This is a genomic window from Loktanella salsilacus, from assembly GCF_024206795.1.
GTDB classification, from domain to species: Bacteria; Pseudomonadota; Alphaproteobacteria; order Rhodobacterales; family Rhodobacteraceae; genus Loktanella; species Loktanella salsilacus.
The window spans coordinates 2,299,125-2,409,967 of the sequence record NZ_CP072994.1 but is presented as its reverse complement, the minus strand read 5'-3'; the positions used below and the strand labels follow the sequence as shown (position 1 = coordinate 2,409,967).

The 110,843-nt window shown below is 61.7% G+C and carries 116 protein-coding genes (2 of these 116 cut by a window edge); 60 read left to right on the top strand and 56 right to left on the bottom strand.

Annotated features, from left to right (window positions below):
- Positions 1 to 114 carry the 3' end of a lipocalin family protein gene (locus KBW81_RS11750; protein WP_254247295.1) on the top strand. 534 nt of this gene lie to the left of the window's left edge, so 114 of the gene's 648 nt are visible here — the last part of the coding sequence; the start codon falls outside the window, past its left edge; the stop codon is at positions 112 to 114.
- Positions 111 to 425 carry a hypothetical protein gene (locus tag KBW81_RS11745; RefSeq protein ID WP_090190300.1) on the top strand — a complete coding sequence of 105 codons (315 nt, stop codon included), beginning with the start codon at positions 111 to 113 and terminating at the stop codon, positions 423 to 425. Before KBW81_RS11750 ends, KBW81_RS11745 begins: the two co-directional genes overlap by 4 nt.
- 7 nt (positions 426 to 432) lie before the next feature.
- On the opposite strand, the gene KBW81_RS11740 is transcribed toward KBW81_RS11745, so the two are convergent.
- Positions 433 to 1,119: an NUDIX hydrolase gene (locus KBW81_RS11740; RefSeq protein ID WP_245754246.1), complete on the bottom strand. Its 687-nt coding sequence runs from the start codon at positions 1,117 to 1,119 to the stop codon at positions 433 to 435.
- Positions 1,103 to 1,513, bottom strand: a complete 411-nt coding sequence (locus KBW81_RS11735) for a DUF983 domain-containing protein (RefSeq protein WP_090190303.1) — start codon at positions 1,511 to 1,513, stop codon at positions 1,103 to 1,105. Before KBW81_RS11735 ends, KBW81_RS11740 begins: the two co-directional genes overlap by 17 nt.
- 195 nt (positions 1,514 to 1,708) lie before the next feature.
- On the opposite strand from KBW81_RS11735, the gene KBW81_RS11730 reads away from it, so the two are divergent.
- The 4 genes from KBW81_RS11730 to KBW81_RS11715 all read left to right on the top strand — a co-directional run bounded on the left by KBW81_RS11730 (position 1,709) and on the right by KBW81_RS11715 (position 3,712).
- Positions 1,709 to 2,230 carry an EF-hand domain-containing protein gene (locus tag KBW81_RS11730; protein ID WP_254247294.1) on the top strand — a complete coding sequence of 174 codons (522 nt, stop codon included), beginning with the start codon at positions 1,709 to 1,711 and terminating at the stop codon, positions 2,228 to 2,230.
- A gap of 70 nt (positions 2,231 to 2,300) precedes the next feature.
- Positions 2,301 to 2,900, top strand: a complete 600-nt coding sequence (locus KBW81_RS11725) for an RNA polymerase sigma factor (RefSeq protein WP_254247293.1) — start codon at positions 2,301 to 2,303, stop codon at positions 2,898 to 2,900.
- Complete coding sequence (locus tag KBW81_RS11720; RefSeq protein ID WP_254247292.1) at positions 2,887 to 3,252, top strand: hypothetical protein; 366 nt, start codon at positions 2,887 to 2,889, stop codon at positions 3,250 to 3,252. The genes KBW81_RS11725 and KBW81_RS11720 overlap by 14 nt, the downstream gene beginning before the upstream one ends.
- Positions 3,245 to 3,712 (top strand): periplasmic heavy metal sensor, encoded by a 468-nt coding sequence (locus tag KBW81_RS11715; RefSeq protein WP_254247291.1) that lies wholly within the window; start codon positions 3,245 to 3,247, stop codon positions 3,710 to 3,712. The genes KBW81_RS11720 and KBW81_RS11715 overlap by 8 nt, the downstream gene beginning before the upstream one ends.
- Positions 3,713 to 3,852: 140 nt before the next feature.
- On the opposite strand, the gene KBW81_RS11710 is transcribed toward KBW81_RS11715, so the two are convergent.
- Positions 3,853 to 5,244 carry a diguanylate cyclase gene (locus KBW81_RS11710; protein ID WP_254247290.1) on the bottom strand — a complete coding sequence of 464 codons (1,392 nt, stop codon included), beginning with the start codon at positions 5,242 to 5,244 and terminating at the stop codon, positions 3,853 to 3,855.
- Positions 5,245 to 5,334: 90 nt separating this feature from the next.
- Between KBW81_RS11710 and KBW81_RS11705 the strand changes: the two genes are divergently transcribed.
- From KBW81_RS11705 to KBW81_RS11675, 7 genes are all read left to right on the top strand, one after another.
- Positions 5,335 to 5,613: a DUF3572 domain-containing protein gene (locus tag KBW81_RS11705; RefSeq protein WP_254247289.1), complete on the top strand. Its 279-nt coding sequence runs from the start codon at positions 5,335 to 5,337 to the stop codon at positions 5,611 to 5,613.
- A 2-nt stretch (positions 5,614 to 5,615) separates the two neighbouring features.
- The gene (locus KBW81_RS11700) at positions 5,616 to 6,326 is read left to right on the top strand and encodes an HAD family hydrolase (RefSeq protein ID WP_254247288.1); all 711 of its coding nucleotides are present in this window, start codon (positions 5,616 to 5,618) and stop codon (positions 6,324 to 6,326) included.
- A gap of 102 nt (positions 6,327 to 6,428) precedes the next feature.
- On the top strand, positions 6,429 to 7,010 hold the full coding sequence (locus KBW81_RS11695) for a fasciclin domain-containing protein (protein ID WP_254249056.1): 582 nt from the start codon (positions 6,429 to 6,431) through the stop codon (positions 7,008 to 7,010).
- 356 nt (positions 7,011 to 7,366) lie between these two features.
- Entirely contained in the window at positions 7,367 to 7,870 is a 504-nt protein-coding gene (locus tag KBW81_RS11690) for a type III secretion system chaperone family protein (protein ID WP_090190316.1), read from the top strand.
- A gap of 185 nt (positions 7,871 to 8,055) precedes the next feature.
- Entirely contained in the window at positions 8,056 to 8,871 is an 816-nt protein-coding gene (proC, locus tag KBW81_RS11685; protein WP_254247287.1) for a pyrroline-5-carboxylate reductase, read from the top strand.
- A complete protein-coding gene (locus tag KBW81_RS11680) occupies positions 8,864 to 9,202 on the top strand; it encodes a tRNA-binding protein (protein ID WP_254247286.1) in 339 nt (112 codons plus the stop codon). The genes proC and KBW81_RS11680 overlap by 8 nt, the downstream gene beginning before the upstream one ends.
- Complete coding sequence (locus KBW81_RS11675; RefSeq protein ID WP_090190321.1) at positions 9,199 to 10,155, top strand: 2-hydroxyacid dehydrogenase; 957 nt, start codon at positions 9,199 to 9,201, stop codon at positions 10,153 to 10,155. The genes KBW81_RS11680 and KBW81_RS11675 overlap by 4 nt, the downstream gene beginning before the upstream one ends.
- Here the strand turns inward: KBW81_RS11675 and KBW81_RS11670 are convergent.
- The gene (locus KBW81_RS11670; protein ID WP_254247285.1) at positions 10,152 to 10,640 is read right to left on the bottom strand and encodes a cytochrome b; all 489 of its coding nucleotides are present in this window, start codon (positions 10,638 to 10,640) and stop codon (positions 10,152 to 10,154) included. The two genes, KBW81_RS11675 and KBW81_RS11670, sit on opposite strands and share 4 nt — an antisense overlap.
- Before the next feature lie 47 nt (positions 10,641 to 10,687).
- Entirely contained in the window at positions 10,688 to 11,287 is a 600-nt protein-coding gene (locus KBW81_RS11665; protein WP_090190324.1) for a thymidine kinase, read from the bottom strand.
- Between the two features lie 136 nt (positions 11,288 to 11,423).
- Here KBW81_RS11665 and KBW81_RS11660 point away from each other — a divergent pair, with 136 nt between their 5' ends.
- Positions 11,424 to 11,879: a phage regulatory CII family protein gene (locus KBW81_RS11660; RefSeq protein ID WP_090190424.1), complete on the top strand. Its 456-nt coding sequence runs from the start codon at positions 11,424 to 11,426 to the stop codon at positions 11,877 to 11,879.
- Between the two features lie 18 nt (positions 11,880 to 11,897).
- Here the strand turns inward: KBW81_RS11660 and KBW81_RS11655 are convergent, their stop codons facing one another.
- Positions 11,898 to 13,016 carry a beta-ketoacyl-ACP synthase III gene (locus KBW81_RS11655; protein ID WP_254247284.1) on the bottom strand — a complete coding sequence of 373 codons (1,119 nt, stop codon included), beginning with the start codon at positions 13,014 to 13,016 and terminating at the stop codon, positions 11,898 to 11,900.
- 145 nt (positions 13,017 to 13,161) lie between these two features.
- Between KBW81_RS11655 and KBW81_RS11650 the strand changes: the two genes are divergently transcribed.
- A complete protein-coding gene (locus KBW81_RS11650; RefSeq protein ID WP_090190327.1) occupies positions 13,162 to 13,764 on the top strand; it encodes a DUF805 domain-containing protein in 603 nt (200 codons plus the stop codon).
- A gap of 3 nt (positions 13,765 to 13,767) precedes the next feature.
- On the opposite strand, the gene carB is transcribed toward KBW81_RS11650, so the two are convergent.
- Complete coding sequence (gene carB / locus KBW81_RS11645) at positions 13,768 to 17,100, bottom strand: carbamoyl-phosphate synthase large subunit (protein WP_090190329.1); 3,333 nt, start codon at positions 17,098 to 17,100, stop codon at positions 13,768 to 13,770.
- 217 nt (positions 17,101 to 17,317) lie between these two features.
- Here carB and aspS point away from each other — a divergent pair, with 217 nt between their 5' ends.
- Positions 17,318 to 19,096, top strand: a complete 1,779-nt coding sequence (aspS, locus tag KBW81_RS11640; RefSeq protein ID WP_090190331.1) for an aspartate--tRNA ligase — start codon at positions 17,318 to 17,320, stop codon at positions 19,094 to 19,096.
- 99 nt (positions 19,097 to 19,195) lie between these two features.
- Here aspS and KBW81_RS11635 read toward each other — a convergent pair whose 3' ends face one another.
- Positions 19,196 to 19,816, bottom strand: a complete 621-nt coding sequence (locus tag KBW81_RS11635; protein WP_254247283.1) for a L,D-transpeptidase — start codon at positions 19,814 to 19,816, stop codon at positions 19,196 to 19,198.
- Positions 19,817 to 20,134: 318 nt separating this feature from the next.
- On the opposite strand from KBW81_RS11635, the gene KBW81_RS11630 reads away from it, so the two are divergent.
- From KBW81_RS11630 to KBW81_RS11620, 3 genes are read left to right on the top strand one after another with little or no spacing between them, the layout of a single operon-like run.
- The gene (locus KBW81_RS11630) at positions 20,135 to 21,511 is read left to right on the top strand and encodes a DUF1800 domain-containing protein (RefSeq protein ID WP_254247282.1); all 1,377 of its coding nucleotides are present in this window, start codon (positions 20,135 to 20,137) and stop codon (positions 21,509 to 21,511) included.
- Between the two features lie 2 nt (positions 21,512 to 21,513).
- Positions 21,514 to 22,701 (top strand): DUF1501 domain-containing protein, encoded by a 1,188-nt coding sequence (locus KBW81_RS11625; RefSeq protein ID WP_254247281.1) that lies wholly within the window; start codon positions 21,514 to 21,516, stop codon positions 22,699 to 22,701.
- Complete coding sequence (locus KBW81_RS11620) at positions 22,698 to 23,414, top strand: GNAT family N-acetyltransferase (RefSeq protein ID WP_254247280.1); 717 nt, start codon at positions 22,698 to 22,700, stop codon at positions 23,412 to 23,414. The genes KBW81_RS11625 and KBW81_RS11620 overlap by 4 nt, the downstream gene beginning before the upstream one ends.
- A gap of 62 nt (positions 23,415 to 23,476) precedes the next feature.
- Here the strand turns inward: KBW81_RS11620 and KBW81_RS11615 are convergent, their stop codons facing one another.
- Positions 23,477 to 24,193, bottom strand: coding sequence for a response regulator (locus tag KBW81_RS11615; protein ID WP_254247279.1), 717 nt, complete (start codon positions 24,191 to 24,193; stop codon positions 23,477 to 23,479).
- Between the two features lie 148 nt (positions 24,194 to 24,341).
- Between KBW81_RS11615 and mce the strand changes: the two genes are divergently transcribed.
- Both mce and KBW81_RS11605 read left to right on the top strand, forming a co-directional pair.
- Complete coding sequence (mce, locus tag KBW81_RS11610) at positions 24,342 to 24,746, top strand: methylmalonyl-CoA epimerase (protein WP_254247278.1); 405 nt, start codon at positions 24,342 to 24,344, stop codon at positions 24,744 to 24,746.
- A 90-nt stretch (positions 24,747 to 24,836) separates the two neighbouring features.
- Positions 24,837 to 25,130: a DUF1467 family protein gene (locus KBW81_RS11605; protein WP_090190341.1), complete on the top strand. Its 294-nt coding sequence runs from the start codon at positions 24,837 to 24,839 to the stop codon at positions 25,128 to 25,130.
- Here the strand turns inward: KBW81_RS11605 and KBW81_RS11600 are convergent.
- From KBW81_RS11600 to KBW81_RS11585, 4 genes are all read right to left on the bottom strand, one after another.
- The gene (locus tag KBW81_RS11600) at positions 25,087 to 25,806 is read right to left on the bottom strand and encodes an EI24 domain-containing protein (RefSeq protein WP_254247277.1); all 720 of its coding nucleotides are present in this window, start codon (positions 25,804 to 25,806) and stop codon (positions 25,087 to 25,089) included. The genes KBW81_RS11605 and KBW81_RS11600 overlap by 44 nt on opposite strands.
- Positions 25,803 to 26,381, bottom strand: a complete 579-nt coding sequence (locus tag KBW81_RS11595; protein WP_254247276.1) for a nitroreductase family protein — start codon at positions 26,379 to 26,381, stop codon at positions 25,803 to 25,805. The genes KBW81_RS11600 and KBW81_RS11595 overlap by 4 nt, the downstream gene beginning before the upstream one ends.
- 62 nt (positions 26,382 to 26,443) lie before the next feature.
- Positions 26,444 to 26,857: a GFA family protein gene (locus tag KBW81_RS11590; protein ID WP_254247275.1), complete on the bottom strand. Its 414-nt coding sequence runs from the start codon at positions 26,855 to 26,857 to the stop codon at positions 26,444 to 26,446.
- A gap of 21 nt (positions 26,858 to 26,878) precedes the next feature.
- A complete protein-coding gene (locus KBW81_RS11585; protein ID WP_090190346.1) occupies positions 26,879 to 27,118 on the bottom strand; it encodes a hypothetical protein in 240 nt (79 codons plus the stop codon).
- A gap of 139 nt (positions 27,119 to 27,257) precedes the next feature.
- Between KBW81_RS11585 and KBW81_RS11580 the strand changes: the two genes are divergently transcribed.
- The gene (locus KBW81_RS11580; protein ID WP_254247274.1) at positions 27,258 to 28,025 is read left to right on the top strand and encodes a M48 family metalloprotease; all 768 of its coding nucleotides are present in this window, start codon (positions 27,258 to 27,260) and stop codon (positions 28,023 to 28,025) included.
- On the opposite strand, the gene trhA is transcribed toward KBW81_RS11580, so the two are convergent.
- Positions 28,022 to 28,675 (bottom strand): PAQR family membrane homeostasis protein TrhA, encoded by a 654-nt coding sequence (gene trhA / locus KBW81_RS11575; protein ID WP_090190350.1) that lies wholly within the window; start codon positions 28,673 to 28,675, stop codon positions 28,022 to 28,024. The two genes, KBW81_RS11580 and trhA, sit on opposite strands and share 4 nt — an antisense overlap.
- Before the next feature lie 141 nt (positions 28,676 to 28,816).
- Here trhA and KBW81_RS11570 point away from each other — a divergent pair, with 141 nt between their 5' ends.
- From KBW81_RS11570 to KBW81_RS11560, 3 genes are all read left to right on the top strand, one after another.
- Positions 28,817 to 29,347, top strand: coding sequence for a tetratricopeptide repeat protein (locus tag KBW81_RS11570; protein ID WP_254247273.1), 531 nt, complete (start codon positions 28,817 to 28,819; stop codon positions 29,345 to 29,347).
- Between the two features lie 48 nt (positions 29,348 to 29,395).
- A complete protein-coding gene (locus KBW81_RS11565) occupies positions 29,396 to 29,752 on the top strand; it encodes a YigZ family protein (protein WP_254247272.1) in 357 nt (118 codons plus the stop codon).
- A gap of 181 nt (positions 29,753 to 29,933) precedes the next feature.
- Positions 29,934 to 30,674: a hypothetical protein gene (locus KBW81_RS11560; RefSeq protein WP_254247271.1), complete on the top strand. Its 741-nt coding sequence runs from the start codon at positions 29,934 to 29,936 to the stop codon at positions 30,672 to 30,674.
- Positions 30,675 to 30,676: 2 nt separating this feature from the next.
- Here KBW81_RS11560 and rimO read toward each other — a convergent pair whose 3' ends face one another.
- Positions 30,677 to 32,065, bottom strand: coding sequence for a 30S ribosomal protein S12 methylthiotransferase RimO (gene rimO / locus KBW81_RS11555; RefSeq protein WP_254247270.1), 1,389 nt, complete (start codon positions 32,063 to 32,065; stop codon positions 30,677 to 30,679).
- A gap of 129 nt (positions 32,066 to 32,194) precedes the next feature.
- On the opposite strand from rimO, the gene KBW81_RS11550 reads away from it, so the two are divergent.
- Positions 32,195 to 33,295: an endonuclease/exonuclease/phosphatase family protein gene (locus KBW81_RS11550; RefSeq protein ID WP_254247269.1), complete on the top strand. Its 1,101-nt coding sequence runs from the start codon at positions 32,195 to 32,197 to the stop codon at positions 33,293 to 33,295.
- Between the two features lie 9 nt (positions 33,296 to 33,304).
- Here the strand turns inward: KBW81_RS11550 and KBW81_RS11545 are convergent, their stop codons facing one another.
- On the bottom strand, positions 33,305 to 34,078 hold the full coding sequence (locus tag KBW81_RS11545) for an SDR family NAD(P)-dependent oxidoreductase (RefSeq protein ID WP_254247268.1): 774 nt from the start codon (positions 34,076 to 34,078) through the stop codon (positions 33,305 to 33,307).
- Positions 34,079 to 34,155: 77 nt separating this feature from the next.
- Positions 34,156 to 34,788, bottom strand: a complete 633-nt coding sequence (locus tag KBW81_RS11540) for a GcrA family cell cycle regulator (RefSeq protein WP_090190366.1) — start codon at positions 34,786 to 34,788, stop codon at positions 34,156 to 34,158.
- Positions 34,789 to 34,910: 122 nt separating this feature from the next.
- On the opposite strand from KBW81_RS11540, the gene KBW81_RS11535 reads away from it, so the two are divergent.
- The 5 genes from KBW81_RS11535 (at position 34,911) to KBW81_RS11515 (ending at position 39,164) form a co-directional block, all read left to right on the top strand.
- Entirely contained in the window at positions 34,911 to 35,750 is an 840-nt protein-coding gene (locus tag KBW81_RS11535) for an ABC transporter permease (protein ID WP_254247267.1), read from the top strand.
- Between the two features lie 187 nt (positions 35,751 to 35,937).
- Entirely contained in the window at positions 35,938 to 37,107 is a 1,170-nt protein-coding gene (locus KBW81_RS11530; RefSeq protein ID WP_254247266.1) for an aspartate aminotransferase family protein, read from the top strand.
- Positions 37,108 to 37,189: 82 nt separating this feature from the next.
- A complete protein-coding gene (gene argF, locus KBW81_RS11525; RefSeq protein ID WP_090190368.1) occupies positions 37,190 to 38,092 on the top strand; it encodes an ornithine carbamoyltransferase in 903 nt (300 codons plus the stop codon).
- An 82-nt stretch (positions 38,093 to 38,174) separates the two neighbouring features.
- Positions 38,175 to 38,675: a DUF1993 domain-containing protein gene (locus KBW81_RS11520; RefSeq protein ID WP_254247265.1), complete on the top strand. Its 501-nt coding sequence runs from the start codon at positions 38,175 to 38,177 to the stop codon at positions 38,673 to 38,675.
- A 162-nt stretch (positions 38,676 to 38,837) separates the two neighbouring features.
- Positions 38,838 to 39,164, top strand: a complete 327-nt coding sequence (locus KBW81_RS11515) for a cysteine hydrolase family protein (protein WP_254247264.1) — start codon at positions 38,838 to 38,840, stop codon at positions 39,162 to 39,164.
- 18 nt (positions 39,165 to 39,182) lie between these two features.
- On the opposite strand, the gene KBW81_RS11510 is transcribed toward KBW81_RS11515, so the two are convergent.
- The 6 genes from KBW81_RS11510 to KBW81_RS11485 form a co-directional block, all read right to left on the bottom strand.
- The gene (locus KBW81_RS11510; RefSeq protein ID WP_090190371.1) at positions 39,183 to 39,626 is read right to left on the bottom strand and encodes an NUDIX hydrolase; all 444 of its coding nucleotides are present in this window, start codon (positions 39,624 to 39,626) and stop codon (positions 39,183 to 39,185) included.
- A gap of 117 nt (positions 39,627 to 39,743) precedes the next feature.
- A complete protein-coding gene (hrpB, locus tag KBW81_RS11505) occupies positions 39,744 to 42,152 on the bottom strand; it encodes an ATP-dependent helicase HrpB (protein WP_254247263.1) in 2,409 nt (802 codons plus the stop codon).
- A gap of 155 nt (positions 42,153 to 42,307) precedes the next feature.
- Positions 42,308 to 42,604 carry a 50S ribosomal protein L28 gene (gene rpmB / locus KBW81_RS11500; RefSeq protein ID WP_090190373.1) on the bottom strand — a complete coding sequence of 99 codons (297 nt, stop codon included), beginning with the start codon at positions 42,602 to 42,604 and terminating at the stop codon, positions 42,308 to 42,310.
- 128 nt (positions 42,605 to 42,732) lie between these two features.
- Positions 42,733 to 43,569 (bottom strand): alpha/beta hydrolase, encoded by an 837-nt coding sequence (locus KBW81_RS11495; protein ID WP_254247262.1) that lies wholly within the window; start codon positions 43,567 to 43,569, stop codon positions 42,733 to 42,735.
- On the bottom strand, positions 43,566 to 44,549 hold the full coding sequence (meaB, locus tag KBW81_RS11490) for a methylmalonyl Co-A mutase-associated GTPase MeaB (RefSeq protein ID WP_254247261.1): 984 nt from the start codon (positions 44,547 to 44,549) through the stop codon (positions 43,566 to 43,568). The genes KBW81_RS11495 and meaB overlap by 4 nt, the downstream gene beginning before the upstream one ends.
- Before the next feature lie 141 nt (positions 44,550 to 44,690).
- The gene (locus KBW81_RS11485; RefSeq protein WP_090190376.1) at positions 44,691 to 44,993 is read right to left on the bottom strand and encodes an arginine transporter; all 303 of its coding nucleotides are present in this window, start codon (positions 44,991 to 44,993) and stop codon (positions 44,691 to 44,693) included.
- A gap of 171 nt (positions 44,994 to 45,164) precedes the next feature.
- Between KBW81_RS11485 and KBW81_RS11480 the strand changes: the two genes are divergently transcribed.
- The 6 genes from KBW81_RS11480 to KBW81_RS11455 all read left to right on the top strand — a co-directional run bounded on the left by KBW81_RS11480 (position 45,165) and on the right by KBW81_RS11455 (position 52,548).
- The gene (locus KBW81_RS11480) at positions 45,165 to 46,760 is read left to right on the top strand and encodes a DUF4034 domain-containing protein (protein ID WP_254247260.1); all 1,596 of its coding nucleotides are present in this window, start codon (positions 45,165 to 45,167) and stop codon (positions 46,758 to 46,760) included.
- A gap of 181 nt (positions 46,761 to 46,941) precedes the next feature.
- Positions 46,942 to 48,741 (top strand): translation elongation factor 4, encoded by a 1,800-nt coding sequence (lepA, locus tag KBW81_RS11475; protein ID WP_090190378.1) that lies wholly within the window; start codon positions 46,942 to 46,944, stop codon positions 48,739 to 48,741.
- A gap of 438 nt (positions 48,742 to 49,179) precedes the next feature.
- Entirely contained in the window at positions 49,180 to 50,232 is a 1,053-nt protein-coding gene (locus KBW81_RS11470; protein WP_254247259.1) for a hypothetical protein, read from the top strand.
- Positions 50,233 to 50,271: 39 nt separating this feature from the next.
- The gene (locus KBW81_RS11465) at positions 50,272 to 50,781 is read left to right on the top strand and encodes an alkylphosphonate utilization protein (protein ID WP_254247258.1); all 510 of its coding nucleotides are present in this window, start codon (positions 50,272 to 50,274) and stop codon (positions 50,779 to 50,781) included.
- A 63-nt stretch (positions 50,782 to 50,844) separates the two neighbouring features.
- Entirely contained in the window at positions 50,845 to 51,711 is an 867-nt protein-coding gene (locus KBW81_RS11460; RefSeq protein WP_254247257.1) for an NAD(P)-dependent oxidoreductase, read from the top strand.
- A 54-nt stretch (positions 51,712 to 51,765) separates the two neighbouring features.
- Entirely contained in the window at positions 51,766 to 52,548 is a 783-nt protein-coding gene (locus KBW81_RS11455; protein WP_254247256.1) for a 3-hydroxybutyrate dehydrogenase, read from the top strand.
- A 99-nt stretch (positions 52,549 to 52,647) separates the two neighbouring features.
- Here the strand turns inward: KBW81_RS11455 and mprF are convergent, their stop codons facing one another.
- Positions 52,648 to 55,248, bottom strand: coding sequence for a bifunctional lysylphosphatidylglycerol flippase/synthetase MprF (gene mprF, locus KBW81_RS11450; RefSeq protein ID WP_254247255.1), 2,601 nt, complete (start codon positions 55,246 to 55,248; stop codon positions 52,648 to 52,650).
- Between the two features lie 189 nt (positions 55,249 to 55,437).
- On the opposite strand from mprF, the gene KBW81_RS11445 reads away from it, so the two are divergent.
- Positions 55,438 to 56,673, top strand: coding sequence for a glycerate kinase type-2 family protein (locus tag KBW81_RS11445; protein WP_367305286.1), 1,236 nt, complete (start codon positions 55,438 to 55,440; stop codon positions 56,671 to 56,673).
- On the opposite strand, the gene KBW81_RS11440 is transcribed toward KBW81_RS11445, so the two are convergent.
- The 4 genes from KBW81_RS11440 to KBW81_RS11425 all read right to left on the bottom strand — a co-directional run bounded on the left by KBW81_RS11440 (position 56,670) and on the right by KBW81_RS11425 (position 62,635).
- On the bottom strand, positions 56,670 to 58,883 hold the full coding sequence (locus KBW81_RS11440) for a sensor histidine kinase (protein ID WP_254247254.1): 2,214 nt from the start codon (positions 58,881 to 58,883) through the stop codon (positions 56,670 to 56,672). The genes KBW81_RS11445 and KBW81_RS11440 overlap by 4 nt on opposite strands.
- Entirely contained in the window at positions 58,880 to 60,037 is a 1,158-nt protein-coding gene (locus KBW81_RS11435; protein ID WP_254247253.1) for an FIST N-terminal domain-containing protein, read from the bottom strand. Before KBW81_RS11435 ends, KBW81_RS11440 begins: the two co-directional genes overlap by 4 nt.
- 37 nt (positions 60,038 to 60,074) lie before the next feature.
- Positions 60,075 to 60,770 carry a LuxR C-terminal-related transcriptional regulator gene (locus KBW81_RS11430; protein ID WP_245754252.1) on the bottom strand — a complete coding sequence of 232 codons (696 nt, stop codon included), beginning with the start codon at positions 60,768 to 60,770 and terminating at the stop codon, positions 60,075 to 60,077.
- Positions 60,771 to 60,868: 98 nt separating this feature from the next.
- Positions 60,869 to 62,635, bottom strand: a complete 1,767-nt coding sequence (locus KBW81_RS11425) for a PQQ-dependent methanol/ethanol family dehydrogenase (protein WP_254247252.1) — start codon at positions 62,633 to 62,635, stop codon at positions 60,869 to 60,871.
- 229 nt (positions 62,636 to 62,864) lie between these two features.
- Between KBW81_RS11425 and KBW81_RS11420 the strand changes: the two genes are divergently transcribed.
- Both KBW81_RS11420 and KBW81_RS11415 read left to right on the top strand, forming a co-directional pair.
- Positions 62,865 to 63,836: an ABC transporter substrate-binding protein gene (locus KBW81_RS11420; protein WP_335641525.1), complete on the top strand. Its 972-nt coding sequence runs from the start codon at positions 62,865 to 62,867 to the stop codon at positions 63,834 to 63,836.
- Positions 63,833 to 64,450 (top strand): ABC transporter ATP-binding protein, encoded by a 618-nt coding sequence (locus KBW81_RS11415; RefSeq protein ID WP_254247251.1) that lies wholly within the window; start codon positions 63,833 to 63,835, stop codon positions 64,448 to 64,450. Before KBW81_RS11420 ends, KBW81_RS11415 begins: the two co-directional genes overlap by 4 nt.
- 181 nt (positions 64,451 to 64,631) lie before the next feature.
- On the opposite strand, the gene KBW81_RS11410 is transcribed toward KBW81_RS11415, so the two are convergent.
- The 5 genes from KBW81_RS11410 to KBW81_RS11390 are packed head-to-tail and all read right to left on the bottom strand — an operon-like array spanning position 64,632 to position 68,783.
- Positions 64,632 to 65,171, bottom strand: coding sequence for an SEL1-like repeat protein (locus tag KBW81_RS11410; protein WP_090190400.1), 540 nt, complete (start codon positions 65,169 to 65,171; stop codon positions 64,632 to 64,634).
- Between the two features lie 3 nt (positions 65,172 to 65,174).
- Positions 65,175 to 65,933, bottom strand: coding sequence for an ABC transporter permease (locus KBW81_RS11405; RefSeq protein WP_254249054.1), 759 nt, complete (start codon positions 65,931 to 65,933; stop codon positions 65,175 to 65,177).
- A 26-nt stretch (positions 65,934 to 65,959) separates the two neighbouring features.
- The gene (locus KBW81_RS11400) at positions 65,960 to 66,679 is read right to left on the bottom strand and encodes an ABC transporter ATP-binding protein (RefSeq protein WP_254249053.1); all 720 of its coding nucleotides are present in this window, start codon (positions 66,677 to 66,679) and stop codon (positions 65,960 to 65,962) included.
- Positions 66,676 to 67,632 (bottom strand): YVTN family beta-propeller repeat protein, encoded by a 957-nt coding sequence (locus KBW81_RS11395; RefSeq protein WP_090190402.1) that lies wholly within the window; start codon positions 67,630 to 67,632, stop codon positions 66,676 to 66,678. Before KBW81_RS11395 ends, KBW81_RS11400 begins: the two co-directional genes overlap by 4 nt.
- A 2-nt stretch (positions 67,633 to 67,634) precedes the next feature.
- Positions 67,635 to 68,783 carry an ABC transporter substrate-binding protein gene (locus tag KBW81_RS11390; RefSeq protein WP_254247250.1) on the bottom strand — a complete coding sequence of 383 codons (1,149 nt, stop codon included), beginning with the start codon at positions 68,781 to 68,783 and terminating at the stop codon, positions 67,635 to 67,637.
- 155 nt (positions 68,784 to 68,938) lie between these two features.
- Here KBW81_RS11390 and pedF point away from each other — a divergent pair, with 155 nt between their 5' ends.
- The 6 genes from pedF to KBW81_RS11360 all read left to right on the top strand — a co-directional run bounded on the left by pedF (position 68,939) and on the right by KBW81_RS11360 (position 74,963).
- A complete protein-coding gene (gene pedF, locus KBW81_RS11385) occupies positions 68,939 to 69,655 on the top strand; it encodes a cytochrome c-550 PedF (RefSeq protein WP_254247249.1) in 717 nt (238 codons plus the stop codon).
- Entirely contained in the window at positions 69,655 to 70,557 is a 903-nt protein-coding gene (locus KBW81_RS11380) for a substrate-binding periplasmic protein (protein WP_254247248.1), read from the top strand. Before pedF ends, KBW81_RS11380 begins: the two co-directional genes overlap by 1 nt.
- Before the next feature lie 17 nt (positions 70,558 to 70,574).
- Positions 70,575 to 71,096, top strand: a complete 522-nt coding sequence (locus KBW81_RS11375; protein WP_254247247.1) for a CoxG family protein — start codon at positions 70,575 to 70,577, stop codon at positions 71,094 to 71,096.
- Between the two features lie 25 nt (positions 71,097 to 71,121).
- Complete coding sequence (locus KBW81_RS11370; protein WP_245754253.1) at positions 71,122 to 71,604, top strand: (2Fe-2S)-binding protein; 483 nt, start codon at positions 71,122 to 71,124, stop codon at positions 71,602 to 71,604.
- Between the two features lie 108 nt (positions 71,605 to 71,712).
- Positions 71,713 to 74,076 (top strand): xanthine dehydrogenase family protein molybdopterin-binding subunit, encoded by a 2,364-nt coding sequence (locus KBW81_RS11365; RefSeq protein ID WP_090190411.1) that lies wholly within the window; start codon positions 71,713 to 71,715, stop codon positions 74,074 to 74,076.
- A 101-nt stretch (positions 74,077 to 74,177) separates the two neighbouring features.
- Positions 74,178 to 74,963 carry an FAD binding domain-containing protein gene (locus KBW81_RS11360; RefSeq protein WP_254247246.1) on the top strand — a complete coding sequence of 262 codons (786 nt, stop codon included), beginning with the start codon at positions 74,178 to 74,180 and terminating at the stop codon, positions 74,961 to 74,963.
- Positions 74,964 to 75,017: 54 nt separating this feature from the next.
- Here the strand turns inward: KBW81_RS11360 and KBW81_RS11355 are convergent, their stop codons facing one another.
- Complete coding sequence (locus KBW81_RS11355) at positions 75,018 to 75,881, bottom strand: FAD:protein FMN transferase (RefSeq protein WP_254247245.1); 864 nt, start codon at positions 75,879 to 75,881, stop codon at positions 75,018 to 75,020.
- Entirely contained in the window at positions 75,878 to 77,953 is a 2,076-nt protein-coding gene (locus KBW81_RS11350; protein ID WP_254247244.1) for a 4Fe-4S binding protein, read from the bottom strand. Before KBW81_RS11350 ends, KBW81_RS11355 begins: the two co-directional genes overlap by 4 nt.
- A 115-nt stretch (positions 77,954 to 78,068) precedes the next feature.
- Between KBW81_RS11350 and KBW81_RS11345 the strand changes: the two genes are divergently transcribed.
- A complete protein-coding gene (locus KBW81_RS11345; RefSeq protein WP_090190417.1) occupies positions 78,069 to 78,848 on the top strand; it encodes an ABC transporter permease in 780 nt (259 codons plus the stop codon).
- Between the two features lie 107 nt (positions 78,849 to 78,955).
- On the opposite strand, the gene KBW81_RS11340 is transcribed toward KBW81_RS11345, so the two are convergent.
- From KBW81_RS11340 to KBW81_RS11330, 3 genes are all read right to left on the bottom strand, one after another.
- Complete coding sequence (locus KBW81_RS11340) at positions 78,956 to 79,306, bottom strand: hypothetical protein (protein WP_254247243.1); 351 nt, start codon at positions 79,304 to 79,306, stop codon at positions 78,956 to 78,958.
- A 31-nt stretch (positions 79,307 to 79,337) separates the two neighbouring features.
- On the bottom strand, positions 79,338 to 79,475 hold the full coding sequence (locus tag KBW81_RS11335) for an entericidin, EcnA/B family (protein WP_090189131.1): 138 nt from the start codon (positions 79,473 to 79,475) through the stop codon (positions 79,338 to 79,340).
- 204 nt (positions 79,476 to 79,679) lie between these two features.
- Positions 79,680 to 80,429, bottom strand: a complete 750-nt coding sequence (locus tag KBW81_RS11330) for an alpha/beta fold hydrolase (protein WP_254247242.1) — start codon at positions 80,427 to 80,429, stop codon at positions 79,680 to 79,682.
- 78 nt (positions 80,430 to 80,507) lie between these two features.
- Here KBW81_RS11330 and KBW81_RS11325 point away from each other — a divergent pair, with 78 nt between their 5' ends.
- Positions 80,508 to 80,879, top strand: coding sequence for a hypothetical protein (locus KBW81_RS11325; RefSeq protein ID WP_254247241.1), 372 nt, complete (start codon positions 80,508 to 80,510; stop codon positions 80,877 to 80,879).
- Positions 80,880 to 81,018: 139 nt separating this feature from the next.
- Here KBW81_RS11325 and KBW81_RS11320 read toward each other — a convergent pair whose 3' ends face one another.
- Together KBW81_RS11320 and glyA are read right to left on the bottom strand one after the other, a co-directional pair.
- Positions 81,019 to 81,675, bottom strand: a complete 657-nt coding sequence (locus KBW81_RS11320; protein ID WP_254247240.1) for a DsbA family oxidoreductase — start codon at positions 81,673 to 81,675, stop codon at positions 81,019 to 81,021.
- 139 nt (positions 81,676 to 81,814) lie between these two features.
- Positions 81,815 to 83,110: a serine hydroxymethyltransferase gene (gene glyA, locus KBW81_RS11315; protein WP_090189137.1), complete on the bottom strand. Its 1,296-nt coding sequence runs from the start codon at positions 83,108 to 83,110 to the stop codon at positions 81,815 to 81,817.
- Between the two features lie 172 nt (positions 83,111 to 83,282).
- Between glyA and KBW81_RS11310 the strand changes: the two genes are divergently transcribed.
- The gene (locus KBW81_RS11310; protein ID WP_254247239.1) at positions 83,283 to 84,047 is read left to right on the top strand and encodes an NAD kinase; all 765 of its coding nucleotides are present in this window, start codon (positions 83,283 to 83,285) and stop codon (positions 84,045 to 84,047) included.
- A 111-nt stretch (positions 84,048 to 84,158) separates the two neighbouring features.
- Positions 84,159 to 84,341 (top strand): CsbD family protein, encoded by a 183-nt coding sequence (locus tag KBW81_RS11305; RefSeq protein ID WP_090189141.1) that lies wholly within the window; start codon positions 84,159 to 84,161, stop codon positions 84,339 to 84,341.
- 106 nt (positions 84,342 to 84,447) lie between these two features.
- Here the strand turns inward: KBW81_RS11305 and KBW81_RS11300 are convergent, their stop codons facing one another.
- The 3 genes from KBW81_RS11300 to KBW81_RS11290 form a co-directional block, all read right to left on the bottom strand.
- Positions 84,448 to 85,107: a thermonuclease family protein gene (locus tag KBW81_RS11300; protein ID WP_254247238.1), complete on the bottom strand. Its 660-nt coding sequence runs from the start codon at positions 85,105 to 85,107 to the stop codon at positions 84,448 to 84,450.
- A 150-nt stretch (positions 85,108 to 85,257) separates the two neighbouring features.
- Entirely contained in the window at positions 85,258 to 87,150 is a 1,893-nt protein-coding gene (locus tag KBW81_RS11295; protein WP_254247237.1) for a propionyl-CoA synthetase, read from the bottom strand.
- A 351-nt stretch (positions 87,151 to 87,501) separates the two neighbouring features.
- Positions 87,502 to 89,796, bottom strand: coding sequence for an NADP-dependent malic enzyme (locus KBW81_RS11290; RefSeq protein ID WP_090189147.1), 2,295 nt, complete (start codon positions 89,794 to 89,796; stop codon positions 87,502 to 87,504).
- Between the two features lie 248 nt (positions 89,797 to 90,044).
- On the opposite strand from KBW81_RS11290, the gene KBW81_RS11285 reads away from it, so the two are divergent.
- On the top strand, positions 90,045 to 90,854 hold the full coding sequence (locus tag KBW81_RS11285) for a lysozyme family protein (RefSeq protein ID WP_254247236.1): 810 nt from the start codon (positions 90,045 to 90,047) through the stop codon (positions 90,852 to 90,854).
- A 107-nt stretch (positions 90,855 to 90,961) separates the two neighbouring features.
- Here the strand turns inward: KBW81_RS11285 and KBW81_RS11280 are convergent, their stop codons facing one another.
- Positions 90,962 to 91,144, bottom strand: a complete 183-nt coding sequence (locus KBW81_RS11280) for a hypothetical protein (protein WP_254247235.1) — start codon at positions 91,142 to 91,144, stop codon at positions 90,962 to 90,964.
- Positions 91,145 to 91,223: 79 nt separating this feature from the next.
- Complete coding sequence (locus KBW81_RS11275) at positions 91,224 to 91,436, bottom strand: DUF3072 domain-containing protein (RefSeq protein WP_090189153.1); 213 nt, start codon at positions 91,434 to 91,436, stop codon at positions 91,224 to 91,226.
- 116 nt (positions 91,437 to 91,552) lie between these two features.
- Between KBW81_RS11275 and KBW81_RS11270 the strand changes: the two genes are divergently transcribed.
- The 6 genes from KBW81_RS11270 (at position 91,553) to KBW81_RS11245 (ending at position 97,587) form a co-directional block, all read left to right on the top strand.
- Positions 91,553 to 91,969, top strand: coding sequence for a cytidine deaminase (locus KBW81_RS11270; protein WP_090189155.1), 417 nt, complete (start codon positions 91,553 to 91,555; stop codon positions 91,967 to 91,969).
- 4 nt (positions 91,970 to 91,973) lie between these two features.
- Positions 91,974 to 93,275, top strand: coding sequence for a thymidine phosphorylase (locus KBW81_RS11265; RefSeq protein WP_254247234.1), 1,302 nt, complete (start codon positions 91,974 to 91,976; stop codon positions 93,273 to 93,275).
- On the top strand, positions 93,276 to 94,451 hold the full coding sequence (locus KBW81_RS11260) for a phosphopentomutase (RefSeq protein ID WP_254247233.1): 1,176 nt from the start codon (positions 93,276 to 93,278) through the stop codon (positions 94,449 to 94,451).
- Positions 94,448 to 95,434: an adenosine deaminase gene (locus tag KBW81_RS11255; RefSeq protein ID WP_254247232.1), complete on the top strand. Its 987-nt coding sequence runs from the start codon at positions 94,448 to 94,450 to the stop codon at positions 95,432 to 95,434. Before KBW81_RS11260 ends, KBW81_RS11255 begins: the two co-directional genes overlap by 4 nt.
- Positions 95,431 to 96,063, top strand: coding sequence for a uracil phosphoribosyltransferase (gene upp, locus KBW81_RS11250; RefSeq protein WP_254247231.1), 633 nt, complete (start codon positions 95,431 to 95,433; stop codon positions 96,061 to 96,063). The genes KBW81_RS11255 and upp overlap by 4 nt, the downstream gene beginning before the upstream one ends.
- Before the next feature lie 123 nt (positions 96,064 to 96,186).
- A complete protein-coding gene (locus KBW81_RS11245) occupies positions 96,187 to 97,587 on the top strand; it encodes an SPOR domain-containing protein (RefSeq protein ID WP_254247230.1) in 1,401 nt (466 codons plus the stop codon).
- Positions 97,588 to 97,646: 59 nt separating this feature from the next.
- Here the strand turns inward: KBW81_RS11245 and KBW81_RS11240 are convergent, their stop codons facing one another.
- Both KBW81_RS11240 and KBW81_RS11235 read right to left on the bottom strand, forming a co-directional pair.
- Positions 97,647 to 98,660: a hypothetical protein gene (locus KBW81_RS11240; RefSeq protein ID WP_254247229.1), complete on the bottom strand. Its 1,014-nt coding sequence runs from the start codon at positions 98,658 to 98,660 to the stop codon at positions 97,647 to 97,649.
- 49 nt (positions 98,661 to 98,709) lie between these two features.
- On the bottom strand, positions 98,710 to 100,338 hold the full coding sequence (locus KBW81_RS11235; protein WP_254247228.1) for an AMP-binding protein: 1,629 nt from the start codon (positions 100,336 to 100,338) through the stop codon (positions 98,710 to 98,712).
- A gap of 102 nt (positions 100,339 to 100,440) precedes the next feature.
- Between KBW81_RS11235 and KBW81_RS11230 the strand changes: the two genes are divergently transcribed.
- Positions 100,441 to 101,088 carry a sulfotransferase family 2 domain-containing protein gene (locus KBW81_RS11230; RefSeq protein WP_254247227.1) on the top strand — a complete coding sequence of 216 codons (648 nt, stop codon included), beginning with the start codon at positions 100,441 to 100,443 and terminating at the stop codon, positions 101,086 to 101,088.
- Between the two features lie 136 nt (positions 101,089 to 101,224).
- Here KBW81_RS11230 and KBW81_RS11225 read toward each other — a convergent pair whose 3' ends face one another.
- The 9 genes from KBW81_RS11225 to KBW81_RS11185 form a co-directional block, all read right to left on the bottom strand.
- Entirely contained in the window at positions 101,225 to 103,429 is a 2,205-nt protein-coding gene (locus KBW81_RS11225) for a 3-hydroxyacyl-CoA dehydrogenase NAD-binding domain-containing protein (RefSeq protein WP_254247226.1), read from the bottom strand.
- 41 nt (positions 103,430 to 103,470) lie between these two features.
- The gene (locus tag KBW81_RS11220) at positions 103,471 to 103,914 is read right to left on the bottom strand and encodes a hypothetical protein (RefSeq protein ID WP_254247225.1); all 444 of its coding nucleotides are present in this window, start codon (positions 103,912 to 103,914) and stop codon (positions 103,471 to 103,473) included.
- Between the two features lie 4 nt (positions 103,915 to 103,918).
- On the bottom strand, positions 103,919 to 105,130 hold the full coding sequence (locus tag KBW81_RS11215) for an acetyl-CoA C-acetyltransferase (RefSeq protein WP_254247224.1): 1,212 nt from the start codon (positions 105,128 to 105,130) through the stop codon (positions 103,919 to 103,921).
- A 14-nt stretch (positions 105,131 to 105,144) separates the two neighbouring features.
- Positions 105,145 to 105,777: a glutathione S-transferase family protein gene (locus tag KBW81_RS11210; protein WP_254247223.1), complete on the bottom strand. Its 633-nt coding sequence runs from the start codon at positions 105,775 to 105,777 to the stop codon at positions 105,145 to 105,147.
- A gap of 259 nt (positions 105,778 to 106,036) precedes the next feature.
- Positions 106,037 to 106,249 (bottom strand): hypothetical protein, encoded by a 213-nt coding sequence (locus tag KBW81_RS11205; protein WP_090189181.1) that lies wholly within the window; start codon positions 106,247 to 106,249, stop codon positions 106,037 to 106,039.
- 54 nt (positions 106,250 to 106,303) lie between these two features.
- Positions 106,304 to 108,079 carry an acyl-CoA dehydrogenase C-terminal domain-containing protein gene (locus KBW81_RS11200; RefSeq protein WP_254247222.1) on the bottom strand — a complete coding sequence of 592 codons (1,776 nt, stop codon included), beginning with the start codon at positions 108,077 to 108,079 and terminating at the stop codon, positions 106,304 to 106,306.
- Positions 108,080 to 108,109: 30 nt separating this feature from the next.
- Positions 108,110 to 108,511 carry a MerR family transcriptional regulator gene (locus tag KBW81_RS11195; RefSeq protein WP_090189185.1) on the bottom strand — a complete coding sequence of 134 codons (402 nt, stop codon included), beginning with the start codon at positions 108,509 to 108,511 and terminating at the stop codon, positions 108,110 to 108,112.
- Positions 108,512 to 108,676: 165 nt separating this feature from the next.
- Positions 108,677 to 109,045 carry a MerR family transcriptional regulator gene (locus tag KBW81_RS11190; protein WP_090189187.1) on the bottom strand — a complete coding sequence of 123 codons (369 nt, stop codon included), beginning with the start codon at positions 109,043 to 109,045 and terminating at the stop codon, positions 108,677 to 108,679.
- Positions 109,046 to 109,099: 54 nt separating this feature from the next.
- Positions 109,100 to 110,233 (bottom strand): putative manganese transporter, encoded by a 1,134-nt coding sequence (locus KBW81_RS11185; RefSeq protein WP_254247221.1) that lies wholly within the window; start codon positions 110,231 to 110,233, stop codon positions 109,100 to 109,102.
- Positions 110,234 to 110,332: 99 nt separating this feature from the next.
- Between KBW81_RS11185 and KBW81_RS11180 the strand changes: the two genes are divergently transcribed.
- Both KBW81_RS11180 and KBW81_RS11175 read left to right on the top strand, forming a co-directional pair.
- Positions 110,333 to 110,797 carry a PaaI family thioesterase gene (locus tag KBW81_RS11180; RefSeq protein ID WP_090189190.1) on the top strand — a complete coding sequence of 155 codons (465 nt, stop codon included), beginning with the start codon at positions 110,333 to 110,335 and terminating at the stop codon, positions 110,795 to 110,797.
- On the top strand, positions 110,794 to 110,843 hold the 5' portion of the coding sequence (locus tag KBW81_RS11175) for a PaaI family thioesterase (protein ID WP_090189192.1). 460 nt of this gene lie beyond the right edge of the window; 50 of the gene's 510 nt are visible here — the first part of the coding sequence; the start codon lies at positions 110,794 to 110,796; the stop codon falls past the right edge of the window. Before KBW81_RS11180 ends, KBW81_RS11175 begins: the two co-directional genes overlap by 4 nt.

The window sequence follows — 110,843 nt, the reverse complement described above, 5'->3', positions numbered from 1 at the left end:
GGTTGGATTTTGAACCGCGATCCAAAAATCCCCGCTGACCGGCTGCGCGCCGCGCGGGATGTGCTAGAGTTCAATGGCTACGATCTGGCCAAATTGGTGGAGGTGCCGCAATGAAGATGGTTCTGGGACTGGGGGCATTGGCCCTTTTGGCAGGCTGCGCTGGCACGGGCGCGCTTCCAGGCGGCGGCGATACGGTCGGCACGAATACCGCGTTTCGCGAATTCATGGTGATCGGATCGTCGATGCCGTTCGAGGAATGCCGTGCGCGCGGTGGTTTCATCATCCGCGATGTGAACAGCCCGATGACCGCCTGCGATCCAACCGTCCGCCGTAACCCCGTGCCGCAAGAGGCGCTGGACGATCCGCTGACGGATACGGACCTGAACGCGGCGCTGGAACAGCAGGACCTCGACGCGGTCAACTGACCCTGCGTTAGATCAGCCGTGCACCCGCCAGCCGGGTGACCAGATGCGCCTCGTCATCGTTGCGAAAGAACGGCACCGACAGGGGCGCGTCCGGATCGGCAAGATGGGCGACCAATTCGGCCAAGACGACTTCGGTGATAAAGGGCAGATCAAAGGTCCGCGCCTGCGCCAGCGGCACCCATTGCAACAATGACAGCTCATCCTCGGCCCGGGTGAAATCATCGGGGTCGGTGATCAGATCGCTTGCGTCGGCCAGAAAGAAGCGCGCGTCAAAGCGGCGGGGCCGGCCCTGCGGTGTGATCGCGCGAAAGAAATAGCGCAGGTTGGTGGCATCGGGCACATGGCCTGTCGCAGCATAACCGCGCCAGCCCTGCGGTGCATCGGGCCAGTCGCCGGGCGCGCCGATAATATGGCCTGTCTCTTCCCACAACTCTCTGATTGCGGCGGCGGCCAGTGCGGCGGGGGGCAGCTGGCTGTCGGCTTGCAGTGATGCGGCTTGGCCCGCAGGCAAACCCTGCACAGGCACGTCATGGTCAACCAAATCCACAGCGCCGCCCGGAAAAACGAACTTGCTGGGCATAAAAGCAGCCGAAGCGCCGCGTTGGCCCATCAGGACTGACGGCGTATCGCCGCGCCGCAACACGATGATCGTGGCGGCGTCGCGCAGGGCGGATTTATCAGTTTGCGTTGCCAAAGCCATGCATCCGGTTAGCCCATTGGATCCCGACAACCAGCCCCTTTAGGCGCGGCAGCAGGAACAAGGACAGCGCCACTGTGCCAACGGTAAAGATCGTCGCCAGCAGCAGGGGGTCAGGGCGGAATTCAACAAAGCTATAGATCAGGATCGGCGCAAGCAGATGCCCGACGATCAGGATTGTCAGATAGGCAGGGCCATCATCCGCGCGGTGGCCCGATAGATTTTCGTGACACACAGGGCAGCGATCCACGACCTTTAGGAACCCAGTGAACATATGGCCTTCGCCGCAGTTCGGGCAGCGCCGGCAAAAGCCGCGCCACATGGCGTTCTTTGTATCCCGCTCTGTCACGGTCTGCTCTGGCGCGCTCTGCACTGGATCGGTGTTGGACATGGTGGCTCCTTCGCTGTCTTGGTTGCACCGAATGCGTGTAAATTGAAAGGGGCGCAGGCCCCTTTGTGTCCAATGGTCGCGGGGTCTGCAGAAAAAGTGCGCGCTGTGCGACGGAAGTTATCGCGGGCTGCGTATTACCTGCATCGACGGCCAGACAAGGTCGTCGCGACGTAGAAAATACAAGGACGATGCAAAATGAAAACGACTTTGATGATGACGGCTCTGTTGGCTGGCTTGACGCTGTCTGGTGTTGCCGGGGCGCAAACCGCTGACGCGACCGGGACCGAAACAACTGCACCTGCAGATCGCCCCGACCGGCCAGAGCGCCCTGACTTTGCCACGCTGGATGCGGACGGCAACGGCGCGCTGACACTGGAAGAACTGCAAGCGCAAGGCGCGGCACGTTTCGCCGCTGCTGACACGAACGGCGACGGCGGCCTGTCCGCAGAAGAGCTGACCGCGCAAGCCGATCAACGCCGGGCAGAGCGCACGGCCAAGATGATCGAACAGCACGACGAAAACGGTGACGGCCTGCTGCAAGCCGAAGAAATGGGCCCGAAAGGCGACCGGATGGAGAAGATGTTCGATCGCATGGATGCCAATGACGACGGCACCGTGGACGCGGACGAATTCGCCGCCGCGGGTGACCGTATGGGCCACGGCGACCGCAAAGGTCATGGTGAGCGTGACGGCAAAGGCCGCAAGCAGCGCGGCTAAACTGAACGGCAACGGCCGGGGTGGTGCATCGCCCCCGGCCGTTGCGACCCCTATACGAACGGCGTAAGTTATGCGGGATATGATCGACTTGTCATCAGACGCGGACCAAATCCCGGACTCTGCCCTTCTGGTGGCCTATGCCAACGGCGATCCTGCGGCGGCGCGTGATCTATCTGCGCGCCTATTGCCCTGCGTCATGGGGCAGGCTGTGCGGATGTTGCAAGACCGGGCCGAGGCAGAAGACGTCGCCCAAGAGGCGATGATGCGCCTGTGGAAGATCGCGCCGGACTGGCGTCAAGGCGAAGCGCAGGTCAGCACGTGGCTGTACCGCGTGGTCGCAAACCTATGCACAGATCGGCTGCGGCGGCGAAAACGCGGCGGTGTCGGTCTGGACCAGATCGCAGAGCCCGCAGATACAGCGCCGGGCGCAGCGGCGGTCATTCAGGACGAAACACGTCTGCGCGCCTTGTCGGATGCTTTGGCGCAATTGCCAGACCGGCAGGCGCAAGCGGTCGCACTGCGGCACCTAGAGGGGCTATCAAACCCTGAAATTGCCGCGATTATGGATATTTCGCCGCGGGCTGTTGAAAGCCTGACGGCGCGTGGGAAAAGAGCGCTGTCAGCGGCCTTGGCAGATCAACGCGAAGCTTTGGGGTATGATGATGACTGAACGGGACATGAACGATCTGGACCAATTGCTGAACGCGGCGCAGCGCACGGCGGTGCCCCCATCGGACGATCTGATGGCGCGGGTGCTGGCGGATGCCGCTGCACTGCAGCCAGCCCCCGGAACGATTAAGCCGCAGCAGCGCGCGTCGCGCATCGGCTGGCTGCGGGATCTGATTGGCGGCTGGCCTGCGTGGAGCGGTGTCCTGGCTGCGGGTCTAACCGGCCTATGGGTCGGTGTTGCGCCGCCCGCGGGGGTCGAAAGCTTTGCCGCCACGATGATTGGCACGACCCAATCTGTGACTTTCCTGCCTGAAACCGACCTTATGTTGTTCGAGGACCCTACCGATGGCTGATCCGTTTCCCCCCTCGCGCCGCACGCGTATCATGCGGATCGCACTGGCATTGTCCTTAGCGGTCAACTTGGCCGTCGCCGGGCTGGCGCTTGGATTTACCGTGCGGGGCCACGATGGAAAGCCGCCGCGCGATTTTGACATGAGCCTTGGCCCTGTTGCACGCGCGCTGCTGCCAGAAGACCGGCTTGCGATCCGTGATGCGCTAAAACAGCGCCCCGAAATGCCGCCGCGCCGGGCGCGGGCGGATGATCTGGCTGATCTGGTCACTGCCCTGTCCGCCGATCCGTATGATCCTGACGCATTACGTGCAACTTTGGCGCGGCCAATCGGCCGTGCCGCGAAAGTGCAGGATATCGCAGCCAGCGTGCTGGCCGACCGTATCGACGCCATGTCCCCCGCAGACCGCATTGGGCTTGCGGGCCGTTTGCAGCAGGGCGAGGGCCGACGGCCCGAAAAGTGATTTATCACTTAGCTGATTGGCTTGATATTGCGTCCGAGTGAGTTTTACCGGATTTTGACACGATAATGGCGCACCGTTGATGAACGGTGCGCCATTTTTCAACAGGGCGATAAGATGACTTGCTGCATCCGAACGCGCCGCTAAGCAGCCGTCTGGCTCACCGAAATGGCGTCCCGCCCATTTGCTTTGGCGACATAAAGCGCGGCATCGGCCCTTTCGAACAGATCACCAAGGCTCGTCATCTCGTCTGGGTTTTGCGAATCAATCGCGACCCCGACCGAAATCGTGACATGCAGATCGCTTTTGCCGTCGCCAATGGGAAAGGGCCGGATGTTTACCAGACGCCGCAAACGCTGCGCTGCGGCTTTCACCTCTTCCAAGGTGGTGCGTGGCATGGCGATCAGGAACTCTTCTCCGCCGATACGCGCGACAAGGTCTTCTGGGCGGAAGTTCTGGCGCAGGCGATCAGCAAGACCGCAAAGCACCCGGTCACCAGCGGCATGGCCAAAGCCATCATTGATCCGTTTGAAGTGGTCGATATCGATCATCATCAATCCGTATTGGCACCCCGTCGCATGCGCCTTTTCCGCGATGTGGCGCAAATGGGTTTCGGCATATCGGCGGTTATACAGTCCCGTCAGCGGGTCGGTCATGGCCGCATTAAATCCGTCGCGCAGCGTTTCGCGCAACCGATCCTGATTAAACTTGTGCCGCAGCAAGGATCGCACCCGTAGCGTCAATTCGTCGGCTGTCACATCCCCCAAGATCAGATCGTCGGCACCCAGATCAAGCAACATCGCCGCGGTTTCCGTATGTTTGCGCGGCAACAGAATCAGCTGGGCCGATAAGCGCGTGGATTCGCGTGCGCGCAGGTCCGCGACAAGGCGGAATAGCTGTCCCGCAGATAGCTGCGCCGTGCTGCCATCGATCACAAATAGGTCGGTTTTGCCGACGCTGTCATCGTCGATCAGGGCGCAGTCAGAGTTTGTGACCCGAATGCGCTGGTTCAGTCCGGCTTCAAGCTGCGCTTGCATACTTTTTGCTGCGTTAGTGCAGTCGGACAGAAGGGTAATGCGCGCGGGGGCAATCCGGGGGGCGCGCGTTTCCTCTAGCCCAAAGTTGCGATTGGTGCCGTCGCGCATTTGCAACTCTCTTGATAGGTTGCGGCGGCGCATCAGGCTGCGAACCCGGGCCAGAAGTAAGGTATCGCTAATGGGGCGGGGCAGGACGTCGTCGGCCCCGGCGTCAAGCGCCCCAAAGCGCGCTGTACTGGTATCCGTGGCCCCGACCGAAATAATCGCGATATGGCAGGTCGCTGGATCGCCGCGGAGGGTGCGGCAAAAGTCATGTCCGTCTTCTGTCGGATCTGTCAGGTTAATCAACACCAGATCAGGCGGAGCCGATGCGATTCGCACCATAGCTTCGGCACAGGTTGCAACGGCTTCTACATCATACTTCGCGGCAAGCATCTTGACCCGTAGGACAATGCGGTTGGTCGAGACACTGTCGACGATCAATATTTTGCCGGACATCTTGCAATCCTTATCTGACGGTTTCACCATCGCCCCACCACTTTGACGCTGATTGATTAAAAAAGTGTTCACCTTCGTAAAGGATCACGGATGACTCCCGAATATGCAGAGGTCCTCGCGCTTCAGGCGCTGGGCCATGTGGCGGCCGACGAAGAATTGTCAGGTGCCTTTATGGGGGCCAGCGGTTTGTCACCTGACGACATGCGCCGCGGCGCAACGGACCCATCGTTTCTGGCGTCTGTTCTGGATTTTTTGACGCAGCGTGATGATTGGGTCATGGCCTTTTGCGATGCGCGCGCGTTGCCCTATGACGCCCCATTGCAGGCGCGCTATGCCCTGCCGGGCGCAGAGCAAGTCCATTGGACATAAGCGTGCAGCCTAAAGGCCCGATCAAGGGGCTGATTTTCGACAAAGACGGCACGCTGTTTGATTTCAACGCAACCTGGGGCGCTGTTGTACGCACGCTTTTGGTGGCAGAAGCGGGCGGTGATCCGGCTCTTATTACCAGCCTTGCGCAGGCCTTGGGCTATGATTTGACACACAACAGGTTCCACCCCGGCAGCGTGGTGATTGCAGAGCCGACCTATGTCGTGGCTGAAGTCATCGCTGGCCTGACTGCGCAAACCGACCTGCAGGCGCTGACGGACCGGATGAACGAAATATCGGCCGGGGTGCCACAAGTGCCTGCGGCTGATTTACAGGTGCTGATGGCGCAGCTGCGCGCGCAGGGGCATACGCTTGGCGTCGTGACCAATGATGCAGAGTCTCCTGCGATGCGTCATCTGGAAGACGCCTTGATCGTGGACGAAATGGCTTTCGTTGCAGGCTATGACAGTGGCTTCGGGGCCAAGCCCGCGCCGGGGCAATTGCTGGCCTTTTGCAAGGCAACGGGGCTGGACCCTGCGCATTGCGCCATGATTGGTGATAGCACCCATGACCTTGCAGCTGGGCAGGCGGCGGGGATGGTGTGTATCGGCGTGCTGACCGGGCCTGCGTCCTTTGATGATCTGACGCCGCAGGCGGACGTTGTGCTGAGCAGCATCGCTGATCTGCCTGATTGGCTGGCATCCCGGCGCTTGTGAATAAAGTTTGTGATCGGGCGAAACTAATCTGAACGGGCACTCGTTTCTTAGACATCGCAGGCCACAACGGGCTGCATTGTTTAGAAAGAGTAACTCATGTCGATGAAGTCCAAAATGATGACCGCCGCTGCTGTGTTTGCCCTGACCACGGGCGCTGCAGTCGCAGAATCCCACATGAGCGCTGACGGCAACCCAATGGTTGGCGGCGCAGAGATGCTGCCCGACATGACAATCGTTCAGAACGCGTCCAACGCCGAAAACCTGACCACGCTGGTCGCAGCCGTGCAGGCCGCTGGTCTGGTTGACACGCTGTCCGGCGAAGGCCCGTTCACCGTTTTCGCACCAACCAACGACGCATTCGCAAAGCTGGACCAAGACCAGGTTGCAGAGCTGCTGAAGCCTGAAAACCAAGCTGCGCTGGCTGAAATTCTGGCCTGCCACGTCGTTGCGGCTGACGCGAACTCGACCGCGATCATGGGTATGATCGACAATGATGGCGGCATGCACCCTGTCACCACCGTTGGCGGCTGTGTCCTGAACGTCGAAAAGTCCGGCGAAGGCGACAACACGATGATCACACTGACCGACGAGCGCGGCCAAGTTGCGACCGTGACCCAAGCCGACGTGTTCCAGTCGAACGGCGTCGTCCACGTCATCGACACCGTGATGCTGCCAGCTGAGTAAGCTGCTTAGATCTGCAATTGAGCAGGTTGAATACGAAGCCCCCCGTGCCCCGTGCGCGGGGGGCTTTCGTTTGTGCGTCACTTCCCGCCTATGGGCGGACCCTTGCCGGTTGGCTCGCACATTGCGGTGAAGCGCATGATGACCAGTGGATTTGGCGCTGAAATCGCGATATCTTGTGCATAACAGCGCGAAAAAGCGCGAAACAGGTAGTTATCCCCATAAACCGTCTTTACAGGGCTGCGCCTTGGCCGCACCATATGTCGTAGGGGACAAACAAGAACCATACCGTCACTAGAGCAGTGACATAGTGCTGGGGACACGCTTTGATCCTGGCACATGAGAGTGAGGCAGAGACGATGGCACTGACTGAGCATTATTTCGAGACCGAAGATCTGCACCCTATCGATCTGGTGGAGTCGCTGGCAGAGCACCATGCGTGGGAATTTGACCGCATTGCAGACAACCAGATCGCGATGCAAGTCGAAGGACAGTGGCGCACCTATGCGATCACCCTGTCTTGGTCCGACCGCGACGAGACGCTGCGCCTGATCTGCACCTTCGAGATGGAGCCGCCAGCCCACCGCACGCAGGCGCTGTACGAAGCGCTGAACACGATCAACGACGACAGCTGGGCGGGCACTTTTACCTGGTGGCCAGAGCAAAAGATGATGGTCTACCGCTACGGCCTTGTGCTGGCAGGCGAGCAGGTCGCAAGCCCAGAGCAGATTGACACCATGATCCACACGGCCGTCAGCAGCTGCGAGCGCTATTACCCCGCGCTGCAGCTGGTCACTTGGGCAGAGCGCACACCGGCCGAGGCCATTCGCATTGCCATTGGCGAGGCTTACGGTCGCGCCTGACGCGGCATAAGCGGGGGCCAGCCCCCGCACCCCCGAGGTATTTTCAACCAGAAGAAGGTAGGGCCGGGCTTTGACGCGGGCCGGGGCCTTAATATTTTCGGCGCGAAGGCGACGGCTGCGTGGCACAAGATGTTGTGCCCGCTTATCCGGCTGCCTAGTCTTGCGAAAAGTCGAGGGGATTTGCGATGAACATGGATGATGTGGCGCGCCGCGGGCTGGTGCTGCTGGGCTGCGGTAAGATGGGCTCTGCCTTGCTGGACGGCTGGCTGAAGGGCGGTTTGCCCGCGGCATCGGTCTGGGTGCTTGATCCGGCACCAAGCGACCGGCTACAAAAGACGGGCGTTCATATCAATGCGGGCCTGCCAGATGATCCTGCGGTCGCCTTGGTTGCGGTCAAGCCGCAGATGATGGGCGATGCGCTGCCGTCGATGCAGGCGCTGGGCGGGGGCGGGACGTTGTTCGTGTCCGTCGCGGCCGGCACGCCGCTGGCCCGGTTCGAGGCCGCTTTTGGCGCGGCCACGCCGATCGTGCGCACCATGCCGAATACACCGGCAGCCATCGGGCGCGGCATTTCGGCTTTGATTGGTAACGCCGCAGCAAGCGCAGATCATATCGCCTTGGCTGAGGCGCTGATGGGGGCCGTAGGGCAGACCGTGCGCCTTGATCATGAAGCGCAGATGGACGCCGTCACCGCCGTGAGTGGGTCGGGTCCGGCCTATGTCTTTCACCTGATCGAAACACTGGCTGCGGCTGGGGTAGCGCAGGGCCTTGCGCCCGATCTTGCCATGGCGCTTGCCAAGGCGACAGTCGGCGGCGCTGGGCAGTTGGCCGAAGACAGCGCTGAGGATCCGGCGCAGCTGCGGCGCAATGTGACCAGCCCGAATGGGACGACGCAAGCTGCGCTAGAGGTGTTGATGGACGGCGAAAACGGCTTGCCAAAGTTGATGGCGCGGGCGGTTGCGGCGGCAGCAGCGCGGAGCGAGGAATTGTCGCGTGGCTGACATTACCTTTGACGACTTCGCCGCCGTCGATATCCGCGTTGGCCGCGTCACACAGGCAGAGGCTTATCCCGAGGCGCGCAAGCCTGCGATCAAGCTGTGGATCGACTTTGGCCCGGACATCGGCACCCGCAAAACCAGCGCGCAGCTGACCGTTCATTACACGCCAGAGGCGCTGATTGGGCGCATGGTCTGCGCAGTCGTGAACTTTCCACCGCGCCAGATCGGTAAGTTCATGTCAGAGGTGCTGGTGCTTGGCATGCCTGATGCAGACGGCGCGGTTGTGCTGATTGCCCCTGACCAAGACGTACCTTTAGGAGGACGCCTACATTGAAGAAACTTCTGCTGACGCGGGCCTTTCCCGCCGCCACAATCGCCGCGGCGCAGGCCCGGTTTGACGTCACCGTGCTGGACCGCACCGACGGGCTAAACGTGGCAGAGGCTGGTGCCGCGCTGCAAGATTATGACGCGATCCTGTGTACGCTTGGCGATAGCTTTAGCGACATGGCCTTTGCTGTGCCGCACAAGCGCTGCGGCATGATCGGCAGCTTTGGCGTAGGCTTTAACCATATCGACATTGCGGCGGCGCAGGCCGCTGGCATCCATGTGTCGAACACGCCCGATGTTGTCACCGACGCGACGGCGGATATCGCGCTGACGCTGATTCTGATGGCGAGCCGCCGCGCGGGCGAGGGCGAGCGGTTGGTACGGGCCGGCGCATGGACCGGCTGGCATCCGACGCAGATGCTGGGCGCGCATGTGACGGGCAAGCGGCTTGGCATCATCGGTATGGGCCGGATCGGGCAAGCCGTTGCGCGCCGGGGCCACTACGGCTTTGATATGCCAGTCATATATTTCAACCGCTCGCCCAAAGAGGTCGACGTCCCGGCGCGCCAAGTCGAGGATTTGCACAGCCTGATGAGCCAAGCGGACATCGTTGTCGTGACGGTGCCTGGGGGCGGCAGCAATGCACATCTGATTGACGCCGAAGCGCTGGCGCAACTGAATGACGGCGCGGTTTTCGTCAACGTAGCGCGGGGCGATGTGGTGGATCAAAGCGCCCTGATCGCTGAACTGCAATCAGGCCGCATCCGCGCCGGGCTTGACGTCTATGATGGCGAACCTGCGGTGCCTGCCAGCCTGATGGCGCTGGAAAACGCTGTGCTGCTGCCGCACCTTGGGACTGCCGCGCTCGAGGTGCGCGAGGCGATGGGGCAGATGGCGCTGGATAACATCATCGCATGGGCCGAAGGGCAGCCGCTGCCGCAGGCGCTTTGGACGGCCTAGCGGGCGAGCATGCGGCGTAGCACGGACCTGTCGCCAGCGATAAACTGGTGATAGGCCGCGCCCGCGATGTGCAGGATGATCAATGCGATAAGCAGCTTGCTGGCGGTCGCATGGGCGGTCCCGACGATCTGGGATGGGATGAACCATGCTGCGGCCCCGGCAAACGGCATCGCGATCAATAGGCCGTATAATAGCCAATGCGTCATACGGCTGACGGTTTGGATCAGGCGCGGTGCCTCTGGCGGGGGCGGGATTTGGGTCGTTAGGCGTAAACCAAGTCGCCAGACCATCAAGATACCGATGCTGGCACCAAGGATCGCGTGAAAGATCGCGCCGCTGCTCCAACCAAGGCCGATTTCGATGCCTTCGAATTTCGCATCAAAGGCTGCCTCCATCCCCCCGGCAAAGGCGATTTGAATCGCGACCAGAGCTGCGATCAACCAATGCAGCATCATATGGGGGGCGGTGTATTTGGTGTCGGACATAGTACCCTCTGACGCCGCAAATACGCGCCGTTTCAAATGGTTCAACGTCAAAGCAGCAGGTCGGGTTCCACGTCTTCCATCGCCGCGCGCCAATGGCGGCGGCACAGCGAAACATAGCGGTCATTGCCGCCAACCTGCACTTGATCACCCGCGCGCACGACGTTGCCCGCCGCATCCTTGCGCACCACCATCGTCGCCTTGCGGCCGCAATGGCAAATCGTGCGCACTTCGCGCATGTCGTCCGCCAGCGCGAGCAACGTGGCAGAGCCGGGGAACAGCTCTCCTTGGAAATCGACGCGCAGACCAAAGCACATGATCGGCACGTTCAGATCGTCCACTGCGCGGGCAAGTTGCCAGACTTGGGCCGGTTCCAGAAACTGCGCCTCGTCAATGAACACGCAAGCGCAGGGGCCCTGCGCCATCCGGCGCTGCAGCATGTCGAACAGATTATCGCCCGGCGCAAAGGTTTCAGCAGCTTGGCCAATGCCGATGCGGCTGGCGATGCGGCCTTGCCCGGCACGCGTGTCCAATTGCGCCGTCAGCAAAAACGTCTGCATCCCGCGTTCGACATAGTTGTGACTGGCCTGAAGAAGCACGGTCGATTTGCCCGCGTTCATGGTCGAGTAATTGAAATAGAGCTTTGCCATGGGTGCCCTGATACGCGGGCATCACATTCGGACGCAAGACGATCTTGCCTATCAAAAGGTCATGACATTGCGCAAACTTAGCCTTATGCAATTGCAGCAACGCCGCAACGTGGCGGCGGACCTTGAAGGATCTCAGATGACCCGTTTTCACACCTACCTTAAGCGGCACACCGAAGCTTTGGTCAAGGATGTGGGCATCACTGCGGCGTGCGAACTGACGGGCAAGTCGAAGGCGACGCTGGGCCGTTATTATTCAGAGGACGCCGAGCATAGCGGCCGTTTCATGCCCGTCGATGCCGTGGCCGCGTTAGAGGCGGCTGCAAGCCATCCTCATGTCACGGCCGCGCTCGCAGAACTGCGCGGCGCGACGTTTTCGCTGGGGCAGGATGAAGGCAGTGGGTCTGGCAACGTCAATTCCGACGTCGTGCAGCTTAGCCAGCGGTTCGCGCAGCTGATGGCGGAATATCACGAAAGCATTCAGGACGGCACGATCAGCGCGAACGAGGCGCGGCGTCTGTTGGCTGAGACGACTCAGCTGCAAAAAGTATTGCTGCGTATGAAGTTGCACCTTGAAGGCGACGTCACCTACTGACGCCGCCCAAGGCGCGCTTTACGCTTTTTCGACGACCACAGAGCCGACGGAATAGCCCGCGCCAAAAGAGCAGATGATGCCCAAATCGCCCGGCTTTAGATCATCCGAATTCTGCGCGAATGCGATGATCGATCCGGCAGAAGACGTGTTCGCGTAATCCTGCAGGATGTTGGGCTGCTCGCCCGGCGCAGGTTCGCGGCCAAGCACCTTTTTGCCGATATAATCGTTCATGGCCTTGTTGGCCTGATGCAGCCAAAGGCGCTTTAGATCGTCCGCGGTGATGCCTTCGTCCGCCATGTGATCGGCCATATGCTGGCTGACCAGCGGCAGCACTTCTTTGAACACTTTGCGCCCGTTTTGTATGAACTGCATGTCCCGGCGGTCTTCCATCTGGTCGCGCGCCATCCGCATAAAGCCAGCGTTATTGCGGATGTTATTGCTGAACACGGTCGCACAGCGGGTAGAGCGGATGATGAAATGTTCGCCTTTTGCATCCTCACTGCGTTGCAGAACCGTCGCCGTGGCCACGTCGCCAAAGATGAAATGACAATCCCGGTCGCGCCATTCTAGGTGGGCGCTGGTGATCTCTGGGTTCACGACAACGGCGGTGCGCACAGAGCCGGTGCGGATCATGTCGGCGGCGGTCTGGATGCCAAAGGTCGCGGACGAACAGGCGACGTTCATGTCAAAGGCAAAGCCGCCAGCACCGATCAGCTGCTGAATCTCTACAGCAACGGCAGGGTAGGCACGTTCGATGTTCGATGCGGCGCAGATCACCAGATCGACTTGATCGGCGCTGATGCCAGCCTGCGCCAGCGCGGTATTAATTGCATCAACGCCGATTTCGGCCATCAGGCTCGGCTCTTCATCCGTGCGGGCGCGCAGGTGGGGATACATGCGGTCTGGGTCCAGCACGCCGGTTTTGTCGATCACGTGGCGCTGCTCGATTCCGGACGCGGCGACGATGAAATCAACGGACGAATGCGCCTTGGCTGGCAGATCGCCCGCCGCGATCTGGCCTGCGTGGGCCGCGTTGTACTTGTCCGCATAGGCGTTGAACGCCGTGACAAGTTCTGCGTTGGTGATAACCTCGGACGGGGTGAAAACCCCGGTTCCGGTAATAGCTGCGCGATACATGAAAAGGCCCCCGTTTGATCCGGCAGATTGTGACGGTTGGGCAAAGAGAAGTCCATCTTTGCCGTGCTTTGCGCCTTTACGTCACTTTACAGCACGGCGCGATTTAAGGCAGCTTGCAGGCATAATAAAATGAGGGATTTCGCCAATGGCACAGTGGTATTACGCAAACGATGGGACCGAGGCAGGGCCGATCGAAAAAGACGAATTTGTCGCCTTGGTGCGGGATGGCACCGTCGGCCCTGATACGCTGGTCTGGACCAATACGCTGGAAAACTGGGAACCCGCGCACCGCCATATTGAGGGCGTAACCCCGCCGCGCCCCGCCGTGCCGGTGCATCCTGCGCTCGCCGGAACCCATGCCGGACAAGCCGCGATGGGCGCGCGCGATTATCGTCGCCAATCGGGCCTAAGCGACGCGTTCAAGCAGTTCTTTAATCGCTACACGCAATTCAGCGGCCGCAGCAATCGGGGTGAGTTTTGGTTCTGGCAGCTGGACAACATTCTGGTCAGCCTCGCCCTTGGCGTTCTGGATGCGATAATCTTTGGCACGTCCAGCGCAGGCATCCTTGGCGGATTGTGGGCGCTGGCGACCATCATCCCGTCCTTCGCGCTAAGCGCGCGCAGGCTGCATGATATCGACAAATCGGGCTGGTGGATCTTGCTAAGCCTGATCCCGATCATCGGGTGGATCATCCTGCTGGTCTGGTATTGCAGACAGCCGGACACCCACCCGAACCGGTTTGGCTAGGCCTTAACCCTGTAGCGAGCGGACGTCGATTGCGCCGCTCGCGCGTTCCTGCATCGCCATCACAGCGGCCTGTGCGGCGGCTGCGGTGGTGAAGTAGGGGATCTTGTCGTTCAAGGCGACCGCACGAATTTCGCGGCTGTCTTCAACGGCTTGCGACCCTTCGGTCGTGTTCAGCACCAGCGCGATATGGCCGTCCTTCAGACGGTCCACGATGGTCAATCCACCCTCATAGATCTTGTTCACGATCTCGCAGGGGATGTCGTTCGCTTTCAGCCAGCCAGCGGTGCCGCGTGTGGCAGCGATGGTCAGGCCCAGTTCGATCAGGCCGCGGGACGCGGTTGCCATAGCGTCCGTTTTATCGTCATCGCGGATCGACACAAACACACAGCCTTCTTCCGGCAGGATCGTGCCTGCGCCCATCTGCGCCTTCAGGAAGGCGCGGGCAAAGTTGCGATCCCAGCCCATGACTTCGCCGGTGGACCGCATTTCTGGCCCAAGGATCGTGTCGACACCGGGGAAGCGGGCGAAGGGCAGAACCGCCTCTTTCACGCTGAACCACGGTGTTTTCGGGTCAGCCAGCGTGAACGCGTCGCCCAGCGGCAGCACATCCATCGGGTTTTCCGAATGCGGGTAGGGCGGGCGTAGCGGGAAGTTCGATAGCGGCTCGCCCGCCATCAGACGCGCAGCGATAGAGGCAATGGCCGAGTCCGTTGCTTTTGCGACGAAAGGCACGGTGCGGGATGCGCGGGGGTTCACCTCGATCAGGTAGACCTCCTCGTTCTTGACCGCGAATTGCACGTTCATCAGGCCGACGACATGCAGCGCCAACGCCAGCTTTTCGGTCTGGCTGCGGATTTCGGCGATCATCGCGTCGGACAGCGAATAGGGCGGCAGCGAACAGGCGCTATCGCCAGAGTGCACGCCAGCCTCTTCGATATGCTGCATGATGCCCGCAACATGGGTGTTGGTGCCGTCGCACAGACAGTCCACGTCCACCTCGACCGCGCCGGACAGGTAGCTGTCCAGCAACACCGGGCTTTTGCCCGATACGACCACGGCCTCAGAGATATAGCGCTCTAGCTGCGCCTGATCGCGCACGATTTCCATCGCGCGGCCGCCAAGAACGTAGGACGGACGGATCACAAGGGGGAAGCCGATGTCAGCGGCAATATCGAACGCCTGCTGGTCGGTGGACGCAATGCCGTTAATCGGCTGCTTCAGCCCCAGACGGTTCACAAGGTCCTGAAAACGTTCGCGGTCTTCGGCCAGGTCGATGGCGTCGGGTGTGGTGCCAAGGATCGGGATGCCCGCTTCTTGCAGTGCGTTCGCCAGCTTGAGCGGGGTCTGACCGCCGAACTGAACGATGACGCCGTGCAGCGTGCCGTTGTCTTGTTCCACGCGCATGATTTCCATGACGTGCTCGAATGTCAGCGGCTCAAAGTACAGCCGGTCCGAGGTGTCATAGTCGGTCGAAACCGTCTCTGGGTTGCAGTTGATCATGATGGTTTCATAGCCCTGATCGGACAGGGCATAGCAGGCGTGGCAGCAGCAATAATCAAACTCGATGCCTTGACCGATCCGGTTCGGACCGCCGCCCAAAATCACGACCTTTTTGCGATCAGAGGGACGCGCCTCGCATTCCACATCGCCCATAACGGGGGTCTCATAGGTGGAATACATGTAAGGCGTCTGCGCTTCGAACTCGGCACCGCAGGTGTCGATCCGCTTGAACACAGCAACGACGCCTTGCTTGATCCGCGCGCTGCGCACATCGGCTTCGGCCATGCCCGTCAGGGTCGCCAAACGGGCATCGGTAAAGCCCATCATCTTTAGCTTGCGCAGGCCAGACTCATTGGTCGGCAGGCCATCAGCGCGGACCACGGCCTCGGCCTCGATGATTTCGCGGATGCGGGCCAGGAACCACGGATCGTACATGGTGACAGCGTGGATATCTTCGTCTGGCAGACCGTGACGCATCGCCTGCGCAATGACGCGGATACGGTCGGGAGTTTGCTTGGCCAGCGCTTTGGTGATCGCGGCGGCATCGGGTGCGCCGGGGATCGCGATTTCGTCAAAGCCGGTCAGGCCGGTTTCCAGCGATGCCAGCGCCTTTTGCATCGATTCGTGGATCGTGCGGCCGATCGCCATTGCTTCACCGACCGACTTCATCGCCGTGGTCAGGTGCGGCTCAGAGCCTGCGAATTTCTCGAACGCAAAGCGCGGGATCTTGGTGACGACATAGTCGATTGTCGGCTCGAAGGACGCAGGGGTCACGCCGGTGATGTCGTTGTCCAGCTCGTCCAGCGTATAGCCGACCGCCAGTTTCGCCGCGATCTTGGCAATCGGGAAACCCGTCGCCTTGGACGCCAGCGCAGAAGAACGCGACACGCGGGGGTTCATTTCGATCACAACCATCCGGCCGTCAGCGGGGTTAATCGCCCACTGCACGTTAGAGCCGCCAGTTTCGACGCCAATCTCGCGCAGGACCGCGATGGATTGGTTGCGCATGACTTGGTATTCTTTGTCGGTCAGCGTCAGGGCAGGGGCGACGGTGATCGAATCGCCCGTGTGCACGCCCATGGGATCGACGTTTTCAATCGCGCAAACGATGATCGCGTTGTCCGCCTTGTCGCGCACGACTTCCATCTCGAACTCTTTCCAGCCGAGCAGGGATTCGTCGACAAGGATCTGCGCCATGGGGGACGCTTCCATGCCGGTGCGGCAGTAGTGTTCGTACTGTTCGCGGTTATACGCCACGCCGCCGCCGGTGCCGCCTAGGGTAAAGGCAGGGCGGATGATGGCAGGCAGGCCGACATATTCGATCGCTTCAATCGCCAGCTGCAGACCGGCCTTGATGTCGAACTTGCCGTTCTCTTTCTTGGGGGCGGTGATGATCGTCGCTTTGGGATTTTCGATGCCAAGACGGTCCATCGCTTCGCGGAAAAGTCCACGGTCTTCTGCCATTTCAATGGCTTCGCGCTTTGCGCCGATCATCTCGACGCCGAATTTTTCCAGCACGCCCATGTCGGCCAGCGCCAGTGACGTGTTCAGACCCGTCTGGCCGCCCATCGTTGGCAGCAGCGCGTCGGGGCGCTCTTTCTCGATGATCTTGGCGACGATTTCGGGGGTGATGGGTTCGATGTAGGTCGCGTCAGCCAGACCGGGATCGGTCATGATCGTCGCGGGGTTAGAGTTGACCAGAATGACCCGGTAACCTTCTTCGCGCAGCGCCTTACAAGCTTGTGCGCCCGAGTAATCAAACTCGCAGGCCTGTCCAATGACGATAGGCCCCGCACCGATAATCATGATCGACTTAATATCATCACGTTTTGGCATGGCAGGCCCCCATATTTCAGCAAATTCTCCGCCTTATAGAAGCGCTGGGACGGGGTGCAAGGGGCGAGTGCGGCTTTGTTGCGAAAGCAGGTGCCTCCGGCGGGAGTTTACTGGGCCAGATGAACAGGGCCAGATAAACAAAGGGCGTGCTACGCTTGACTTATCTAGGGCAAAGGGGTGTATCGGGGCGACCCGTTTTGGACCGAAGGAACCGCCCATGCACGCCTATCGCACACAGACTTGCGCTGATTTGACCGCCGCCGACGTTGGCAAAACTGTGCGTCTGTCCGGCTGGGTCCATCGTATCCGCGACCACGGCGGCATTCTTTTTATCGACCTGCGCGATACTTACGGCGTAACGCAGGTGCTGTGCGACCCCGATTCTGCAGCCTTTGCCGATGTTGAAAAGGTGCGGGCCGAATACTGCATTCGCATCGACGGCGAAGTGAAGGCGCGCAGCCCAGAGCTGGTGAACGCCAAGCTGCCCACTGGCGAAGTCGAAGTCTTTATTCGCGAGATCGAAGTGCTTGGCGCGTCAAAAGAGCTGCCGCTGCAAGTGTTTGGCGATCAGGAATACCCAGAAGAGACGCGGTTGAAGTATCGCTACCTCGATCTGCGCCGCGAAGTGATGCAGAAGAATATGACGCTGCGGTCCAACGTCGTAAAGTCGATGCGTCAGCGTATGTGGGACAAAGGTTTCCGCGAATTCCAGACACCGATCATCACAGCGTCCAGCCCCGAAGGCGCGCGCGACTTCCTCGTGCCGTCGCGTCTGCACCCGGGCAAGTTCTATGCGCTGCCGCAGGCCCCCCAGCAGTTCAAGCAGCTGATCATGGTGTCGGGCTACGACAAGTATTTCCAGATCGCGCCGTGTTTCCGCGACGAAGACCCGCGCGCTGACCGCTCGCCCACCGACTTCTATCAGCTTGATCTAGAGATGAGCTTTGTGGAGCAGCAGGACGTGTTTGACACGATCCAGCCTGTCATCGGCGGCGTGTTCGAAGAGTTCGGCGGCGGCCGTAAGGTCGACCAGACGTGGGAGCAGATCAGCTACCGCGATGCGGCCCTGTGGTACGGCACCGACAAGCCTGACCTGCGCAACCCGATCAAGATGCAGGTTGTCAGCGATCATTTCGCAGGCTCTGGCTTTGCCATCTTCGCCAAGCTGCTGGAACAAGACGGCACGCAGATCCGCGCGATCCCTGCGCCAACGGGTGGTAGCCGCAAGTTCTGTGACCGCATGAACGCCTTTGCCCAGCAGCAGGGTCTACCGGGCATGGGTTACATTTTCTGGCGCGATCAGGGCGAGGGCATGGAAGCCGCAGGTCCGCTGGCCAAGAACATCGGCCCAGAGCGGACCGAGGCGATCCGCCAGCAGCTGGGCCTTGGCGTTGGCGATGCGGCGTTCTTCCTTGGCGGCAAGCCAGAGGCGTTTGAAAGCGTCGCAGGCCGCGCCCGCACCGTGATCGGCGAAGAGCTGGGCTTGGTGGACAAAGACCGCTTCGCATTCGCGTGGATCGTCGACTTCCCGATCTATGCCCGCGACGAAGAGACCGGCAAAATCGACTTTGAACACAACCCGTTTTCGATGCCGCAGGGCGGCATGGACGCGTTGTCTGGCGATCCTCTGGACGTGCTGGGCTTTCAGTACGACCTGGCCTGCAACGGTTACGAACTGGTGTCGGGCGCGATCCGGAACCACCGCCCAGAGATCATGTTCAAGGCGTTCGAAATCGCGGGCTACGGCGCGGATGAGGTCGAAAAGCGCTTTGGCGGCATGGTCAACGCGTTCCAATACGGTGCCCCGCCCCACGGTGGTTGCGCCGCCGGTATCGACCGGATCGTGATGCTGCTGGCGGATGAGGCGAACATCCGCGAAGTCATCATGTTCCCGATGAACCAGCGCGCTGAAGACCTGATGATGGGTGCGCCCAGCGAGCCAATGAACGAGCAGCTGCGCGAATTGCGCCTGCGCGTGTTGCCGCCGGAAAGCTGAAGCGCAATTGCTAAGCCTTCGGGCTTAGCGATGCCACAGACATAAAAAGACCGCGCTGGAGTGATCCGGCGCGGTCTTTTTTCGTTCTAAGCCAGCTACTTAGGTTGCGCGTGGCAGCAGACCTTTTTCGTACAGATACACCGTGGTGCCAATCGGCACGCGGTCATAAAGGTCAATCGCCTGATCGTTCACCAACCGGGCGCAGCCGTTAGAGACGTCCGTGCGGATCGTGTCGGGCTTGTTCGTGCCATGAATACGCAGGAACGTATCACCAACCTCTGGCTGGAACAGATACAGCGCGCGGGCCCCAAGGGGGTTGTCGGGGCCGCCGGGCATACCGTCGGCATATTTCGCATAATGGTCTGGTTCACGCTCGATCATATCTTTGGTCGGCGTCCAGCTTGGCCATTCTTTCTTGGCCCCGATGTTGAAGGTGCCGGAAATATATAGCGCGTCGCGGCCAACGCCGACGTAATAGCGCAGTGCCTCGCCGTTCGGCAGGGTCCAATACAGCGAATAGACGTCAGGCACGACGTGGATTTCGCCCGGCGGCATCGGATTATCTAGACGCACCAGCTTGGGCGTGAAATCGAACGGCGGAGGCACGTCCTCGATCGGGGCGTCAGGGTTGGCAACGTCTTGCGCGGACAACAAAGTGGGAAGCGCAAAGCCGCCAGCCCCCAAAAGCGAGGTGGTTAGAAATCGGCGGCGGTCAATCATGGCATACTCCAGTCGGTCGTATCATTGCGTGTAAAATGGCGATCAGGGGCCTGTCTTGCAAGCACTACAGCGTCACATCTGCGCGCTTGGATGTTGCAAAACGTAACGATGTGCCGCTTTTGGCGACAATCCGTGGCGTTTGCGTTAAATTCCGGCCCCTTTAGCCAGTGTTCAGCCATTAACGTGCTAAAGCCGTCCAAAGTTCCAATGGCTTAAGGTTCGTGCGGCGTGCAGGCCCCCGTGGTTGTGATGCCGCAGGGGATGGGCCAGCTCGGGTTGCACGTGATAGGACGTATCGACGCAAGCAGGACCGCCTTTATGACCTTTGATCCGATCATCGCCGCAACACGGTTCGGCACTGGCCTATCGCCGGTCATTGAACCGCCATGGGACGCGGAAAGCATGCTGGGCAAGCTGGGCGGGCCTGATCAGGCTGCGGCCCTGATGCCGATTGCTGGATTCGAGGCGACGACCCCGACGCTGGCCTTTATCGGCGCACTGAACAAAGCAGACCGAGAGGCCCGGGGCACGGACGGAGAGGCCGCCGCAAAAGAAGCGATCCGCCAGAAAAACCGAGAGTTGTCAGACGTGTCGCGCCATAACACCCTGTCGACCCTTGCCCGCTGCGTCACCGCGCAAGACGGGCTACGCGAGCGTTTAACCCTATTCTGGGCCGACCATTTCACCGTGATCGGACGCGGCTTTAACCAACGCCATCTGGTGACACCCTATATCGCCGATGCCATTCGCCCCCATGTGGCCGGGCGCTTTGCCGATATGGTGAAGGCCGTGGTCATGCATCCGATGATGCTGCTCTATTTGGAACAGACCCGCTCGCTTGGACCAAGCTCTCCTCAGGGGCTGAAAAGCGGGCGCGGATTGAATGAAAATCTGGCGCGGGAATTGCTGGAACTGCACCTGATTGGCGTGGGTGGCGGCTACGATCAGACTGACGTGACCCAGATGGCCGAATTGCTGACAGGGCTTAGTTATAATGCTGTGCATGGCGTCACCTACCGTGCGCAGCAGGCCGAACCGGGGGCAGAGGTTGTTATGGGCCGCCGCTATAGCGCCGATTCGGCGCTTGCGACGATCACCAGCGCGCTTGAGGATATCGCGATCCGGCCAGAGACCGCGGCGCATATCTCGCGCAAGCTTGCGGTGCATTTCGTGTCGGATACGCCGGACCCGGATCTGATCGCAAGCATGTCGCGGGCCTTTGTGGACAGCGGCGGCGATCTGTTGGCGGTGACCGGGGCAATGTTGCAGCACCCGGCCGCGTGGTCGCCGGTGCGCGCGAAGGTGCGGCAGCCGTTTACCTTTATTGCAGCCGGGTTGCGGGCGCTTGGGGTGCGGGCGGACCGCATCATGCCGCTTGGTAATGGGCAGTTCAAACGTCACGTGACCGACCCTTTGCGCCTGATGGGGCAACCGTTCGAGCAGCCCATCGGCCCGGACGGCTGGGCCGAAGAGCCGGCGGCTTGGATCACCCCGCAGGGCCTTGCCGGCCGGATCAGTTGGGCGGTGGCAAGCCCGGCGGAGTTTGTCGACACGCTGCCCGATCCGCGTAAATTCGTACAAACGGCGGTCGGTCCCACCGCGCCGCCAGAGTTGATTTTTGCAGCCGACGCTGCCGAAAGTCTGGCCGACGGGGTCGCCCTTGTGCTGACCTCTCCTGCGTTTCAAAGGATATGAGCATGGATCGTCGTGGTTTCCTTTTTGGCGGTGCCGCTTTGGGCTGCTCGCTTGCGGCCAGCCCGTTTATGACGCCCGTGGCGCTGGCATCTGGGCCGTGGGACAACCGGCTTGTGATCATCGTGCTGCGCGGCGCGATGGACGGGCTCGACGCGGTGCGCCCGCTGGGCGATCCCGATTATGCCGCGCTGCGGCCCACGCTGAACGACGGCAAGGCCTTGGGACTTGGTGATTTTTGGGGGCTGCATCCGGGGCTGTCAGACCTGATGCCGCTGTGGCAGGCGGGGCAAATGGGCGTGATGCACGCGGTGTCGACCCCTTACCGCGACGGGCGCAGCCACTTTGACGGACAAGACATCCTCGAGGCGGGAAGCCTGCAAATCAATGGCGGTGCTGGTGGTTGGCTGAACCGGATGATGTCTGTCGTGCCGGGGATGACGGCCGAAACCGCCTATGCGCTGGGGCAGGAAAACATGGCGATCCTGCAAGGTCCGGCGCCGCATCTACGCTGGGCACCAGAGGCAAAGTTTGATCTGTCGCCGCAAATGCGCCGCTTGCTTGAACTGACGCTGCATGATGATGCGATGTTCCGGGACGCCGCTTTGCAGGCCGTATCGATTGCAGATTCGCTTGCAACAGAAGCGATGGCGGCCGAAGGCGACGACCTTGATATGATGATGGCACCCGCCAAGCCAGGGTCAGAGGCGAATCTGGCGCAATTCGCCGCCGCCCGCCTGCGTGAAGACACGCGAATCGCCAGCTTCTCGGTCAATGGGTGGGACACGCACCAGGCGCAGGCCAATAGTCTAGCAAAGACGCTGCAACGTTTGTCGCAAACGATCCTGACCCTGCGCGACGGGTTAGGCCCGGTCTGGGATAAAACCGCCGTGCTTTGCATGACTGAATTTGGCCGGACTGCGCGGGAAAACGGCACCCGCGGTACCGACCACGGCACGGGGGGCGCGATGATTTACGCAGGCGGCGCGCTGCGCGGGGGGCAGGTGGTTGGCCGCTGGCCGGGCTTGGCCGAGGCGGATTTGTTCGAACGGCGCGACCTGATGCCAACCGGCGACGTGCGGGCCGCGGCGGGGTGGGTGATGCAGGATCTGTTCGGGCTAACAGCGACGCAGGTGCAGCAAATCGTGTTCCCGGGGCTGGACCTTGGCAATGCACCGGGATTTCTGCTGTGACGAAAGACGCGCGACCCCTTGGCATGGCCTTGCCCGATTTTACGCCGCCGCCCCATCCACGCGGTGTCACCCTTGCGGGGCAATTCGGCTGGCTGCGCCCCTTGCGATGCGCAGAGGACGCGGCCCCCTTGTTTGCCCAAATCGCGGACAGCCCGTGGGTCTTTGACTACCTCGGAGAGGCGGCACCCGATACCGCAGAAGGTCTGCAGCACATTCTGGCCGTTTGGGCGGCGCGTTCCGACTGCGAGCTTTTTGCGATCGGTGCGTCCGGTTCTAAAGCGCCGCTTGGATATGCCTGCTTGATGAGCGTGAACACGGCGGCTGGCGATATCGAGATTGGCAACGTCAACTTGTCCCCGGCCTTGCAACGCACCGCCCTCGCGACAGAGGCGTTTTCCCTGCTGCTGGGATGGAGCTTTGATGTCGGCTATCGCCGGGTCGTATGGAAATGCAATGCGCTGAACATGCCATCCCGCCGGGCGGCGCAGCGGCTTGGCTTTAGCTATGAGGGGCTGTTTCGCAACCACCTGATTGTTAAGGGCCGCAACCGCGATACGGCTTGGTTCGCAATGACGGATGCCGATTGGCGCGGGATCGGGCCCGCACATCAGGCTTGGTTTGCTAAGCCGAATTTCGATCCAAGGGGCCAGCAAAAACAAAGCCTTGGCGCTTTGACCGCCCCGCATCTGGCGTCCCGCGATCCAGCTTTGTAATTGCGATGTGCCTTGGGCGATGATCCCTTAGCCTTGGCCGCCCATCGCCCTATTCCGAAGCGTTAGAAACCAGAGGCTGCGGAGAGCCGGGTCTGCACCATTTCGTTCAGATCCTGCAGTTCATGCCGGGCACCAGTCCCGGCCTGACGTTCCGCGATCAGGCGGCGAACAACCTCTAGCATATCGCGGTCACGGGCGCTGTTGGCGACCCCCGACAGAAATTGCGTCACATAGTCCAGCGTTTGCGGGCTTTCGTCGTGTTGCAAAACATCTGCCACATGCGACAGGTCATCACGGTAGGCCAGCATATCCGGTTCCACTTGATCCCCATTCAGCAGGCGCGGACCCGGAGGCTGGCGATCCGGCGGCATGTGAATCAGGATTGCCGCCTGAAACTGCGCCAAACTGGCGATGGGTTTGGCAATGAAACCATCGGCCCCGGCAGCGATGACATCTTCTTCGTTCACTTGGTCACCAGAGGTGCCAAGAATCACATCAATGCGCGGCTGGGCTTGTGACAGCGTTTCAATCAGCGCCAGGCCTGACCCGTCCGGCAGACCCAGATCGACGATAACGACCGTAGGGCGGTAAATTGACAGGTGTTTGCGGGCGCTGGCCAGCGTATCGGCCCGCCGGATGCGTGCACCAGACCGCAAACACAGCATACGGACCGCTTCGCAGGCAAAACGGCTGTCTTCGACAACCAGCACGGTCAGGCCCAGCAGGGGCCGTTGCGCAGTCGGCGCGCGCGTGGTCATAAAGTCGTCAATATTATCCATCGGTCTGCGGCCCCCATTCGTGTTTCAGTCACCCCTAGAACACCACCGCAACGTAAAGACCGGGTTAATACCCCTGCGACCAAGTGCCTTTATTGGCATTCGTTTGCTGGCGGGTCATAAGTTGGCCAAATCCAAGGGAGGGATCACCATGATCGGACGCTTGAACCATGTCGCCATTGCCGTGCCGGACCTCGAGGCCGCGGCTGCGCAGTATCGCGGTGCGCTGGGGGCTGACGTTGGCCCCGCGCTGGATCAGCCGGACCACGGGGTCACCGTGATCTTTATCACGCTGCCCAATACCAAGATCGAGCTGCTGTATCCGCTGGGGGACGCATCCCCCATTGCGAAGTTTTTGGAAAAAAACCCCGCAGGCGGCATTCACCACATCTGCTACGAAGTCGACGATCTGCTGGCCGCGCGTGACCGCCTGACCGCCAGGGGCGCGCGGGTGCTGGGGGACGGCACGCCCAAGATCGGCGCGCACGGCAAGCCGGTCCTGTTCCTGCACCCAAAGGATTTCAACGGCACGCTGGTCGAGCTCGAAGAAGTCTGATTTTTCGGCTTTTCAAGAAAAGCCGATGCCTCCGGCGGAGGTACTTAGAACCAGAAGAAGGCAGGCGCGTCCTGCGAAAGGTAAAAGACTATGGGTATCACGTCAGCCATTGTGATGTTCGCCGTGATCTGGTGGATGATTTTCTTTATCGTGCTGCCCCTGCGCATGGTCACGCAGGGCGAGGACGGCAATGTCGTGCCGGGCACGCATAAATCCGCGCCCGCCAACCCTCAGCTGAAGCGCAAGGCCAAGATCACGACGGTTTGGGCGATTGGGATTTGGATCATCTTTGCGACGATCATCCTGTCCGGCGTGATCAGCGTGCGCGATCTGGATTGGTTCAACCGGATGCCGTCCGCGCAGCAGCCCCTGGTCGGGAATTAAGCCGGTGGTAGAGGTGCGTGAAGGTCGCCGCACCCAAGATCGGCACGAATAGGTTCAGCAGCGGGATCGACAAGGGCAGCGCCATCAGCACACCTGCGATCCAGATTGTAGTGCTATGCTTGCGGCGCAGCGCCTTGGCCCCGGCGCGGCCTTCGCGGCGCATGGCGGCGACTTGAAAGTACTCTCGGCCCAATAAAAACCCGTTCATCGCGTAAAAGATCAGCGGCGCGAAGGGCGGGAACATCGCGTAGGCGATAAAGGCAGCCAAGTTTGCAATCAGCATCAGCCCTAAAAAGCTGAAGGTATCGCGCAGCGCATCCGCCAGCGACGTGCGCGGGGCAGGCGGCAGGGCGGGGTAGTGCTTTGCCTCGACCGCGTCAGCGACGTCGTCCAAAAAGAACGACGTGATGGCCGAGGCGACGGGGATCATCAAAAACACCGAGAGTACTAGCATCAGGCCAAGCGAGCCCCAGCCCAGCAGATCGCCGATCCACGTGACCTCGCCAATCCATGGCAGCGTCAGGGGCCCCGACGCGGCGACGTCAATCAGCAGCAGCACCCCCGCATAGATCGCCACGAGCAGCGCGATGGTCAGGCCGATGCCGAGCCAAAGCACGCGGCGAAAGCGCGGGTCAGGCATCTGCCCCAGCGCCTTGGCAAAGTCCGTTAGAATCACAAGGCAGACCAATCCGTGATAGCGTCAATGTCAGGGCGCGGGCGGTCGGACGGGGTGTTGGCGCAGGTGCCGATATGCACGATGCCTGCGACGGTTTCATGGTCCGCCAGATTGAAATGATCGCGGATAAAGTCGCGGTTGTGGCTAAACCAGCCCGACAACCAGGTTGCACCAAAGCCGCTGGCCAGCGCCGCATTCACAAGGCCAAGGCAGACGCCGCCGACGGCATAAACTTGCTCTGTCTGGGGTACCTTTTCGGAGTCCTTGGGCGAGCATACGACAACGACCGCCAATTGCGCCCCGCTATAGGTCATCACCGGTTTGTCGATCTTGTCCTGCGGAATGCCGATCCGCTTCCCCTCAGCGGGCAGCGCGTCGGCAATCGCTTGCAGCGCGTCCCGGCCCAGCACGATAAAGCGCCACGGCTCTAGCTTGCCATGGTCGGGGCTGCGGGATGCAGCGGTCAGGATCGTGTGCAGCTGATCGCGGTCCGGCACTGGCGCGTTCAGCGCCTGCGCCGGATAGGACCGGCGGGTCAGCATGAAATCGAGGGCGGCTTGATTAGTCTGAGACATGGCAGGTCCTTTGTGCAGCGGTTGATCAGCAGATAAGCGCGCGCGCCCCGCAGGGCAACGCGTCAGCGCTGGTTCTGCGGCAGGCCGTCGGCGATTTCATAATAATCGCCTTTGTCCGCAACAAAAATATGTAGGCCTAGCTGGGTCTGGGTCGGTTGATCAAAAGCCCCCATCGCGACGGCAGTCTTGTCGCCCTGCAGCGGATCCCAAAACAGATACGCCCCGCAGGTGCCGCAGAACCCGCGGCGCACTTTTTCCGATGACGCATACCAGTGCGGCGCGCCGGTCACGTGTAGCGCGCTGCGATCCACGTCGACCGAGGCCCAGTAATGCCCCGATTGCTTGCGGCACTGGGTGCAGTGGCACGCATTGGGCGCGGGCAGGGGGCCTGCCACGGTAAAGCGCACCGCGCCGCAGTTGCAGCCGCCAAAGTGGGTCATCTCGGATCCCGCCATGTCATCCAAGTGATCATGCATTCGCTAACGTTCCCTGCCGCATCACGCCTTGGCTGGCCCCAACTGATAGGCCCCCTCTGGCAGATCCAGCGCAGCCCCAAGGTCGCGCAATTGCGCCAGCGACAGTGTAATCGTGTGCACCGCATTCAGGCGCGGATCGAATTGGGACACGGTCACGCAATCTTCGAACGCGTTGATCGTCACGTCCTCTTGCCGGTGCGCCGCCGCATCGTCGATCAAGGTGACGACCGTCGCGTCGAATTCGTGTTCAATGGTAAACATGGGGCCAGCCTAGCGCGCCAGATCAGGCGCGAAAAGGGGCTCGTCTCTCGTAATCGTGCGCGGCGGCACCCGGGCGGGGCTGGCGCGGGCGCGCGGGGCTGATAGACAGGGGGCAACCCATTCGTATGCAAGGCTACCCATGTTTCGCCTGACTTTCGGTATCATTGTTGCGGCCAGCCTTGCCGGATGCGCCGTGTCACCAGACGCCCGCGCGCCGCAGCAGACGACGGCTAGCCCTGCACCCGTGGTTCCAGACGTGATGCCCGACACCATGCCCGCCGCTGTCGCCGCGGCAGAGCCGGACGCCCGCGCGTCAGTCCGTAGTCTGATTGCAGCAGTGGACGCGATAGAGCCGGTGGCAGAGGCGATGTGCCTTGACCGCTCGCCCACCCTGAACTGTGACTTCGAATTCGCGATCGACATGAATCCGAATGCGCAGCCGAACGCGTTCCAAACGCTTGATAAATCAGGTCGCCCGCTGATCGCCATGACCGTCGCCTTGCTGGCCGAGACGCGGAACGCGGACGAAATCGCCTTTATCCTGTCCCATGAGGCCGCCCACCATATCGAAGGTCACCTGGACCGCCAGCGCCGCAATGCCACCATCGGGGCAGCCATCATGGGACAGCTTGTCGGCCTGTCCGACGACCCGGCCGTGGGGCGCAAAGCGGCAGAGTTCGGCGCGGCCATCGGCGCGCGGACCTATTCCAAAGACTTCGAGCTTGAGGCCGACACGCTTGGCACCATCATTGCGGCGCAAGCGGGCTATAACCCGTTGCGCGGCGCGGATTTCTTTTTCCGCATACCCGATCCGGGCAATACATTCCTTGGCACGCACCCCGCCAATGCCGACCGCCTGCGCGTCGTGACGCGCACGGCCGCGCGGCTGGGGTTCACGAATTCTTAGGCCAGCGCTGCGACGCTCAGCCAGATCCCGCTAAAGAAACACACCGCCGCGGCCAGCACAAAACCGTGCCAGATCGCGGTAGAGTATTTCAAACCGTCCCACGTGTAGAACACGACGCCGACCGTATAGAGCAGCCCGCCGCTGGCCAGCAGCGCCAGCGCGGGCACGGGAAAGGTGCGGATCATCGCCGGGATCAGCAGGACCGCCAGCCAGCCCATCACTAGATACAGCGCCGGACCAAACCGCCCCGGCTCTTGCCAGAAAAATAGCTTGCGCGCGATGCCCCAGACCGCCAGCGCCCAGACAAGGCCAAGGATGGCATAGGCAAATGGCGTGGCGATCATCGCTGCCAGCGGCGTAAAGGTGCCCGCGATTTTCAGATAAATCGCGGCGTGATCAATCCGGCGCAGGACGGGGCGCAGCGCCTCCCACGGGGTCAGGTGATAGAACGCCGATGCGGTAAAGGTCGCGATCATGGCCGCGCCGTAGACCGCCAGCGCGGGAATATCACCCGCGCCGCGCATCATAGCCCAGACAATCAGCGCAATAGCACCCAATAGGGCAAAGGCGACGCCAAGCGTATGCATGGTGCCATCGGCGATCCGTTCGGACCGGGCGTAAACGGGGTATGCGGTTTTCGATCTGCTCATGCGCGCACCATACCCGCCCCGCTGCCCAACGCATCAATAACCTGCGGTCACATTGGCGTGAAACTTTTCCCGTGTCCGCGCCGTGGTTCAAGCTACATTCGCAGTTCATCCTGAACGACAGACCTTGATCGGAGTTCTCCCATGCGCCTTGCCGTCCTTGCCCTGACCCTTGCCCCCACCTTTGCCTTTGCCGCCGGATCGGCCGACACCGCCCCGCCCAAGCCCACCGCCACGACGCAGCAATGCAGCGAAGGGCTGGTCTATGATCTGGCCACCAAGACCTGCATGACGCCCGCGCAGTCCACCAACGATGACAGCGCCCGCATGAACGACGTGCGCGAACTGGCCTATGACGGCCGCTACGCCGATGCTTTGCGCGTGCTGGACACGATGCAGGACCAGTCCAGCGACATGGCGATCACCTACCGCGGCTTTGCCACGCGCAAATCCGGCGATATGGCGGGCGGCATGGCGTTCTATGAAACCGCCCTTGCGGTGAACCCGAACAACCTGCTGACGCGGTCCTACATGGGCCAAGCGCTAGTGGAACAGGGCGACGTCGAACTGGCCCTCGCGCAGTTGACCGAAATCCGCATGCGCGGCGGACGCGGCACCTGGGCAGAGGCATCGCTGGCCAGCGCCGTCGCCACCGGCGTCACCTACAGCCACTAAGCCCGGACGCGACTTGCGGCAGGCCCCGGTCTGCCGCATCAAGGGCGCATGAAGACTATCCCCAACGCCCTAACCGACCGCGGGTCGAAATACGCCGTCTCCGGCGGGCCAGTGGCGTCCGTGGAAGAGGCGAAAGCCTTCGTCAAAACTCTGTGCCGTAATAAGAAATTCGCCAAAGCCACCCATAACACATGGGCGGTCCTATTGCCCGACGGCCCCGTCAAAAACGACGACGGAGAGGCCGGTGCCGGCCTCGTCATCCTGCGCATGCTGGAACGCGAAGGCCTGCAAGGCCACATCATCGTCGTCACCCGCTGGTTCGGCGGTGTCCACTTGGGCGGCGACCGGTTTAGGCGGGTGCAGGACGCGGTGCGGATGTATTTGGATGATGTAACCGGTCGTTAATTGCCACTAGCCATTTTTTCTGGCTAATTTTGTTTCATGCTGCTGCTTCGATGCGCATATAAGTCGGGCTAGACGATCAAAATTTATTTATGTAGCAGTGGATTATTCAATCTGTAGGTGATTTTTGCTAGATGTTTTTAAAGACGGCGCTGATGCATGGCTTCAGCGCGTAAAGAGCCACTTGATTGGCTCAATCATCTTAGCATTTTTAGCGATTAATTGGCAGCCAATTTTCTTTCTGATTTTCTCAGAAGCGCCAGTGCTGCTAAAGTTTTGGTACTTTGACTTTAATACTTCGTTTGAATCTCTTTTCGCTTGGCCTGTTTTCTATGGTCTTGTTATCGGTCTGGCGACGCCGTTTGTGAACTTAATAGGAAGCTGGGCGGCTAGATGGCCAACCGAGAGCGTAAGAGTTTTAAATGCTAGATCTTCACACGCTGTTATGACTGCCAAAGCTGAATTCGCCATTGAAAGAGAGCTTGCTTCTGCTTCGTTTAAAGAAGCAGCCCTCCGAGACGCTGTAGCTACTCAGTCAATCGAGGATGCCGATCTTACTGATACTATAAGAGAAAAGCTGGAAGCTAAAGTCGAAGTCGGGCCTGTCGATGATGAAAGTTCTTCAGTTTCAGAGAAGTTTGCCATGAGCGATCTGGAAAAAAAGATATTTTTATACATTGCTGTTCATGGTGGAGTGAATTTGGATCCCGACACCCTTTATAAGGGTGTTCTTCAGGGCGATGACGCACTGAAGGGCTTTTATGAAAAATTTACTATAGAAAGGGCGGCGGTCGAATTTCGCGCCGCAATAGACGCTATAACTAACTTGGGCTTTGTTGAGAGCGTTTATAATGTCCGCGGGCCAAGTGGAATTCGGCTATCTGCAAAGGGTTATAGGGCGTTGGATCGCCTAATTGAGGGCTAAGGTTAAATAACCGCCCCCCACAAATCATAATCCCCTGCCTCATCCACAGTCACCTTCACCACATCACCAACAGACAACCCTTCGGTGCCTTCGTCGATGAACAGGTTGCCGTCGATCTCTGGCGCGTCGGCCCAGGTGCGGCAGGTGGCGATGCCGTCTTCGTCGATGTCGTCGACAAGGACTTCCAGCGTGCGGCCGACTTTGGCCTCTAGCTTGGCGGCGGAAATGGCTTGGGCCTTTTCCATAAAGCGGTCCCAGCGGTCCTGTTTGACGTCGGGCGCGACGTGATCGGGCAGGGCGTTTGACCGCGCGCCTGCGACGTTTTCATATTGGAAACAGCCGACGCGGTCCAATTGCGCCTCGTCCAGCCAGTCCAGCAGGTGTTGGAACTCGGCCTCTGTCTCTCCTGGATAGCCAACGATAAAGGTCGACCGCAGGGTGATGTCGGGGCAGATCGCACGCCACGCGGCGATTTCTTCTAGCGTTTTCGATCCGGCGGCAGGGCGCGCCATGCGGCGCAGTACGTCGGGGTGCGAATGCTGGAACGGGATATCCAGATAAGGCAGCACGCCGTTCGACGGGTCCGCCATCAGCGGGATCAGGTCGCGCACATGGGGGTAGGGATAGACGTAGTGCAGCCGCACCCAAGCGCCCAGCTTGCCAAGTTCCCGTGTCAGATCAAGGATATGGCTGCGGACCTCGCCATCTTTCCACGGGTTCAGGTCATATTTGCGATCAAGGCCATAAGCGCTGGTATCCTGAGAGATCACAAGCAGTTCCTTGACCCCCGCCTGCACCAGCTTTTCCGCCTCGCGCAGCACGGCATGGGCCGGGCGCGACGCCAGTTTGCCGCGCATGTCGGGGATGATGCAGAACTTGCACTTGTGGTTGCAGCCTTCGGAAATCTTAACGTAGCTGTAATGCCGCGGTGTCAGGCTGACGCCGCGGGCGGGAAGCAGGTCGATGAACGGATCGGGGCTAGGCGGCACTGCCAGATGCACGGCGTCCAGCACCTGTTCGTATTGCTGCGGGCCGGTGACGGCCAAAATCTTGGGGTGATGTTCGCGGATATAATCCGGCTCTGCGCCCAGACAGCCGGTCACAATGACCTTGCCGTTTTCCTTTAGTGCCTCGCCGATCGCATCAAGGCTTTCGGCCTTAGCACTATCCAAGAAGCCGCAGGTGTTCACGATCACCGCCTCTGCGCCGTGGTAATCGGCGCTGATCGCGTAGCCTTCGGCGCGCAGGCGCGTCAGGATGCGTTCGCTATCCACCAGCGCCTTTGGGCAGCCAAGGGACACCATGCCGATGGTCGGCTGGCCGGGGCGAGGGGCGTCCACAACGCGGGCGCGGGCAAGGTCGGGGCGAAGTTCTGGCGGGTTCTGGGTCATCCGCCCTTCTAGCGCGGGGCGCGCCGCGCGGAAAGGGGGCGCGGATCACTTAAAAGATGCCCAAGATGGATCGAAACGCCGTTCCGTGCGTTCATACGTCGCAACACGGATTAAAAGGCGCGCCGCTGCATGACAACTTTCCTACTCATCGCAATGTGGCTGGTGGTGGCCGTGGTCGTCGCGGCAACGCTGATCCCGTTTTCTAAGGTATCGCACGGCATGGTGCGAGGTGCAGATTTCCCGCGCCAACAGGTGCTTGGCATCGCCGTCGTATTGATCGTGGTGGCTGTGTGGTTCACGCCGCCCGGGTGGCGCTGGGTTGTCGGCCTGATGATTCCCTGCGTGCTGGCGCAGGCCTTCTACATCGGCCGCTACCTGCCGATCTGGCACAAGCAATCCCTGCGCCCGCGCAAGCATGAACCCGTCGCGGACGACCGCAGTGTCAGCTTTTTGGCGGCGAATGTGAAAAAGTCGAACCGCGACTACGCCAAGCTGATCAACGTCGCGCGCCGCGTGCAGCCTGATATCCTGATGACGCTAGAGGTCGATCAAGACTGGATCGACGCGCTGGACGCCCTGACCGACATCTATCCGCACCGCCACGCCTATCCGCTGGATACCGGTTACGGCATGGCGATCTATAGCCGTATCCCGTTTGACGAAGCTGAGTTCAGAGAGAAAATCGTCGACGGCGTGCCATCGCTGCGGGCGCGTGTGCCACTGGCGAACGGCTTGGCGTTCCGGCTTTACGTCGTGCACCCCGAACCGCCCATCCCGCAGCAAGACACCGAAGGGCGCGACGCAGAGCTATCCTCGACCGCGATCGAGGCGCGCGATGATCCGTTGCCTGCCATTGTGTCAGGCGATTTGAACGACGTGGCATGGTCCATCACGACGCGCCGCTTTCAAGAGGTGTCTGGCCTGCTTGATCCGCGTGTTGGGCGCGGGTTCTACAACACCTTTAGCGCCACGATGCCGTGGATGCGCTGGCCGCTGGATCACCTGTTCCACGACGCCCAGTTTCGCCTGCTGGATATGCGCCGCGAAGCGCATATCGGGTCGGACCACTTTCCGATGTATTTCAAGCTTTTGCTGACCCCGATTGAGGCCGCAGAAGCCCGCCCCGAAGAGGCGACCGGAGAAGAGCTGGACGAGGTCGAAGACATGATCGACCGGGAAAAGAAAAACGACCGCGAGGCGATTGGGAGCGATTGGGAGGACGAGGACTAAGGCTTGGGATTAAGCCTTCGTCTGCATCCGCCGCGCAATGCCGAGCACAATGCGATGCGGCATCAGCGGAATAATCCAATTGAGCGCAAAGCTCAGCAGGCCCTCGTTGATCACATGCAGCTTGCCTGCCACCATGCTGTCATAGCCAAAGGCCGCAACGCTGTGCGGCGTCTTACCGCCGCCTTTGACCAGCGCCGTGCCGCGCAGATCGGCGGTATCGGCGAACTCCGTCTCGACATAGCCGGGGGCCAGCACGGTCACGGTGACGCCGCTGGCGCGCAGCTCTTCTGCCAAGGCCAGCGAATAGCTGCGGACAAAGGCTTTGGTCGCGAAATAAACGTTCTGCATCGGTCCTGGCATCATGCCAGCGGTGGACCCGACGTTCAAAATCCGGCCCGCACCGCGTTTGGCCATCTGGCCGCCGATGTCGTGGCACAGGGTCACCAGCGCTTTGACGTTCAGGTCGATCATTGACAGCTCTTTGCCCAGATCGCGGTCAACGTGGCTGCCTTGGCCGCCAAAACCTGCATTGTTGATCAATACCTTAATCGGTTGCCCGCGCAGGCTGTCACATAGGTCTTGCACGGCCGCCGCATCGGTCAGGTCGGCGGCGATGACCTGCACGCTGACGCCGTGCGCGGTTTCCAGCTCTGCCTTTAGCGCATCCAGCTCGTCCTTGCGGCGGGCGACGATAATCATATCGCCGGCGCGCTGCGCATGAATGCGCGCAAATTCGCGGCCGATGCCAGACGACGCACCTGTGATCAAAGCCAGATTGGTCATACGTGGCACATCCTAAAATATGGGGGGGAAGGGGCCCGGTGCGCCGCCATCAGGCGCGCACCGGGGTCATCGTCCGTTTACCGGCGACGGTCACGGCGCGAGGACATGGGCTGGAACGCCACGCCAACATGCGCCTCGCAGTAGGGTTTGCCTTGCTGGCTGGGCAGGCCGCAGAACCAGAAATCCGGCGTTGCAGGATCGCCCACAGGCCATTTGCAAGTCTTCTCAGTCAGCTCCATCAGGCCGATCCGTTTGGCGGTTTTTTCCACCTCGTTGACCTTGGCCAGTGCCTCTGGCGAAATTTCGTTCGCGCTGGGCTGCGGCGGCAGGGGTTGGCCAGCCGGAATGATCGCCCGGCGCGCCGCGCTGATCGGGATACCATTCTCGTCCAGCTCTTCCACCTCGACCGCATCGGGGTCGGGCTTGGGCTTGCGGGCCGGGGTCGCCGACTCGGTGCGCATGTGCGGCTTGTCTTCGAAAGCCGATACCGGCTTATCGATCACAGCAGGCGCGACCTCGGTGGCGGGGACGACTGCGGTTGCAGGCTCTGCGCTCGCCGCACCCGCGCGGTTCGACAGGCCCAAGCGATGGACCTTGCCGATCACAGCGTTGCGGGTAACGCCGCCCAGTTCCTTGGCGATCTGGCTCGCCGACTGGCCTTCGCCCCACATCCGCTTCAGGGTCTCGACACGTTCGTCTGTCCAGGACATATGGCTTCCTTCGCTCTGACCCCATTCAAAGATGAGGCCTTGTCTAATCTCGTGATCCCCTATTCTAAGCATTGGGGCGCCGGAAGTGAAGGACCGCCCCACTAAAGATAAGGAAAGCCGCAATGTCCGACCAATCAGCCACACAGTCAGGCGCTAAATCAGCGCCAAAGTCAGCGATGGGCGTGCGCCGCTTTGGCCGCGTGAACTGGGAAGGCACCCGCACGCTGGCCCTGCGCGAAGTGCGCCGCTTTATGAACGTCTGGTCGCAGACCGTCATGGCCCCCCTGATTAACGCAGGCCTGCTGCTGATGATCTTTACGATCGCCATCGGCCCGCAACGCGGCGATGTGATGGGCGTGCCGTTCATGACCTTCCTTGCCCCCGGCATTTTGATCATGACCGTGATCCAGAACGCCTTTGCCAATACCTCCTCCAGCCTTGCCTCTGCCAAGGTCGGCGGCAATATCGTCGACACCCTGATGCCGCCGCTGTCCGCAGCAGAGCTGCTGTTCGGCTACCTTTTTGGTGCCGTCGCGCGCGGGCTGATCGTGGCAACGGTCATCGCGGCCGGGTCGTGGATATTCCTTGGCGTGCAGATACAGAACATCGGCTGGATGCTGACCTTTGTGCTGCTAGGGTCCATGTTCATGGGCGGCCTTGGCATGATCGCAGGCATTTTTGCCAATAAATTCGACCAGTTGTCCGCGATCTCGAACTTCCTTGTCACGCCGCTGTCGTTCCTGTCGGGTACCTTCTACAGCATCGACGCCTTGCCAGAGCCGCTGCGCATCGCGTCCCACGCCAACCCGTTCTTTTACATCATCGACGGTGTGCGCTGGGGCATGATCGGCGTCTCCGACAGCTCGCCCTGGCTCGGGCTGGTCGTCGTGCTGGCCGCCAATATCGTCGTGCTGTCGGTCGTCTGGCGCTGGCTGGATAAGGGCTACCGCCTTAAGGCGTAAACAGACTTCCCTAAAGTCACATCATCAGCTAACAGGGGCGCATGGATAACCGTGCGCCCCTTTTCGTTCGACGCCGACGCTAACAGCGTCCGTCTTTGCACGTTCCATTCTTCCCCCCATTATCGTTGACCCGGCGTCCCCTTGCGGGCATCAATCGGGCTTCACGTTTGTCATAAGGGCCGATCCCATGATCCCGACCGTTCTGCCGACCTATAACCGCGCACCGCTTGCCTTCGAAAAAGGGTCGGGCGCGTGGCTCACCACAACAGACGGCCGCCGCTTTCTGGACTTCGGCGCAGGCATTGCGGTGAACAGCCTCGGCCACGCCAACCCCGCCCTGATCAAGGCGCTAACGGATCAGGCAGGCGCTGTGTGGCACGTGTCCAACCTGTACCAGATCCCTGCGCAGCAGGCGCTGGCCGATAAACTGGTGGAACACACCTTCGCCGACACGGTCTTCTTCACCAATTCAGGGACAGAGGCGTGCGAGCTTGCGGTCAAAATGGCGCGCAAGCATTTCTATGACGCAGGCCAGCCGGACCGGACCGACATCATTACCTTCTCCGGCAGCTTCCATGGCCGCTCCTCGGCCGGTATCGCTGCCGCCGGGTCGGAAAAGATGACCAAAGGCTTCGGGCCCTTGCTGCCCGGTTTCGTGCATCTGGACTTCGGCGACCATGACGCGCTGCGCGAGGCCGCAAAGTCCCCCACCGTCGCCGCGATCATGATCGAGCCTGTGCAAGGCGAAGGCGGCATCCGCCCCGTGCCCGACCAATGCCTGAAAGGTCTGCGCGATCTGGCGGACGAACACGGCATCCTGCTGATCTTTGACGAGGTGCAATGCGGCGTCGGCCGGACCGGCAAGCTTTTCGCCCACGAATGGTCCGGCATCACGCCCGACATCATGATGGTCGCAAAAGGCATCGGCGGCGGCTTCCCCCTTGGCGCAGTGCTGGCCACCGAACGCGCCGCGAGCGGGATGACCGCTGGCACGCACGGCTCGACCTATGGCGGCAACCCGCTGGGCTGCGCTGTCGGAAACGCCGTCATGGACATCATCGCCGACCCCGCCTTTCTGGCCGAAGTGAACCGCAAGGCCGCGCTCTTGCGCCAAAAACTTGAAGGCCTTACCGCCGCCCATCCGGGTGTCTTTACCGGCGTGCGTGGCTCCGGCCTGATGCTGGGCTTGATGTGCAAAGCCACCAACACCGATATCGTCAAGGCAGGCTATGACGCCGGCATCCTGACCGTTCCGGCCGCCGACAACGTGATCCGCCTGCTGCCCCCCCTAAACCTGACCGACGACGACATCGCCGCCGCCGCAGACCTGCTCGACAAAGCGGCATCCACGATCTGATTTCACCTTGCCAGATAAACTCCACGGGGGGTCCGGGGGGCGTGAAGCCCACCGGTCCAACGCCCGCAAGAAAGCCCAAACTATGACCCATTTCCTCGACATCCATACCACGCCCACTGCCGATCTGCGCGCCATCATCGACGATGCGCGCCGCATGAAAGACGCCCGCGCTGGCCTGCCCAAAGGCACCCCTGATACAGAGCAGCCTTTGGCGAACCACATGGTCGCGCTGATTTTTGAGAAACCCTCGACCCGGACCCGCGTCAGCTTTGACGTCGGTGTGCGCCAGATGGGCGGGCAGACGATGGTGCTGTCGGGGGCTGACATGCAGCTCGGCCATGGTGAAACCATCGCCGACACGGCCCGCGTGCTGTCGCGCTATGTCGACATGATCATGATCCGCACGTTCGAGGAAGCGACCCTGCACGAGATGGCCGAACACGCCACCGTGCCAGTCATCAACGGGCTTACCAACCGCACCCACCCTTGCCAGATCATGGCCGATATCATGACATTCGAGGAACATCGCGGCCCGATCAAAGGACGCAAAGTCGTCTGGTCCGGCGACGGTAACAACGTCTTTGCCAGCTTCGCCCACGCGGCCAAGCAGTTCGACTTTGACCTCGTATTTTCCGGCCCGCCGCCGCTTGATCCCGAACGCGCCCTCGACGGGCTCTATACGATCGAACGCGACCCGCAAAAGGCCGTGCAAGGCGCCGACCTAGTGGTCACCGACACTTGGGTCAGCATGCACGATCCGCAATCCGCGCGGGAACGGCGTCACAACCAGCTGCGCGGTTATCAGGTCACGGAAACGCTGATGGGGCAGGCGAACAAGGACGCCTTATTCATGCATTGCCTGCCGGCGCACCGGGATGACGAAGTCACCAGCGCCGTGATGGACGGCCCACATTCCGTCATTTTCGACGAGGCCGAGAACCGCCTGCACGCCCAAAAGGCCGTCATGCGGTATTGCTTGAAATAACCGTTGCGTTTCGGTTCGCGCCGCGCCCAATGTGGCGCGCGGCGCGGACTGATCCGGCCGCACTGCAGGATCGGACAGCACCATGTATTCTATCGTTATTCCTGCGCTGCAACGCAGCCTCACCGCCCTCGCGCGGATCCTGACCAAGGCAGAGGCACATTGCACCGATCACAAGATCGCACCCGATGTCCTGCTGGCCGCGCGGCTGTTTCCCGACATGCTGCCCCTGTCGCGCCAAGTGCAACTGACCTGCGACTTTGCGACCCGCATGAACGCCCGCCTGACCGGGGCCACCGTGCCAAGCCATCCCGACACGGAAACCACTTTTGCGCAGCTCAAAGCGCGCATCGCGACCGTGCAGGCCGAACTGGCCAATGCGACCCCGGACGGCTTCAAGGACGCCGCCACCCGGTCCATCACCTTTAAGGCTGGCCCGTCAGAGATGACGCTCTCTGGCCAAGACTACTACGCCCATTTCGCGCTGCCCCAGTTCTATTTTCACATGAGCATGGCTTACGCGATCCTGCGCCACAGCGGTGTGGTCTTGGGCAAACGCGACTACATGGCCGCGCCAGAGGCGTAGCCCAATGACCGCCACGGCCCTGCTGTTGATCGACCTACAACACGCCTTTGCCATGCGCACCGCAGCCGGTGTGCCCCGGTCCAATCCGGGGGCAGAGGCTACGATCTCCCGCCTTGTGTCGCAGACCAGCCAGGCGGTCAGCCGCTGCCCGGCGCCGCGCCCTTGCCGGGCGAACCGGTGTTTTTCAAAACCGGATCATCAGGTTTCAGCGGCACCGGGTTATCCACCGCATTGCAGGAAATGGGGATCACGCGGCTGATCGTGGCAGGGGCCGCGATTGACTATTGCGTGTCATCAACCGTGCGCGCGGCGTCCGATTTGGGACTTGCTGTTGATCTGGTGACAGACGCGGTGTTCGGCTTTTTCGCCACAGGGCCGGACGGCGCTGTGCACGACCCTGACATTGTGCTGTCGGTCACGCTTGCCGCGCTCGGCGCTGATTTCGCGCGCCTTGTCACAGCTGATACGGTGGTCTGGCCTGCGGCGTAAGGCACGCGCGCAGCGCGATCAGATGGCGCGCAGCGCCTTCACATAACCCTTTTCCGTCAGCAGCTTTGCTGCCTTGGCCAAGCTGACCCAACGCCGCTCGCGCCGCTTGTATTCAGGGAACTTGCGCACCAGCTGGCGCACCTTCACACCGTAAACGCGGACGCGGGCAGGGATTTCTTCGCCACTGTCAAAGCGCTTTACGCCGTCAAATTTGGCAATCGGCTTAGGCGTCACGCGTCCCTCGCGTACGCCAGCCTCTTCCCATGCTTCTTGCAGCGCGGCGTCGCCGTCGCTTAGCCCGTCAATCGGCCAACCTTTGGGCAAAATCCAACGCCCCCGAGAGCTGGTGACAAGCAATACCTCGCGGCCTTTTGCCCCTTTGCGGTGGCAAAGGGCGGCAACTTGAACCCGTGGTTCTGGCGTGACGATGACGTGGTCTTCAAATTTTTCAGTTATGGACATACTCGGTACTCAATACGAAAATCGTTTTTTATCTATGAATAACATAGGTCAATGCAGCGGAATCGCAACACATCCTGCATTTTCAGGGTCATTGCGCTTGCAATTGCGTGATTTTTGTCATGTTCCGCGCGGTTTTGCCCGCAAAGTAGGATCAGCTTGTGTCGGATCCTCTGGCCAAGGGTGGCGCGGATATCGCCCGCGCATGTCGCGGCGCACGTCAGCATAGCTGCTGGCCCAAAAACCGGGAATGTCCTGCGTGACCTGCACGGGCTTTTGCCCGGGCGACAACAGCACGACGCGCAGCGGGGTGTCGCCGACCATTGGATGCGCGGTTTGCCCGAACATTTCCTGAATGCGCAGCGTAATTTGCGGCGCATCCCCGCTGTAATCAATCGCGATTCGCCGCCCCAAAGGTGTCGTAAAATGCCCCGGTGCCGCCCGGTCCAGCCGCTGCATCTGGTCCCAGTCCAGCACGCCGCGCAGCGCGTCCAGCAGATCAAACCGCCCCCAATCCGCAGCAGAGCGCACGCCCGCCAGATGCGGCAGCAGCCAGTCCTGCACCGTGTCCAACAACGCCTCTTCGCGCATATCCGGCAAGCCGGGCACCAGGGCGACGCGGGCCAGAAACAGCTGCGCGGCCTTGCCCGGACGCAGCCCTAGCTGGCGCACGCCGTCCAGCATCGCCAGCGCCACGGCATCCTGCGGCGCATCAGTCCAGCGCCGGGCGTCCAGCACCAACGCGCCAAAGCGTTCCTGCCGTTCCGTCACAACGCGCGCATCGCGCCGATCCCAGCGGCACACGTCATGCCACGCAATGGCGTCCGCGTGCACGGCCCGCAGGTCCGCCAGCCCGATCACAGCGGCCTGCCGGATCTTGGCCTCGCGCGGGTTGCCGTCCGTGTCCGTCACGACCAACATGCGCTGCCCGGCCAGCGGATCAGCCGCATCCAGCATCGCCCCCTTGCCGCCCGACAGCAAATAGCGCGGATCATCCCCCGCCCGGCGCAGCGCGACACGGTCGGGATAGGCCAGCGCAGCCATCTGACCAAGGCTTAGCGCGGGCCCCTGCGGCAACCCTTTGGCCAGCCGCTTTGCCTCTGCCCGAATCTGCGCAAGGGCAGGGGCATGCACTGTAGCCGCCGTTGCCTCGCCGCGCAGCGCCGCCACCCGCAGCGCCAAATCACTGCCCGCCCCGCGCAAGGGATCACGCGCCTCTAGTAGCGCTGCTAAGGGGGCCGCCTGCGCGCCAGCCCGCGCCAGCATATGCCCCAGCCGGGGATGCACGGGCAGCAACGCCAGCTTGCGTCCATGCGCGGTGATGCCGCCCCGCGCGTCCAAGGCCCCAAGATCGCAGAGCAAGGCGCGAGCCTCGGCCAGCGCCACCTCTGGCGGGGGCGTCAAGAACGCCAAATCATCGCTGCCCCACAGCGCCAATTCCAGCGCAAGGGCGGTCAAATCGGCGCTCACGATCTCTGGCGGCGCAAAGGCGGGCAGGGCCCCGTCCTCGCCCTTGGTCCACATGCGATAGGCCGTGCCGGGGGCGACGCGGCCCGCGCGGCCGGCGCGTTGGTCGGCCTCGGCGCGGCTGACCCGTTCCGTCACAAGCCGCGCCATGCCGCTGCCCGGATCAAATCGCGCCCGCCGCGCCCGGCCCGCATCCACAACAACCCGCACGTCTTGGATCGTCAGCGCCGTTTCGGCGATCGCCGTCGACAGCACGATCTTGCGCCCTTTTTGCACGGGCGCAATCGCAGCGCGCTGCGCAGCAAAGGGCAGGGCACCGTATAGCGGCCTGACCGCGCAGCCATCAGGCAAACGGCCCTTCAAGGCCCCCTCGACCGCGCGGATTTCACCCTCTCCGGGCAAAAACACGAGAACACCGCCAGAGGTCTGCGGCACGATCTGCATCAGATGATCTGCCACCGCCTCGGCCAAGCGCGCACGCGGCGGCAAGGCGCGGTCCAGATATTGGACCTCGACCGGAAAGGCGCGGCCTTCGGACGTGACGATGGGGGCGCCGTCCAGCATTGCCGCAACGGGCGCAGCGTCCAGCGTTGCCGACATGACCACCAAGGCCAGATCAGGGCGCAACGCGCCGCGTGCTTCCCAAACAAGGGCAAGCCCCAGATCAGCATGCAAGGACCGTTCGTGAAATTCGTCAAAGATGACAGTGCCAACACCGCGCAGCTCTGGGTCCGTTTGCACCATGCGGGTCAAGATACCCTCGGTCACCACCAGAATACGGCAGTCCGGCCCACCGCTCGATTCGCCGCGCATGCGGTATCCAACGCGGCTGCCGACGTCTTCGCCCAGTTGCTGCGCAAGCCGCTCTGCCGCGGCCCGCACCGCCAAACGGCGCGGCTCTAGCATGATGATCTGCCCGGCAAAGCCCGCCTCTAGCAGCGCCAGCGGTACCCGGCTGGTCTTGCCCGCCCCCGGCGGCGCCTGCAGCACGACACGGCCATGACCGCGCAACGCGGACACGACATCCCCTAGCACGTCGTCAATCGGCAGCATGTCCGTCATCAGGCATCCCTTTTCATCTGGCCCGGTAAACTCCCGCCGGAGGCCTCATGCCGCAGGCATGACAAACACCCCGCCGCAGGCCCAAATCATCCAGCAATGCAAAAGGCCCGGCGCTTGCGCGACCGGGCCTTTCGTCAACTCTTCAAAGCAAGTGCTTACGCAGTAGCGGCAGCAGCAGTCGCCTTGGCGATATCTTTTTTGACCTTCAGCGCGTCGGGCGACAGTTCAGCGTCCTTGGCTTTTTTCATGAAGGCGTCCAGACCACCGCGGTGATCGACAGTCCGCAGCGCCGCATTCGAGATGCGGAACTTGAACGAGCGACCCAGCAGGTCGGACATCAGTGTGACGTCCTGCAGGTTCGGCAGGAACCGGCGGCGGGTGTGGTTTTTGGCGTGGGACACGTTGTTGCCCGACATCGGGCCTTTTCCGGTCAGATCGCAGCGGCGCGACATGGGCATCATCCTTCGTGGCTTGGCGGGGACCATTATGGTCCGGGCCGTCTTAGGGGACAGGTCCTGATGGACCGTCCGATTGGTTGAAACACCCCCGCACTGGGGGCCGTGAATTCAGTTAGCAGCGCCTACGCAGAATCCCTGTCCTCGTCAACCCCGTCCTGTGCGGCATCCACCATATTCACGGCACTTTGCCGTGCAATGCTGGACCAAACCGGGTGCCGGGCTGCGCTGGCGTGCTGCAATCCGCGCCAATAGGCAGGGTTGCTGGCGCGGGCGCTGCGGTGCGTGGATAGCACTTGGCCCGCACCGCGCGCGGGGTCAAGTGCCAGCGCTTGGATTAGGCCGGCCCGCTGCACGCCGCGCAGGATTCGGGTGCAGGGATGGCCGCCGCCAGGCAGGCGTACCAGCGCCACGCGGGGGAATAACACCTGCAGCATGCGCGCATGGGTCAGATCAGCAAGGTTGAACGGATCAAGCAGGATATGGCCGCGCAGGCTGCCGTCAAAGATGGCCGTCAAATCGCCAAGCGCCGGATCAAAGCGGCGCGCCTCGCGGCGGTAGCGGGTCTCGAAGGGAACCAACTGCGGCGCGATCGACACCTGAGGCGAGACGGCGACGACATGCGACAGGCCCAGCACCTGTGAAAAGCGGAACGCGCCAAACCCGCCCATGGAATAGCCAATCGCCTGCGCAGCTGTATAATTCTTGCGCAGATCGCGGCAGACAGATTCGAGCGCCGCCGTATCCGCATTTATAAACCAGTCATTGTCGCGCGTGGCGATCATCAGCTGGTCGAATCCGGCCTTGGCAAACTGCTCTGACGGCACCACGGGACCGAATCCATCCCGGTCCAGCCGCCGGTAATCAAAGGTCACCATCAATCGGTCCGCGCCGCGCTGCACCAGATCAGCGCGCAGATGCTCGCCGTCCAGCAGGCGCGTGATTTTAGCTGGCTCCGTCATGCGCCGCGCAAGGGGGCAAGGGCCGCGCGGGCGGCGACGGCGGGGGTCATCTCGCCGCGGGCGACGGCGTCTTCTAGCGTCGTCATGCGGGCGCGCAGGTCAGGGTCACGGGTCAGCAGGGCCATGACTTCAGCCCGCAAGTCTTCGGTAAACCAGTGGCGGGCCTGTTCTGCGCGGGTGCTGGCAAAGATGCCCGTCTCTTGCCGCCAGTGCGCCAGCGTTTCCATCCGGTCCCACGCGGTCTGCAACCCCGTGCTGTCCAGCGCCGACACAGTCATGGCCAGCGGGTAGCCTTCCATATCTTGCGGCCGCTTGCGCAGCAGGCGCAGCGCGCCCGCGTAATCGGCGCAGGTGCGCATGGCCTGCGGTTTCAGCTCTCCATCCGCTTTGTTCACAAGGATCATGTCGGCCATTTCCATGATCCCGCGCTTGACGCCTTGCAGCTCGTCCCCGCCAGCAGGCGCAAGCAGCAGCACGAACAGATCCGCCATCTGGGCGACGACCGTTTCCGACTGCCCGACGCCAACGGTTTCGATCAGCACGACGTCAAAGCCCGCTGCCTCGCACAGGCGCACGGCATCGCGGGTCCGGCGGGCCACGCCGCCAAGCTGCGTCTGGCTGGGGGACGGGCGGATAAAGGCCGCAGGATCGCGGCTCAGATGCTCCATCCGGGTTTTGTCACCCAAGATTGACCCGCCAGAGCGGGCAGAGGAGGGGTCCACCGCCAACACCGCAACCCGCAAGCCCCGCGCCGTCAGCATCAGGCCAAAGGTTTCGATGAACGTCGATTTGCCAACACCCGGCGTGCCCGACAGACCAATCCGCAGCGCCTGCCTGTCCGTGCCAAGCTGGTCCAGCAGATCCAAGGCAAGGCTGCGATGATCGTCCCGACCGCTTTCGACCAAGGTGATCGCACGGGCGAGGGCGCGCCGGTCGCCGGCGCGGATCTGCTCAGTCAGAAGGGGAATATCGAACCGCATGCGCCCTACATATCGGGCCTGCGGTCTGTGTCCAGCATATGTCTTGGCTGGCCAGGGTCAGACGGCTTGCCCCTTGCAGGGTCAAGGTGGAGGCGCTGCCTCCACACCTCCGAGGTATTTTTGACCAGAAGAAGGGGGGCGTTAGCGGCAGCTACGCTCGGCCTGGCCGGTAAATTTGCGGTAACGGGTCCAGAAGGCTTCGTGCGTGCTGGAGTCCGACTGGCGGATATCCTGCGCCTTTTGCGGGTCTTCGAAAAAGGTCGAAGCCAGTTTCTGGTCGCGGTTGGTCAGGGTGCCGTTTGCTGTCTTTTGGACGCACGAACACAAGGCCGAATTCGCCGCAGACCGGCCAGAGGCCATGCAAGCTTTCCCCATCTCGCCGCGCACGCCAGCGCCGCAAGAGTTAAGTGTCACGAGGGCGAGGCCCAGAAAAATAATACGCATGAAATGTGCCTGTCTTATCTGACGCGCCCGGTTTGCCCAGTGTCATCGTCCTTACTGCCGTATCGCCATATTGGCGGAAAAACGCCTGCATTGCAATTCGCAATGACCATGACGCCGCCAAGAAAATACCGCATTCGCCGCTCACTCAGTCGTAAAAGGCATAGGTGGGACATGTTGCGGATTTCAAAGTTCATTCTGGCGCTGTGTCTTGTCGCGGGCGGTGCGCAGGCGGACCCGGTAGCCGAGCAGGTGCGCCGCGATGCTTATGCAGGCGATGTCGATGCGGTCGAAGCCGCGTTTGCACAGGCGCACAAGGATCACAGCGCAGGTCTGCTGCCACTGGATGACCTGCGCAGCTTGGTCAGCGTTCTGAACACTACCCATCCTGATTTGATCGCTTTTCAATCGCAGTGGCTGACAGCCTATCCTGCGTCGCCCTATGCGCTGACCTTGCGGGCAAACGGCTATTTTGATGCGGCATTTAGGGCGCGCGGCCATGAATTTACCAATCGGACCCACCCTGACGCGCTGCAAGCTTTTCACGATCTGGGCGAGGCGGCGACGCAGATGGCGCTGCAAGCTTATGACATCGCGCCTGACTATGTTCCGGCAGCTGACACTTTGTTGTCGTTGCAAAACGTGACGCACCCTCTGGACGACGCCGCGAAGTTTGCCCTGACGGATGACGTGATGCAGTTCGCGCCCAATTTGGGCACGCTGCAACGTGCGCTAAGCAGCGCAGAGGAGAAGTGGGGCGGGGCGGGCCTGCCGGAGATCAAACGTTACTGCGACGCTTTTGCTGACCTGATTCCAACAGAGCCGGGGTTTACCACCGACGTTTGTATCGCCCGGATCGTCGGTTGGAATGCCCGCACAGGGCCGGAAATTGAAGCGGCCCGGCAGTTGGCCGAGACAACGGGTCACGTCAATCTTGGCGGCCTGCGGCGGCAGCTGGCGCTTGAACGGCGAAGCCCTGCGGACCGCGCCGTGCTGGAGGCCTATTTGCTGCAGCGCGGGAATGACGATTGGTGGACAGCGACCCAGTTTGCACAGTCCTTTGACGTGACGCCGGATATCGACAACGCACTACGGACAATCGACTGGCTGGCCTTGTCGCGAAGGCGCGATTGGTTGCGGCACGATCCCTTTAACGCCGGCGTAATCGACTTTTTGCTCAATCAGGCCTGGTCCACCCGTCCCGGAAAGGCAGGGCATCCTGTGTTAACGGACGACACCCGGCGCATGTTGCGCAAGCGGCTGACCCTGGCGCATCCGTTTGACGCCGCGGTCTGGTTTGAAACCGGACAGTATATGTTCGTGGACAGCGATGACGACGCGCCGTTCGCCCCCTATTTCGAAAATGCGATCTACTACAGCCAGCACGATGCCGGCATTCTGCAACAGGTCATGATCATGACACTGCGTGCGCTGCAAACGGAGGATTGGCTATCGGGTGCGACCGGCGATGCCGCCCCCGCCATCACCCGCGATGCGGCGCAGCTTTGCCCCGTCATCCGGCTGTCGCGCGTATTCGAAGCGGTGTGCGCCAACGCCCTTTATGGCACCTGCGAGGATATGTCAGAGGCTTATCCCATGGCTGCGATTAAGGCGGCTGTCACATCAAACAACCTGTGCCAGCACGAACGCACGGCCGCGGTTCAGGATCTACTGTACGCACCAGTGACGATCCCGGCGGGCGACATCCTGTCCGGCATTGCCAACCGGGGCGAAGCCGTGGACCCGAACGGTTTCGCGCTGGCCCCCTAGACGCACCGCGCGCCCTTGAAAAGCGGCGCGGCCCACCGGGATATTTGCCCGCTGGCAGAGGGCGGCCACCCTATTCGCGGCCAAATGTCCGCGCCCGTGTCATCGTGCCCGACAGCCCTTGCAAAATCGCGGCTGACCCGCCATTGACAGGGGCTAATTTCAGACCTTTTGGGGCCGCGCCATGACCGATCTTTCGCACATCCGCAATTTCTCGATCGTGGCACACATTGACCACGGGAAATCCACGCTGGCTGACCGCCTGATCCAGTCCACCGGCACCGTCGCCGACCGGGACATGAAGGCACAGATGCTGGACTCCATGGATATCGAGCGTGAGCGCGGTATCACCATCAAAGCGCAGACCGTGCGGATCGACTACAAGGCCGACAACGGCGAGATGTATGTCCTGAACCTGATCGACACCCCCGGTCACGTCGACTTTGCCTACGAGGTCTCCCGCTCCATGCGCGCGGTCGAAGGCTCGCTTTTGGTTGTCGACAGCACCCAAGGGGTCGAGGCGCAGACGCTGGCCAACGTGTATCACGCGCTGGACGCTGACCACGAAATCGTGCCGGTCCTGAACAAGATCGACCTGCCAGCGTCCGAATGTGACCGCGTCGCCGCCCAGATCGAAGACGTCATCGGCATCGACGCATCCCAAGCGATCCGCGTCAGCGCCAAAACCGGCGTCGGCATCAAGGAAACGCTAGAGGCTGTCGTTCACCGCCTGCCGGCCCCTAAGGGCGACCGCGATGCGCCGCTCAAGGCGATGCTGGTCGATTCTTGGTACGACAGCTACCTGGGCGTCGTCGTGCTGGTGCGCATCATCGACGGCGTGCTGAAACTCAAGGACCGCGTGCGGTTCATGTCCAACGACACCGTCCACCTGATCGACCGCCTTGGCGTGTTCAAACCCGGCATGTTGCCGATGGACCAGCTTGGCCCGGGCGAAATCGGCTTCTTTACCGCCCAGATCAAAGAGGTCCGCGACACCCGCGTCGGCGACACGATCACTAGCGAACGCAAAGGCGCGACGCAGGCGCTGCCGGGCTTTAAGCCTGCCCAGCCCGTCGTGTTCTGTGGCCTGTTCCCCGTCGATTCGTCCGAATTCGAGGATCTGCGCAACGCCATCGACAAACTGGCCCTGAACGACGCCTCCTTCAGCTTCGAGATGGAAACCTCTGCCGCCCTTGGCTTTGGCTTTCGCTGCGGTTTCCTTGGCCTGCTGCACCTTGAAGTCATCCGCGACCGGATCGAGCGGGAATACAACATCGACCTGATCACCACCGCGCCATCCGTGGTTTACCACATCTTTATGAAGGACGGCACGCAGCAGGACCTGCACAACCCCGCCGACATGCCCGACCTGACCTTTGTCGACCATATTGAAGAGCCGCGGATCAAGGCGACGATCCTTGTGCCCGACGAATACCTTGGTGACGTGCTGAAGCTGTGCCAAGACCGCCGCGGCGTGCAGCTGGACCTGACCTATGCGGGCAGCCGCGCGATGGTCGTCTATGACCTGCCCCTGAACGAGGTAGTGTTCGACTTCTACGACCGCCTGAAATCCGTGACCAAGGGCTATGCGTCCTTTGACTACAACCTGACCGGTTACCAAGAGGATAACTTGGTCAAGATGTCGCTGCTGGTGAACGACGAACCCGTCGACGCGCTGTCGATGATGGTCCACCGCGACCGGGCCGAAATGCGCGGCCGCGCCATGGTCGAAAAGCTAAAAGAGCTGATCCCCCGCCACATGTTCAAAATCCCGATCCAAGCGGCCATCGGCGGCAAAGTGATCGCCCGCGAAACCCTGTCTGCCCTGCGCAAAGACGTCACGGCCAAATGCTACGGCGGCGACGCCACGCGCAAACGCAAGCTGCTGGACAAGCAGAAGGCGGGTAAGAAGAAGATGCGCCAGTTCGGTAGTGTGAACATTCCGCAAGAAGCGTTTATTTCCGCGCTTAAAATGGACAGCTAAAAGCTGGACATTTTAAGCGCGCGTGCGGGGAAACGTTTGGCGCAGTCAAATGTGGCCGCACTCGGTTGCGTTTGAAGTCCTGCAGCTTTTGCGTGACTCAACGGTATTGGATGCATAACCTGCATGAGAAATGATGGATTTAGATGTGCGGCCCCATCGAAGCAGTGGTCTGAACTGTGATCCACAGCCTCGCTTAAATCAAAGAAGCTTGACGTGAACTCGTCGCGCTTTGGTGATCAAAGTGATGACGTAATACTGTCTATTGGTACTCCCGATAGCTATCAGCGATAGTTTTTGTAGGATAGTTTTCAATTTCACTATAGAGCCAGGATGAAATCCAGTCCGTAGTATAATTTAAATATTTCAATTTTCACTATAGCATACGAGGCTAGGATTTTTTGAAGTCGACATTTTTTAAACATATAGGGCGCGCTTTCGATGGGTGACAATATGCGAAAAAACGTGATTGTTGTGGGGGCGGGAGCAAGTGCGGAATTCGACTTGCCAACCGGGGTGCAGCTTGCTGGCCGCTTGAGGATGGCGTTAAATTTTAATCAGGATAATTTTGGAAGTATTGTCGGGAGCGCGGGCGACAGAAATCTAGCAAGTGCCATTTCTAAATTTTGCCAAGATAGTGGGCGAGATAGAAATGTTCTCTTTCAAGCTGCCCGTCAAATCAGTGCGAACATGCCTCTAGCGCCATCGATTGACAACTACCTTGATACGCACAGTCACAACTCTGATCTAGTCGTTGTTGGGAAAATGGCAATTGCCAATGAGATTATGAATGCTGAGCGTAGGAGCCTTTTGATGGTTCAGGAAGGAAACATATTTAATCAAATAAATTTTGAGAGACTTAAAGAAACCTGGATTAGCGTATTTTTTAGGATAATCGTGGCGAAAAGGAAATTTGAAAATTTTCTAGACGCATTGGCTAATATAACTTTTATATCGTTTAATTATGATCGCTGCATTAAGCATTTTCTTGTGAGTGCGGCTGCTAGCTATTTTGACTTACGTGAAAAAGATATAGTTAAAGTGTTAGGCGCAATAAATGTAATTCACCCCTATGGATCAGTAGGTAGCATTGAAGTTAGCGGGGGCAGGGCCACTGGTTTTGGAAGCAGTTTTGATGCTAGCGAAATAATTTCATCGTCTGATAAGATTAGGACGTTTACCGAAGGTGTCATTGATACTCAGCTATCTCATAGTATAAAGTCGTCTTTTGAAGGGGCTGACCTTGTGATGTTCCTTGGGTTTGCTTTTCTCGATATAAATATGCAAGTGTTGACTCCAAAAGACGGAGGTGCGAAGCGCGTTTTAGCGACTGCCATGGGGCGATCCGCTGATACTAAATTGCGGTTACAGTCTTTAATTTCTACCAGCTTTATGGATAAGAGATTTCGTGCGCCGGTGGAGATGTTTGATGGTAGATGTAGTGATTTATTTTATGAATTTGATCACTATTTGGCGGAAATTCAGCCTAAATAGTTATTGTGTTTTGAGTCTTACTCCTGTCGAATACGACCCATGACCTGCCCCCTCTGCGCCACCCCCAACACCCCGCTCGTCCCCACACCTGTCCCCGGCGGCCCGGCGGACGCGTCCGTGGACCTCTGCGGGATTTGTATCGACCAGCATGACAGCCCGACAAACCCGGACCACTTCCGCAGCCTTGCCACCACCATGTGGTCCGAAGACCCTGCCGTGCAGGTCCTCGCCTTTCGCACCTTAACCAAGATCGACGCGCCTTGGGCGGATGATCTGCTGGGGCAGCTGTACTTGGACGACGACACCCGCGCTTGGGCCGAAAACGTCGCCGCAGACAGCCAGCACAAGGACGCGAACGGCGTCACGCTGAACACCGGCGACACGGTCACGCTGATCAAGGACCTGACCGTCAAGGGTGCGGGCTTTACCGCCAAGCGCGGCACGGCGGTGCGGCGGATATCCCTTGTCGCGGACAATCCCGCCCATATCGAAGGCCGGGTTGAAGGCCAGCGCATCGTGATCCTCACTGAATTCGTCAAGAAGTCCTGACACCGCTTCACATCCGCGCCAAACCCGTCATTCTGCCGCCAAAGCATCAACGGGAGAGACGACATGAAACTGGCATTCCTTGGACTGGGCGTGATGGGCTATCCGATGGCCGGACATCTGGCCAAAACCCACGACGTCACGGTCTATAACCGCACAGCCGCCAAGGCGCAGGCGTGGGTCGATCAGCATGGCGGCGCAATGGCGGACACGCCAGAGGCGGCGGCAAACGGCGCGGATATCGTGCTGGCCTGCGTGGGCAACGACGACGACCTGCGCAGCGTCACGACAGGGCAGGGCGGTGCCTTCGCGGGCATGAAGCCCGGCGCGATCTTCGTCGACCACACCACCGTCAGCGCGCAGGTCACGGCAGAGCTTTACGCCGCAGCCAAAGACGCAGGCCTGCACTTTGTCGATGCCCCCGTCAGCGGCGGGCAGGCGGGCGCGGAAAATGGCCAGCTGTCGATCATGTGCGGCGGCGACCAAGACGCCTACACCAGCGCAGAGCCGGTCATGCAGGTCTATGCCAAGCTGTGCCGCCGCATCGGTGATAGCGGCGCAGGCCAGATGACCAAGATGTGCAACCAGATCGCCATCGCCGGCCTTGTCCAAGGCCTGTCAGAGGCGCTGCACTTTGCCCAGAAGGCGGGCCTTGATGGCGAAGCCGTGGTCGAGGTGATCAGCCAAGGTGCCGCCGGGTCGTGGCAAATGGCGAACCGCTATCAGACCATGCTGGGCGACAAATGGGACCACGGTTTCGCCGTTGACTGGATGCGCAAAGACCTTGGCATCTGCCTTGCCGCCGCTGACGCGAACGGGGCAAGCCTGCCCGTCACCGCGCTGGTCGATCAGTTTTACAAAGACGTGCAAAAACTGGGCGGCGGCCGCTGGGACACCTCTAGCTTGCTGAAACGTCTGCAGGCGATGGGCTAAATTGGGCCAGTTGGTTTCACAACAACGCCCCTGCGGGCGCGAAAGGACATCACCATGAATATGACCGGCAAGAACTGCATCGTCACCGGCGCCGCTAGCGGCATCGGCAAGGCGATCGCTTTGAAATACATCTCTGACGGGGCCAATGTCGCCATCGCCGACTTAAAACTGGACGCCGCACAAGCTGTCGCGGACGAGCTGACCGCCATGGGCCCCGGCCGCGCCATCGCGGTTGAGATGGACGTCACAGACGAGGACGCGGTGAACGCAGGCGTGCAAAAGACCGTGGATGACCTGGGCAGCGTCGACGTGCTGGTCAGCAACGCTGGCATCCAGATCGTCCACCGGATCGAGGATTTCCCCTTTGCCGAGTGGAAAAAGATGCTCGCCATCCACCTCGACGGGGCCTTCCTGACGACCAAGGCCTGCCTGCCGCATATGTACGCGCAGGGCAGCGGCACCGTGATCTACATGGGCTCCGTCCACTCGAAAGAGGCATCGCCCCTGAAATCCGCTTACGTCACCGCGAAACATGGCCTGATGGGTCTGTCGCGCACTTTGGCCAAAGAGGGCGGCCCCAAAGGCGTACGCAGCCACGTCATTTGCCCCGGCTTTGTGAAAACCCCGCTGGTGGAAAAGCAGATCCCCGAACAGGCCCGCGACCTAGGCATTTCCGAAGAAGAGGTCGTCAGCAAAGTGATGCTGGGCAAAACCGTGGACACCGAATTCACCACGATCGAAGACATCGCAAACCTCGCCTGGCTCTTCGCCGCCTTCCCGACAAATGCTTTGACCGGCCAGTCCATCGTCGCCAGCCACGGCTGGTTTATGAACTAGGGGGCGTCCCCTTCTTCTGGTCTTAAATACCTCGGGGGGGGTGGGGGCCGCGCCCTCGCGGATCGGTCCGGGCTTGCCCGGACCGATCCAATTAACCCATCAATCGCGCTTGCGCCGTATCACACCGGACACACCGCCAGAGATCAGCGTATTCACCTCATACAAAGTGCGGGCCGCGTCCATGCGGCCGGGGCTGGCAAGGTAGTTCGGCGACCAGACTGGATCGAACTTTTGCTTGAAACTGCGCAGGCCCTCAAACTTATAAAACCGCTCGCCGTGGGTATAGATGAACCCGCCGACCCGGTTCCAGACGGGCGCATGCTTGCGGTTCTCTAGCCCTGCCAGCGGGGCCGCACCAAGCGAGAACCACGTATACCCCGCGTCCCGCGCCCACAGCATCATATCCGCAAACAGCCCGTCCATCGCGGCGGGCGTGGTGTCAGGATCATAGCGCATCAGATCAATCGCAACCTCTGCCCCTGTGCCGCTGCGCAACAGGGTGGCAAAGGACGCAATGCGCCCGGTTTCAACGTGGCGCAGCACCGCATGATCAAAGTTGCACAAATACGCCGGATCAAACGCGCCAAGGGCAAAGGCCTTTTCCGATCCCGATTTCAGCGCCAGCCAGGTGTCGGACACAGCGCGCAACGCGCCCAAGTGATCCAGAACCTGCGCCGCCGGAATGATCGCAAAGGCATAGCCATCACGCGCTGCCCGCGCCTTCGCGTGGCGCCAATCTTTGCGCTTGGCCCCGTCCAGTGAAAAGCCCGCCAGCGGGACGCGGGCGATCTCTCCGATCTTGACGACGGATAGGCCCAGATCAATGTAGGTCGGCAGATAATGCGTCTGCACCGCATAAAACGCGCAGCGCCGCCCCATGCGGTCGGCTTGATCACGCAGCGCCCAGATCAACGCTTCACCCGCTTCTGGATCGCCGACAGGATCACCCTTGGCGATCAGGCTGGCACCGGTGTCGGCATAGGCCAGATAGGCGTCTTGCCCCGGCGCAATCAGGAACCGCTTGTCGCCGGTCAGCGCCAGCGCGGCCTCTGTATCATAGCTGGCCTTGGTCAGGCGGCGCACGACATCTGGGATTGGTTCGGGCATCAGCCGTGTATTGGACCGGCTGATCAGGCTGTTCAGCGCTACAGCGATCAGCACCACCGTCACCGCAATTGTTGCCCGCAAAAATCGCGGTGCATCGCCGTTCCACGCAAACTGCCACCACATCGCATCGCTATACGTCACGTTGCGATAGGCGAAAAATCCGATCCACGTGATCCCGACCACCAATAACGCCACACTAATCAGCCAGCGCATATTCAGCCGCAGCGCAGACCCAAGACCCACGCGGTAGAACGCGCTGCGAAACGACCAAAGCACGGCCAGCGCCAGCGCAAGGGCCATGGCATTTTCCAGCTCTGCCCCCTTCAGCAGCGATAACACCAGCCCTGCGGCCAGCAGCGCCATCGAAATGAACCACGCCCGCGCCATTCGCCGATAAAGCCCCCGCGCGACGATCAGCAGCAAAACCCCCGCCACGCTCGCCAGCAGGTGCGATGTTTCAACCAAACCCAGCGGCAACAGATCCTCTAGCAAGGCGCGGGCCCCGACGGCGGGCAGATCGCCCCGCAGCAACAGCGCCGCCCCCGATAGCAGCGCCAGCGCCGCCGACAGGATCGGCACGATAGGCTGCGTCGCGCGCAGCAACGTCGCATGCGCCGCGCTGGCCTTGTCCCGGTTCGCAAGGCCCCAAGCCGCCGCCAATCCGACGACCGCAATCACAAACGGCAGCACCGTATAAATCACGCGGTAGCACACCAGCGCGACCAGCAGATCAGACCGCCCCGTGCCGCCAAGGCCTGCGATAATCGCCGCCTCGAACACGCCAAGGCCGCCCGGCGCGTGACTGACCACACCAAGGCCCAGCGCCCCGATAAACAGCACGAAAAACAGCACAAAGTTCTGCGCCAGATCGGGTGGCAACAGCACATAAAGCGTCAGCGCCGTTGCTGTCAGATCAATCAGCGCGATGCCCATCAGCACGATCATCTGTTTCGCAGCGGGCAAGGTGACAGACACCGACCGCCAAGACGCCGTCTTGGGCCCACGCGCGGTCCAGATCAGCACGCCCGCGACCCCGGCAAGGATTGCGCAACCGACCAGCAGCTCTGACCCGTCCGGCAGGTGGATCACGCCGCTCAAGCCCGTGGGATGGAACGCAAATAACCCGCCCAGCAGCACCAAAAGCCCCAGCAGGAACGCCAGCCAAGACGTCGCGATCAGCTTGGCCACCGTGGCGATATCGACGCCAAAGGCGGCATAAATCCGGTAGCGGATTGCGCCGCCCGTCAGCCACGAAAACCCCAGCAGGTTCGACACGGCCATGGAACTGACGCCCGTCAGCACCGGCACATAGCCGGGCATATTCTCGATCCTCAGGCTGCGCAGGATGATCGGATCATATAGCGCTAGCGCCAGATAACTGATCCCCATCGCGCCAATCGACAGCGCGATCCGTTCCCAGCCATAGCCGGCCAAATCGCGGCGCAGATCGCCGGGGCTGATATCGCGGCTCAGGTCGCGCAGCACGATCAGCGCGATCAACATGATCACCAGCGGCACGACAAGTCGCCAGCCGGACCACTGCAGGACCGCGCTTACTATCCCGGACCGTTGCGGCGTGTCGCTGTCTGACATGGCTATCTCCTGTTGCGGGGGTGATGCGCGCCCGCGCGGTAGCGGTCAAGCGGTCAGACTCTGCGCGATTGTCCCGAAAGGCAAGGTATTGGCCGGGCCGCGTTCGCAACATGCACCGCCGCGATCTGCGCGCTGCGCTAGACGGCCCCGCAGCCATCGCCTAGCCTGCGCGCAACCGTTGCCGGAGGCATGATGACCCAGACCGAACTGCTACGCGCCATGTTTGCCGCAGGCGTGGCCGCCGCCCAGCCCGCGCTTTGCGTGCCGCCCCACCTGCCGCCGCCGCCCAAAGGGCGCACCATCGTCATTGGCGCAGGCAAAGCCGCCGCCGCCATGGCCCGCGCGGTCGAGGATCGCTGGCCCGGTCCCTTGTCCGGCCTTGTCATCACGCGCTACGGCCACGGCGTGCCCTGCGACCGGATCACGGTGCGCGAAGCCTCTCATCCCGTGCCCGACGCCGCAGGGCAGGCCGCCACGGCTGAACTCTGGGCGCTTTGCGCTGATCTGACCGCCGATGATCTGGTGATCTGCCTGATCTCTGGCGGCGGCTCTGCCCTGCTGGTCGATCCGGCCCCCGGCATGACGCTGGCGGAAAAGCAGGCGGTGAACGCGGCCCTGCTCGCCAGCGGCGCGGATATTGGCCAGATGAACACCGTCCGCCGTCACCTGTCCGGCGTCAAAGGCGGGCGCTTGGCGGCCCATTGCCACCCCGCCCGCATCGTCACGCTGGCGATCTCCGACGTGCCCGGCGACGATCCCGCCGTCATCGCCTCTGGCCCCACAGTCGGGGATGCGACCACCTGCGGCGACGCGCAGGCGATCCTTGACCGCTACGGCATCACCGCGCCGCATCTGTTTGAAAGCATCAAGCCGGATGATCCGCGCCTTGCTGGGGCCAGCTATCACCTGATCTCCTCGCCGCTCATTGCCTTGCAAGCTGCGGCTGCCGTTGCGCAAATGCAGGGCATCCCCTGCCACATCCTTGGCGACGCGATAGAGGGCGAATCCCGCGACGTCGCCCGCACTCTTGGCGCCATCGCCACCAGCGTGTCAGCCAACAGTTTGCCCTTCACCGCGCCCTGCATCCTGTTGTCGGGCGGAGAGACGACCGTCACCCTGCGCGGCAAAGGGCGCGGCGGGCGCAACGTCGAATTCCTGCTCGCGCTGGCCATCGCCTTGAACGGCCACGGCAAGATTCACGCGCTGGCGGGGGACACCGATGGCATCGACGGGATCGAAGATATCGCAGGCGCGACCATCGGCCCGGACACGCTCTCCCACATGCAGGGCTTTGGCCTTGATCCGCGTGCGCAACTTGATGCCAACAACGCCCACGCCGTGTTCGAGGCGCTGGGCACCCAAGTCATCACCGGACCAACCCTGACCAATGTGAACGATCTGCGGGCCATCTTGGTAGAGGCTTAGGTTGGCACCCGCACGGCCCTAAGGAAAAACTGCAACGCCGCCGGATCAACGGGCCGCTGCAACAGGCTGACGCCAGCGGCAGCGCAGGCAGCCCCGATGCCCGGTGCGCGGTCTGCGGTCAGCAGGCGGCAGGGGATCGGGCCAAATTGCGCGCGCAAGCTCGCGATCAAGGCCAGCCCCGCCACGCTGTCATCTGCGGGATCGCCCAGCAACATCGCATCCGGCGTCAGTTCGATCTCTGACAACAGCGCCGCCGCCTCAACGCCGCTTGCAACATCCAGAACTTGCACGCCCCACCGCTCCATCAACGCGGCCAGCGCCCGGCGCATGGCAGCGTCCGGTTCAACCAGCAGCACGATCTGACCCGCCATATCGACGCCTGCCTCGGGCACCCGCTCTGGCAGCATCGCGGGATCGCGGGACAGGGCAGGGGCAAGGGGCACGGTCAGATGAAAACAGGTGCCGCGCCCCACCGCTGTGCGCATGCCGTGGTGATGATCCAGCAAGGCGCAAGCCCGTTCCACAATCGCCAGCCCAAGACCCAGCCCGTTCCCGGTATTGGCCACCGGATCAATGCGGTGAAATTCCTTATAGATATTCTCTTGCTCGACCTCGGGGATGCCGGGGCCGGTGTCCCACACCTCGATCCGGACGCCATCGCCGCTGACCCGCGTGCCGACAAGGATACGCCCCGCCTCGGTATAGCGGATCGCGTTGCCGATCAGGTTCTGCAAGATGCGCCGCAAATAGCTGGCGTCCGTCTGCACCATCGCGGTGCTGGGCCTGATCCGCAGCTCTAGCCCTTTGGCACTGGCCGCCGGGCGCAGCTCGTCACCCAATTGGCGCAGGATCCGCCCCAGATCAACGGCGCTCAGCCGCACGGGTGCCTTTCCACTGTCCAACTGGCTGATATCCAGCAGCGCGCCGATGATCTCCTCAACGGACCCCAGCGCCGACAACGCCTTTGACAGCGCGTTTTGCTGCCCCGGCGCCAGCGTGTCATCCGCGAGCGAGGCACAATACAGCTTTGCCGCCGACAAGGGTTGCAGCAGATCATGGCTGGCAGCGGCGACAAAGCGGGATTTCGACGCATTCGCCCGTTCCGCATCAGCCAAAGCCACGGCGATTTCTGCTGTCCGCGCCTCGACCCGCGCCTCTAGCAAGTCATTGGCGGCGCGCAGCTTTTCTGCGGCCTGCCGTTCGGCGGTTACATCGGTAAAACTGATCACAAAGCCCCGGTCGGGCATGTCCTGCGCAAAGATGTCAAATACCTTGCCCTGCCGCTGCCGCACTTCGAACCGCAAGGGCGGGCGGGCACCGGGGCGCTGGACCCAAGCGAGGATCTCCGCCGGGCGGGTGCCCGTCTGGATGCGCACTTCGTCCTGCAACCGCCGGAACAAAAAGTCGAAATCCGCTCCGACCCGAAACTGTGCCAGCTTTAGCGACAGCATTCCCGCGACCTGACTGTTCCAACCCACCAACCGGTTGTCGCCGTTGAAAATACACACCCCCTGATGGATGTGATCCAGCGTCGCGCGGATCAGGGCGGTGTGGTCGTCCATCATGCGGGACCGCTCTTCACGCTCTAGCCGGATGATGTCGGTCACATCGGTCTGCATGATGACGGTCTGCCGGTCCGGCGTGCGCTGCTCTGACACCTGCAGCCAGCGATCGCCGGTCATGTGCACGTTGAACACGACCTGATCGTCGCCATGCCGCAGGGTGCGCTGGGCGACCCAATCATCGGGGCTCACGCCCTCTGGCAGGCGCAGGCTGGGGCTGCGCGACACCAGATGCACATATTGCGCAAAGGTCATGCCCGGTTTCAGCAGCGGCGTGACCCCGGTGATCGCGCTGGCAAAACGGCTGTTGCACAGCACCATGACATCGCTCGGGTCAAACAGGGCAAAGCCTTCGCCAATCGTCTCAATCGCGTTGGACAGATCGCGGCGGGCGGTGTCGGTGGTGCGCTTGGCCTCTGCCAATTCCGCGTTGGACTGGTTCAGCAGTTCCAGCGCGTGTTCCAATTCCCGCGTGCGGGCGCGCACGGTGTCTTCCAGCAGGACGGCCCGCTGAAACTGCGCATAGGCGGCGTCAGAATCGTTGTTCATCTGCTCGACCCGCCGGATCAGCGCAGCCGAGATTGTCAGCAGTTTTTCATTCTGCCGCAGCGTGCTGTCAGCCGGATTGATCAGCGACTCTGTCGTCATGTCACCACGGCCCCCGGCGGATAGATCGCAACGCCGGTCATAGTTTGGTTGATATGCAGCCCACTGTATTGCTCGCCGTATGTCGAAAAGCCGACGACGTTATGATCCGCCAGCACACGGCTGACCGCGCCGCCTTGTTGCTTTTGCTCTGCCTCGATCCGGCGCAGGATGCAGTCAAAGGCGATGATCGTATCTGGTACCGCCTGCGCAGAAAGCGTTGCAAACTGGCTTTCCAGATGCCCCGCCATCGGCTCTGACGTGGCTAGCGTCAGCACCATGCCTTCGTCGATGGCGGAAAAGAACACCAGCGCGCCGTCGTCGGTCACCCGCTGGATCGCGCGCACATGGTGGTGCCCGCCAAAGCGTACAACGACGGGGTGGGCTGCAAAGGTAAAGGTATCCATCTGCCCCGCATCCTTGCCCAGCAGCCGGGCGTATTCGCTGGCGGCGGGCTCTGCGTTAATCTCGTGGACGATCCGCGCTTCTGGATCGGCGCGGGTCACGACCATGCGCCGTTCAGTCGGTGTTAGGTTATCTAGGCTGAACACCTTCACGGGGCAGATCGTGCGCACGCAGGTCAGGACCGCCACATCGGGCATCACCCGGCCTTGATAGGCGACGGCGGTACTGGCAAAACGAGTGCCATCCCCCGACGATCCGCCAAACAGCGGCACTTGGCCCAAGCCGTGCATCACCATCGCGACGACTGCATCTTCGCGCCGCGACAGCCCGTCCACCAACAGGATGGCAAATTCGTTCTGCCAATGCGGCGCCGTCGCCGTCAGCGCCGCGCGGCGGCGGATGATGTCGCGCACGGTGGCGTCGGGGTTCAGTGCGTTCAGGTCGGGGATCAGGACGGTTTCGGTTTCAAAGTGGCTGGCGGGTAGGGCAATGGCGACAATCCCGCCATCCTGATAACCGCCAAATATTTCGCCCGCCGTCACGCAGCCAATGATGCAGGCCCCGTCCAGCGCCGCCGACAGCCCCGCGATCAATGCGGCAAAGTCGCCCCCCGGCGCGGCAAACACCGCGACCAGCGACAGCGGACCTGGCCCCAGCCCCTTGCAAATGTCTTGCACGGCGTCCGGCCCCGGCTCTGCCACATGCACGCGGCGCACCAGTTCGGACGGCACAGCTTCACTGGCCAAAATCACGGATGTTCCCCTCCCAAGGAACCCTCAGCTTGCCGCGTTAGGGTGCCTTTTGCAACAGGCTGGAGTAGCTGGCTTCTTGCGCGATCAGCACCGCCTGCGTGCGGCTTTGCACGCCAAGTTTACGCATGATCGCCGTGACATGCGCCTTGACGGTGGTTTCCGCGATCGACAGGTCGTAGGCGATCTGCTTGTTCAGCTTCCCCTCGCAGATCAGCTGCAGGATCGTGCCTTGCTGCCGCGTCAACTGGCCAAGCCGCGCCAAGGCGTCTTCGCGGTCCGTCACAGGCACATCGGCGCCTTCGGTCATATCTATATCGTCGGGCAAATAGGTCTGGCCCGCCGCAACCGTTTGAAATGCTGTGCGAAAGGTGTCGCGCTGGGAATGCTTGGGGACAAAGCCCGCAGCGCCCGCCCGGATCGCGGCGCAGATAATGCGGTGATCGGCCATCGACGATACCACCACCAGTGGCACCTGCGGCACGGACCGGTGCAGCCGGATCAACCCATCAAGGCCGGTCACATCCGGCAGGTTCAAATCCAGCACGATGACATTCGGCACCGGCCCGGCCTGCACCGCGGCCAAGGCAGGGTCGAGCCGTTCAAACGCGCTAATCTCTTCAATCCCCGTCACAGCCCGCAGGGTCAGGCGCAGCGCGTCACAGAACAGCGGATGATCGTCGATGATCATGGCGCGCGCGCCCGCGCCGAAGGGAAGGTTTGGATCAATGCTCATAGCAGTTCCTTTGCCGCCAAGGTGACGCAGCAGCCGCCACGCGGCAAGTGCGTTCAGACGGAAAAAGGGCGCACCAGATCGGCGCGCCCCCAGTTGGCTTAGTTAGCTTGCGCGAACTGACGCGGCAGCTTGAACGTCCACAGCATACCGCCTTGGTTCAAGTAGCTGACCGTCTGCGCGACTTCGCCGCCCCACAGCGGCACAGCGCCGCCCCAGCCGGACATGATCGCGACATACTGCTCGCCGTCTTCTTCCCAAGTGATCGGCTGACCGACAACGCCGGACCCCGTCTGGAACGACCACAACTGTTCGCCTGTCTCGTCGTCAAAGGCGATAAATTCGCCCTCTGGCGTGCCGGTAAACACCAGACCGCCCGCCGTCGACATCACGCCGCCCCATAGCGGAGCAGGGTTCTTGAACTCCCACTTGATCTCGCCGGTGTCGGGGTCCATCGCCTTCAGGCTACCGATATAATCCTCGTACAGCGGCTTGATGGTAAAGCCAGAGCCAAGGTAGGCCGCGCCTTGCTTGTAGGTCACAGGCTCGTTCCAGATATCCATGCCCCACTCGTTCGACGGGATATAGAAGTTGCCGGTGTTCTGGCTATAGGACACCGGGTTCCAGTTTTTGCCGCCAAGGAAACCGGGCACGGCAAAGACTGTCTCTCCCTTCGCGCCATCAGCAGCAGCCGCCGGATCGCCGGGACGGTTGTCTTCGTTAAAGATCGGGCGGCCTGTGTCGTCGATGCCGGATGCCCAGCTGATCTGCGTCACGAACGGATCGGCGGATACGAACGCACCATCCTCGCGGTTCAGCACATAAAAGAACCCGTTCCGGTCGGCAGAGCCAAAGCGCTTATTCCCCTCGCGGTCGGTATAGGCGACGACTTCGTTCACGCCGTCATAATCCCAACCTTCGCGCGGCGTGGTCTGATAGTGCCACTTGATCTCTCCGGTGGCCGGATCGATGCCGACGCGGGATGCCGCATAAAGGTTGTCGCCGGTGTTGCCTTCGGTCGGCGCACCTGCACCGCGCAGGTGGCTGTTCCAAGGCGACGGGTTGCCCGCGCCAAAGACCAGCGTGTCGGTTTCAATGTCATACGATCCGCCAAGCCATGTGGCCCCGCCGCCGGTCTTCCACATATCGCCGGGCCAAGTCGCATTCAGCTCTCCGGTCATGGTGGACTCTTCGCCGTTCAGCGTGCCCATGTGACCCTCAATCATGGGACGGGTCCAGACGATCTCTCCGGTCTCGGCGTTGCGCGCCTGCACTTCGCCGACGATGCCGAATTCACCGCCCGAATTACCGGTGATGACCAGACCGTTCACGATGATCGGGGCGGCGGTATAGGAATATCCTGCCTTATAATCTGCGATCTTTTGGTTCCAGACGACGTCGCCCGTCTTGCGGTTCAGCGCGACCATGCGCGCATCAAGCGTGCCGAAAAAGATGTTGTCGCCGTAAATCGCCGCACCGCGGTTCACCACGTCACAGCAAGGCAGAATGCCCTCTGGCAGGCGGGCATCATATTGCCAGACTTCTTTGCCGGTCTTCAGATCGACCGCATAAATGCGGCTATACGATCCGGTGATATACATCATACCGTCGTAAACGATCGGCTGGGTTTCTTGGCCCCGCTGCTTTTCCCCGCCGAGCGAGAATGCCCAAGCCGGCACCAGATTGGCGACGTTTTCCTTATTCAGCGTCTCCAGCGGCGAATAGCGCTGCAATGTGCGCCCCATCCCGTTGGTGACGACCTGCGTGGTGATCGTGGCGTCGTTGGCGATGTCCTCTTCGGTCACCTGCGCTTGCGCCATCGTGCCGGCCATGATCATGGCCGTTGCGGCGGTAATGAATCTATTCATCCGCTTGTCCTCCCTGTTGATGTGTCGCGTCACTCCCCGGCCTTTGCCGCGCCGGTGACGCAGGGTAAGACCTAAGGCTTACTATCCGCGCGATCATGCTGCGGCGAAATGACACCATGGTCGTAGTCGCGCAGCCATTGCGTCGCTGGCCCGCGTAAACCACTCCTTTGGTCTTATTCCCCGCAGCGAATGACCCTATAAGCTGGGCTCAAATAGGGGGGATCCACACGTGAAATTTTATACAGCAGTCGCTATGGCCGCATGGGCCGCAACCGCAAGCATGGCAGCGGCCCAAGACGCCACGATTCGCGCCGCCGTGCAGGAATCGGGCACGGTGAATTGGGAACTAGACACGATCAAGCACTACGGGCTTGATACCGAAAACGGCTTCACCCTCGACGTGCAGGGCATGGCTGGCGGCGACGCTGCGCAGATCGCGTTCCAAGGCGGCGCGGTCGATATGATCGTCAGCGACTGGATCTGGGTCGCCCGCCAACGCGCGGCTGGCGAAGATTTCATCTTCATTCCCTATTCCCGCGCCGTCGGCGGCATGTTGGTGCCAGAAGGCAGCACCGCCCAGACGCTAGAGGACATGAAGGGCAAAAAAGTCGGCATCGCCGGGGGCCAGCTGGACAAAAGCTGGATCATCCTGCGCGCCTATGCCCAGCAGGAATACGGCTTTGATCTGGCGGCAGAAACCGAACAAGTCTTCGGCGCGCCGCCTCTGATCATGAACGCAGGCACCACGGGTGAAGTCGACGGCGCCATCAATTTTTGGCACTTCATCGCCAAGATGAAGGCCGCCGGCATGCGCGAGCTAATCTCTGTCGATACCGCCGCCGCCGCGCTGGGCCTTGACCCCGCAACGCCGCTGCTGGGCTACGTCATGCGCGGCGATATGCTGCGCGATCATCCCGAATTGGTCGCTGGCATGGCAAAGGCCAGCATCGCGGCGAAAGCCAAACTCGCCAGCGACCCCGCAGCATGGGACCGCTTGCGGGACCGGATGCGCGTCGATGACGACGCCCAATTCCTCGCCCTGCAAGACGGCTTTAACGCAGGCACCCCGGCGGCTGGCGCCGTCGACACCGCTGCCGCCGACAAAATGCTGCAACTGATGGCGGACCTTGGCGGCACCGAACTGGTCGGCGATGTCACCAGCCTGCCGGACGGTCTGTTCTATACCCCGCCCGCTGAATGACCAGTGCCGTTGCCACCCTTGATCTGCCGGGGTTCTCCTATGGGGGGACCCCGGTTCTTGGCCCAGTCAAGTTGGCGGTCCAAAAGGGCGAGGTTATCGCCCTCACAGGCCCCTCCGGCATCGGTAAATCCACACTCCTGCGCATCCTTGCGGGGCTGACCCCAGCCCCCGGCACGCGGGATGTGACAGCCCGCACCGCCTTTGTTTTTCAGGAACCAACTCTGCTGCGCTGGCGCACGGCCCAGCAAAACATCGAAATCGCCGCCAAAGTCAGCCCGGATAAAGCCGCAGAAACCCTCGCTGACGTCGGCCTCGGCGCCTTTGCAGACCGCTACCCGGACCAGCTTTCGCTCGGCCAACAACGCCGCCTCGCACTCGCCCGCGCCTTCGCCTGCGATCCGGGTCTTATGCTGCTGGACGAACCCTTCGTCTCGCTCGACGCGAAAGCCGCGTCAGAGATGATGACCCTGTTCCAGTCCCTCGCCAGCCGCCGCGCCATGGCTACCGTCATCGTCACCCACGCCCCGGATGAAGCCCGCCGCCTCGCCACCCGCACCCTGACCCTGTCCGGCACGCCGGCGCAGATCACCGCACTCACCCCGCAGCCCGCTTAGTCCCGTTCTTCTCGTCCCAAATATACCGGGGGCGCGGGGGCTGGCCCTCACTTACCCTCTCCCAAAGGCAGGGCCGCACCCTTCTTCTGGTCAAAAATACCGCGGGGGGCGTCCCGCAGGGACGGGGGGCTGGCCCCCTTCTTTGCGGATCTCTCACCGAAAACCGCCCCGCCCGCAGGTGTCAGTTCATCGGCGCATAGCGCCAGTTGTCCGCATCGGGTGTCACCTCTTCGGGATCATACCCTGCCGCTTGCAACCGCTGCGCAATCGGCAGACCGGTCCCGGCCGCCGCATCAATCAGCGCCCGCCCCGCTGCTTCGTCTTGCGCCGCGCCATAGCCGCGCAGCAGCGATAAACCATAGTTAAATTGCCCGACCGGATCGCCAGCCTCGGCGGCCTTTCGATCCCATGCGGCGGCAGCATCAGGGTCATAATCCCCGCCGAAACCGTTGTTATCCAGATAACTCATCCAGGTCATCGCCCCGGTATAACCGTCATCCGCGCAGGCCCCAAAGGTCTGCCGCGCCGCGCCATGGCGGCCTGATTTCGTCATCAGATACCCCGCCGCGCAGTTCGTCATCGTGGTGCGTCCGGCGGCGATATCCTCTAGCACCTTGTTCATCGTCAACTCTTCGGGGTTCGTCGTGCCAAAGTCTTCGGGCACGGCAGGGCCCGCAAACGCCAGCCCCGGCAGTATCGCAATCGCAAGTATGAACCGCATCGCTTATCCCTTCTTGGTCATCATCCCGCGCGCCGGATCATACCCGCGCAGCGCAGCCGTCATGAATACTGCCAGCGCCAAAACCGTCCATCCCAGCGCGGGCGCATTGAACTGGGCGTAAAGCGCAAAGCGCACCAGCTCGATCCCGTGGGTGAACGGGTTCACCGCACACAGCCTATACAGCAATTGCGATGATTCCGCCATTTTCCACAGCGGGTACAGCGCGCTGGACAGGAAAAACATCGGGAAGATGACGAAATTCATCACCCCCGCGAAATTCTCTAACTGTTTGATCAGGCTTGATAACGCCAGCCCCAAGGCCCCCAGCATCAGCGCGGTGATCGCCAGCGCAGGCAAGGCCGCGATATAGCCCCAAGGCTTCACCGTGATCCCGAACAGCGCCGCGATCCCCAAAAACGCATAGACCTGCAGGACCGACATCGCCGCCCCCGCGACCAGCTTGGCCGACAGGATAAACCAGCGGGGCAGGGGCGCGGTCAGCAGCAGGCGCATCGACCCCATCTCTCGGTCATAGACCAAGGACAGCGACGACTGCATGCCGTTGAATAGCAGGATCATCCCGCACAATCCCGGCACGATATAGGTCTCGTAACTGATATAGGTCGTGTAGGGCGGGATGATCGCCAGCCCCAGCGCCGCGCGAAAACCTGCGGCAAAGACCAGCAGCCAGATCAGGGGCCGCACTAGCGCCGCCACAAACCGCGCCCGCTGCTGGACAAAGCGCAGCGCCTCGCGCGCCATAATCGCACGCAGGGCGATCCACCAGATCACGCCGCGACCTGCGTCATGATCAGGAACACATCGCGCAGATCCGTATCAACGGTCAAATCAGCACATGTTTCATCCGCTAAAATCCGCCCCTGATGCAGGATCAGCACCTGATCGCTTGGCCAGACCTCATCCGTAAGATGGGTTGCCCAGAACACCGTCAGCCCGCGATCCGCGCACAAGCGGTGCACATGATCCACAATCCCCGCCCGCGACGCTGCATCAAGCCCCACCGTCGGCTCGTCCAGCAGCAGCACCGCCGGATCATGCATCAAGGCGCGGGCGATCTCGAGCCTGCGGCGGTGCCCGCCGTTCAGATCGCGGGCGCGTTCCCGCGCACGCGCGCCCATGTCCATCACCTCTAGCACCTCATCCACCCGCCGCGCCGCCTGCGCACCGCCAAGCCCGTGCAGGGCGGCGAAGTACAAAAGGTTGCGCCGCACGCTCAGGTCTAGGTCTAGCGTGCTTTGCTGAAACACCACGCCAATCCGCGCCATTGCCCCGCGGGCGTCGGTTTCCAAATCATGCCCAGCAATTTCAATCGTCCCATCCCGCGTGGTGAACAGCCGCGTCAGCAGCGAAAACAGCGTCGATTTGCCCGCGCCGTTCGGCCCCAGCAAGGCGCAAAACCGCCCCGGTGCCACGGTAAAGCTGACGTCCCGCAGCGCCTGCTTTTCGCCATAGGCGAAACTGACGCCGCTGACGTCCAGCCCGTTCAATCCGTCACCCGCAGCGCCGCGCCCCACGGAAAGCGGCCGACCGCAATCGTGGTCTCTGCCGCCTCGTCGGCCACGTCGATCACGGTCACATCGCTGCTGACGCCGTTGGTGGTGAACAGCTTGGTTTCATCCGCGTTAAAGGCCATGTGCCAGACCCGGCGGCCCGTCAGGATGTAGCGTTCGACTTCGTAAGTATCCGCGTTGATAACCGCGACATGGTTTGCCGGGCCAAGCGCGACAAAGGCGGTCTTTTCATCTTCCGTCAGCACAAAGCCCACAGGCTGGATCAGCTCTGGCAGCACGCCCGGGATTTCAAACCGGATTTTTGACAGCTCTGTCTGGTCCGCCGTGTTAAACACCGTCACCGTGCCGCCGATTTCTGCGCTGACCCACAACTCTTTGCCATCCTTGACGAAATTGGCATCGCGCGGCCGGCTGTCCACTAGCGTATTGGCATAGATCGTCTGCGTTTGTGTATCGATCCAATGCGCCATATTCGTGGTCTCTGACGTTGTGATCACAGTCTTGCCGTCGGGGCTGACGGCCATGCCCTCCGGCTCGATCCCGACGCTGATCTGGGCGACAACCGTGCGGCTTTCGACGTCCACCACGGTCGTGATCGCGTCATCCTCGTTGGCGATATACAGGTGCTTGCCATCGGGATGCAGCACGAACTGCTCCGGGTCCTCGCCCGACGGCAGGTCATGCAAAATCTCTCCGGTCTCGGGGTCAATGACTTGCACTGCATTGCTGGCTGACGCGCAGACGTAAACGACCGAGTAATCATGCGCAAAGGTGATCCCGCGCGGCCGCTCTCCGACGTTGATCGTGCGGGTGACCTGCAACGTGTCCGCGTCAATGACGCTGATCGTGTCGTCACGCTCGTTCGTCACCCAAATCTCGTCCGCAGCGGCGGGGGTGGCGATCAAGGCCAGCAGGGCAAGCGTTCTCATTGTCATTCTCCGAAGGCAGTGCAGGTGGATTCCGGGCGGTCGCCGCCCAGCGTGTCAAGCTCTGTGACAGGGTGCAAAAACCCCTCTAGCGGGGCCGTCGCGACGACGGCGCGCGCATCGACCAGCGGGATCGGTTGGCGCAATTGCCCGTTCCACGCGCGGAATGACAAAGCGCGCCCTTTAAAGCCCGCCAGCGTAAATTCCGGCCCCAGCAGATAGCTGCGCAAAATCTTCGGATCATTGGACCCGGTGCGCGTCACCGCTTCACCGATCGCGCGCAGGGCGGCCCAAGCGCTGTAATCCACCGGACGCATGCCGCGTCCTGCGGCGCCCCGAAACCGGCTTTGCAACTGCTGCGCCCCCCATTGTTCAACGACCGGGGACCAAGCAACAGGCGTCAGCCCTTCGGACCCGCCAACTGGGCGCGGCTCCCATGTGTTGTAATTCAAATAGCGGCCAAAATCGTGGATTTCATCCGCGACCAGCAGCATGTCAAAATCGCCCAGCTTTTGCGTAAAGCTCGGCACCTCGTCCCCTGTGGTGCGCCGGATGTCGCCGGTAAAACCCCAAGGCGCATCGCCCCGCAGGCGCAGGCCGAACTTCTCCGCGCTATCCCGCAGCGCATCCGCAAAGCCCAGATCGGCAGGCGCGGGGCCTGTGACCAGCGCCACATCGGTCCAGCGTTTTGTCACCAGAAACTGCGCCAAGGCATCGGCGCGCATCGCGTAGCTGGGGGCTGTGTGCAGCAGGTTCACGCGGCAATCCGTCCCGCGCAGCGAATCGTCAGCGGCAGCTGCGTTGAACACCAGCGCGCCGGGCAGGGCATCTGCGATGGCCAACACCGTCGCGGCGGGGGCCTGCACGACAACCAGCCCAGAAGCGCCCGCACTGGCGGCCAACAAATCGGCTGGCGTCGCGGCAACCACCTCTGTCAGCCCATAAGTGTGGTTCAGAAATTGCCCCGTCGTCGCATTATCTGCCAGCCCCAGCTGCGCGCCTGCGCTGCCAAGGTCTGCCGGATCGGGGTCAATATCGGATAAGGTAGGCGGTTTGCGATCGTCCAACCGCAGGTAGGTCACGGCAACATCGACCTGTGCCGCAGCCACGCCAGCCCAGCACATAAGACCTGTAACCAGACACCATTTCAGCATGACGCACTCCCCCTGACCCGGACCCTAGCACCGGGTTTGCGCCGCGCGGCATACGACCAAGGTCGCCCTCCCCAAAGGCATGGCACAAAGGTCCAATACCGATCAGGCGATGCTTGGGTTTAAGTCGACCGTAACGCATCTGGGAGGAGAGACCGATGACACTTCGCACACCGCGCAAGGCGCTAGGCCGCACACCGCGCCACGCGCTGGCCGCCGCCTTTGCCGTCATGGCTGGCACCGCTTTCGCCGCAGGCCTACCGCTTGGCATCACAGAGGTTGATAACGCCGGTCTGCCCGACGTCGGCGAAGACTGGCTGGCGGAAAATCCGTACCGCGCCGCAGACCACGACGTCTGGACCCGCGCGATTGAAGTGGGCGAAAGTGCCTATACCCAGAACTGTGCGCGCTGCCACGGTCTTGGCGCGATCTCTGGCGGGCTTGCCCCGGATCTGCGCATGCTAGAGGCGTCGGATTACGACGACGAATGGTTCGCTGAACGCTTCCAGCACGGCATGACGCAGGACGGTATCACCAAGATGCCCGCCTTCGCCGATGTGCTCAGCCAGAAAACTGCTTGGGCGATCCGCACCTACGTCGAAACGCGGCCCGACGATCAGGCCGTCATGACGGAAAGCCCGGCGCTGAAAGAATTGCGCGACGAACTGGCGCTGTGGGCCAAGGGCGAAGGCACCCCGGACGAGCCTGCGATGAAGGCAAAGCTGGACGAAATCGCGGCCCGCATCCCGACCCTGTCCAGCGCACCCATCGCTGACAGCGTGGCGTACCGCGCATCCGAACAGCTGGACGGCACACCCGCATCCTACGCCGTCGCAGCGGAAACGCTGACCGTCGGTCTGTCGGTCCACAACTGATGACGGCGCGGTTCCCCTTTGCTTTGGCGGGCTTGACCTGTCTGGCGCTGGGCTGGACCGCGCCCGTTTTTGCCGCCTGCGAAGGCTACGTGCCAGAGGCGCGGCCGCAGAACGCCAGCCGCGACATTGTCGGTCAGGATCTGGATACTATTCTGGCGCGCGACCTGATCACCTTTGCCGTTTATGAAAACTTTCCGCCTTGGTCCTATCTGCAAGACGGTCAGCCCGTCGGCGTCGATATCGAAATCGGCCAGTTGATCGCAGACGCGCTTGGCGTCAAAGCCCGCTTTGACCTGCTGCCCGCAGGCGAGACGGTCGAGGCGGACCTGCGCAACTACATCTGGCAGGGCCCGCCCACGGGGGGCACCGTCAATAACGTGATGTTGCATGTGCCCTATGACGTGAACTTTGCCTGCCGCGTCGATCAGGTCGTCTTTACCGGTCAATATGCCAAGGAAAGCATCGCGATCGCCTACAATAAGGCGGATTATCCTGATGATCCGCCCGTGCCGGCCTATTTTCGCTATGACACCGTCGGCGTGGAAAATGACACCATTGCGGATTTCTACCTCGCCTCTATCGGCAACGGCATGCTGATCCCCAAGATCGCTCATTACCCCACCGTCGCCCTTGCCATGCAGGGGATGGCGGATGGCGAAGTCATGGCCGTCGCAGGCCCGCGCGCGCAATTGCAGGCGGGGCTGACAGAGGCTGGGGATCTGCACCAGCCGCCGCTGCCGGGGCTGTCTGTGGGCACATGGACAATCGGCCTAGCCGTGCACACCCGCTACCGCTACCTTGGCTATGCGGTCGACGACGCGATCCGCGCCGCCCTGATTGATGGCCGTATCGCGGCAATCTTTGCCGCACACGGTCTGACCTTTGACGCGCCTTTGCGCTAATACCCGGAGCATACACCATGGAACTTAAAGACGAACGCGACATCGCCGCCCCGCCAGAGGCGGTCTGGGCCGCCCTGCTGGACGCCGACGTGCTGCGCCAATGCGTGCCCGGTTGCACCGAAATGGACGGCAACGCCGATGACGGCTTTACCGCGACCGTGGTGCAAAAGGTCGGCCCGGTGAAGGCCACCTTTAAGGGCGAAGTCACCCTGTCCGACATGAAGCCGCCCTATAGCCTGACCATCGCAGGCGCAGGCAAAGGCGGCCCCGCTGGTTTCGCCTCTGGCGGGGCGGATGTCGTGTTGACGCCGTCCGAGACCGGCACGCTGCTGTCCTATGACGTGAACGCTAAGGTCGGCGGCAAGATCGCCCAGCTGGGCAGCCGCTTGATCGACAGCTTTGCGTCCAAAATGGCGGACCAGTTTTTCGATGACTTCAAAAAAGTGGTCGAAGGCGGCGGCGAAGAAGCGCCCGCAGCCGACGCGCCAGCAGAAGAGAAAAAAGGTTGGGTGAAACGCCTGATCGGCAGTAAAGATTAAAGAAACGCGAAGGGGAGGAAAGCGAATGAAAGTATCAATGGAGGTGAACGGCCGCGCGGTGTCTGGCGACATCGAAGGCCGGACGTTGCTGGTGGATTTCCTGCGTGAAGGTCTGCACCTGACAGGCACCCACGTGGGCTGCGACACGTCCCAGTGCGGTGCCTGCACCGTGCATGTCGACGGCGCGCAGGTAAAGGCCTGCACGATTTTCGCAGCAGAGGCCGAAGGCGCGAAGATCACAACGATCGAGGGTGTTGCGGCACCAGACGGCACGTTGTCGACGGTGCAGCAGGCATTCCAAGACTATCACGGTTTGCAGTGCGGATTCTGCACCCCGGGGATGGTCATGGCAGCGACGAGCCTGTTGAAAGACAACCCCAAGCCCACCGAGGCCGAAATCCGGCATCACCTGGACGGCAACATTTGCCGCTGCACGGGCTACCACAACATCATCAAGGCGATCATGGCGGCAAGCGGGCAAGAGATGCCAGCGCTGGCGGCAGAGTAATTTTCGGGGGGAGGACCGGGGCTCTGCCCCGGACCCCGAGGTATTTTTGACCAGAAGAAGCAGGGGGAGAGGCGGCGACGCCCGGTCCTGCGGGGAGAGGAGCTTAAGATGCCCAAGGACAGTGGAATTGGCGCGAGCAGCAAGCGGCGCGAGGACGTGCGGTTTCTGACCGGCACGGGGAATTATACCGACGACATCAATATTTACGGCCAGCTGCATGTGCATTTCTTGCGTGCGGATGTGGCCCATGCGGTGCTGAACGGGGTTGATACCTCGGCAGCCGAAGGCATGCCGGGCGTGCAGCGCATCTTTACCGGCGCGGACTTTGAGGCGGTGGGGTCGATCCCCTGCGGTTGGCTGATCACGGACCGCCATGGCGATCCAATGCAAGAGCCGCGCCATCCCGTGTTGGCCCATGGCAAAATCCGCCATGTCGGCGAGCCGATTTGCGCAGTCGTCGCAGACACACTGGCGCAGGCGCGCGATGCGGCCGAGGCCATCGTGCTGGATTACGATGCGCTGCCAGCCGTCATTGATATGAAGGACGCGATTGGCGCGGATGCGCCAAAGGTGCACGACGATCTGACCGGCAACCTGTGCTATGACTGGGGCTTTGTTGAGGAGAACCGTCAGGCTGTGGATGACGCGATCAAGGGCGCGGCGCATGTCACCACGCTAGAGCTGGTGAACAACCGCCTGATCGCCAACCCGATGGAGCCGCGGGTCGCAGTGGGCGAGTATAACCGCGCTGACGATTTCCACACGCTGCACACGACCTCGCAGAACCCGCATGTGATCCGTCTGTTGATGGGCGCATTCGTGCTGGGCATCCCAGAGCATAAGCTGCGGGTCGTGGCCCCTGACGTGGGCGGCGGCTTTGGCACCAAGATCTTCCACTATCAAGAAGAGGCCTTTGTCACCTTTGCTGCCAAGGCGCTGAACCGTCCGGTCAAGTGGACCAGCACCCGGTCGGAAGCCTTTATGTCCGATGCTCATGGCCGTGATCACGTGACCAAGATCGAGCTGGCGCTGGACGCGGAGAACAACTTTGTTGCTGTGCGCACCGAGACCTATGCCAATATGGGCGCTTATCTGAGCACCTTTGCGTCCTGCACGCCGACTTGGCTGCACGGCACGCTGATGGCGGGCAACTATAAAACGCCGCATATTTATGTGAACGTGAAGGCCGTGTTTACCAACACCGTGCCTGTCGACGCATATCGCGGTGCGGGCCGGCCAGAAGCGACGTTCCAGCTGGAGCGGGTCATCGATATGGCCGCGCACGAGCTTGGCGTTGATCCGATTGCCCTGCGCCGTCAGAACTTTATCACCGAGTTCCCCTATGCCACGCCTGTAGCGGTGGAATATGACACCGGCGATTATCATGCCACGATGGACAAGCTGATCGACATTGCGGACTTTGCGGGCTTTGACGCGCGCCGCGCCGAGAGCGAAGCCAAAGGCAAGCTGCGCGGTCTGGGCGTGAACTGCTATATCGAGGCTTGTGGCATCGCGCCGTCGAACCTTGTCGGCCAGCTTGGCGCGCGGGCGGGTCTGTATGACGCAGCCACGGTGCGGGTGAATGCGACGGGGTCCATTTCTGTGATGGTCGGCGCGCATAGCCACGGGCAGGGCCACGAGACGTCGTTCCCGCAGGTGATTTCCGAGATGATCGGCATCCCCGAGGATCAGATCGACATCGTGCATGGCGATACATCAAAAATCCCGTTTGGCATGGGGACCTATGGGTCGCGGTCCTTGGCGGTTTGCGGATCGGCGATGGTCCGCGCGGCTGAAAAGGTGATCAACAAGGCCAAGAAGATCGCGGCCCACCTGATGGAAGCCTCTGAGGGTGATATCGAGCTGAAGGACGGACGGTTCAGCGTCGCGGGCACGGATAAATCCGTGGCTTGGGGCGATGTGACCTTGGCCGCTTACGTGCCACACAACTATCCGCTGACGGATATCGAGCCAGGGCTAGAGGAGACGGCGTTTTACGATCCGGCGAACTTTACCTACCCGTCGGGCGCGTATTCCTGCGAGGTGGAGCTGGACCCCGAGACGGGCCATGTGAAGATCGAGCGTTTCTGCGCCGCGGATGACTTTGGCAATATCATCAATCCGATGATCGTATCAGGCCAAGTTCACGGCGGCATCGCCCAAGGGATCGGCCAAGCCATGATGGAAGGCTGCGCCTATGACAGCGACGGCCAGCTGCTGAGCGCGTCCTATATGGACTACGCGATGCCGCGGGCAGGGGATGTGCCGTTCTATACGGTCGATCATTCCTGCCAGACGCCATGCACGCATAATCCGCTGGGTGTGAAAGGCTGCGGCGAGGCGGGGGCGATTGGATCGCCGCCTAGCCTAGTCAACGCGGTGCTAGATGCCATTAACTCTGGTCCCGGCAAGAAGGTGGCGCATATCAACATGCCGCTGACGCCGAGCCGTGTTTGGGCTGCGATGCAGTAAGGATGAGAGGGTGTTCGGGGCGCTGCCCCGGACCCCGAGGTATTTTTAACCAGAAGAAGGGGGGACCCGGGTTTTGGTTCACAGGATAAGGATGAGACATCATGTATGCATTCGAGATTGAACGGCCGACGACGCTGGATGCGGCCAAGGCGGCGATTGCGGACGGCGGACAGGCATTGTCCGGCGGGCAGACGCTGATCCCGACTCTGAAGGCGCGGCTGGCGGACCCAGAGAAGCTGGTGAGCCTGCACAATATTCCAGAGTTGAAGGGGATCAGCACCGACGGCGATGGGCGGATCTGTATCAAGGGCGCGACGGTGCACCGGGCAGTGGCGGACGGCGCGTCCAGTTATCCGGCGCTGGCGTCGCTGGCAGCCCGGATTGGTGATCCGGCGGTGCGCACGCGCGGCACCATTGGCGGCTCGCTTGCCAATAACGACCCTTCGGCGTGCTATCCGGCGGGTGTACTTGCCTCTGGTGCGGTGATTGTGACCGACCGGCGCGAGATTGCGGCGGATGACTATTTCCTAGGCATGTTCGACACCGCGCTGGACGAGGGCGAGATCATCATCGAGGTGAAGTTCCCGGTCCCGCAAGTGGCCTGCTATGAGAAGTTCATCCAGCCCGCGTCCCGCTTTCCGCTTGTTGCGGTCTTTGTCGCCAAGTTTGCAGACGGCGTACAGGTGGCGATCACGGGTGCGTCAGGCGAAGGCGTGTTCCGCTGGACCGCAGCGGAAGAGGCACTGAGCGCGAACTTTACACCAGAGGCGCTGGACGGCATCGCCATGGACCCCAGCCCGATGATCGCCGACTTGCATGGCGACAAGGCCTACCGCGCGCATTTGTGCAGCGTGATGGCAAAGCGGGCGGTGAAAAACGCGAAGTAAGCTTAGCGTTAGACGGCAGAAAGCCCCCGGTGCCCACCCGCACCGGGGGCTTTTTTATGCGCGGCTGAGGTTGCCGTCCATGTCGACCAAACGCGCCTCTGTGCCGGGCAACTTGGCGAGGGTTTGGGTAATCGCCGCGCGGTCCATCAGGCAGAACGCAGTCGACAGCGCGTCGGCCAGCGCGGCGCTAGGCGCGGTGACGCTGGCGGTGGACCACAGCGGCGGATGGCCTGCGGGGGACAGGATGTGGGGTGTGTTGCCGGCCATGATTGCAGCGGGGCTGGATGTCGCGACGGCTTGGCCGGTCAGCGCCAGTTGCGCGATTTGGCCTGCTGCGGGATCGGCGATGCCGATGTGCCATGGGCCGCCCAAGGCGCGGTATTCGCCGATGTTGATCAGAGCGTGGGTGAAGCCTGCGGCGGCGAGTTCGGCCGTGACGATATCGGTGGCATAGCCTTGGGCGATGCCATTGAAGGTGAGCGCCTGACCTGGCGCGAGGGTGATACGGTCAGGCGAGAGCGTCACGCGGTCCCAGCCGATCAAGGCGCGGGCGGCGCGGGGATCGGTGCCTGTGGCCAAGGCGGTCCATAGGGGCTGTACGGTCGGATCAAAGCGGCCTTCCGTCAGCGCGTGGACCCGGCTGATGATCTGGCACAGGGCTGTGAAATCAGCGGGCGGCGCGGGCAGGGTGCCCTGTGTGTTTAGCTGCGTCAGCGCGGACGGCGTGTAAAGGCTGAACAACCCTTCGATCCGGGCCAAGGTCTGGCGCACCCCTGCAAGGGCGTCCTGCGACCCGCGTCCCGTCAGCGTAATCGACACATCGGCCCCAAGGGCGGTCCCCTGCCAGCTTGAGGCGCGCGCGCCGCGCGGTATCGCAAGGGCGGCAGCGGTCAGGGTCAGGAAACGGCGGCGCTTCATGCGGCTTTCCTTTTGCCGCGGGCCGCAAGGATCAGCGGCACGCATTGCGCGGGGTCGTCGTGGATCGTGACGCAGTCAAGGCATTGGAAGCATTCGTCGTACTGGATTTCGCCCGTCTGTTTGATCGCGCCGTATTTGCATTTCACCTTGCACAGCTGGCAGGGCGATCCGCAGTCAGCGCGGCGCGGAATCCAGCTGCGTGTGCGGATCATGCCGCCGATCGCCATGAACGCGCCCAGCGGGCAGACGTAGCGGCAAAAGCCCTTGAACGTCACCATGCCAAGGATCAGCCAGAAGGCGGCATAGAGGACGTAGTACCAATCGCGCACGAAAAACACGGTGATGGCGGTTTTGAACGGCTCGATCTCTGCCACCTTGTCAGTGCTGTCTGGCGCGATGAAAATGGTCGCGATCAGGCCAGCGAGCAGGACGTATTTGATCCATTTCAGGCGCTGGTCCCATGCGCGCGATACCTCCCACTGGGGCAGACGCAGTAGGCGGCCAAGGTGGTGGGCGAACTCTTGGAGTGCGCCAAAGGGGCAAAGCCAGCCGCAGAACAGGCCGCGGCCCCAGAGCACAAAACCAAGGATCGCGACAATCCAGACCAGCGTGCCGAAGGGGTCGTAAGCGAGGAAGTTGAATGACCCGCCAAAGACGCCGGTGCGAATGACGCCAAGGACGGTGACGATGCTGAGCTGGCCTTGGCCCCACCAGCCGATAAAGCCCAGCACGAAGGCAAGGATGCCAAGGCGCACGGGGGTAAAGGCGGTCCATGCGGCAAAGCGTTTTTGACCGGGGCCAAGGATCAACAAAAGCCCAGCAAGGAAGACGCCGAGAACGATCAGATCGCTTTGGCGGTTGCGGATGGCCCCGGCAAAGGCGCTTTCGGGGACCTGTTCCACCGGGCGCAGATAAAAGCGGTCGGGGGTGACGTGGGTCGCGGCAAGGGTGGCTTGGCCGATCTGCGGCATGAACTGGCCGTGTTCGCGGATCGCCTGGACGTTTAGGGTCCACTCGCGGGTCGGATCAAAGCCAAGGCGGCGGTCTGTGCGCAGGATGATCGCCGTGCCGGTCGGCGCTTTCGGCGACAGGGTGACGAACAGATCGGCGTCGCGCAGGGCGATGGGCAGGCCGTCTTGCTCTGCCGATAGCCAGTCAGGGGATGTGTTGCGGATGAAATCGGGTGACACAAGTCCGTGGCGACCTGCGTCGATCAGTAGGATCGGCTCGTCCGTGGATGATATGCGCTGGAACGCCTGCAATTCGCGCAGGGTCTGCGGGCCAAGGGCGGCGGCGGCGATGGACGGCGCGCCGATGTCGACGATGTACAGATCAAGGTAGACGCCGTCCGGATCTGCTTGTGCGACTGGGTCGTCGCTGGCGAAAATCGTGCCGTCAAAGGCGGCGTTGACGTCGCTATTCAGAACGGTTTTGCGGGTCACAAGACCTTGGACCATCAAGGCGTCCCAGTCCAGATCCTCTGAATAGTCGGGGTTTGGATAGGCGGGCGGGGCGCTGGCGACACCTTTCATCTTTTCGCGGGCCACGGCGCGGGTGGCGGCTAGGATGCTTTCGTGGGCGATGCGGATGCTTGCCGTCGCCTTGGTCACGCCGTCCAGATAGACAAGGGCCGAGCCATCCCCCGCGCCGCCGTAGGGCGTGCCGACGACAAGGCTTTGGTTGATCGACAGCCCGCGATACTGTTCGAAGAATTTGCGCAAAGGGGCCTCGCCCAGACCAGAGACGAAGATCGGCTCGTTATGGGAAATCAGGCGCACGTCGATGAAGGTGCCGTTCAGGTCCAGCATAACAAAGATGTTGATGGGTGCGCCGGAAAAGCCGGGCAGGGGTGCCATCTCCTCTGTCTCGAATACGTAGCCGGCAAGGGCACCGCCAGAGTTCAGCAGCTCCCACACGCCTTTGTCGTTGATCGGCTCGCCGATGGAAAAGGGCGGTGTGACGAAGGGGGTCAGGTCTGCCTTGGTCAGTTGGGCATGGGCGGTTCGCGGGCTGGCCAGCAGGGCCAGACAGATCAGCAGACACGAGACTAAGAAACGATTGGCTCCACCCATGCGGGCAGATTAGGAACAAGTCACCTGCCGCGACATAGGACCAAAGTCGCGGCGACGGCAGGCGGCGTTGACCATGCGCGCAAGGAGCCGCAGGGTGGGGGCAAGAGGGGCGTTTATGCAATCAAAACTGACATCAAGCGCGATCACTCTGGCATCCTTGGCCGCGCTGATTGTGCTGTGGGCCGTTGCGGCGTGGTGGATTGAGACGCCGCGCACCTTTCCCGGGCCGGGGCAGGTTGGCGCGATTATGGTGCAAGAGGCGTTGAACGGCAAACTGGCGCATCATCTGGTCCCGACGCTGGTGCGCGTTGCGCTGGCGTTTGGCATTTCCATGGGGATCGGCGTGGCGCTGGGCGTGATGCTGGGGACGATGCCGCGGCTGAACCGCTGGCTTGATCCTTGGGTCGTTGTTGCGCTGAACATCCCGGCGCTGGTCGTGATCGTGATGTGCTATCTGTGGATCGGTCTGAACGAGACGGCTGCCATTGTGGCCGTCAGCTTTAACAAGACCGCAACGGTGATTGTCACGGTGCGCGAAGGGGCGCGGGCGCTGGACCGGCCGCTGCGGGATATGGCGCAGGTTTACAAACTGTCGCGGCTGGACCGCTTGCGTCATGTCGTGATCCCGCAGCTTGCCCCTTACCTGTCATCGGCGGCGCGCAACGGTTTGGCGATCATCTGGAAGCTGGTGCTTGTGGTGGAATTTCTGGGCCGTCCCGATGGGATCGGCTTTCAGATCCACCTGTATTTTCAACTGTTCGAGGTGCCTTACGTCATGGCCTATGCCCTGTCGTTCATCGTCGTCATGCTGGGGATCGAATACGGCATCATGCAACGGCTCGAGGCGCGGGCGACGCGGTGGCGGCAGCCTGTGCAGACGCGCTATTTTACATAATATGTATCGCATGCGAAACAGTGTGACCGAATGGTTAACGCCGAGCGGGGCATGAAAAAGGCCCGCAGCGGTGACTGCGGGCCTTTTTGGTGTGGTGTGAGCAGCGCTTAGTGTTTGCGGTAGGACACCGCATAGATCAGCGTCGCGACGAAGGCGTAGATGAAGTTCACCGTCAAAACGAACTGCCACGGGGCAGCGGCGCCAAAGACGAATTTCGCCAGCAGCGACGGGATCACGGTCAGCGCGATCAGGGCGAAGGCCCAAGCCGCGACGTTGCCGCCGCGTGCAAAGGCCGGGATCAGCAGCAGGGCCACGATGATCGCAATCAGGTTGCGTCCAAGTGACGTGATCAGCGGCATCACGTCAGCGCCCGCCATGATGTTGATGGCGATGGAATTAAAGATCGTGCCAATGATACCGGCGATAATAACGACAAAGACTGTGCGAAGCGTAAACATGGCAAAATAGGCCTTCTGGGACAGGGTGGGGTTACAGATCCGACTGCACGGCGCGGGTCTGGGTCGTGATCGCTGTGCCCGTCGCGGTCAGGTCTTGGCCAGCACCTGCGATGGTGTTGCAGGCGGTCAGGGCTGTCAGAACGGCAAAAAGCGAAAGAATGCGTGTCATGCGAGTGTCTCCGGTCGCGAAGGGGAATGATTTTCCAAGTCTTATGACATTGTGCAATCGCGCGCGACGGAAAGATGCAGCGGCTGCGTATTATGTGGCACAAACGCCAAACCGCAGGAGCGATCCAATGCAAAGCCTTCCTTATATCTTTGTCAGCCTGATGGGCGGGCTGTGCCTTGCCGCTTTTCTGACCTCTGCGGTGATCTAGGCGTCCAGAAAGGCGCGCACCGCAGCTTCAACCGCGCGGGGCTGTTCGGCGTGCAGCCAATGGCCTGCGTCTGGCACGGTTTCGATCAAAGCGGCGGGAAAGGCGGCATGGATGGCGGGTGCCGCGCTGTCCGGGACATAAGATGAGTTTGCGCCGCGCAGAAACAGGGCGGGGCCGTCGAACTGGCCCGCAGGCGCTGGCCAGCCGACAATCTGGGGCATATCGCGGGCCAGAACGTCAAGGTTCAGCTTCCAGCGTTTGTTTTGCAGATCAAGGCTTTGCAGCAGGAACGCCGCCGTGCCTGCGTCAACGTCCATCTGGTCGGCGGCATCCTTGCGCGATGTGATCTGCGATAGGTCCACGCCTTGCATGGCGTGCAGCGGGCCGTCTTGAGAGTGATCGTAAGGGGTAGGCGCGATGTCAGCGACGATCAGTTTGTTGATCAGCGCAGGCCGGGTCAGCGCCAACATCATCGCCGCCTTGCCGCCCATCGAATGACCCATGACGTCCATCTTGGGGGCGATCCCTGCAATGACCTCGGCCAGATCGGCGGCCATGTCGGCATAGCTGTGGCTGTCCATCGCCGGGCTGTCGCCGTGGTTGCGCATGTCGACGGCCACGACTTGGCGGGTGTCCGATAGCCGTTTTGCAATCACGCCCCAATTTCGGGCAGAGCCAAACAGGCCATGGACGATCAGCAGGGGGGCCAAGTCAGTCGGGGTGCCGTGGGTGATTGTGTTCAGCATGTCGCAGGCCTGTATCATGTTGGGTTTCGCGCCGCCCCGGGGCTTGAGAGGGCGCGGCCCCATCGCTACCACAGGGACATGGTTGCTGACACCCTTTCCCGCAAAAATGCGCGTATCCGGTCCGAGCTGCAGGCAAAGCTGGGGCTGAATGGTCGCACGCTGGAACAGCAGGCCAGCAAGGTTGGCCGCAGCCTGCCGCGCGCTGTGATCCGCGATCTACGGGCGGTGGTGCGGGCGGATGTGGCGCAGGGCAACCCGAAGCTGGCGCGCATGGCCGATACGGCGGCGACCGGCAGATGTGCCGACCGGGTGCTGGCGCATCTGAGCGGTATTGATCGCGGGGCACTGCGGCAGACGCGGATCCTGCGCAAGCTTGCGGCTTGGTCAGCAGCCGGGATCGCAGTGTTTGTGGTGGTGATTTGGGTGCTGCGGGTGCAGGGGCGGATTTAGAATTGTGCAGCTAGGTGGATCGACCCAGCAAAGCTGGGCCGATCCTTGGGGGCGCTGCCCGCCGCCGGCTGGTTCTTGAACCAGTGGCGCACCAACCGGCGACCCCCCGAGGTATTTTAGACCAGAAGAAGGGGGGCCGTTACGCGGCGGGGAGGGCGGCCAGTTGGTCGAGGATGCTGCCGTAGTTTTCGGCACCTTGGGCCCCGGTGACGAGGTGTTTGCGATCAAAGATCACAGCGGGCACGCCGCTGATGCCTTGGCTGGTCCAGAACTTTTCCTCGGCGCGGACGCCTTCGGCGTAGCGTTGATCGTCCAGCACGGCGCGGGCTTCCGTGGCGTCTAGGCCGATGGAGGCTGCGATTTTCACGAGGGCATCGGTGTCGGACAGATCGGCGTTGTCGGTGAAGTGGGCCGAGAAGAACGCCTGTTTCAGATCATGGCCGCGGTCCAATGTGTCTGCCCAGTGGATCAGCTGATGCGTGTTGAATGTGTTGTGCATCCGCGTGTCGGGGCCGAAGGAAAAGTCGAAGTCCAGCTCTTTGCCCAAATCGGTCAGGCGCTTGCGGTTGGCTTCCGACTCGGCGGCGGTGCTGCCGTATTTTTCCATGATATGTTCGGACATGTTTTGGCCAGACGCAGGCATGCCGGGGTTCAATTCAAACGGGTGCCAGTGCAGGTCATAGTCGGTGCCTTTGGCATCAAGCGCTTGTTTCAGCTGGCGATAGCCGACGATGCACCACGGGCAGACCACGTCTGATACGATGTCGATACGAAGGGGCTCTGGGCGGTCAGTCATGGCAGTATCCTTTGGAATTGGTCCGCCTGAGGTGGGGCGCTGCGGCGCGTAAATCAAGGGGGCGCTGCGCGAAGTCATTGCCGTATAACGCAAAAGGCCGCCGCAGGGTGCGACGGCCTTTGTTTGTATTCTGCAAAAATTACAGGTTCGGGTAGATCGGGAAGCGGTCGCACATGGCTTCAACCTCGGCGCGGACCTGCGCTTCGACTTCGGCGTTGCCCTCTTCGCCGTTGGCGGCAAGGCCGTCGACGACCTGGCCAATCCAGCGGCCGATCTGGCGGAACTCTTCTTCGGTAAAGCCGCGTGTCGTGCCTGCGGGAGAGCCGAGGCGCACGCCAGAGGTGATGGTCGGCTTTTCGGAATCGAAGGGGATGCCGTTTTTGTTGCAGGTGATGTGGGCGCGGCCAAGGGCGGATTCGGTCGCGTTACCCTTGACGCCTTTGGGGCGCAGGTCGACCAGCATCAGGTGCGTGTCGGTGCCGCCGGTAACGATATCAAGGCCGCATTTCATCAGCTCGTCTGCCAGCGCCTGTGCGTTCAGCACGACCTGCTTTTGGTAGTCCTTGAAGCCGGGGCGCAGCGCCTCGCCGAAGGCGACGGCCTTGGCGGCGATCACGTGCATCAGGGGGCCGCCCTGAATGCCCGGGAAAATGGCCGAGTTCACCTTTTTCGCGATGTTTTCATCGTTGGTCAGGATCATGCCGCCGCGCGGGCCGCGCAGGGTTTTGTGCGTCGTCGTGGTGGCTACATGCGCGTGCGGGAAGGGCGAGGGGTAAAGACCCGCAGCGACCAGACCGGCAAAGTGCGCCATATCGACCAGCAGATAAGCGCCGACCGAATCTGCAATCGCGCGCATTTTCTCAAAATCGATGATGCGGGGAATCGCAGAGCCGCCAGCGATGATCATCTTGGGCTGGTGTTCAGCGGCCAGTTCGGCGACCTGATCGTAGTCCAGTTCCAAGTCCTGCGCGCGCACGCCGTATTGAATGGCGTTGAACCATTTGCCCGACTGGTTCGGCTTTGCGCCGTGGGTCAGGTGGCCGCCAGCGTCCAGCGACATGCCAAGGATCGTGTCGCCGGGCTGCAGCAGCGCCTGAAACACACCTTGGTTTGCCTGAGAGCCGGAGTTCGGCTGCACGTTGGCAAAGTCACAGGAAAACAACTGCTTGGCGCGGTCGATGGCAAGGTTTTCAGCCACGTCGACATGTTCACACCCGCCGTAGTAGCGCCGGCCCGGGTAGCCTTCGGCGTATTTGTTCGTCATCACGCCGCCCTGCGCTTCCATGACGGCGGCGCTGACGATGTTTTCGGATGCGATCAGCTCGATCTCTTTGCGCTGGCGGCCAAGTTCGGCGTCCATGGCTTTTGCAATTTCAGGATCACGGCTGGCCAAAGATTCGGTGAAGAAGCCGTCGTCACGGGTGGGGGCGTTCATGGCTGTTCCTTTCGGGCATGATAACGAGGTTTGCACGCCTTCTACGCCAATTGGCGCAAGGTCAAAAGCGGCAAAACGTCCCGCTAGGTCAATCTGCTGCGATGGCGCGTGCTTGCGTTTCAGATGGGATCAGACGACAAAACCCGGCACGCTTGTTAAGGATGACGCCTCTATGCCCCGATTGCGGATCGCTTTTACGGCCAGCAACGCCCCCCTTGCCCAAGAGGCGTTGGCCGAGTTGACCCAGCGCCATGGCAGCGTCGCACCCCAAGAGGCGCAGTATATTGTTGCCTTGGGGGGCGATGGTTTCATGCTGCAAACGCTGCACGCCACGCAGGCGCTGGATGCCCCGGTCTACGGGATGAACCGCGGCACGGTCGGGTTCCTGATGAACGAATACGAGGATGAAAAGCTGGCGCAGCGGCTGCAGGACGCAGAAGAAGAGATTATTAACCCGCTGATCATGACGGCGCTGGCGGCGGACGGGTCGATGCACACGGCGCTGGCGATTAACGAGGTGTCCTTGCTGCGCGCAGGTCCGCAGGCGGCCAAGCTGCGCATCACCGTGGATGGCACGCTGCGGATGCCAGAGCTGGTTTGCGACGGCGCGCTGGTCTGCACCCCTGCGGGATCGACGGCGTATAACTACAGCGCGCATGGACCGATCCTGCCGATTGGGTCGGACGTCTTGGCGCTGACAGCGATGGCCGCGTTCCGGCCGCGGCGCTGGCGCGGGGCGCTGTTGCCGAAAAAGGCGGTGGTGCGGATTGACGTGCTGGACGCGGAAAAGCGTCCTGTGATGGCGGACGCCGACGGCAAATCCGTGCGCAATGTGGTCAGCGTCGAGATTCAGTCCGACCCCAGTATCCGCCACCGCATTCTGTTCGACCCCGGCCACGGGCTAGAGGAACGCCTGTTCCAAGAGCAATTCACCTGACACGAAAACGAGAGCAGTGCGGAACCTAATACGCCGCCGCTGGTTTGTTCAGCAGACGGGAAGCGCGGCAATGATTGGCGCCAACCCCCGACCAAAACAGGAGATTTCCTCATGGGCGAACTGACTGACAAAATGAAAGCCGCAGGCAACAAAGCTGCGGGTTCCGTGAAAGAAGCCATCGGCGACGCGACCGACAACGAGCGTCTGGAAGCTGAAGGCAAAGCGCAGAAAGCCAAAGGCGCTGTGCAAGACGTGACCGGCACCGTGAAGGGTGCGCTGGGCGACGATATCTAAAGACCCAAGCGACTTATTCTGGAACCCCGTCTGTGCAAACAGGCGGGGTTTTTGTTTGTTTGGGCAGGCTATCGAAACCCTTGTCGCAAGAGAGGTTATGTTGTGATTACTTCGGCGCAGGTGGCGACGTACGTTTCTGGATCTTATAGTTTTCCCAGACCTGCATTCGGCCCTTTTGTCTTGCATCGGCGAGCCACATTTTCTTTCGCGCGTTCGGCACCTCTAGTTCCCGGTATTCCCCATCTGAGAATTTGGGCCAGTCGATTGCTAACCCTTGTTTGACCATCTCTGCTGAAAGGTCACGGCCATCGGGAAGAGTGCAGCGCGCAACCGTGCGTCCGTGGGTGTCCGCGTTGATGACTTCAGCCCTGACAAGGTGGCCTTTACACAGGTTGTGCAGTGCCCATTTCGCATTCTTACCGTGGGGATGATCCAATTCAGGGGCATCAACGCCGAACAACCTGATTTGCGTCTTTTGAATGCGCAGAGTGTCGCCATCGACAACATAGGCGTGACCCTGAATGACCTGTGCTGCAGGAACGGGCGGTACCTGTAATTGCGTGCTTTGGGTTGGCGGGGTGCGGGTGATTGGCTGACTATAAGCCTCCGATCGCCAGCGCGGGAAATGCACCACTGAATCGTGCGAATTTTCGTACCGCTTGGATCTGTGTTTGTTGCGTCGCTTGCGGCCACGGGTCAGTTTACGTTCCAGCCAAAAGACACCGATTGCGGCGATGACAAGTAATACGAGCAGATCTTCAGACAACGACGTAAACCTTCAAAAAAATATTGGCACACTAATTTTAGGGCTGTTCGTAAAACACTGCCCGGTTGCCAAAATATTTTCAAGGATTACTTAAGATTGCAAAAGAGCCCCCCCCCCCCCCCCACTCGGTACCGAGCGGGGGGCTTTTAATTACGCCCCGCCATACCCCAGCGGTTTCAATGCCGTGCGAATTTCGTCCAAGATCGCCGGGTCGTCAATCGTTGCGGGCATCTTAAAGTCCGCGTTATCGGCGATGCTGACCATCGTGCGGCGCAGGATTTTGCCAGAGCGGGTTTTGGGCAGACGGTCCACCACGACGACCAGTTTGAAGGCGGCGACGGGGCCGATTTCTTCGCGGACCATGCGGATGCAATCCTTTACGATGTCCGCGTCCGTGCGGCTGGTGCCTTTGTTGGTGCACACAAACCCCATGGGCAGTTGGCCCTTCAGCTCGTCCGTGACGCCGATGACGGCGCATTCGGCGACGTCGGGGTGGTTGGCAAGGATCTCCTCCATCGCGCCGGTGGACAGGCGGTGGCCAGCGACGTTGATGACATCGTCGGTGCGCGCCATGACGTACAGATAGCCGTCCTCGTCCATCAGGCCCGCGTCGCCGGTTTCATAGTAGCCGGGGAAGGTGGTCAGGTAGGATTTGATAAAGCGATCCTCTGCCTGCCACAGGGTCGGCAGGGTGCCGGGGGGCAGGGGAAGCTTGATCGCGATGGCACCGAGCGTGCCGCGCGGGACCTCGTGCCCGCCTTCGTCAAGGATGCGGATGTCATAGCCGGGCAGGGCGACGGTGGGGCTGCCAATTTTGACGGGCAGCGCCTCTATCCCGGCGGGGTTGCCGACCATGGGGAAGCCGGATTCGGTCTGCCACCAGTGGTCGTAGACCGGGACCTTCATCACGTTTTGCGCCCAGATGATCGTGTCCGGGTCAGCGCGTTCGCCAGCAAGATAGAGGGCGCGGAGCGAGGAGATGTCGTAGTCCTTGATCAGTTCGCCCTTGGGATCATCGCGCTTGATGGCGCGAAAGGCGGTGGGGGCGGTGAAAAAGCTGCGGACCTTGTGGTCTTGGATCACGCGCCAGAAGGTGCCCGCATCGGGGGTGCCGACAGGCTTGCCTTCGAAGACAACAGTGGTGTTGCCGTGGATCAGCGGACCATAGCAGATATAGCTGTGGCCCACGACCCAGCCGACGTCGGAGGCGGCCCAGAACACCTCGCCCGGGTTGACGTTATAGATATTTTTCATCGTCCAGTTCAGCGCGACAAGGTGTCCCGCTGTGGCGCGGACCACGCCCTTGGGCGCGCCAGTGGTGCCAGACGTGTAGAGGATATAGGCCGGGTGATCGCCGGCGACGGGGACGCATTCGGCTGGCGTGACGCCCTGCTGCACGGCGTGCCAGTCGTGGTCGAAGCCGTCCGTCATATCGGCGCGGCACTGTTCGCGCTGCAGGATGACAGTGAAGTCGACCTTGTGCTTGGCCTGCGCGATGGCCCCGTCGATCAGCGGTTTATAGGCGACGGTGCGCCCCGGCTCGAGCCCGCAAGAGGCACCGATGATCGCCTTGGGCGTTGCGTCGTCGATGCGGACCGCCAGTTCGTGCGCGGCGAACCCGCCAAAGACGACCGAATGCACTGCACCGATGCGGGCGCAGGCGAGCATGGCGACAAGCGCCTCTGGCACCATCGGCATGTAGATGATGACCCGGTCGCCCATGCCGATGCCCTGAGCGCGCAACGCGCCAGCAAGGGATGCGGTGGCGGTTTGCAGCTCTGCAAAGGTCATGCGGCTGACGCTGTGCGTCATCGGGCTGTCGTGGATGATGGCAACCTGATCGGCGCGGCCATTTTCGACATGGCGGTCAACCGCGTTGTAGCAGGTGTTCACCTGCGCATCGGCATACCAGCTGTAGATTGGCGCTTTGCTGTCATCGAGGGCGCGGGACGGTGGTTTCACCCAGGTGATCGCTTGCGCGGCCTTCATCCAGAACGCCTCTGGATCGGTTTGCCAGCTTTTGTAGATGTCAGCGTAAGTCATAAGTCCCGTCCTCCCAAACGTCGCTAGGTTAGGGATAGAAGGGCGGGTTTCGGCGGGCAAGGGCGGTGTGCGGGTAAGGGCGGCGGATGTGTGAATTTATTGACAAATCCGGGGGGCGGTTGGCCCCGGCGGGCCAACTGGAGGCGCTGCCTCCAGACCTCCGAGGTATTTAGGACCAGAAGAAGGGGGGAGGGAGGGGGCGCTGCCCCCGCCGCTGCGGGGGATATTTGGGACGAGAAGAAGAGGGCGCGGTGTGGATTTGGCACGATTGGCGAAACGGTCAGGCCGCACCTGCGCGCCGCTTTTTGGGCGGCGGCAGGTGCGGTCTTAAGGTCGGTGGCTGCGGCAGGACTATTCGTAGTGCGAGACGGGCGTGCCTGCGATCGCGGACATGTTCAGCAGGCCGCGGGCGGTAATGGACGGGGTCACGATATGGGCGCGGTTGCCCATGCCCATAAGGATCGGGCCGACTTCGAGCGCGTTGCCCTTCATTTTCAGGATGTTGCGCACGCCAGAGGCCGCGTCGGCATTGGCAAAGACAAGGCAGTTCGCCGCGCCGTCCAGATGTGCGCCGGGGAAGATCCGGTTGCGGAGTTCGACGTCGAGGGCGCTGTCGATGTGCATTTCGCCTTCAAAGCTGAAATCGCGGGGCTGGCTGTGCAGGATGTCCATCGCCGCGCGCATGCGGCGGCCAGAGTTGCTGTCCATATTGCCGAATTGGCTGTGCGAACACAGCGCGATCTTGGGCTCGACCCCAAAGCGGCGGATGTGGCGGGCGGCACCGATGACGGTTTCGGCGATCTGCTCTGGCGTCGGCTCTTCGTGGACTTGGGTGTCGGCGATGAACAGGTTGCCGGTTTCCAAAATCATCAGCGACAAGGCTGCGACGGGGTGCAGGGTTTCATTGCCGAGGATCTGTTGGATGTAGTTCCGGTGCCACAGGTATTGGCCGAAGGTGCCGCAGATCAGCGAATCCGCCTCGCCGCGGTGGACCATGACCGCGCCAATGGCGGTGGTGTTGGTGCGCATGATGGCGCGGGCCAGGTCAGGGGTCACGCCCTGACGGGCCATGATTTCATGGTAGGTGCCCCAGTAATCGCGGTAGCGCGGATCGTTTTCCGGGTTCACGATTTTAAAATCGACGTCGGGCCGGATATCAAGGCCGGCACGTTCGCAGCGGGCGGCGATCACCTCTGGGCGGCCGATCAGGATCGGCTCTTCGGTGGTTTCCTCCATGATCGCTTGAGCGGCGCGCAGGACGCGTTCGTCCTCGCCTTCGGCAAAGACGATACGGCGGCTGGCGGTGCGGGCTGCCTCGAAGACAGGGCGCATGATGAAGGCGGATTTGAACACCGAGGCGTCGAGCTGGCGCTTGTAGGCGTCCATATCTGCGATGGGCCGGGTGGCGACGCCGGTGTCGCAGGCGGCTTGGGCCACGGCGCTGGCGACGACACCCATCAGGCGCGGGTCGAAGGGTTTCGGGATCAGGTATTCGGGGCCAAAGGTCAGCTGCTCGCCTTTGTAGGCGGCGGCGGCTTCTGCGCTGGTGGTGGCGCGGGCCATGGCGGCGATGCCTTCGATGCAGGCAATCTTCATCTCGTCATTGATCGTGGTTGCACCTGCGTCGAGGGCCCCGCGGAAGATGAAGGGAAAGCATAGCACGTTGTTGACTTGGTTCGGAAAATCGGACCGGCCTGTGGCGATGATGGCACGTGGGTTCACGGCGCGGGCGGCACCTGGGTCGATTTCCGGGTTCGGGTTGGCCAAGGCGAAGATGATCGGCACTTCGGCCATTTTGGCGACCATATCGGGGGTCAGCACGCCGGGGCCGGACAGGCCAAGGAACACGTCCGCCCCGTCGATCACGTCAAGCAATGTGCGCGGCTGATCACCTTGGGCGTACTCCGCCTTTTGGTCGGTCATGTCGAGCTCTCGGCCTTTGTAAACAAGGCCTTGCAGGTCGCAAAGGAAGACGTTCTTGCGCTGCACGCCCAGTTTGAGCAGCATGTTCAGGCAAGCGATACCGGCAGCGCCGCCGCCGGTGGACACGACTTTGACGTCGGCAAAATCCTTTTTCGCGATGCGCAGGGCGTTTGTGATGCCCGCGCCGACGACGATGGCGGTGCCGTGCTGGTCGTCGTGAAAGACGGGAATGTTCATCCGCTCGCGGCAGATTTTTTCGACGATAAAGCAGTCGGGGGCTTTTATGTCTTCAAGGTTGATCGCGCCGAAAGTGGGTTCAAGCGCACAGACGATTTCGGCCAGTTTGACGGGGTCTGGTTCGTTCAATTCGATATCGAAGCAGTCGATATTGGCGAATTTCTTGAACAGGACGGCCTTGCCTTCCATGACAGGCTTGGACGCCAGCGCGCCGATATTGCCAAGGCCCAGCACGGCGGTGCCGTTGGTGACGACGCCGACCAAGTTGCCGCGCGTGGTGTAATCGCGGGCCGTGGCGGGGTCTTTTTTAATCTCGAGGCAGGCCTCGGCGACACCGGGGGAATAGGCGCGCGACAGATCGCGGCCGTTAGCCAGCGGCTTAGTCGCGCGGATTTCCAATTTGCCGGGGCGCGGGAACTGGTGGTAGTCCAAAGCCGCCTTGCGCAGGCTGTCTGATGGGGTGTCGTCTTTATCGGCGGGGGTCATGGCCGGGCGGTCCTTTCAAGCGATAGTTTACCCCTAAACCATCGCCATGTCGGACGCTAGGTCAGCGCAACGGTGCAAAGGGATCATTTCGCATGGGATGCGTGTCTTGCCGCAATTTTTGACTGATGGCTGGTTCTGAACTGCCGCGGGGAACAGCGCGCCGGCTAAGGGCAAATATTTCTGCCGCCAACGATTTATCAACATTTATCGCACAGGTTCGCCCGGAATGAAGTGTAAAAGGGCCCCTCATGACGCTGTTCAGAAAGCTGTCGTTGATGACATTCCTGCTGGGACTGGTGATCGCTGTGCCGGAAATCGCACCAGCAGATGCGTTGTCATTGGCGGGACGGGCACCGATCCTGCAGGGGCGGGTTGCTATGGTAAGTATCGCGCCCCGGCAGGACACGGCACAGCCCCCTGTTACGGTGGCCAGCCTGTTTGTCGGGGACGAGGGGAAAAGCTTTTTCGCGCCTTATCCCGTGCGGTTGCGGTCCCAATCCGGGGGCGGCGACGTGGTGGATGATGTGCGGTTCATCCGCTCTGCTCCGTCTGGTGCTCAGTCAGGGGCGCTATCTGGGGGCGCACCGGCGGACCGGGTCCGGCATCTGATTGCCGCGGCAGAGGCGGGGCGTCACGGTTATGACGCGGTGCAATATGGCGCGACGCGTAAGCCCGCAGCGCGGCCTACTGATATGACGATCGAGCAGATTTACGCATGGATCAAGGCGACGCCGGGCCAGCCCCATGCCATTGGCCGTTATCAGTTTATCCCGGCTACCTTGCGGCGGCTGGTGGATATCACGGGGATCGATCACCGCGCAAGGTTCTCGGCCGAGGTGCAGGACGCGCTGGCAGATGTGCTGCTGGAAGAGGCCGGATTTCGAGAGGTGCAGGCCGGACGCATCGGGCGGCGCACCTTTATGAACAATCTGGCTAAGATTTGGGCCGGATTGCCGAATTCCACAGGCAAAAGCCACTACCATGGATATGCAGGTAATCAGGCGACAATGACATGGGCCCGGTTTGATGCGGAAATGGCGATGATCTTTCCCGGATAGATGGTTCTGCGATTGGGCGGGGATCAATGCATCGTCAGATACTGGTGCAATGGCGTAGGGTCGCCATCGCGCGGCACGTTTGTGCCTTTAACGTGATGCCGCGTTGATCAGCGCTTTGACGATTCAGCATCCAGCTGCGACGACAGGCGATTGATCATATCGTCCGCCCGGTCAGAGGTCATCTGATCGCTAAACGGATGGCCGGTCTTTTCGCACAGCTCTTGCAGGATGGCGGCTTGTTCACCGTTCATCATGTGGTGGTCTTCGGTCATGTTTGGTCCGGTCGTCATCTTGTGGCTCCTATAAAAAGTGTTCGGTTTGCAAAAATGGCGATCGTTAAAAACAGCCTCGGGGAAACAGCTGTAACAGTTAAAGGTTCAGGTCCGTATTCAGGTGGCCGCGCAGCTCTTCGATCCGGGCCAGCGCCTGCGATTGGGTCAGGCTGGCGTCGAAGGGTTCGGACGCTTCGCCGCAAAGCACTTGCAGCAGATCGGCCTGATCGCCGGTCATGGGGCTGTCGCTGCCCTGCGGCAGATTGCCTGCGTCGTCAGCAAGGATCGGTTTTGCGGTGGGCGGTATCATATCGGCCTCCTTCTTGTGATGGTTCAACGCTGGGTCATGCGTTTGGGTTCCCCTTGTCGCCTTGCATCCGGGGGCGCTGGGCTTCACTGTTATCCCAAATACCGGAGATTCCTTTCATGTCCCATTCTGACCCCGCAACCGCCGATCTGATCGCGGCCGCGACCGCTGTACGCCTGAATGCGCACGCGCCTTATTCCCGCTTTTTGGTGGGGGCTGCCATTCGCATGACCGACGGCAGCATCCACGTTGGCTGCAATGTCGAGAACGTCGCTTATCCCGAAGGCACCTGCGCCGAAGCGGGCGCAATTGCAGCCATGTGCGCCGCAGGCGCGCGCGATGTCGCGGCCGTTGCGGTTATCGCGGATAGCCCCAAGCCCATCAGCCCCTGCGGCGGGTGCCGCCAGAAGCTTGCGGAGTTTTGCGGGGGCGACGTGCCTGTTACGCTGACGACGCTCGACGGCGTCACGCAAGAGACGACGGTCGCCGCGCTGCTGCCCGGGGCCTTCGATCAGGCCTATATGAGCAAGGTCTAAGATCATGGATGCTAGGGCGATTATAGCGCAGGTGCGCAAGGGTCAGACGCCGCCGCAGGCCGATTTATCGGCGTTTGCACAGGGGTTGGCGACGGGCGCGGTGTCGGACGCGCAGGCCGGGGCCTTTGCCATGGCGGTCTGTTTGAACGGGCTGTCGGACGCGGGGCGTGTTGGCCTGACGGCGGCGATGCGCGACAGCGGCGATGTGCTGGCATGGGATTTGGCGGGGCCGGTTGTCGACAAGCATTCGACCGGCGGCGTGGGCGATTGCGTGTCACTGATCCTAGCGCCGATGTTGGCGGCCTGCGGGGTCTTTGTGCCGATGATTTCGGGGCGCGGGCTGGGCCACACGGGCGGCACGCTAGACAAGCTAGAGGCCGTTCCGGGCGTCAGCACTGACGTGAGCGAAGCGCGGTTGCGCGCCATCGTGGCCGAGGTCGGCTGCGCGATTGTCAGCGCCACGGGGCGCATCGCGCCGGCGGACAAGCGGCTGTATGCGGTGCGCGATGTGACAGCGACGGTGGATTCCGTGGACTTGATCACCGCCTCGATCCTGTCGAAAAAGCTGGCGGCGGGGCTGGGGGCCTTGGTGCTGGACGTCAAATTCGGCAGCGGCGCTTTCATGAAAACCGAAGCCGAGGCGCGCGCGCTGGCGCAGGCGTTGGTTCAAACCGCGCGCGGGGCAGGGTGCCCGACCGTCGCTGTGCTGTCGGACATGAACCAACCGCTGGCCCCCAGCCTGGGCAATGCGACAGAGCTTGCGACCTGCATGGAAATCCTGTCCGGCGCACCGGAAGCCGCGCCGCGTCTGGTGACACTTGCGCTGGCGCTGGGCTGCGAGGCATTGGGCCTTGCGGGCTGGCCAGAGGATAAGGCCCGCGCCGCGTTAGAGCGCACGCTGGCTGACGGCACGGCGCTGAATAGGTTCGCCCGGATGATCGCCGCATTGGGCGGCCCGCCCGATATGGATCAGGACTGGCGCACGCATTTGCCAAAGGCCCCGGTCACGCTGGCGGTCAAGGGCAGTGCGGCGGGCCATGTCGCCGCGATTGATGGCGAGGCGCTGGGTCTTGCCGTTGTCGCACTGGGCGGCGGGCGGCAAAAAGAGGGCGACCGCATTGACCCCGCCGTCGGTTTGACCGATGTGCGCAATCTTGGCGAACGCGTGGCCGTTGGTGATGTGCTGGCGGTGGTGCATGCCCGCAACGATGATGCCGCGCAGGCGGCCTGCGATGCGGTCAAGGCGGCGATCACCATCGGCGCTGCGCCGCAAGTGGGGCCGCTGATACTGGACAGGATAACTTAGATGACACGTGCTTTTCTGGTTGTGATCGACTCGGTCGGCATTGGCGGCGCGCCAGACGCGGACGCATTTTTCAACGGCAGCTTGCCAGACACCGGGGCCAATACCGTGGCGCATATCGCGCAGGCGCAGGCCCTGACCGTGCCGATCCTGGATTCGCTGGGCCTTGGCGCGGCGGTGCGTTTGGCCAGCGGCGATGACGTGCCGGGCCTTGATGCCGCACCGACCGCCGCCTGGGGTGCCGCGCAAGAGGTGAGCCCCGGCAAGGACACGCCGTCCGGTCATTGGGAACTGGCGGGCGTGCCGGTGCCATGGGATTGGACCTATTTCCCCGACACGCAGCCCGCGCTGCCAGATGATCTGACAGCGCTGATCTGCAAGCTGGCGGGCACGGATGGCGTCCACGGCAATTGCCACGCCAGCGGCACGGCGATCATCGATGCGCATGGCGCGGCGCATCTGCAGGACGGCTGGCCGATCGTCTATACCTCGGCGGACTCGGTGCTGCAGATCGCGGCGCACGAGGAAAGCTTCGGCCTCGACCGGCTTTTGAAGCTGTGCAAAGACTTGGCCCCGCATCTGCATGCGATGAAGGTTGGCCGCGTCATTGCGCGGCCTTTCCTTGGCGCGCCGGGCCGTTTTAAGCGCACGGCAAACCGCAAGGATTACGCCATCGCGCCGCCCAGCCCGACGCTGTGCGACAATGCGCAGGCGGCAGGGCGCAAGGTTTATGCCGTGGGCAAAATCGGCGACATCTTTTCCATGCGCGGCATCGACGAGAACCGCAAAGGCGAAGATCGCGCGCTGATGGGGCATCTGTCCGATTTGATCGACACGGCCGAAGACGGCTCGTTCACCTTTGCCAACTTCGTCGAATTTGACAGCCTTTACGGCCACCGCCGCGATATTGCGGGCTATGCGGGCCATCTGGAATGGTTTGATGGCGCGCTGGGCGATCTGCTGCCGCGTCTGCGGGATGGCGATCTGCTGATCGTGACCGCCGATCACGGCAACGATCCCAGCTGGCCCGGCACCGATCACACGCGCGAACAGGTGCCTGTACTGGTGCACGGCATCGGCGCGCGGGCCCTTGGGCAACTTGCTTTCGTTGATGTGGCCGCCAGCGTGGCAGACCACTTGAATATTCCACATACCGGACCAGGAAAATCCTTTCTATGACACTGCGAACACTCCCAAAAGTCGAACTGCACCTGCACCACGAAGGGGCTGCGCCGCCTGAGTTTATCAAAGGCTTGGCTGCCGAAAAGAAGGTCGACCTAAGCGCGATTTTCGACGCGGATGGCGGCTATTTGTTCCGCGACTTTGCGCATTTCCTGTCGATCTATGACGAGGCGTGCACCGTTCTGACCGGCCCGGAAGAATTCTATCGCCTGACCCGCGCCGTGCTGGCGGAAAGCGCGTCGCATGGCGTGATTTATACCGAAAGCTTTCTGAGCCCCGATTTCTGCGGCGGCGGCGATTTGGTGGCGTGGCGCGATTATCTGGCCGCGATTGCGCAGGCCGCCAAGGATGCAGAGCGCGAGGACGGCATCGTGCTGCGCGGCATCGCGACGGCTGTGCGCCACCACGGCCCCGACGCTTGCAAAAAGGCCGCGCGGGTCGCGGCGGAAACAGCGGACGGTTTCCTGACCGGCTTTGGCATGGCTGGCGCAGAGCTTGAAGGACGCCCGGGCGATTTTTCCTATAGCTTTGATCTGGCAAAAGAAGCGGGCCTGCGCCTGACCGCCCATGCGGGCGAATGGGGTGGCCCCGACCGCATCCGCGAGACGCTGGCGCTGGGCGTCGAGCGCCTTGGCCACGGCATCAAGGCAATCGAAGATCCGGCCCTTGTGCAGGAACTGGTCGACCGCGGCATCGTGCTAGAGGTTTGCCCCGGCTCGAACGTTGTGTTGCAGGCTGTCACCGGCTGGGACGCGCACCCGATTGAGCGTCTGCGCGACGCTGGCGTGCAGGTCACGATCAGCACCGACGATCCGCCGTTCTTTCACACGACCATGACGGAAGAGTTGGAAGGCCTGCAAAAGACCTTTGGCTGGGATGAAACCGATTTTCGTGCCATGAATGTCGTCGCCGCCAACGCGGCCTTTTGCGACGTGGCAACCCGCGATGCGATCTTGAAAAAACTGGAGGCAGCGGCATGACCGAACACCTGACCCACGTCACGCATCCACTGGTGCAGCACAAGCTGACCTTGATGCGGCGCAAGGAAACCTCGACCGCGGGATTTCGCCAATTGCTGCGCGAAATCAGCCAGTTGCTGGCTTACGAGGTTACGCGCAATCTGCCGATGACGACCGAGCGGATCGAGACGCCGATGCAGATGATGGATGCCCCGGTGCTGGACGGCAAAAAGCTGGTGCTGGTGTCGATCCTGCGGGCCGGTAACGGCCTGATGGACGGTATTCTAGAGCTGATCCCCAGCGCCCGCGTTGGTTTTGTCGGGCTTTACCGGGACGAAGAAACGCTGCAGCCGGTGCAGTATTACTTCAAGGTGCCGCAATCGCTAGAGGATCGCATGGTCATCGCCGTCGATCCGATGCTGGCGACGGGCAATTCGTCGGTCGCGGCGATTGATCTGCTGAAAAAAGCGGGCGCCACGAATATCCGGTTCCTGTGCCTGCTGGCCGCGCCAGAGGGGATTGCCCGCATGAAAGAGGCGCATCCCGATGTGCCAATCGTCACGGCCGCCGTGGATGACTGCCTGAACGAGCAGGGCTATATCGTGCCCGGACTTGGCGACGCGGGTGACCGGATGTTCGGCACCAAGTAGGCGTTCCGATCAGCCAACCGATTCTGTGCATGGATTCGAGAATTAAGGCATTATCAAGGTGATAATGCCTTTACTTGCTGGGGATTGTTTGCGATCTTACCACAATATCTTGTGGGGGTGTCTATGTCTGCGACCAGTTTTGCCAGTGCGATTGCTTTAGCTGCGACTATGGCGGCGGGTGTCGGTATCACCGGCGCTGCGGCGCAGGGCGTGGCAATTCCGGCCGAATTCCCGCCCAGCTCTTACACCGGCACGCAATATGTCGACAGCAAGGGCTGTGCCTTTGTACGCGCTGGCATGGATGGCCGTGTGAATTGGGTGCCGCGCGTGAACCGTGCCCGAGAGCAGCTGTGCAACTTTCAGCCAACCACGACGCGCACTGCTGCGGCACCGATGCCCGATCCGCTGCCAAATGTACCGATCATCACGGTGAACAATACGCCAGCCCCGGTTGCTGCGCCTGCGCCCCGTGCGGCCACGCCGCGTGCGGCCACGCCGCGTGCGGCCACGCCGCGTGCGGCCACGCCGCGTGCAAGTGCACCCGCCCGCATTGCCGCTGCTGCGCCTGCGGCCGCTGCGCCGACAATCCGTGCGGCCACGCCATCCGCGACTGTTCAGCCTGCCACGGCCCGCGTCGTCAGTCCTCCCGCGCCGCGCCGCATCACGCTGGCAGAGGCGTGCGAAGGTAAGAGCGGCGTTCAGCGCGGCTATATCAGCGCCAGCACAGGTCAGCCGATTGATTGCGGCGGCGCGCCGCGCGTAGCTGCTGTGATGCAGCCGCCGCTGGTGGCCGCTGGCCCCGCACCGCTGCGTCTGACGCTGGCTGCCGCTTGTGCGCAGCAGGTGGCAACTGGCCGTACGCTGATCAATGCCGCGACCCGCCAACCCATCGTCTGCGACGTGCCCGCCGCCACCGTGGTCGCCAGCGTGCCGCAGGCGCGTGTTGCGGCACCGACGGTTGCTTCCGCCAGTGCCTGCGGGATCGACGGGTTCAATTCTGACGGTCGCTATCCTGTGCGCTGCGGCCCGCAAGCCTTGTCGCCATCGGGCGGCGCAACCGCCTTGGCCAGCGCTGCGCTGCCGCGCACCGCGACGGTGTCTACACGGACCGCAAAGCCGCTCTTTGGCGCGGGTCCTGTACCTGCCTCTAACATCCCGGCCAGCCGCGTCACGGTGCCCAATGGCTATGCGCAGGTCTGGGACGATGGCCGCATTAACCACCAACGCGGTCTGCCAAAGACGCAGGCCCGTGTCAGCAGCCGCTCTGTCGCGCCCGCCGCAGTCCAAGCGCCAGCCGCTGCGACCACCGGTCACCGCTATGTGCAGGTCGGCAGCTTTGGCGATCCGGCGAACGCAGCGCGGCTGATTGCACGGCTGCAGGCCGCTGGTCTGCCTGTCGCTTCTGCCAAGTCGGGTAGCGTTAAGGTCATCGCAGCGGGTCCGTTCCGGTCTGCCGCCGACCTGAACCGCGTCCTTGGCATGGTGCGTGGCATGGGCTTTGCAGACGCTTATCTGCGCAGCTAAGTTTCTCGTTTGGGAATTTTTAAAAGGGCGCTGCGGATCACCGCGGTGCCCTTTTTCGATTAGCTATCGCAGATGGATTGCAGCTGCAGCCATGCGGCATCCGTTAGCACCGGTTGCGGCTCTGACCCGCCCAGCGGTTTGGCTGTCATCAGACGCGCCCCGTTCTGGCCGCGCGCGGTGCGCAGTTCGGCATAGGGGGCAGTGGGGATTTTTGCGGCACCGAAGGCGGCGATCAGCTGCGGTTCGGTGACAGGCGGCTGGCCCTGATCCAGCAGATAGGCCGCATAGCTGGCCAGCGCGGAATCCGGCAACGCGCCGGAGGTTAGCAAGTGCACCGTCGCGCGCAGGCCCGCGTGGCGCAAAATATCTTGCACGGGATCGTCATCGCGTGTGCGCGCGGCAACGATATCGCCGGCGGTCACAAAGGGATCGTCGTAGCGCACCAAAGTCGCGCGGTCGATCACCGACAGATTGCCGGGCAGGCTGGCGGGTCCAGGCAAGACGCCGGGCAGGACGATGACCTGCCCTGTCCGGTTCATGCCGAACAGGCGCGTTTGCAGCGTTTGCAGGGCCGCGCGCCCCTGCGCGCCGCGGCAGGCGGGGCCCGTGCTGGCCTGCAGATGCCCCAAGACGGCGGCCCCAACCTGCGCCCGCCGCAGATCGCTAAGCGTTCCTGCCGCCTGATCGCGCAGCAAAGCAGGCCCCCAAGTCGCCGCAGCCACGGTCACGGCGATCAGTACGGCAGCGGTCAGCCCTTGGCGCAGGCGGCCACGGCGCGGCTGCGCTTTGACAATCTGCCCGCGCACAGTGTTGATGGCGTCGATCATGATCGGATCGTCGATTTCCAGCGATTCCGCTGCATCGGCATCGGGGGCAAAGACGGCGGGGACAACGCCTTGATTAAGTTGCACAATCGCTGGCAGCGACCAATGCGACAGGGGCCGCCCGGCCGCGTCCGACACCACGAGCGTGGCGTTCCCGAAAGAGACGATGACCTCTCGCCTTTGGTCGGTGCGCGCGGCGCGCCACAGGCCAAGGCTTTCTAGTCTGTCGTATTGCGAAAGTGCGGTCATATTGCCTGTCTTTAGTTACTCAGACCCTAACCCACGCAGCCGCGCACGCCTAGGGGGTGTGGCCCGCAAGCTTGCGCAATTCGAACTTCTGGATCTTGCCGGTAGATGTTTTTGGCAGCTCGCAGAACACGATGCGCTTGGGGCATTTGAAGCCCGCCAGACGGGCGCGGGTATGGGCGATCAGCTCTTCCGCCGTGGCCGTACGGCCTGCCTTTAGCTCGATAAAGGCGCAGGGCACTTCGCCCCATTTGTCATCGGGCTGGGCGACAACGGCGCACAGGCTGACGGCGGGGTGGTGCATCAGCGCGCTTTCCACCTCGACAGAGGAGATATTTTCCCCGCCAGAGATGATGATATCCTTGGCCCGGTCGGTAATCTGGATATAGCCGCCGGGATGCTGGACGGCCAAATCTTCGGTATGGAAATAGCCGCCGGCAAAGGCTTTTTCCGTCGCCTCTGGGTTGCGGTAATAGCCCTTCATCACCGCATTGCCGCGCATCACAATCTCGCCCTGCGTTTCCCCGTCCCGGGGCACGCCCTGCATCCCGTCATCGACGACATAGATGTCATCCATCATCGGCATTAGCACGCCTTGCCGCGCCTTGATGGCTGCCCGCTCTTCCCCCGGCAGCGCGTCCCACGCCGCGTTCCAGATGCATTCCGTTGCCGGGCCATAGGTTTCGGTCAGCCCGTAAACCTGCGTGATATTGAACCCTAGCTCGCCCACAGCGGCCAGCAAGGCGGCCGCAGGCGGCGCGCCAGCGGTGAATACCTCGACCGTGTGATCAAAGGCGCGGCGGTCGGCGTCAGCCGCGTTGACGATCAGGTTCAGCACGATGGGGGCGCCGCCGAAATGGGTGACGCCGTGATCGGCAATCGCCGCATAGATCGCAGCAGCGGTGATGTCGCGGCAGCACACGGCGGTGCCGCCCAGCAGCGGCATCATCCACGTATGCGTCCAGTTGTTGCAGTGAAACAGCGGCACGATCTGCAGCATCACCGGGAACAGTTGCATGCGCCACGAAATCTGGTTGCCCATCGTCGCAAGGTAAGCGCCGCGATGGTGATACACGACGCCCTTGGGCCGCCCGGTGGTGCCAGAGGTATAGTTCAGCGCAAGGCTTTCCCATTCATCCTGCGGCATGATCCACGCGAAATCTGGCGCGCCGCTGGCAACAAGGTCTTCGTAAAGGCGGTGCCGCCCGGTGGCGGGGATACCAGCCACGGCGTCGGGGACCTCGATCAGGATCGGGGCAGGGGTGGTCATCAGGGTGATCGCGGTTTCGACCAGCGCGATGAACTGGCTGTCGATCAGGGCGACTTTGGCCCCGCTGTGGTCAAAGATATAGGCGATGGTATCGGCGTCCAGCCGGGTATTGATCGTGTTCACGACCGCCCCGCAGGCAGGGGCGGCAAATGACGCCTCTGACTGGGCGGGGATGTTGGGCAATAGCGTCGATACGACATCGCCGGGGGCCACACCCAGCCCGGTCAGCGCATGGGCCAACTGACTGATACGGTCTGCATATTCGGCGTAGGTCAACGCGGTGTTGCCATAGACCAGCGCAGTGTGATCCGCAAAAACATCCCGCGCGCGCCGCAGGTGGGTCAGCGGCGTCAGCGCTACAAAATTCGCAGCTGTTTTGCCCAGTCCCGTCTCGTCCGTCATCCAACCCATGTGCGATCCCCCTTCACCTTGATGCCCTCGCTTGGCAGAGTGGGGCAGAGGTTTGAACTTGGCAATGGGGGCCGTGATGACTGACGCAAGCGGCACGCACCGATGATCCTGTCGCCCGGACGGCGCTATGCCTTTGTCCACATCCCCAAGACCGGCGGTTCCGCCATGGCTCTCGCTTTGGAAGAGCGGGCGATGAAGGACGACATCCTGATCGGCAACACACCCAAAGCCAAGCGCCGCAAAGCGCGCCTGCAAGGCCTGACCGCGCCGGGGCGGCTGTGGAAACATAGCCGTTTGTGCGATGTGGAGGGTATCTGCGACATGACGGATTGGCGCATCTTTACGCTGGTGCGTAATCCGTGGGACCGGATGGTCAGCTACTATCACTGGCTACAGGCGCAAACCTTCGCCCACCGCGCCGTCACGCTTGCACAGTCTCATGGTTTCAGCGCCTTCCTGAACCACCCCCATACCGTCGCAAGCCTACTGGCCCAGCCCTATGCGTCCTATGTCACGGATGCGGCAGGTGTGATGCGCGGCACGGATTTTATCCGACTGGAACAGGCTAAAACTGATCTCGACCCCATCTTCGCCCACCTGGGTTTCCGCTTCGATCTGCCCATCGCCAACACATCACAGCGCGCAAAAGACTGGCGGCCCTATTATGCGGACGCCGATGCCGCCCTTATCGCCCGCCTTTGCGCCGCCGATATCGCAAGGTCAAACTACCACTTCGACCCGCCGATATAAAAAAGGACCGCACCCCAAGGCACGGTCCTTCCATTCTTCTGGTCCCAAATACCTTGGGGGGTGAATTGGCCGTCAGGCCAAGAGGGGGGCAAAGCCCCCCGCAAGCGCGGGCGCAACCTGCGCCCGCAACCGCACTTTATGCGGCCTTGTCAGCCTTCGGCCCAAACCGCTCGTAAAAGCTCTGACCTTTGTCGGCCATCTCGCGCAGCAGCGCGGGGCAGGCGAAGCGGTCGCCGAACTTTTCCGTCAGCTGGTCGCACTGGTCCGCCGCATAAGGCGCACCGATGATGTCGAGCCAGCTGAACGGGCCGCCGGACCATGGCGCAAAGCCCCAGCCCAAGATCGCGCCGACGTCGCCTTCGCGAATGTCGGTCAGCACGCCGTCTTCCAGGGCGCGCACGGCTTCCAGCACCTGCGCGAACAGCAGGCGGTGCTGCACGGTGGTCAGGTCGGGCTGTTCGTCCGCAACGGGATATTGCACGGCCAGCTGGTCCCACAGGCCCGCGCGCTTGCCCTTGTCGTCGTAGGCATAGAAGCCAGAGGCCGACTTGCGCCCCATCCGTCCCTGACCGGCCATGGCAAACAGCACCTCGTCCACAGCGCCGTCGGGATAGGCATCGCCCATCGCCAGCTTGGTCGCCTTGGCGATCTTGACGCCCAGATCAATGCTGGTTTCGTCCACCAGCTGCAGCGGGCCTAGCGGCATGCCGACCAGTTTCGCTGCGTTTTCGATCAGCGCAGGCTCTACCCCTTCGGCGACCATGCGGATGCCTTCGTTGATATAGGGGATGATGCAGCGGTTGGCGTAGAAGAAGCGCGCATCGTTCACCACGATCGGCGTCTTGCGGATCTGGCGCACGAAATCCAGCGCCTTGGCTACGGCGACATCGCCGGTTGCCTTGCCGCGAATGATCTCGACCAGGTTCATCTTGTCCACGGGGCTAAAGAAGTGGATGCCGATGAACTTGTCCGCATCATTGGCGGCTTCGGCCAGTTCAGTGATCGGCAAGGTCGATGTATTGGTGGCAAAGATGCAATCGGGGCCGGTGACGGCCTGCACCTTTTTGGTGACCTCGGCCTTAACGGACATGTCCTCGAACACGGCCTCCACGATCAGGTCGCAGTCTTTCAGCGCGGCGTAGTCGGTGGTCGCGTTGATCAGGCTCAGGACCTGCTCTTTCTTCTCGGCGGTTGCCTTTTTGCGGGCGATGCCTTTGTCCATGTAATCCGCGGTATAGGATTTGCCCTTGTCAGCTGCCTCTTGCTTGGCATCGATCAGCACGACCTTAATGCCTGCCATGGCGGACACCAGCGCGATGCCAGCGCCCATCATGCCAGCGCCGATGATGCCGACCTGTTTGACCTTTTGGTCTGCCACATCAGGACGGTTCGCGCCTTTTTCCAGCGCCTCTTTGTTGATGAACAGGCTGCGGATCATGGCAGAGGACGACGGGTTCAGCAGCACATTGGTGAACCAGCGCGCCTCGATCTTCAGTGCGGTGTCAAAGGGGACCATCGCGCCTTCATAGACCGCGGACAGCAGCGCCTTGGCAGCGGGGTAGACGCCCATCGTGTTGCCGTTGACCATTGCAGAGGCACCGACGAAGGTCATGAAGCCAGCGGGGTGATAGGGCGCACCGCCGGGCATTTTATAGCCCTTCTGGTCCCAAGGCTTAACGATGTCTGCGTCCTTGGCCTGCAACACCCATGCCTTAGCGGCGGATAGCAGTTCGTCTGCCGGCACGACCTCGTCGATCACCCCAGCGCGCATTGCGCCTTTGGGGTCGTTCATCTTGCCCTGCAGCAGCAGGGGCGATGCGGCCATCGCGCCTAGCTTGCGCGAAATGCGGGTCGTGCCGCCCGCGCCCGGGAAAATGCCGACCATGATTTCCGGCAGGCCAATCTTGGCCTTGGCATTGTCGGCGGCAAAGATGCGGTGACAGGCCAGCGGGATTTCCAGACCGATGCCGAGCGCGGTGCCGGGCAGGGCGGCAGCGATGGGCTTGCCGCCTTTCAGGGTCTTGGGATCCATGCCCGCACGCTCGATCTTGCGCAGCACGGCGTGCATGGCCATGACGCCGTCAAAGATGCCTTGCGCAGGATCGTCGCTGTCGTCGCGCATCTTGGCGATGATGTTCAGGTCCATGCCGCCCGCAAAAGAGCCCTCTTTGCCAGAGGTGATGACGATGCCCTTTACAGCCTCGTCCGCCAGCGCCTGATCGACCAGAGCGTCCAGATCGGCAAAGCCTTGCTGGCTCATGACGTTCATCGACTTGCCGATGGTGTCCCAGGTGATGACGGCAACGCCGTCGGCGTCGGTGTTCATGGTGAAATCGGTCATGGGATAGTCCCTTTCAAGATAGTTTGCAGCGCAAGTGCCAGTCAGGACGGCGCGTTGCCTTGCGGTTTTGCGTGAAGCAGATGGCGGTGCGATCCCGTCATGCCGCTGATCAATTCGGTTGCCCGCCAACGCCGCCCCTGCAGCGTCAACGTAATGGTCGAGGAGAAGCCGGGAATAATCCGCTGCCCGTGACTAAGCGTTTCGGTGGTATATTCGCCGTGGATTTGATCCTCGGTGACAAAGGTGGCGTGCTGCGCGACGCGGATCATGTCAGTGACCCGCTGGACCTCGAATAGTGTGCGCCATTGGTCAAACTTTTCGCGCAGCATGTCCCTTGTGCCGATCACCGAACGCCCTTGGCAGCTGACCGTCACGAGGGGGCAACCCATCGTGTCGGCCCAGCCATCAAAATCATTTGCAAAGACCTGAACGATGACCTCGTCCAGCCAGGTTTGCAGAATGGCTTCGGCGTTCGGACCCGGCATCGCGTCAGACTCGCTCGATGATCGTGGCCGCACCCATACCGGATGCGATGCACAGCGTGGCCAGACCCGTGGATTTGCCAGTCCGCTCCAGCTCGTCCAGCAGGGTGCCGATGATCATTGCGCCGGTCGCGCCCAGCGGGTGACCCATCGCGATGGAGCCGCCGTTCACGTTCACGACGGACGGATCGACGTTGAACCGCTGCATGAACCGCAGCACGACAGAGGCGAAGGCTTCGTTCACTTCGAACAGATCGATGTCGGAAATGCTCATACCGCTGTCAGCTAGGATCTTTTCCGTCACAGGCACAGGACCGGTCAGCATGATCGTAGGATCGGTGCCGATCTTGGCCGTGGCGCGGATCACGGCGCGGGGTTTCAGGCCCATCGCCTCGCCCCATTCCTTGGACCCGACCAGAATACCGGCAGAGCCGTCCACGATGCCGGACGAATTGCCCGCGTGGTGGATGTGGTTGATCCGCTCAAGGTGCGGGTACTTCATCAGCGCGACTTTATCAAAGCCGGGCATGGTTTCGCCCATGTCTTTGAACGCAGGCTTGAGCCCACCCAGCGACTGCATGTCCGTGCCGGGTCGCATGTATTCGTCGTGATCAAGGATCGAAAGGCCGTTCTGATCGCGCACCGTGATGATCGACTTGGCAAAGCGCTTGTCATCCCAAGCGGCCTTGGCGCGCCTTTGCGATTCAACGGCCAGCGTATCGGCATCTTCGCGGCTAAAGCCGTATTCGGTGGCGATGATATCGGCGCTGATGCCCTGCGGGACGAAATAGGTGTCCATCGCGATTGAAGGATCAACCGCAATCGCCGCGCCGTCGCTGCCCATGGCAACGCGGCCCATCATCTCGACCCCGCCAGCGATATAGGCGCGGCCGGCCCCGCCGCGGATTTGGTTGGCCGCAAGGTTTACAGCTTCCATGCCGGATGCGCAAAAACGGTTGATCGCAAGACCGGGAATGGATTGATCCAGATCGGACGCCAGAACGGCGGTCCGGGCAAGGCAACCGCCTTGCTCGCCGACTTGGGTGACATTGCCCCAGATCACGTCCTCGACGGCGTGACCTTCCAGATTGTTACGCTCTTTCAGCGCATTCAACACCCCAGCGGACAGGCGCGCAGAGGTGACTTCGTGCAGGCTGCCGTCAGCGCGGCCTTTACCGCGAGGGGTCCGCACGGCGTCGTAGATATAGGCTTCGGTCATGATAGGTCCTTTCTTCAGGCTGCCGGAAGGCTGCGCTGCATCAGATCGTATGGGTGTTTCCAGCCCGGCGTCGCCGCGATGCGGTCGAGCCAAGCGTCGATATTGGGGAATTCTTTGCGGTCAAATCCAAAGGGTTCCGTATAAAAAAGGTAGCCGCAGCAGGCGATGTCCGCGATGGTCAGCTCTTCTGTCGCGAGCCATTCACGGCCCGCCAAATGCGCGTCCATGATTTTCAGCGCGGACTTCAGGCGCATCAACAAAAAGTCGTTCACCTCTTTGCTGCGCTTCGACTCTGGCAGATAATTCATGTTGAACCGTAGGGTGCCGGCCACGCCGCTGACCTTGTGGTTGTCAAAGAACATCCAGCGCAAAACCTCGCGGCGCTGATCGGCACTTTTGCCGCCCAGCTTGGATGTCTTGGACGTTATGTAATCCTGAATAACCGCCGACTGGCTGATCACCAAATCGCCGTCCACCATCACAGGAACTTCGCCCATGATATTCAACTTGCGAAACTCAGGGGTTCGGCTAGCACCGTTGAAGAAGTCGACAAACACCGGCTCCCACTCAACGTCCGCAAGGGTCATGGTCAGCGCAGCCTTATAGGCGTTCCCGCTTTCGCCAAAGCAATGCAGCTTAATCGTCATGTGGTGCCTCCCGTGATGTGCAGCGCCCGGTGGGGCGGTTGCGATTTGAGTACTTAGGGCAAGATGATACCGAACCATCGCAACCCTATGTTAACGTTGTTCTGTTTTTATCACTTTACGGTACAGGCTGGAGAGCCGATGACCGCGCAAGGTGATGCCGCTCTGAGAACGGGTAAACGCATCCGGGCAAGGTGGTCGCCGTATCATCTTGCCCGAAATACTCCCCCCGGAGGGTCGGCGCTTTCAAACCTCGCCTCCGCTATTTCTTACGCGCCTCCAGCTCCGAATTGAAAATCCGCAGTCTATGCCCAAACGTATCCTCGTTCAGAATACTGTCGAAGTTTTCGAACAAGAACGACAGCGCTTCGCCTTCGTCCAGACCGGCCTCTCGTGCGAATTTCTTCAGGCGGCGGTAGCCGTCCTCGGTCATGGCGACGGGAAAGCGGCGGGTGAGGCGTAGGCGTTTGGGCATGGGGCGGTTCTCCTTTGGCGGCAGGGTAGGGCGGGGTTGCCCCCGCCGCTAGCCTCAAAAGTTTGCAGCCTCCAGTGCCATGACCGTATCGGCACCGGTATTGATCCGTGCCAAGTGCAGCGCGGTGCTGGGCAGTTGGCGCGCCATGTAGTAGCGGCCGGTCGCGATTTTGGTGTTCAAGAAGTCGGTGTCGCTTGCGCCGCCGTCCAGTGCTTCCATCGCGGCCTTGCCCATGCGGGCCCACATGTACCCAAGGCAGACGTGACCCATCAGGTGCATGAAGTCATACGACCCCGACAATGCGTTGTTCGGGTTTTTCATCGAACCCATGAAGTACATCGCGGCGGCTTGCATGTCTTTTCTGGCCGCTTTGAGCGGGTCGAGGAAGTCTTTTTTCAACGCCTCATTGCCTTCGTTTTCCTTGATGAAGGATTTCACCATCTCAAAGAAGCCCATCAGGTGCTTGCCGCCGTCGATGGCGAGCTTGCGGCCCACGAGGTCCAGCGCTTGCACGCCGTTTGCGCCTTCGTAGATCATGGCGATGCGGGCATCGCGCGCGAATTGGGACATGCCCCATTCTTCGATATAGCCGTGGCCGCCGTAAACTTGCTGCGCGGCGACGGCGTATTCAAAGCCCTTGTCGGTCAGGAAACCTTTGATGACCGGGGTCATCAGGGACACAAGGCCCTCTGCATCCTTGTCGCTATTCTGGTGCGCACGGTCGAGCAAGGAGGCACCCCAGAAGGTGAACGCGCGCGCGCCTTCGTTAAAGGACTTCTGGTCCATTAGGTTGCGGCGGATGTCGGGGTGCACGATCAGCGGATCGGCGGGGCCGTCGGGGTTTTGCACGCCGGTCACGGCGCGGCCTTGCAGGCGGTCCTTGGCGTAGGCCACGGCGTTCTGATAGGCGACTTCGGACTGGGCATAGCCTTGCAGGCCAACGCCCAGACGCGCTTCGTTCATCATGACGAACATGGCGCGCATGCCCTTATGCTCTTCACCGATCAGGTAACCCGTCGCTTCGTCATAGTTCATGACGCAGGTCGAGTTGCCGTGGATGCCCATTTTCTCTTCGATCTTGCCGACGCTGACGCCGTTGCGATCACCCAAGGAGCCGTCTTCGTTCACGATGATCTTAGGCACGATGAACAGGGATACGCCCTTGATGCCATCGGGGCCGCCGGGGATCTTCGCCAGCACAAGGTGGATGATGTTTTCAGCCATGTCGTGATCGCCAGCAGAGATAAAGATCTTCTGGCCGGAAACTTTAAAGCTGCCATCATCCTGCGGGACGGCTTTGGTGCGCATCAGGCCCAGATCGGTGCCGCAATGCGGTTCCGTCAGGTTCATGGTGCCGGTCCATTCGCAGGACGCCAGCTTGGGGGCGTACATGTCCTTTTGCGCGTCGCTGCCATGGGCAAGGATTGCGGACAGCGCGCCGTGGGTCAGGCCCTGATACATGTTGAAGGCCATGTTCGCGCTGACCATCGGTTCCTGCGCGGCGGTGTGCATGATGTAGGGCAGGCCTTGGCCGCCGTACTGTTCCGGCACGTCCATGCCGGTCCAGCCGCCTTCGCGGACTTGATCAAAGGCTGCTTTAAAGCCGGTTGGCGTACGCACGACGCCGTTTTCCAGCACGCAGCCTTCGGTGTCGCCCACCACGTTCAGCGGCGACAATACATCAGAGGAGATCTTGCCGGCTTCTTCCAGAACGGCGCCCGTAAAGTCGCGGTCCAGATCAGCGTAACCGGGGACGTCCTGTTCGGACACTTTCAGCAGATCGTGCAGGACGAACTGATAATCCTTGAGCGGTGCGGTATAGCTAGGCATAGGTCTCTCTCCCTTAAGGCGGTGTGCGGCTTAAGCTGCGTTGTGCTTTTGGCCGGAAATCTCTTTTAACTTGGCTGCGCCCCATTCCATTTGGGTCTTCAGCTCTGCGATGGCTTCATCCAGCTCGGCTTTTTGCGCTTCCATTTCGGCCAGATGCTTTTCAGCCAAGGCGTAAGATTGGCTGAGCTGCGTCAGTTGGCCGTCATCCATTTGGTATAGGTCCAAAAGTTGACGAATTTCTTCAAGGCTGAAGCCAAAGCGCTTGCCGCGCAGGATCAGTTTCAGCCGGGCCCGGTCGGACCGTGTGAACAGGCGGCGTTGGCCTTCGCGTTGCGGGAACAGCAGTTCCTTCGCCTCGTAAAAGCGCAAGGTGCGCGGCGTGACGTCAAATGCGTCACACATTTCGCGGATATTCAGGGTCTCGGTCGGCATGTCAAAAACTCTCTCGCTCTGGCGGGTCAAACCGTCAGATCAACGCTTAAGCATACTTCTACAATGAATGTTGACGTTAACGTAAACATGACGTGGCGTCAGAAATTGCGTGACGAAAGGTCAGATAAGTTTACCCAGGGTCACGCGCAATTTTATAAGCGCGGCTTAGCCAAGCGAGGCTGCGGTCTCGTCGCGTAGGCGCTGCAATTCGCCCATCGTCTCATCCAGCTGGCGGCGCTGTTCGGCGAGTTCTTTCATCTGGCGGTCTGCCAGTTCGACCCAAGCTTGCATTTGGGCAGCCGTGCCTTCTTTTTCGTAGATCAGCAGCCACTGGCGTATGTCTTCCAGTGCAAAGCCAAAGCGGCGGCCGCGCATGATCAGCGTCATCCGCGCCTGATCGCGGCCGTTATAGAATCGGGCGCGCCCTTCGCGGTCGGGCGACAAAAGCTCGATGTATTCATAGTATCGCAGTGTGCGCGGCGTCACGTCGTAACGGGCGCACATTTCTTTGAATGACAAGCGGCTCGTGGGCATTGCGCGTCTCCTCTTGCCGATAACCTAGCGCCGCGGCGGCGCAGGGGCAAACAGTCAGTTCATGAAACCGGGCGCAAAGAAATAGAAACCATAGGCGACGATAACCGCGGGGATCGTCGAATAGACCGTCGCGCGCACCGCAGCGCCGGGGTCTAGCGCAATCGCCGGGAACAGCGCGTCGCCGTCATTGGAGATCGCATTGCCCATCAGCGACGCGAATGGGATCAACCCGCCGACATACATCGTTGTCACCAGCACCTGCGGCCCGCAGCCGGGGATCAGGCCGACCAGCACGCCCATCAATGGCAAAAGCGGCGCGACAGAGTTGAACATCGCCTCTAGGTCAAAGCCGCTGAAGGCCACGATATAATCATAGGCCAGATAGGCCCCGATGACCCACACCGCGATAAAGGATGTTTCCTCTGCCATGCGGGTGATGGGGCTGTCAGCGTCATTGGTCATGGCGTGTAGCTTTGAGGTGGACCAGATGAACAGGCCCGCTGCCGTGCCGCCAAGGCCAACAATCGGCATGATCGGGCCAAAGATTGCGCCCACGTCAGCGCCGCTCAGCTGTGTAACGCCAATGATCAGGCCGGGCAGGGCAAAGGCGGCAAACATCACGTCCTTTGCGCGGGTGCGGCCAATCAGCGGGGCCAGCGCGCCAGACCCGACGTTGCGCGGCTGACGTGCCGGGCCGGGCAGGGCGTCCACCACCCAGCCAGAGATGATTCCGACCACAAAGGACAGCGGCAGCACCACCAGCGCCGCGTCAGGCCGGGTCGCGATCAGAAGGAACGCAGCGTCACCCATCGTGGCTGTCAGCGTCGCCACCACAGCGCCAAAGCCGACGTGACCAGAGCTATAGGCCGCCACCACGACCACCGCGCCGCCGCAACCCGGCGTTGATCCCAGCAGCGCCGCCAGCGGCACTTGCCAGCCCTTTGCGTTCTGCAAGGACCGGCCGATGTTAAAGCGAAACAGACGCTCGGCCCCGTAAAACAGGATCAACGTGGCCGCGACAAAGCCCGCAACCTGCGTAAAGGCATCGGTCATCAGTCCGCGTGTCAGCGGTCCCAGCGGGGCCGGGGCCAGCGCAAGCGCCAGCAAGATCAGCGCCACCGCCGCCCGGCGCGGGCGGAACATACCAAACCGCGGTGCGGATGGGGCGTTGGTCGTTGTCGCGCTCATGCTAACTATCCAGTTGCGAATTATTCTCAAAACAGAACATAAGGGTTGCGCGCTGCCACGCAAGTGCCAAGTTGTCGCAAACTTAAAGAGGCGAGTATTATGCCCGACGCACCCGCGCCGCCCCCCGATCAGACAATTAAGGATCCCCGCAAAAAAATTGCAGCGCAGTTTATCGCGATGATCCCCCATGCGGGCGCCCTGTCGATGTCCCTGACGGATGTCGGCGACGGCGAGGCCGTGATCACCATGCCTTATGATGCGCGTTTGGTGGGCGATCCCGAAACCGGAGTGATCCATGGCGGCGCTGTGTCGGCCTTGATGGATACCTGCTGCGGCGCGGCGGTCATGCTGCATCCGGCGGCAGGCATGGGCACGGCGACGATCGATCTGCGCATCGACTATATGCGTCCCGCAACGCCGGGCCAGAAAATCACCGCCCGCGCCACCTGTTACCACGTCACGCGATCAGTCGCCTTTGTGCGCGCTGTGGCGCTGGATGACGACACGGACCGCCCGGTGGCCTGCGCCACAGGCGCCTTTACAGTGGAAAGGTCCGGCAAATGAGCGTCCCCCCCAAACGCGCCCGGCCCGAACCGGTGCAAGTCGTCAA

Excerpts from the sequence above, each read along its gene's own strand:
- mce (WP_254247278.1), top strand. The coding sequence starts at position 24,342 with ATGATCGGACGCTTGAACCATGTCGCCATTGCCGTGCCGGACCTCGAG.
- KBW81_RS11630 (WP_254247282.1), top strand. The coding sequence starts at position 20,135 with ATGACCTTTGATCCGATCATCGCCGCAACACGGTTCGGCACTGGCCTA.
- KBW81_RS11470 (WP_254247259.1), top strand. The coding sequence starts at position 49,180 with ATGGGTGACAATATGCGAAAAAACGTGATTGTTGTGGGGGCGGGAGCA.
- KBW81_RS11270 (WP_090189155.1), top strand. The coding sequence starts at position 91,553 with ATGTCCCATTCTGACCCCGCAACCGCCGATCTGATCGCGGCCGCGACC.
- meaB (WP_254247261.1), bottom strand. The coding sequence starts at position 44,549 with ATGCGGTTCGATATTCCCCTTCTGACTGAGCAGATCCGCGCCGGCGAC.
- KBW81_RS11240 (WP_254247229.1), bottom strand. The coding sequence starts at position 98,660 with ATGACCGCACTTTCGCAATACGACAGACTAGAAAGCCTTGGCCTGTGG.
- KBW81_RS11665 (WP_090190324.1), bottom strand. The coding sequence starts at position 11,287 with ATGGCAAAGCTCTATTTCAATTACTCGACCATGAACGCGGGCAAATCG.
- KBW81_RS11225 (WP_254247226.1), bottom strand. The coding sequence starts at position 103,429 with ATGACCGATTTCACCATGAACACCGACGCCGACGGCGTTGCCGTCATC.
- KBW81_RS11285 (WP_254247236.1), top strand. The coding sequence starts at position 90,045 with ATGACGCTGTTCAGAAAGCTGTCGTTGATGACATTCCTGCTGGGACTG.
- KBW81_RS11735 (WP_090190303.1), bottom strand. The coding sequence starts at position 1,513 with ATGTCCAACACCGATCCAGTGCAGAGCGCGCCAGAGCAGACCGTGACA.
- KBW81_RS11325 (WP_254247241.1), top strand. The coding sequence starts at position 80,508 with ATGGTTGCTGACACCCTTTCCCGCAAAAATGCGCGTATCCGGTCCGAG.
- KBW81_RS11585 (WP_090190346.1), bottom strand. The coding sequence starts at position 27,118 with ATGTTTACCATTGAACACGAATTCGACGCGACGGTCGTCACCTTGATC.
- rimO (WP_254247270.1), bottom strand. The coding sequence starts at position 32,065 with ATGACCCAGAACCCGCCAGAACTTCGCCCCGACCTTGCCCGCGCCCGC.
- KBW81_RS11530 (WP_254247266.1), top strand. The coding sequence starts at position 35,938 with ATGATCCCGACCGTTCTGCCGACCTATAACCGCGCACCGCTTGCCTTC.
- KBW81_RS11455 (WP_254247256.1), top strand. The coding sequence starts at position 51,766 with ATGAATATGACCGGCAAGAACTGCATCGTCACCGGCGCCGCTAGCGGC.
- KBW81_RS11690 (WP_090190316.1), top strand. The coding sequence starts at position 7,367 with ATGGCACTGACTGAGCATTATTTCGAGACCGAAGATCTGCACCCTATC.
- KBW81_RS11745 (WP_090190300.1), top strand. The coding sequence starts at position 111 with ATGAAGATGGTTCTGGGACTGGGGGCATTGGCCCTTTTGGCAGGCTGC.
- KBW81_RS11545 (WP_254247268.1), bottom strand. The coding sequence starts at position 34,078 with ATGACCAATCTGGCTTTGATCACAGGTGCGTCGTCTGGCATCGGCCGC.
- KBW81_RS11695 (WP_254249056.1), top strand. The coding sequence starts at position 6,429 with ATGAAGTCCAAAATGATGACCGCCGCTGCTGTGTTTGCCCTGACCACG.
- KBW81_RS11445 (WP_367305286.1), top strand. The coding sequence starts at position 55,438 with ATGATGACCCAGACCGAACTGCTACGCGCCATGTTTGCCGCAGGCGTG.
- KBW81_RS11180 (WP_090189190.1), top strand. The coding sequence starts at position 110,333 with ATGCCCGACGCACCCGCGCCGCCCCCCGATCAGACAATTAAGGATCCC.
- KBW81_RS11465 (WP_254247258.1), top strand. The coding sequence starts at position 50,272 with ATGACCTGCCCCCTCTGCGCCACCCCCAACACCCCGCTCGTCCCCACA.
- KBW81_RS11410 (WP_090190400.1), bottom strand. The coding sequence starts at position 65,171 with ATGCGGTTCATACTTGCGATTGCGATACTGCCGGGGCTGGCGTTTGCG.
- KBW81_RS11205 (WP_090189181.1), bottom strand. The coding sequence starts at position 106,249 with ATGCCCAAACGCCTACGCCTCACCCGCCGCTTTCCCGTCGCCATGACC.
- KBW81_RS11485 (WP_090190376.1), bottom strand. The coding sequence starts at position 44,993 with ATGCGTATTATTTTTCTGGGCCTCGCCCTCGTGACACTTAACTCTTGC.
- aspS (WP_090190331.1), top strand. The coding sequence starts at position 17,318 with ATGCACGCCTATCGCACACAGACTTGCGCTGATTTGACCGCCGCCGAC.
- KBW81_RS11330 (WP_254247242.1), bottom strand. The coding sequence starts at position 80,429 with ATGCTGAACACAATCACCCACGGCACCCCGACTGACTTGGCCCCCCTG.
- KBW81_RS11310 (WP_254247239.1), top strand. The coding sequence starts at position 83,283 with ATGCCCCGATTGCGGATCGCTTTTACGGCCAGCAACGCCCCCCTTGCC.
- mprF (WP_254247255.1), bottom strand. The coding sequence starts at position 55,248 with ATGTCAGACAGCGACACGCCGCAACGGTCCGGGATAGTAAGCGCGGTC.
- KBW81_RS11705 (WP_254247289.1), top strand. The coding sequence starts at position 5,335 with ATGACTCCCGAATATGCAGAGGTCCTCGCGCTTCAGGCGCTGGGCCAT.
- KBW81_RS11660 (WP_090190424.1), top strand. The coding sequence starts at position 11,424 with ATGACCCGTTTTCACACCTACCTTAAGCGGCACACCGAAGCTTTGGTC.
- KBW81_RS11215 (WP_254247224.1), bottom strand. The coding sequence starts at position 105,130 with ATGACCGAAGCCTATATCTACGACGCCGTGCGGACCCCTCGCGGTAAA.
- KBW81_RS11290 (WP_090189147.1), bottom strand. The coding sequence starts at position 89,796 with ATGACCCCCGCCGATAAAGACGACACCCCATCAGACAGCCTGCGCAAG.
- KBW81_RS11650 (WP_090190327.1), top strand. The coding sequence starts at position 13,162 with ATGGCACAGTGGTATTACGCAAACGATGGGACCGAGGCAGGGCCGATC.
- KBW81_RS11395 (WP_090190402.1), bottom strand. The coding sequence starts at position 67,632 with ATGAGAACGCTTGCCCTGCTGGCCTTGATCGCCACCCCCGCCGCTGCG.
- KBW81_RS11295 (WP_254247237.1), bottom strand. The coding sequence starts at position 87,150 with ATGACTTACGCTGACATCTACAAAAGCTGGCAAACCGATCCAGAGGCG.
- KBW81_RS11480 (WP_254247260.1), top strand. The coding sequence starts at position 45,165 with ATGTTGCGGATTTCAAAGTTCATTCTGGCGCTGTGTCTTGTCGCGGGC.
- KBW81_RS11720 (WP_254247292.1), top strand. The coding sequence starts at position 2,887 with ATGATGATGACTGAACGGGACATGAACGATCTGGACCAATTGCTGAAC.
- KBW81_RS11280 (WP_254247235.1), bottom strand. The coding sequence starts at position 91,144 with ATGACGACCGGACCAAACATGACCGAAGACCACCACATGATGAACGGT.
- pedF (WP_254247249.1), top strand. The coding sequence starts at position 68,939 with ATGACACTTCGCACACCGCGCAAGGCGCTAGGCCGCACACCGCGCCAC.
- KBW81_RS11495 (WP_254247262.1), bottom strand. The coding sequence starts at position 43,569 with ATGACGGAGCCAGCTAAAATCACGCGCCTGCTGGACGGCGAGCATCTG.
- KBW81_RS11540 (WP_090190366.1), bottom strand. The coding sequence starts at position 34,788 with ATGTCCTGGACAGACGAACGTGTCGAGACCCTGAAGCGGATGTGGGGC.
- KBW81_RS11380 (WP_254247248.1), top strand. The coding sequence starts at position 69,655 with ATGACGGCGCGGTTCCCCTTTGCTTTGGCGGGCTTGACCTGTCTGGCG.
- KBW81_RS11615 (WP_254247279.1), bottom strand. The coding sequence starts at position 24,193 with ATGGATAATATTGACGACTTTATGACCACGCGCGCGCCGACTGCGCAA.
- KBW81_RS11510 (WP_090190371.1), bottom strand. The coding sequence starts at position 39,626 with ATGTCCATAACTGAAAAATTTGAAGACCACGTCATCGTCACGCCAGAA.
- KBW81_RS11350 (WP_254247244.1), bottom strand. The coding sequence starts at position 77,953 with ATGGGTGGAGCCAATCGTTTCTTAGTCTCGTGTCTGCTGATCTGTCTG.
- KBW81_RS11625 (WP_254247281.1), top strand. The coding sequence starts at position 21,514 with ATGGATCGTCGTGGTTTCCTTTTTGGCGGTGCCGCTTTGGGCTGCTCG.
- rpmB (WP_090190373.1), bottom strand. The coding sequence starts at position 42,604 with ATGTCGCGCCGCTGCGATCTGACCGGAAAAGGCCCGATGTCGGGCAAC.
- KBW81_RS11520 (WP_254247265.1), top strand. The coding sequence starts at position 38,175 with ATGTATTCTATCGTTATTCCTGCGCTGCAACGCAGCCTCACCGCCCTC.
- KBW81_RS11200 (WP_254247222.1), bottom strand. The coding sequence starts at position 108,079 with ATGCCTAGCTATACCGCACCGCTCAAGGATTATCAGTTCGTCCTGCAC.
- KBW81_RS11425 (WP_254247252.1), bottom strand. The coding sequence starts at position 62,635 with ATGAATAGATTCATTACCGCCGCAACGGCCATGATCATGGCCGGCACG.
- KBW81_RS11360 (WP_254247246.1), top strand. The coding sequence starts at position 74,178 with ATGTATGCATTCGAGATTGAACGGCCGACGACGCTGGATGCGGCCAAG.
- KBW81_RS11335 (WP_090189131.1), bottom strand. The coding sequence starts at position 79,475 with ATGACACGCATTCTTTCGCTTTTTGCCGTTCTGACAGCCCTGACCGCC.
- argF (WP_090190368.1), top strand. The coding sequence starts at position 37,190 with ATGACCCATTTCCTCGACATCCATACCACGCCCACTGCCGATCTGCGC.
- KBW81_RS11710 (WP_254247290.1), bottom strand. The coding sequence starts at position 5,244 with ATGTCCGGCAAAATATTGATCGTCGACAGTGTCTCGACCAACCGCATT.
- KBW81_RS11195 (WP_090189185.1), bottom strand. The coding sequence starts at position 108,511 with ATGCCGACCGAGACCCTGAATATCCGCGAAATGTGTGACGCATTTGAC.
- KBW81_RS11370 (WP_245754253.1), top strand. The coding sequence starts at position 71,122 with ATGAAAGTATCAATGGAGGTGAACGGCCGCGCGGTGTCTGGCGACATC.
- lepA (WP_090190378.1), top strand. The coding sequence starts at position 46,942 with ATGACCGATCTTTCGCACATCCGCAATTTCTCGATCGTGGCACACATT.
- KBW81_RS11460 (WP_254247257.1), top strand. The coding sequence starts at position 50,845 with ATGAAACTGGCATTCCTTGGACTGGGCGTGATGGGCTATCCGATGGCC.
- KBW81_RS11355 (WP_254247245.1), bottom strand. The coding sequence starts at position 75,881 with ATGAAGCGCCGCCGTTTCCTGACCCTGACCGCTGCCGCCCTTGCGATA.
- KBW81_RS11595 (WP_254247276.1), bottom strand. The coding sequence starts at position 26,381 with ATGTCTCAGACTAATCAAGCCGCCCTCGATTTCATGCTGACCCGCCGG.
- KBW81_RS11190 (WP_090189187.1), bottom strand. The coding sequence starts at position 109,045 with ATGCCCACGAGCCGCTTGTCATTCAAAGAAATGTGCGCCCGTTACGAC.
- KBW81_RS11230 (WP_254247227.1), top strand. The coding sequence starts at position 100,441 with ATGATCCTGTCGCCCGGACGGCGCTATGCCTTTGTCCACATCCCCAAG.
- KBW81_RS11535 (WP_254247267.1), top strand. The coding sequence starts at position 34,911 with ATGTCCGACCAATCAGCCACACAGTCAGGCGCTAAATCAGCGCCAAAG.
- proC (WP_254247287.1), top strand. The coding sequence starts at position 8,056 with ATGAACATGGATGATGTGGCGCGCCGCGGGCTGGTGCTGCTGGGCTGC.
- hrpB (WP_254247263.1), bottom strand. The coding sequence starts at position 42,152 with ATGACGGACATGCTGCCGATTGACGACGTGCTAGGGGATGTCGTGTCC.
- KBW81_RS11725 (WP_254247293.1), top strand. The coding sequence starts at position 2,301 with ATGCGGGATATGATCGACTTGTCATCAGACGCGGACCAAATCCCGGAC.
- KBW81_RS11365 (WP_090190411.1), top strand. The coding sequence starts at position 71,713 with ATGCCCAAGGACAGTGGAATTGGCGCGAGCAGCAAGCGGCGCGAGGAC.
- KBW81_RS11245 (WP_254247230.1), top strand. The coding sequence starts at position 96,187 with ATGTCTGCGACCAGTTTTGCCAGTGCGATTGCTTTAGCTGCGACTATG.
- KBW81_RS11235 (WP_254247228.1), bottom strand. The coding sequence starts at position 100,338 with ATGGGTTGGATGACGGACGAGACGGGACTGGGCAAAACAGCTGCGAAT.
- KBW81_RS11440 (WP_254247254.1), bottom strand. The coding sequence starts at position 58,883 with ATGACGACAGAGTCGCTGATCAATCCGGCTGACAGCACGCTGCGGCAG.
- KBW81_RS11345 (WP_090190417.1), top strand. The coding sequence starts at position 78,069 with ATGCAATCAAAACTGACATCAAGCGCGATCACTCTGGCATCCTTGGCC.
- KBW81_RS11220 (WP_254247225.1), bottom strand. The coding sequence starts at position 103,914 with ATGCCGGGTCCGAACGCCGAAGCCATTCTGCAAACCTGGCTGGACGAG.
- KBW81_RS11305 (WP_090189141.1), top strand. The coding sequence starts at position 84,159 with ATGGGCGAACTGACTGACAAAATGAAAGCCGCAGGCAACAAAGCTGCG.
- KBW81_RS11580 (WP_254247274.1), top strand. The coding sequence starts at position 27,258 with ATGTTTCGCCTGACTTTCGGTATCATTGTTGCGGCCAGCCTTGCCGGA.
- KBW81_RS11265 (WP_254247234.1), top strand. The coding sequence starts at position 91,974 with ATGGATGCTAGGGCGATTATAGCGCAGGTGCGCAAGGGTCAGACGCCG.
- KBW81_RS11730 (WP_254247294.1), top strand. The coding sequence starts at position 1,709 with ATGAAAACGACTTTGATGATGACGGCTCTGTTGGCTGGCTTGACGCTG.
- KBW81_RS11405 (WP_254249054.1), bottom strand. The coding sequence starts at position 65,933 with ATGGCGCGCGAGGCGCTGCGCTTTGTCCAGCAGCGGGCGCGGTTTGTG.
- KBW81_RS11655 (WP_254247284.1), bottom strand. The coding sequence starts at position 13,016 with ATGTATCGCGCAGCTATTACCGGAACCGGGGTTTTCACCCCGTCCGAG.
- KBW81_RS11275 (WP_090189153.1), bottom strand. The coding sequence starts at position 91,436 with ATGATACCGCCCACCGCAAAACCGATCCTTGCTGACGACGCAGGCAAT.
- KBW81_RS11590 (WP_254247275.1), bottom strand. The coding sequence starts at position 26,857 with ATGCATGATCACTTGGATGACATGGCGGGATCCGAGATGACCCACTTT.
- KBW81_RS11320 (WP_254247240.1), bottom strand. The coding sequence starts at position 81,675 with ATGACTGACCGCCCAGAGCCCCTTCGTATCGACATCGTATCAGACGTG.
- carB (WP_090190329.1), bottom strand. The coding sequence starts at position 17,100 with ATGCCAAAACGTGATGATATTAAGTCGATCATGATTATCGGTGCGGGG.
- KBW81_RS11255 (WP_254247232.1), top strand. The coding sequence starts at position 94,448 with ATGACACTGCGAACACTCCCAAAAGTCGAACTGCACCTGCACCACGAA.
- KBW81_RS11415 (WP_254247251.1), top strand. The coding sequence starts at position 63,833 with ATGACCAGTGCCGTTGCCACCCTTGATCTGCCGGGGTTCTCCTATGGG.
- KBW81_RS11550 (WP_254247269.1), top strand. The coding sequence starts at position 32,195 with ATGACAACTTTCCTACTCATCGCAATGTGGCTGGTGGTGGCCGTGGTC.
- KBW81_RS11605 (WP_090190341.1), top strand. The coding sequence starts at position 24,837 with ATGGGTATCACGTCAGCCATTGTGATGTTCGCCGTGATCTGGTGGATG.
- upp (WP_254247231.1), top strand. The coding sequence starts at position 95,431 with ATGACCGAACACCTGACCCACGTCACGCATCCACTGGTGCAGCACAAG.
- KBW81_RS11670 (WP_254247285.1), bottom strand. The coding sequence starts at position 10,640 with ATGTCCGACACCAAATACACCGCCCCCCATATGATGCTGCATTGGTTG.
- KBW81_RS11260 (WP_254247233.1), top strand. The coding sequence starts at position 93,276 with ATGACACGTGCTTTTCTGGTTGTGATCGACTCGGTCGGCATTGGCGGC.
- KBW81_RS11430 (WP_245754252.1), bottom strand. The coding sequence starts at position 60,770 with ATGAGCATTGATCCAAACCTTCCCTTCGGCGCGGGCGCGCGCGCCATG.
- KBW81_RS11635 (WP_254247283.1), bottom strand. The coding sequence starts at position 19,816 with ATGATTGACCGCCGCCGATTTCTAACCACCTCGCTTTTGGGGGCTGGC.
- KBW81_RS11340 (WP_254247243.1), bottom strand. The coding sequence starts at position 79,306 with ATGTTTACGCTTCGCACAGTCTTTGTCGTTATTATCGCCGGTATCATT.
- KBW81_RS11570 (WP_254247273.1), top strand. The coding sequence starts at position 28,817 with ATGCGCCTTGCCGTCCTTGCCCTGACCCTTGCCCCCACCTTTGCCTTT.
- KBW81_RS11185 (WP_254247221.1), bottom strand. The coding sequence starts at position 110,233 with ATGAGCGCGACAACGACCAACGCCCCATCCGCACCGCGGTTTGGTATG.
- KBW81_RS11715 (WP_254247291.1), top strand. The coding sequence starts at position 3,245 with ATGGCTGATCCGTTTCCCCCCTCGCGCCGCACGCGTATCATGCGGATC.
- trhA (WP_090190350.1), bottom strand. The coding sequence starts at position 28,675 with ATGAGCAGATCGAAAACCGCATACCCCGTTTACGCCCGGTCCGAACGG.
- KBW81_RS11565 (WP_254247272.1), top strand. The coding sequence starts at position 29,396 with ATGAAGACTATCCCCAACGCCCTAACCGACCGCGGGTCGAAATACGCC.
- KBW81_RS11375 (WP_254247247.1), top strand. The coding sequence starts at position 70,575 with ATGGAACTTAAAGACGAACGCGACATCGCCGCCCCGCCAGAGGCGGTC.
- KBW81_RS11390 (WP_254247250.1), bottom strand. The coding sequence starts at position 68,783 with ATGCTGAAATGGTGTCTGGTTACAGGTCTTATGTGCTGGGCTGGCGTG.
- glyA (WP_090189137.1), bottom strand. The coding sequence starts at position 83,110 with ATGAACGCCCCCACCCGTGACGACGGCTTCTTCACCGAATCTTTGGCC.
- KBW81_RS11210 (WP_254247223.1), bottom strand. The coding sequence starts at position 105,777 with ATGACGATTAAGCTGCATTGCTTTGGCGAAAGCGGGAACGCCTATAAG.